The 115,343-nt window shown below is 34.6% G+C and carries 101 protein-coding genes and 1 pseudogene (1 of these 102 only partly in view); 45 read left to right on the forward strand and 57 right to left on the reverse strand.

Features of this window, described 5'->3' with window-relative positions:
• Positions 1-58 precede the first annotated feature (58 nt).
• The 4 genes from AAC084_RS01710 to AAC084_RS01725 all read right to left on the reverse strand — a co-directional run bounded on the left by AAC084_RS01710 (position 59) and on the right by AAC084_RS01725 (position 4,255).
• The gene (locus AAC084_RS01710) at positions 59-1,957 is read right to left on the reverse strand and encodes an amidophosphoribosyltransferase (RefSeq protein WP_339836055.1); all 1,899 of its coding nucleotides are present in this window, start codon (positions 1,955-1,957) and stop codon (positions 59-61) included.
• A 45-nt stretch (positions 1,958-2,002) separates the two neighbouring features.
• The gene (locus tag AAC084_RS01715; protein WP_339836058.1) at positions 2,003-2,929 is read right to left on the reverse strand and encodes a PfkB family carbohydrate kinase; all 927 of its coding nucleotides are present in this window, start codon (positions 2,927-2,929) and stop codon (positions 2,003-2,005) included.
• Between the two features lie 115 nt (positions 2,930-3,044).
• Positions 3,045-3,680 carry a ribonuclease H family protein gene (locus tag AAC084_RS01720; protein WP_339836061.1) on the reverse strand — a complete coding sequence of 212 codons (636 nt, stop codon included), beginning with the start codon at positions 3,678-3,680 and terminating at the stop codon, positions 3,045-3,047.
• Positions 3,680-4,255 carry a phosphoribosylglycinamide formyltransferase gene (locus AAC084_RS01725; RefSeq protein ID WP_339836064.1) on the reverse strand — a complete coding sequence of 192 codons (576 nt, stop codon included), beginning with the start codon at positions 4,253-4,255 and terminating at the stop codon, positions 3,680-3,682. The genes AAC084_RS01720 and AAC084_RS01725 overlap by 1 nt, the downstream gene beginning before the upstream one ends.
• A gap of 290 nt (positions 4,256-4,545) precedes the next feature.
• On the opposite strand from AAC084_RS01725, the gene AAC084_RS01730 reads away from it, so the two are divergent.
• The 5 genes from AAC084_RS01730 (at position 4,546) to pyk (ending at position 8,906) form a co-directional block, all read left to right on the forward strand.
• On the forward strand, positions 4,546-4,779 hold the full coding sequence (locus AAC084_RS01730; protein ID WP_008269813.1) for an acyl carrier protein: 234 nt from the start codon (positions 4,546-4,548) through the stop codon (positions 4,777-4,779).
• 109 nt (positions 4,780-4,888) lie between these two features.
• The gene (fabF, locus tag AAC084_RS01735; protein WP_339836067.1) at positions 4,889-6,139 is read left to right on the forward strand and encodes a beta-ketoacyl-ACP synthase II; all 1,251 of its coding nucleotides are present in this window, start codon (positions 4,889-4,891) and stop codon (positions 6,137-6,139) included.
• A 7-nt stretch (positions 6,140-6,146) separates the two neighbouring features.
• Complete coding sequence (gene rnc, locus AAC084_RS01740) at positions 6,147-6,881, forward strand: ribonuclease III (RefSeq protein ID WP_339836070.1); 735 nt, start codon at positions 6,147-6,149, stop codon at positions 6,879-6,881.
• Positions 6,882-6,996: 115 nt separating this feature from the next.
• Positions 6,997-7,461 (forward strand): IPExxxVDY family protein, encoded by a 465-nt coding sequence (locus tag AAC084_RS01745; protein ID WP_339836073.1) that lies wholly within the window; start codon positions 6,997-6,999, stop codon positions 7,459-7,461.
• Positions 7,462-7,463: 2 nt separating this feature from the next.
• The gene (pyk, locus tag AAC084_RS01750) at positions 7,464-8,906 is read left to right on the forward strand and encodes a pyruvate kinase (RefSeq protein ID WP_339836076.1); all 1,443 of its coding nucleotides are present in this window, start codon (positions 7,464-7,466) and stop codon (positions 8,904-8,906) included.
• 71 nt (positions 8,907-8,977) lie between these two features.
• On the opposite strand, the gene AAC084_RS01755 is transcribed toward pyk, so the two are convergent.
• The 6 genes from AAC084_RS01755 to dinB form a co-directional block, all read right to left on the reverse strand.
• On the reverse strand, positions 8,978-9,502 hold the full coding sequence (locus AAC084_RS01755) for a PAS domain-containing protein (protein WP_339836079.1): 525 nt from the start codon (positions 9,500-9,502) through the stop codon (positions 8,978-8,980).
• Between the two features lie 302 nt (positions 9,503-9,804).
• Complete coding sequence (locus tag AAC084_RS01760) at positions 9,805-11,256, reverse strand: TolC family protein (RefSeq protein WP_339836082.1); 1,452 nt, start codon at positions 11,254-11,256, stop codon at positions 9,805-9,807.
• Positions 11,249-14,491: an efflux RND transporter permease subunit gene (locus AAC084_RS01765; protein ID WP_339836085.1), complete on the reverse strand. Its 3,243-nt coding sequence runs from the start codon at positions 14,489-14,491 to the stop codon at positions 11,249-11,251. The genes AAC084_RS01760 and AAC084_RS01765 overlap by 8 nt, the downstream gene beginning before the upstream one ends.
• Before the next feature lie 22 nt (positions 14,492-14,513).
• On the reverse strand, positions 14,514-15,599 hold the full coding sequence (locus AAC084_RS01770) for an efflux RND transporter periplasmic adaptor subunit (RefSeq protein ID WP_339836087.1): 1,086 nt from the start codon (positions 15,597-15,599) through the stop codon (positions 14,514-14,516).
• A 135-nt stretch (positions 15,600-15,734) separates the two neighbouring features.
• On the reverse strand, positions 15,735-16,160 hold the full coding sequence (locus AAC084_RS01775; RefSeq protein ID WP_339836089.1) for a hypothetical protein: 426 nt from the start codon (positions 16,158-16,160) through the stop codon (positions 15,735-15,737).
• A gap of 109 nt (positions 16,161-16,269) precedes the next feature.
• Positions 16,270-17,373 carry a DNA polymerase IV gene (gene dinB, locus AAC084_RS01780; RefSeq protein ID WP_339836092.1) on the reverse strand — a complete coding sequence of 368 codons (1,104 nt, stop codon included), beginning with the start codon at positions 17,371-17,373 and terminating at the stop codon, positions 16,270-16,272.
• Between the two features lie 52 nt (positions 17,374-17,425).
• Between dinB and AAC084_RS01785 the strand changes: the two genes are divergently transcribed.
• Positions 17,426-17,893, forward strand: coding sequence for a CYTH domain-containing protein (locus AAC084_RS01785; RefSeq protein ID WP_339836095.1), 468 nt, complete (start codon positions 17,426-17,428; stop codon positions 17,891-17,893).
• A gap of 13 nt (positions 17,894-17,906) precedes the next feature.
• Here the strand turns inward: AAC084_RS01785 and AAC084_RS01790 are convergent, their stop codons facing one another.
• The 19 genes from AAC084_RS01790 to AAC084_RS01880 all read right to left on the reverse strand — a co-directional run bounded on the left by AAC084_RS01790 (position 17,907) and on the right by AAC084_RS01880 (position 39,543).
• On the reverse strand, positions 17,907-18,491 hold the full coding sequence (locus AAC084_RS01790; protein WP_339836098.1) for a TetR/AcrR family transcriptional regulator: 585 nt from the start codon (positions 18,489-18,491) through the stop codon (positions 17,907-17,909).
• Between the two features lie 18 nt (positions 18,492-18,509).
• Positions 18,510-19,913: a TolC family protein gene (locus AAC084_RS01795; protein WP_339836100.1), complete on the reverse strand. Its 1,404-nt coding sequence runs from the start codon at positions 19,911-19,913 to the stop codon at positions 18,510-18,512.
• Between the two features lie 7 nt (positions 19,914-19,920).
• Positions 19,921-23,067: an efflux RND transporter permease subunit gene (locus AAC084_RS01800; RefSeq protein WP_339836103.1), complete on the reverse strand. Its 3,147-nt coding sequence runs from the start codon at positions 23,065-23,067 to the stop codon at positions 19,921-19,923.
• A gap of 37 nt (positions 23,068-23,104) precedes the next feature.
• Positions 23,105-24,190 (reverse strand): efflux RND transporter periplasmic adaptor subunit, encoded by a 1,086-nt coding sequence (locus AAC084_RS01805; RefSeq protein WP_339836106.1) that lies wholly within the window; start codon positions 24,188-24,190, stop codon positions 23,105-23,107.
• A gap of 102 nt (positions 24,191-24,292) precedes the next feature.
• Complete coding sequence (locus AAC084_RS01810) at positions 24,293-24,775, reverse strand: transcriptional regulator (RefSeq protein WP_339836109.1); 483 nt, start codon at positions 24,773-24,775, stop codon at positions 24,293-24,295.
• 254 nt (positions 24,776-25,029) lie between these two features.
• The gene (locus AAC084_RS01815) at positions 25,030-25,425 is read right to left on the reverse strand and encodes a hypothetical protein (RefSeq protein WP_339836112.1); all 396 of its coding nucleotides are present in this window, start codon (positions 25,423-25,425) and stop codon (positions 25,030-25,032) included.
• Positions 25,426-25,434: 9 nt separating this feature from the next.
• Positions 25,435-26,454: a phenylalanine--tRNA ligase subunit alpha gene (gene pheS / locus AAC084_RS01820; RefSeq protein ID WP_339836115.1), complete on the reverse strand. Its 1,020-nt coding sequence runs from the start codon at positions 26,452-26,454 to the stop codon at positions 25,435-25,437.
• Positions 26,455-26,525: 71 nt separating this feature from the next.
• Positions 26,526-28,400, reverse strand: coding sequence for a SulP family inorganic anion transporter (locus AAC084_RS01825; RefSeq protein ID WP_339836118.1), 1,875 nt, complete (start codon positions 28,398-28,400; stop codon positions 26,526-26,528).
• Positions 28,401-28,454: 54 nt separating this feature from the next.
• Positions 28,455-29,081: a carbonic anhydrase gene (locus AAC084_RS01830; RefSeq protein WP_339836120.1), complete on the reverse strand. Its 627-nt coding sequence runs from the start codon at positions 29,079-29,081 to the stop codon at positions 28,455-28,457.
• A gap of 97 nt (positions 29,082-29,178) precedes the next feature.
• Positions 29,179-29,805, reverse strand: coding sequence for a carbonic anhydrase family protein (locus tag AAC084_RS01835; protein WP_339836123.1), 627 nt, complete (start codon positions 29,803-29,805; stop codon positions 29,179-29,181).
• A 305-nt stretch (positions 29,806-30,110) separates the two neighbouring features.
• A complete protein-coding gene (locus tag AAC084_RS01840) occupies positions 30,111-30,407 on the reverse strand; it encodes a hypothetical protein (RefSeq protein WP_339836126.1) in 297 nt (98 codons plus the stop codon).
• A gap of 58 nt (positions 30,408-30,465) precedes the next feature.
• The gene (locus AAC084_RS01845) at positions 30,466-31,227 is read right to left on the reverse strand and encodes a tetratricopeptide repeat protein (RefSeq protein ID WP_339836128.1); all 762 of its coding nucleotides are present in this window, start codon (positions 31,225-31,227) and stop codon (positions 30,466-30,468) included.
• 2 nt (positions 31,228-31,229) lie between these two features.
• Positions 31,230-32,954 (reverse strand): BatD family protein, encoded by a 1,725-nt coding sequence (locus AAC084_RS01850; protein WP_339836844.1) that lies wholly within the window; start codon positions 32,952-32,954, stop codon positions 31,230-31,232.
• Between the two features lie 59 nt (positions 32,955-33,013).
• Complete coding sequence (locus tag AAC084_RS01855) at positions 33,014-33,868, reverse strand: tetratricopeptide repeat protein (RefSeq protein WP_339836131.1); 855 nt, start codon at positions 33,866-33,868, stop codon at positions 33,014-33,016.
• Complete coding sequence (locus AAC084_RS01860; protein ID WP_339836134.1) at positions 33,861-34,907, reverse strand: VWA domain-containing protein; 1,047 nt, start codon at positions 34,905-34,907, stop codon at positions 33,861-33,863. The genes AAC084_RS01855 and AAC084_RS01860 overlap by 8 nt, the downstream gene beginning before the upstream one ends.
• Position 34,908: 1 nt before the next feature.
• Positions 34,909-35,907 (reverse strand): VWA domain-containing protein, encoded by a 999-nt coding sequence (locus tag AAC084_RS01865; RefSeq protein ID WP_339836137.1) that lies wholly within the window; start codon positions 35,905-35,907, stop codon positions 34,909-34,911.
• Positions 35,908-37,569: a hypothetical protein gene (locus AAC084_RS01870; RefSeq protein ID WP_339836140.1), complete on the reverse strand. Its 1,662-nt coding sequence runs from the start codon at positions 37,567-37,569 to the stop codon at positions 35,908-35,910.
• Positions 37,570-37,574: 5 nt separating this feature from the next.
• Positions 37,575-38,441 (reverse strand): DUF58 domain-containing protein, encoded by an 867-nt coding sequence (locus tag AAC084_RS01875; RefSeq protein ID WP_339836847.1) that lies wholly within the window; start codon positions 38,439-38,441, stop codon positions 37,575-37,577.
• Between the two features lie 100 nt (positions 38,442-38,541).
• Positions 38,542-39,543, reverse strand: coding sequence for a MoxR family ATPase (locus tag AAC084_RS01880; RefSeq protein WP_079511363.1), 1,002 nt, complete (start codon positions 39,541-39,543; stop codon positions 38,542-38,544).
• 159 nt (positions 39,544-39,702) lie between these two features.
• Between AAC084_RS01880 and AAC084_RS01885 the strand changes: the two genes are divergently transcribed.
• From AAC084_RS01885 to AAC084_RS01895, 3 genes are read left to right on the forward strand one after another with little or no spacing between them, the layout of a single operon-like run.
• Positions 39,703-40,578, forward strand: coding sequence for an aldo/keto reductase (locus AAC084_RS01885; RefSeq protein WP_339836143.1), 876 nt, complete (start codon positions 39,703-39,705; stop codon positions 40,576-40,578).
• A gap of 12 nt (positions 40,579-40,590) precedes the next feature.
• Positions 40,591-41,343: an SDR family NAD(P)-dependent oxidoreductase gene (locus AAC084_RS01890; protein WP_339836144.1), complete on the forward strand. Its 753-nt coding sequence runs from the start codon at positions 40,591-40,593 to the stop codon at positions 41,341-41,343.
• Positions 41,344-41,386: 43 nt separating this feature from the next.
• On the forward strand, positions 41,387-42,523 hold the full coding sequence (locus AAC084_RS01895) for an ATP-binding protein (protein ID WP_339836147.1): 1,137 nt from the start codon (positions 41,387-41,389) through the stop codon (positions 42,521-42,523).
• Here AAC084_RS01895 and AAC084_RS01900 read toward each other — a convergent pair.
• Positions 42,520-44,460 (reverse strand): alpha-amylase family protein, encoded by a 1,941-nt coding sequence (locus AAC084_RS01900; RefSeq protein WP_339836150.1) that lies wholly within the window; start codon positions 44,458-44,460, stop codon positions 42,520-42,522. The two genes, AAC084_RS01895 and AAC084_RS01900, sit on opposite strands and share 4 nt — an antisense overlap.
• Position 44,461: 1 nt before the next feature.
• Complete coding sequence (locus AAC084_RS01905) at positions 44,462-45,406, reverse strand: carbohydrate kinase (RefSeq protein ID WP_339836153.1); 945 nt, start codon at positions 45,404-45,406, stop codon at positions 44,462-44,464.
• A gap of 183 nt (positions 45,407-45,589) precedes the next feature.
• Here AAC084_RS01905 and AAC084_RS01910 point away from each other — a divergent pair, with 183 nt between their 5' ends.
• From AAC084_RS01910 to AAC084_RS01925, 4 genes are all read left to right on the forward strand, one after another.
• Complete coding sequence (locus tag AAC084_RS01910; protein WP_339836156.1) at positions 45,590-46,723, forward strand: SPFH domain-containing protein; 1,134 nt, start codon at positions 45,590-45,592, stop codon at positions 46,721-46,723.
• 51 nt (positions 46,724-46,774) lie between these two features.
• On the forward strand, positions 46,775-47,857 hold the full coding sequence (locus AAC084_RS01915; RefSeq protein WP_339836159.1) for a DNA helicase PriA: 1,083 nt from the start codon (positions 46,775-46,777) through the stop codon (positions 47,855-47,857).
• Complete coding sequence (locus AAC084_RS01920) at positions 47,854-48,588, forward strand: metallophosphoesterase family protein (RefSeq protein ID WP_339836162.1); 735 nt, start codon at positions 47,854-47,856, stop codon at positions 48,586-48,588. The genes AAC084_RS01915 and AAC084_RS01920 overlap by 4 nt, the downstream gene beginning before the upstream one ends.
• A 64-nt stretch (positions 48,589-48,652) precedes the next feature.
• On the forward strand, positions 48,653-49,651 hold the full coding sequence (locus AAC084_RS01925; protein WP_339836165.1) for an acyl-ACP desaturase: 999 nt from the start codon (positions 48,653-48,655) through the stop codon (positions 49,649-49,651).
• 54 nt (positions 49,652-49,705) lie between these two features.
• Here the strand turns inward: AAC084_RS01925 and AAC084_RS01930 are convergent, their stop codons facing one another.
• The 8 genes from AAC084_RS01930 to AAC084_RS01965 form a co-directional block, all read right to left on the reverse strand.
• Positions 49,706-50,308: a hypothetical protein gene (locus tag AAC084_RS01930; RefSeq protein ID WP_339836168.1), complete on the reverse strand. Its 603-nt coding sequence runs from the start codon at positions 50,306-50,308 to the stop codon at positions 49,706-49,708.
• A 31-nt stretch (positions 50,309-50,339) separates the two neighbouring features.
• Positions 50,340-51,245 carry an OmpA family protein gene (locus AAC084_RS01935; protein ID WP_339836171.1) on the reverse strand — a complete coding sequence of 302 codons (906 nt, stop codon included), beginning with the start codon at positions 51,243-51,245 and terminating at the stop codon, positions 50,340-50,342.
• A gap of 581 nt (positions 51,246-51,826) precedes the next feature.
• Positions 51,827-53,380, reverse strand: coding sequence for an aldehyde dehydrogenase family protein (locus tag AAC084_RS01940; RefSeq protein ID WP_339836173.1), 1,554 nt, complete (start codon positions 53,378-53,380; stop codon positions 51,827-51,829).
• Between the two features lie 84 nt (positions 53,381-53,464).
• The gene (locus tag AAC084_RS01945) at positions 53,465-53,833 is read right to left on the reverse strand and encodes a DUF1304 domain-containing protein (RefSeq protein WP_339836175.1); all 369 of its coding nucleotides are present in this window, start codon (positions 53,831-53,833) and stop codon (positions 53,465-53,467) included.
• Positions 53,830-54,372 (reverse strand): 3-hydroxyanthranilate 3,4-dioxygenase, encoded by a 543-nt coding sequence (locus AAC084_RS01950; protein WP_339836178.1) that lies wholly within the window; start codon positions 54,370-54,372, stop codon positions 53,830-53,832. The genes AAC084_RS01945 and AAC084_RS01950 overlap by 4 nt, the downstream gene beginning before the upstream one ends.
• A gap of 110 nt (positions 54,373-54,482) precedes the next feature.
• A complete protein-coding gene (locus tag AAC084_RS01955) occupies positions 54,483-54,989 on the reverse strand; it encodes a CAP domain-containing protein (RefSeq protein WP_339836180.1) in 507 nt (168 codons plus the stop codon).
• A 287-nt stretch (positions 54,990-55,276) separates the two neighbouring features.
• Positions 55,277-55,756 (reverse strand): CAP domain-containing protein, encoded by a 480-nt coding sequence (locus tag AAC084_RS01960; protein ID WP_339836183.1) that lies wholly within the window; start codon positions 55,754-55,756, stop codon positions 55,277-55,279.
• A 182-nt stretch (positions 55,757-55,938) separates the two neighbouring features.
• Entirely contained in the window at positions 55,939-56,463 is a 525-nt protein-coding gene (locus AAC084_RS01965) for a CvpA family protein (protein WP_339836186.1), read from the reverse strand.
• A gap of 82 nt (positions 56,464-56,545) precedes the next feature.
• Here AAC084_RS01965 and AAC084_RS01970 point away from each other — a divergent pair, with 82 nt between their 5' ends.
• From AAC084_RS01970 to AAC084_RS01980, 3 genes are all read left to right on the forward strand, one after another.
• Entirely contained in the window at positions 56,546-56,902 is a 357-nt protein-coding gene (locus AAC084_RS01970; protein ID WP_339836188.1) for a hypothetical protein, read from the forward strand.
• Between the two features lie 174 nt (positions 56,903-57,076).
• On the forward strand, positions 57,077-58,564 hold the full coding sequence (gene glpK / locus AAC084_RS01975; RefSeq protein ID WP_339836190.1) for a glycerol kinase GlpK: 1,488 nt from the start codon (positions 57,077-57,079) through the stop codon (positions 58,562-58,564).
• Between the two features lie 142 nt (positions 58,565-58,706).
• A complete protein-coding gene (locus tag AAC084_RS01980) occupies positions 58,707-60,374 on the forward strand; it encodes a glycerol-3-phosphate dehydrogenase/oxidase (RefSeq protein WP_339836193.1) in 1,668 nt (555 codons plus the stop codon).
• Here the strand turns inward: AAC084_RS01980 and AAC084_RS01985 are convergent.
• Positions 60,371-61,372 carry an NAD(P)H-dependent glycerol-3-phosphate dehydrogenase gene (locus AAC084_RS01985; RefSeq protein WP_339836196.1) on the reverse strand — a complete coding sequence of 334 codons (1,002 nt, stop codon included), beginning with the start codon at positions 61,370-61,372 and terminating at the stop codon, positions 60,371-60,373. The genes AAC084_RS01980 and AAC084_RS01985 overlap by 4 nt on opposite strands.
• 109 nt (positions 61,373-61,481) lie before the next feature.
• Between AAC084_RS01985 and AAC084_RS01990 the strand changes: the two genes are divergently transcribed.
• The gene (locus tag AAC084_RS01990) at positions 61,482-62,396 is read left to right on the forward strand and encodes a nicotinic acid mononucleotide adenyltransferase (protein ID WP_339836199.1); all 915 of its coding nucleotides are present in this window, start codon (positions 61,482-61,484) and stop codon (positions 62,394-62,396) included.
• Positions 62,397-62,448: 52 nt separating this feature from the next.
• Here the strand turns inward: AAC084_RS01990 and AAC084_RS01995 are convergent, their stop codons facing one another.
• Positions 62,449-62,976 carry a YetF domain-containing protein gene (locus AAC084_RS01995; RefSeq protein WP_339836202.1) on the reverse strand — a complete coding sequence of 176 codons (528 nt, stop codon included), beginning with the start codon at positions 62,974-62,976 and terminating at the stop codon, positions 62,449-62,451.
• 115 nt (positions 62,977-63,091) lie between these two features.
• Positions 63,092-63,940: an AraC family transcriptional regulator gene (locus AAC084_RS02000; RefSeq protein ID WP_339836204.1), complete on the reverse strand. Its 849-nt coding sequence runs from the start codon at positions 63,938-63,940 to the stop codon at positions 63,092-63,094.
• A gap of 147 nt (positions 63,941-64,087) precedes the next feature.
• Between AAC084_RS02000 and AAC084_RS02005 the strand changes: the two genes are divergently transcribed.
• The 4 genes from AAC084_RS02005 to AAC084_RS02020 all read left to right on the forward strand — a co-directional run bounded on the left by AAC084_RS02005 (position 64,088) and on the right by AAC084_RS02020 (position 69,267).
• Positions 64,088-65,062, forward strand: a complete 975-nt coding sequence (locus AAC084_RS02005) for a phytanoyl-CoA dioxygenase family protein (protein ID WP_339836206.1) — start codon at positions 64,088-64,090, stop codon at positions 65,060-65,062.
• An 83-nt stretch (positions 65,063-65,145) separates the two neighbouring features.
• Complete coding sequence (locus AAC084_RS02010) at positions 65,146-66,771, forward strand: SulP family inorganic anion transporter (RefSeq protein ID WP_339836208.1); 1,626 nt, start codon at positions 65,146-65,148, stop codon at positions 66,769-66,771.
• Positions 66,772-67,696: 925 nt separating this feature from the next.
• A complete protein-coding gene (locus tag AAC084_RS02015; protein ID WP_339836210.1) occupies positions 67,697-68,053 on the forward strand; it encodes a DUF2237 domain-containing protein in 357 nt (118 codons plus the stop codon).
• Between the two features lie 104 nt (positions 68,054-68,157).
• Positions 68,158-69,267, forward strand: a complete 1,110-nt coding sequence (locus AAC084_RS02020) for a lactonase family protein (RefSeq protein WP_339836212.1) — start codon at positions 68,158-68,160, stop codon at positions 69,265-69,267.
• Here AAC084_RS02020 and trxA read toward each other — a convergent pair.
• The 5 genes and pseudogenes from trxA to AAC084_RS02045 form a co-directional block, all read right to left on the reverse strand.
• A pseudogene (trxA, locus tag AAC084_RS02025) lies at positions 69,264-69,563 on the reverse strand (thioredoxin); the annotation flags it as partial. The gene AAC084_RS02020 and the pseudogene trxA overlap by 4 nt on opposite strands.
• A gap of 63 nt (positions 69,564-69,626) precedes the next feature.
• Positions 69,627-70,316 (reverse strand): DsbA family oxidoreductase, encoded by a 690-nt coding sequence (locus AAC084_RS02030; protein WP_339836214.1) that lies wholly within the window; start codon positions 70,314-70,316, stop codon positions 69,627-69,629.
• 194 nt (positions 70,317-70,510) lie between these two features.
• Positions 70,511-70,990, reverse strand: a complete 480-nt coding sequence (locus tag AAC084_RS02035) for a cytochrome c (RefSeq protein ID WP_339836216.1) — start codon at positions 70,988-70,990, stop codon at positions 70,511-70,513.
• Positions 70,991-71,158: 168 nt separating this feature from the next.
• Positions 71,159-72,067 (reverse strand): alpha/beta fold hydrolase, encoded by a 909-nt coding sequence (locus AAC084_RS02040; RefSeq protein ID WP_339836219.1) that lies wholly within the window; start codon positions 72,065-72,067, stop codon positions 71,159-71,161.
• 132 nt (positions 72,068-72,199) lie between these two features.
• Positions 72,200-73,174 (reverse strand): nitronate monooxygenase, encoded by a 975-nt coding sequence (locus AAC084_RS02045; RefSeq protein ID WP_339836221.1) that lies wholly within the window; start codon positions 73,172-73,174, stop codon positions 72,200-72,202.
• A 124-nt stretch (positions 73,175-73,298) separates the two neighbouring features.
• Between AAC084_RS02045 and AAC084_RS02050 the strand changes: the two genes are divergently transcribed.
• Both AAC084_RS02050 and AAC084_RS02055 read left to right on the forward strand, forming a co-directional pair.
• Positions 73,299-73,772 carry an acyl-CoA thioesterase gene (locus tag AAC084_RS02050; protein WP_339836224.1) on the forward strand — a complete coding sequence of 158 codons (474 nt, stop codon included), beginning with the start codon at positions 73,299-73,301 and terminating at the stop codon, positions 73,770-73,772.
• Positions 73,773-73,865: 93 nt separating this feature from the next.
• On the forward strand, positions 73,866-74,483 hold the full coding sequence (locus tag AAC084_RS02055) for an FCD domain-containing protein (protein ID WP_339836227.1): 618 nt from the start codon (positions 73,866-73,868) through the stop codon (positions 74,481-74,483).
• A gap of 29 nt (positions 74,484-74,512) precedes the next feature.
• Here the strand turns inward: AAC084_RS02055 and AAC084_RS02060 are convergent, their stop codons facing one another.
• Both AAC084_RS02060 and AAC084_RS02065 read right to left on the reverse strand, forming a co-directional pair.
• Positions 74,513-75,418 carry a DMT family transporter gene (locus AAC084_RS02060; protein WP_339836230.1) on the reverse strand — a complete coding sequence of 302 codons (906 nt, stop codon included), beginning with the start codon at positions 75,416-75,418 and terminating at the stop codon, positions 74,513-74,515.
• The gene (locus AAC084_RS02065; RefSeq protein ID WP_339836233.1) at positions 75,415-75,768 is read right to left on the reverse strand and encodes an ArsC/Spx/MgsR family protein; all 354 of its coding nucleotides are present in this window, start codon (positions 75,766-75,768) and stop codon (positions 75,415-75,417) included. The genes AAC084_RS02060 and AAC084_RS02065 overlap by 4 nt, the downstream gene beginning before the upstream one ends.
• A gap of 140 nt (positions 75,769-75,908) precedes the next feature.
• On the opposite strand from AAC084_RS02065, the gene AAC084_RS02070 reads away from it, so the two are divergent.
• Positions 75,909-76,370 carry a DinB family protein gene (locus AAC084_RS02070; protein ID WP_339836236.1) on the forward strand — a complete coding sequence of 154 codons (462 nt, stop codon included), beginning with the start codon at positions 75,909-75,911 and terminating at the stop codon, positions 76,368-76,370.
• Here AAC084_RS02070 and AAC084_RS02075 read toward each other — a convergent pair.
• Positions 76,367-77,110, reverse strand: coding sequence for a DUF4163 domain-containing protein (locus AAC084_RS02075; protein WP_339836238.1), 744 nt, complete (start codon positions 77,108-77,110; stop codon positions 76,367-76,369). The two genes, AAC084_RS02070 and AAC084_RS02075, sit on opposite strands and share 4 nt — an antisense overlap.
• Positions 77,111-77,194: 84 nt before the next feature.
• Between AAC084_RS02075 and AAC084_RS02080 the strand changes: the two genes are divergently transcribed.
• From AAC084_RS02080 to AAC084_RS02095, 4 genes are all read left to right on the forward strand, one after another.
• Complete coding sequence (locus AAC084_RS02080; protein ID WP_339836240.1) at positions 77,195-78,349, forward strand: cystathionine gamma-synthase; 1,155 nt, start codon at positions 77,195-77,197, stop codon at positions 78,347-78,349.
• A 161-nt stretch (positions 78,350-78,510) separates the two neighbouring features.
• Positions 78,511-79,854 carry an NADP-specific glutamate dehydrogenase gene (gene gdhA, locus AAC084_RS02085; protein ID WP_339836242.1) on the forward strand — a complete coding sequence of 448 codons (1,344 nt, stop codon included), beginning with the start codon at positions 78,511-78,513 and terminating at the stop codon, positions 79,852-79,854.
• A gap of 132 nt (positions 79,855-79,986) precedes the next feature.
• The gene (gene recO / locus AAC084_RS02090; RefSeq protein ID WP_339836244.1) at positions 79,987-80,715 is read left to right on the forward strand and encodes a DNA repair protein RecO; all 729 of its coding nucleotides are present in this window, start codon (positions 79,987-79,989) and stop codon (positions 80,713-80,715) included.
• Positions 80,708-83,119: a TonB-dependent receptor gene (locus tag AAC084_RS02095; protein ID WP_339836247.1), complete on the forward strand. Its 2,412-nt coding sequence runs from the start codon at positions 80,708-80,710 to the stop codon at positions 83,117-83,119. Before recO ends, AAC084_RS02095 begins: the two co-directional genes overlap by 8 nt.
• Before the next feature lie 53 nt (positions 83,120-83,172).
• On the opposite strand, the gene AAC084_RS02100 is transcribed toward AAC084_RS02095, so the two are convergent.
• The gene (locus AAC084_RS02100) at positions 83,173-83,544 is read right to left on the reverse strand and encodes a hypothetical protein (protein ID WP_339836250.1); all 372 of its coding nucleotides are present in this window, start codon (positions 83,542-83,544) and stop codon (positions 83,173-83,175) included.
• A gap of 186 nt (positions 83,545-83,730) precedes the next feature.
• Here AAC084_RS02100 and ileS point away from each other — a divergent pair, with 186 nt between their 5' ends.
• From ileS to AAC084_RS02120, 4 genes are all read left to right on the forward strand, one after another.
• A complete protein-coding gene (gene ileS, locus AAC084_RS02105; protein ID WP_339836253.1) occupies positions 83,731-87,135 on the forward strand; it encodes an isoleucine--tRNA ligase in 3,405 nt (1,134 codons plus the stop codon).
• A 3-nt stretch (positions 87,136-87,138) separates the two neighbouring features.
• On the forward strand, positions 87,139-87,522 hold the full coding sequence (locus AAC084_RS02110) for a TraR/DksA C4-type zinc finger protein (protein ID WP_339836255.1): 384 nt from the start codon (positions 87,139-87,141) through the stop codon (positions 87,520-87,522).
• Between the two features lie 101 nt (positions 87,523-87,623).
• Complete coding sequence (locus tag AAC084_RS02115; RefSeq protein WP_339836258.1) at positions 87,624-88,181, forward strand: hypothetical protein; 558 nt, start codon at positions 87,624-87,626, stop codon at positions 88,179-88,181.
• Positions 88,182-88,214: 33 nt separating this feature from the next.
• On the forward strand, positions 88,215-88,880 hold the full coding sequence (locus tag AAC084_RS02120) for a lipoprotein signal peptidase (RefSeq protein WP_339836260.1): 666 nt from the start codon (positions 88,215-88,217) through the stop codon (positions 88,878-88,880).
• Here AAC084_RS02120 and AAC084_RS02125 read toward each other — a convergent pair.
• On the reverse strand, positions 88,877-89,437 hold the full coding sequence (locus AAC084_RS02125) for a 5-formyltetrahydrofolate cyclo-ligase (protein ID WP_339836262.1): 561 nt from the start codon (positions 89,435-89,437) through the stop codon (positions 88,877-88,879). The genes AAC084_RS02120 and AAC084_RS02125 overlap by 4 nt on opposite strands.
• Positions 89,438-89,960: 523 nt before the next feature.
• Here AAC084_RS02125 and uvrC point away from each other — a divergent pair.
• The 9 genes from uvrC (at position 89,961) to AAC084_RS02170 (ending at position 103,107) form a co-directional block, all read left to right on the forward strand.
• Entirely contained in the window at positions 89,961-91,754 is a 1,794-nt protein-coding gene (gene uvrC / locus AAC084_RS02130; RefSeq protein ID WP_339836264.1) for an excinuclease ABC subunit UvrC, read from the forward strand.
• Positions 91,732-94,032: a patatin-like phospholipase family protein gene (locus AAC084_RS02135; protein ID WP_339836267.1), complete on the forward strand. Its 2,301-nt coding sequence runs from the start codon at positions 91,732-91,734 to the stop codon at positions 94,030-94,032. The genes uvrC and AAC084_RS02135 overlap by 23 nt, the downstream gene beginning before the upstream one ends.
• Before the next feature lie 353 nt (positions 94,033-94,385).
• Positions 94,386-95,165 (forward strand): DUF3108 domain-containing protein, encoded by a 780-nt coding sequence (locus AAC084_RS02140; RefSeq protein WP_339836270.1) that lies wholly within the window; start codon positions 94,386-94,388, stop codon positions 95,163-95,165.
• Positions 95,166-95,172: 7 nt separating this feature from the next.
• The gene (locus AAC084_RS02145; protein ID WP_339836273.1) at positions 95,173-96,144 is read left to right on the forward strand and encodes a tryptophan 2,3-dioxygenase family protein; all 972 of its coding nucleotides are present in this window, start codon (positions 95,173-95,175) and stop codon (positions 96,142-96,144) included.
• The gene (locus tag AAC084_RS02150) at positions 96,144-97,439 is read left to right on the forward strand and encodes a peptidoglycan DD-metalloendopeptidase family protein (RefSeq protein WP_339836275.1); all 1,296 of its coding nucleotides are present in this window, start codon (positions 96,144-96,146) and stop codon (positions 97,437-97,439) included. The genes AAC084_RS02145 and AAC084_RS02150 overlap by 1 nt, the downstream gene beginning before the upstream one ends.
• Positions 97,426-99,063 carry a glucose-6-phosphate isomerase gene (pgi, locus tag AAC084_RS02155; RefSeq protein ID WP_339836277.1) on the forward strand — a complete coding sequence of 546 codons (1,638 nt, stop codon included), beginning with the start codon at positions 97,426-97,428 and terminating at the stop codon, positions 99,061-99,063. The genes AAC084_RS02150 and pgi overlap by 14 nt, the downstream gene beginning before the upstream one ends.
• Positions 99,064-99,233: 170 nt before the next feature.
• Positions 99,234-101,942: a TonB-dependent receptor gene (locus tag AAC084_RS02160; RefSeq protein ID WP_339836280.1), complete on the forward strand. Its 2,709-nt coding sequence runs from the start codon at positions 99,234-99,236 to the stop codon at positions 101,940-101,942.
• A gap of 92 nt (positions 101,943-102,034) precedes the next feature.
• Positions 102,035-102,493 carry a hypothetical protein gene (locus tag AAC084_RS02165; protein WP_339836283.1) on the forward strand — a complete coding sequence of 153 codons (459 nt, stop codon included), beginning with the start codon at positions 102,035-102,037 and terminating at the stop codon, positions 102,491-102,493.
• A 17-nt stretch (positions 102,494-102,510) separates the two neighbouring features.
• Complete coding sequence (locus tag AAC084_RS02170) at positions 102,511-103,107, forward strand: DUF1080 domain-containing protein (RefSeq protein ID WP_339836285.1); 597 nt, start codon at positions 102,511-102,513, stop codon at positions 103,105-103,107.
• Positions 103,108-103,131: 24 nt separating this feature from the next.
• On the opposite strand, the gene AAC084_RS02175 is transcribed toward AAC084_RS02170, so the two are convergent.
• The gene (locus tag AAC084_RS02175) at positions 103,132-104,175 is read right to left on the reverse strand and encodes an endonuclease/exonuclease/phosphatase family protein (RefSeq protein ID WP_339836287.1); all 1,044 of its coding nucleotides are present in this window, start codon (positions 104,173-104,175) and stop codon (positions 103,132-103,134) included.
• A 104-nt stretch (positions 104,176-104,279) separates the two neighbouring features.
• Between AAC084_RS02175 and AAC084_RS02180 the strand changes: the two genes are divergently transcribed.
• Together AAC084_RS02180 and AAC084_RS02185 are read left to right on the forward strand one after the other, a co-directional pair.
• Complete coding sequence (locus AAC084_RS02180) at positions 104,280-107,021, forward strand: TonB-dependent receptor (RefSeq protein ID WP_339836290.1); 2,742 nt, start codon at positions 104,280-104,282, stop codon at positions 107,019-107,021.
• Between the two features lie 50 nt (positions 107,022-107,071).
• Entirely contained in the window at positions 107,072-108,394 is a 1,323-nt protein-coding gene (locus tag AAC084_RS02185) for a DUF5689 domain-containing protein (RefSeq protein ID WP_339836850.1), read from the forward strand.
• A gap of 2 nt (positions 108,395-108,396) precedes the next feature.
• Here AAC084_RS02185 and AAC084_RS02190 read toward each other — a convergent pair whose 3' ends face one another.
• The 3 genes from AAC084_RS02190 to AAC084_RS02200 form a co-directional block, all read right to left on the reverse strand.
• Complete coding sequence (locus tag AAC084_RS02190; RefSeq protein WP_339836292.1) at positions 108,397-108,804, reverse strand: response regulator; 408 nt, start codon at positions 108,802-108,804, stop codon at positions 108,397-108,399.
• Positions 108,805-109,011: 207 nt separating this feature from the next.
• Complete coding sequence (locus AAC084_RS02195; protein WP_339836294.1) at positions 109,012-109,416, reverse strand: response regulator; 405 nt, start codon at positions 109,414-109,416, stop codon at positions 109,012-109,014.
• A gap of 13 nt (positions 109,417-109,429) precedes the next feature.
• Entirely contained in the window at positions 109,430-112,387 is a 2,958-nt protein-coding gene (locus AAC084_RS02200; protein ID WP_339836297.1) for a PAS domain-containing protein, read from the reverse strand.
• A 135-nt stretch (positions 112,388-112,522) separates the two neighbouring features.
• Between AAC084_RS02200 and AAC084_RS02205 the strand changes: the two genes are divergently transcribed.
• Both AAC084_RS02205 and AAC084_RS02210 read left to right on the forward strand, forming a co-directional pair.
• Complete coding sequence (locus AAC084_RS02205; protein WP_339836300.1) at positions 112,523-112,987, forward strand: ankyrin repeat domain-containing protein; 465 nt, start codon at positions 112,523-112,525, stop codon at positions 112,985-112,987.
• 6 nt (positions 112,988-112,993) lie between these two features.
• Entirely contained in the window at positions 112,994-113,779 is a 786-nt protein-coding gene (locus AAC084_RS02210) for a nitrilase family protein (RefSeq protein WP_339836302.1), read from the forward strand.
• On the opposite strand, the gene AAC084_RS02215 is transcribed toward AAC084_RS02210, so the two are convergent.
• Positions 113,763-115,343 carry the 3' portion of an Ig-like domain-containing protein gene (locus AAC084_RS02215; protein WP_339836305.1) on the reverse strand. Its footprint extends 36 nt past the window's final position, so only the last 1,581 of its 1,617 coding nucleotides appear in the window; its start codon lies off the right edge, out of view; its stop codon occupies positions 113,763-113,765. The two genes, AAC084_RS02210 and AAC084_RS02215, sit on opposite strands and share 17 nt — an antisense overlap.

The following is a 115,343-nucleotide window of genomic DNA, read 5'->3' on the forward strand; positions in this document are numbered from 1 at the left end:
GAAATACATTTTTTGACGTTGAAATACGTAAATTGTGTGCATTTCATCGAAGATTTACCTAATAAGCTCGTTCGTTATTTCCTTCATAAAAATTAATAAAAGCTCGGTTAACAACTCTATTTCCGCCTGGCGTTGGATAATTTCCTGTAAAGTACCAATCTCCTAAATTCTTAGGGCAAGCTTCATGTAAGCTTTCTATTGTTTGATATATGATAGATACTTCTGCATTAATGCCTTCCGGACTTAATAGTTCTCCGGTTTTTTTAGAAATCTGTTTAGCAGTGAACGGTGCATAGAAATCTTTAACGTAATTAATAACATCTTTGTCCTTGGTATTAACCTGTGTCAAGCACTTTTTATAGATCTCTTCTACAATATGCATAGAATTGTTGTCTTCATGTAAAGCTAAAGCGGCTTTAAAGGCAATAAAATCTTCTAATTTAGCCATGTCTATACCATAACAATCAGGATACCTTATTTGTGGTGCAGATGAAACAACTACTATTTTCTTTGGTGACAGTCGGTCCAATATTCTTAAAATACTCTTATTAAGAGTGGTGCCTCTTACAATACTATCATCTATGATAACAAGGTTATCGCCTTTGTTTACAGAACCGTAGGAGATATCATATACGTGGGCAACTAAATCGTCTCTACTGCTGTCTTGTGTTATGAACGTTCGTAGTTTGGCATCTTTAATGGCTACTTTTTCAATACGAGGTCGTACTTCTAAAATCGCATGTAATTGTTCACCGGTAATTTTTGGACCCAATTCCAGTATTTGTTCTTCTTTTTTCTTGTTCAAATAGTTTTGCGCCTCTTTAACCATTCCGTAAAAAGAAGTTTCAGCGGTATTAGGAATATACGAGAATACTGTATTCTTGATATCTTCATCAATAGCTTCTAAAATTTGAGGGAAAACCAACTTTCCTAAAGCTTTACGCTCCTGATAAATTTCCTTATCACTACCTCTAGAGAAATAAATGCGTTCAAAAGAACATGCTTTTCGTTCTTTTGGCTCTTGTATTTGTTTAATTGAACTGGTGCCATTCTTTTTTATTATGATAGCAGCACCTGGGTCAAGTTCTTTTACCTCTTCATAAGGTACATTGAAAACAGTCTGTATCGCAGGTCTTTCAGAAGCAACCACTACCACTTCATCATCCCTATAATAATATGCAGGTCTAATTCCGCTCGGATCACGTAATACGAAGGCATCACCATGACCTAGTAAGCCAGCCATAGCATAACCGCCATCAAAGTTCTTTGCGGCTCTTCTTAATATCTTATATACTTTTAAACGTTCGGCAATGATAGGAGACGCCTGTTGTTTTGTATAACCTTCTTTTTTTATTTGCTTGTATAATTTGGCAACTGCATCATCTAAAAAATGTCCAATTTTTTCCATGACCGTAACGGTATCGGCCATTTCTTTAGGGTGTTGCCCCAACTGAATTAGATTGTCGAACAGTTCATGTACGTTGGTCATATTGAAATTACCTGCAACGATAAGGTTACGGTGCATCCAGTTATTTTGTCTTATAAAGGGGTGAACGCTTTCTATGCTGTTCTTGCCAAAAGTACCATACCGTACATGTCCTAAAAGTAATTCACCTATATAAGGTATATGCTTTTTTTGCAATGCAACATCATCTTCGTATTCAGGATGTTCTTTGAGCTCATTATTAATACGGTCATTTATTTGGGCAAAAATATCCTGTATCGGTTGCTGCTGGCAAGAACGAACACGACTCATATATCGTTCGCCTGCTTTGACATCTAGTTTAATGCTTGCAAAACCTGCACCATCTTGACCTCGATTGTGCTGTTTTTCCATCATTAAATACATTTTATTTACACCATAAAATGCTGTTCCATACTTTTCCTTGTAATACTCTAATGGCTTTAGAAGCCGTATTACAGAAATACCACATTCATGCTTAATAGCGTCACTCATTACTTATTGGTATTAAAAAAACCCCATAAATTTGGGGTTGGGGGTTTATTGTAATTCTATATCAAACTGGGTCAGTCTTTTAAACTGATGCAGTCTTTCTCTAATCTCCTTATGCTTTAAATTGAGCATTCTTTCTGCGCCGAATTTTTCGACACTAAAGGATGCTAAGTTTGAACCATGAATAATGGCTTTCTTCATATTCTCGAAAGAGGTGTCGTCACTGGCTGCCAAATATCCTGAAAATCCACCGGCAAATGTATCACCCGCACCTGTAGGGTCGAATACTTCTTCTAACGGTAAAGCCGGTGCAAAGAAAATTTGGTCTTCATTGAATAATAAAGCGCCATGTTCTCCTTTTTTAATAACCACATATTCAGGGCCCATTGTAAAGATCTTTTGGGCGGCCTTCACTAAGGAATATTCTCCAGTCAATTGTCTGGCTTCCTCATCATTAATGGTAATGACATCTATATGTTTAATAACTTCCATCAAATCATTCAAAGCATTGTCCATCCAAAAATTCATGGTGTCCAATATGATAAGTTTTGGTCGTTTTTTCATTTGATTAATTACACCCTGTTGAACAATTGGGTGAAGATTACCCAACATAACTACATCGGCATCATTATAACCTTCTGGAACAACAGGGTTAAAGTCTGCCAAAGTGTTTAATTCTGTAACTAAGGTATCTCTTGAATTTAAATCATTATGATATTTACCTTTCCAGAAGAAAGTTTTACCACCTTTAACAACTTCTAGGGCAGAAATATCAATTTTTCTGTCTGTCAATAAATCTAAATATTCTTGAGGAAAATCATCACCAACTACGGAGATAATGGCTGAATCTACATCGAATTGTGAAGCTGCTAAGCCGATATAGGTAGCGGCACCTCCCAATATTTTATCAGTTTTGCCAAATGGTGTTTCAATGGCGTCAAAAGCGACAGTACCTACTATTAAGAGTTTGCCCATAAAAATGTAAAAATTTTAAGCTACAAAGATAAGGTTTTGATAAGCCAATAAAAATGGTTTAACAAATACTCATTCGAATAGTTATTAAAAGAGTGTTTGAAAAATAAAATATGAATTATTTCCTACCAAAATCTGCAGGAATTTCTCCCCACGCTTTCGTTTCCCATTTTACAATGACTGTGTTGTATTGATTTTTTTTAAGCCAATCGACCGCTCTTCGAATGAGCTCGAACAGATTTTTGTTCTTAGCAGACTCAGCCAGTTTGGTATTACAGTTTTTTTTTCGCACCCAGCTGATCGCTGTTCTCGAATCGGTATAAATAATACGATCACTTTTTTGTTCTTTTAAAAAAGCGAGTCCGTGTACAATAGCCAAAAATTCACCAATATTGTTTGTGCCTTGCGGAAAAGGCCCTTGTCTAAATAATTTTTTACCAGATTTTGTATCTACCCCTTGGTATTCCATAATACCTGGGTTTCCACTTGAAGCGGCATCAACAGAAATAGAATGATAATTTGGGATACCAATTTTTAAAAGCTCTTCTTTTGAAAGGGAAGAAGTTGTCTTTTTCTTTCCTTTGTAATCTGCGTAATTACCATTGAATGCTTTCTTTGCGATATCAAAAGATTCAAAAGACTTGTATTCTGCACCGGCATAGCCTGCAATAGATTTTTTACATTCCTTCCAAGAATCATAAATACCTGGTTTCTTTCCTTTCCAGACTACATAGAACTTTCCTTTTTTTGCCATTACTTTTTAAATAATAAATCGTCAATAACTTTTGGAAAGTACTCGTATTCTAATTGATGCACTTTTGATGCAATGTCCTCCGCGGAATCTTTTGCGCCAATAGAAGTTTTTTCTTGTTGAATTATGGCGCCTTCGTCGTAGTGAGCATTAACATAATGAATAGTAATACCGGTTTCTGATTCGTTATGCTCCTTTACGGCATCGTGAACTTTCATTCCATACATTCCTTTACCGCCATATTTTGGTAGTAAAGCCGGATGTATATTTATTATTTTATTTGGAAAAGCAATAGTTATAGCCTCAGGTATTTTCCAGAGAAATCCTGCTAATACTATAAGGTCAGGTTTAAGAGATTGCAACATTTTTAATATAAAGTCGCTTTTTGAAAAGGCCTGTCGGTTAAAATAAAGCGCATTTATTTCAAGTCTATTACAACGTTCAATGACTTTGGCATCGCTTTTGTTAGTTAATACACAGGATATAGTAACGTCCTTTCGGAATTTAAAATAGTTAGCAATGTTTTCAACATTCGACCCAGAACCTGAGGCAAAAAGAATAATTTGTTTGGTTTTCAATAGAAATGGTCTTTATAAGAGGGCAAAACAACTAATTAAGTTCGGAGCAAAAATAGTAAACAAGAAGCTTGTCAGGATTTAGAAAAAACAACAATTATATATAGTTCTAATAACTCACCTCTTTTCAATACCCTTTTTCAACGTTACCGAAACAAAATATTAATATGGTAAAATTACTGCACTTGTGTTTAATTTTATTAAATTACAATACATTTTAACGACAATTAGTGTAATTAAACCAAAGTTTTTTATTTTTGCCTACAATTTAAATTTTTAAAACAAATATTATTATGTCAGACATTGCATCAAGAGTTAAAGCTATCATCGTTGATAAATTAGGAGTTGATGAAAACGAAGTGGTAACGGAAGCTAGCTTTACTAACGATTTAGGCGCAGATTCATTGGATACAGTAGAGTTGATAATGGAATTCGAAAAAGAATTTGATATTCAAATTCCAGACGATCAAGCCGAAAATATCGCAACTGTTGGTCAAGCCATCAGCTATATAGAAGAAGCGAAGTAAAATTATGTATTCTTAAATAGAATTCAAATTATCCATGTGGTAAATGCTCCGCATGGATAATTTTTTTTAATTTACGCTTGGTTTAGATTTAAACAAATAATTAAGTTAAATGCAGTTAAAGCGAGTTGTAGTTACAGGATTGGGGGCACTTACCCCGATAGGTAATAATATTGAGGAATATTGGGAAGCATTAATCAGCGGTAAAAGCGGTTCTGCACCCATCACCTATTACGATACAGAAAAGTTCAAAGTCAAATTTGCGTGTGAGCTAAAGAATTACAGCACCGAAGATCATTTTGAAAGAAAGGAAGGCCGCAAGCTAGATAGATTTGCACAGTATGCACTTGTATCATCTGACGAGGCTATTCTTGATTCTAAATTAGATTTAGAAAAAATCGATAAATTTCGTGTTGGAGTTATTTGGGGAGCAGGTATTGGTGGTTTGGAAACTTTTCAGAATGAAGTAATGAATTTTGCAAATGGAGATGGTACTCCAAGGTTCAATCCATTCTTTATTCCAAAGATGATTGCAGATATTGCACCAGGAAATATTTCCATTAAGCATGGTTTCATGGGGCCTAATTATACTACTGTTTCTGCTTGTGCCTCTTCGGCCAATGCAATGATAGATGCCTTAAACTATATACGTTTAGGACATTGCGATGTCATCGTAACAGGAGGTAGTGAGGCTGCGGTTACTATTGCAGGTATGGGTGGTTTTGGAGCAATGCACGCGCTATCTACTAGAAATGAAAGTCCGGAAACGGCTTCAAGACCTTTTGATGCAACCAGAGATGGTTTCGTATTAGGAGAAGGAGCAGGGGCATTGGTTCTAGAGGAGTATGAGCACGCAATTGCAAGAGGAGCAAAAATATATGCTGAAGTAGCAGGTGGCGGAATGTCTAGTGATGCTTATCATATGACGGCACCTCATCCTGATGGAATCGGAGTAGTTAGAGTAATGGAAAACTGTTTAAGAGATGCAGGTCTATCTATAGAAGATGTTGATGCCATTAATACACATGGTACTTCTACACCTTTAGGTGACGTTGCTGAACTTAAGGCAATAACCCAAGTATTTGGAGCACATGCTAAAAACATAAACATAAACTCTACAAAATCCATGACCGGGCATTTATTAGGTGCTGCAGGAGCTATTGAAGCCATTGCCTCAATTTTGGCTATGGAACATGGTATTGTACCACCTACGATAAATCATACTACGGTTGATGAGAATATTGACCCTAGTTTAAACCTTACATTGAACAAAGCACAGAAACGAGATGTGAAAGTGGCTATGAGTAATACATTTGGTTTTGGTGGCCATAATGCATGTGTGGTTTTTAAAAAATTAGATTAATTATTTTATGTCTTTTCCCACAAACTTATTTAATTCCCATCCTAAAGAGGATGGGGATTTTTTTTTGGGGGTTACCAAAATATTAGGATTCAAACCCAAAACATTATCCATTTATAAAAAGGCCTTTCTACATAGGTCGATGAATAAAAAGGATGATGAGGGGAATGCCATGAATTATGAACGATTAGAATTTTTAGGCGATTCTATGTTAGGTACCATAATTTCTAAACATCTATATAATGTAGTTCCTGAAGGTGATGAGGGTTATCTTACTAAGATGCGCTCTAAAATCGTAAGTAGAGAACACCTTAATGAATTAGGTAAAGATTTAGGATTAATCAATTTTGTAGAAAGTAGAATACCTAAATCCCATTTTGGACAAAATATTCACGGTAATGTTTTTGAAGCTTTGGTAGGTGCAATATATTTAGATAGAGGGTACAATTACTGTCTAAAATTCATTAAGAAAAGGGTAATAGAACCCTATGTAGATATTGAACAATTAGAAGGGAGGGTTATTAGCTATAAGAGTTTGGTAATCGAGTGGTGTCAAAAACAAAAGAAAGCTTTTGATTTCGATGTTTATGAGGATACAGGAAATGATCCTTTAAAGCATTTTGCCGTTAAACTTTCTATTGGAGGTCATGTGGTAGCAAAAGCACGGGCAACTTCTAAAAAGAAGGCAGAGGAAAGAGCTTCAAAAAGAGCCTTCTTTGCACTTCAAGATAAAATGGAGAATTAATCCTCAGCTTAAATATTAAAATGCTAACATTTTAATAACTTTTGAAACGTTTTTATCAATTTATGAAACTAGGCTTTAAAGCTTATTAGTTTTATATTTACCCTTTTATTGGAGTATGGCAGCTATTTATAAAATAAATGACGATTTTTATGATGAATCTTTTATAGTAATCGCTTTACACACTACATTAGCAGATTACGCTTTGGTCTATGGATTGAATCAGAGTATTAAAGCTAAATTTGTTAGAGCAAGAAAGAATTTTAATCTTGCCGAAAATAAATCATTCCCAATTTTTGAATGGGATGACGAATTTCATGATATGTATTGGGTGTTAGTTGCTAACCACAGCAGTGAACAAGAGCTTATCCCCAATAATGATTTATTCCAGAACGAAACAACATATACTAAGCCAAGGCTTATACCTGAATTTAAGGATGTTGATTATCTATTGAAAATAGAAACGGATAAGGAATTCGATACAAACTCGTTAATTAAGAAGATACTTATGTTGCCCAGAGTTATGGCGGCGTATGAAATAAGTACAGAAAAACTGAAATCAAAGAACAATTTAATATTTTAAAAATGCCAACTGTAAAAAAGACGAAAATTGTAGCCACATTAGGGCCTGCAACGAGCAAGAAAGAGGTACTCAGGAGCATGATAAATGCCGGAGTAGATGTCTTCAGAATAAATTTTTCCCATGCCGATTATGACGATGTAAGAGAGCGCGTTAAAATGATCCGTGAATTAAATGAGGAAATGGATACAAATACTTCCATTTTAGCAGATTTACAAGGTCCTAAATTACGTGTAGGTGTAATGGCGGGTGATGTAGTTGTTAGCCCTGGTGATGAAATAACATTTGTTACTGGTGAGCCATTTGAGGGTACGGCTGAAAGAGTTTACATGAACTATAAAGAATTCCCTAGAGATGTAAAGGCTGGTGAACGTATTCTTTTAGATGATGGTAAATTAATGTTTGAGGTAGTTAAAACTAATGGTATAAATGAAGTTTTAGCCAAGGTTATACAAGGCGGGCCACTGAAATCTAAGAAAGGTGTAAATCTACCTAACACAAATATCTCACTACCTGCACTGACAGAAAAGGATATTAAGGATGCCGAATTTGCAATCAGTTTAGAAGTAGATTGGATGGCACTTTCATTTGTTCGTTTCAGTCAAGATTTGATTGACCTTCAAAATATCATCAATAAGCATTCTGCCCATAAAATTCCAATTATCGCTAAAATTGAAAAGCCTGAGGCGGTAGAGAATATTGATAAAATCGTGGCATATTGCGATGGACTTATGGTTGCGCGTGGAGATTTAGGTGTAGAAGTTCCTGCACATGAAGTTCCATTAATTCAAAAACAACTAGTACTACGTGCTAAAAAAGCTAGGATTCCGGTAATCATTGCAACGCAAATGATGGAAACCATGATCACTAGTCTTACACCAACTAGAGCAGAAGTAAATGATGTGGCCAATTCGGTAATGGATGGTGCTGATGCTGTAATGTTATCTGGTGAAACTTCTGTAGGTAATTATCCTGTTGAGGTTATTCAAAAAATGGCAAGTATTTTGGAGAGTGTTGAAGGTTCAGATTTAATTCATGTTCCTCATGATCCACCACATATTCGTACGAAAAGATTTATAACAAAATCTATTTGTTATCATGCTGCTTTAATGGCAAATGAAATTAAGGCTAAGGCAATTTCGACTTTAACCAATAGTGGATATACCGCCTTTCAAATTTCGGCATGGAGACCAAGTGCACATATTCTTGTATTTACATCGAATAAAAGGATTCTTACTCAATTGAATCTTTTATGGGGAGTTAAGGCCTTTTATTATGATAAGAACGTATCTACCGATGATACGATTGAGGATGTAAATCGTATGGCATTCAAGAAAGGGTATATTGAAGTTGGCGATATGTTAGTTAGTCTTGCGGCAATGCCAATGAAAGATAAAGGTATGGTCAATACATTAAGAGTAACTGAAATAGAATCTAAAGATATTTAGTCATTCTATAGTAATAAATAAAAAAAGGGTCGCTGAAAAGCGACCCTTTTTTACTTGTATTGTTATTCGAGTTAAGCAACTTCTTTTTCAAAGGCAATAAAATTAACGACTTCCCCTTTTTCATTAAAAACTGGCTGACCTTGAATCCGACAGTTATAGGTTGACCCGTCTTTACGATAGTTTACTATGGTAACTTCAAAAGGTTTACTTGATTTAACAGCTTCAGAAACAATTTTAAGTGTAGATTTTGAAGTCTTATGTCCTTGAAACATTTTAGGTTTTTTACCTAAAATCTCCTTCGGATGATATTGGTTCATTTCCCAAATATTTTTGGTAGCAAAAACTATGTTCAAATGAATATCGGTTACAACAATAACGTTTTTCTCGACCTTTAATTTATCATCTAATACCTGAGTATTAAAATTCCAAGAGTTTGAGGAAACCAAACGCATCAAAGAAACCATATCCTCTTCAGATTTTTTAATGTTTTCAAAGTTTTGGGAATAGAAATCCCACGAGAGTATGGGGAGAATGGAAAACTTTAGACTTTTTCTAAACTTGATTACGGCATTCTCGTAATCTTTTAAATCTATCATGCAATTTAGTTTAGAGTAATAGGTAAATTTCTTTTTCACAGCAATTTGGTATAAAACTAAAAAATCATACAAAATGGCGATAGTATTTAGTAAGCATTAACATAAGTGTTTAAACAAACTTTGATTTAAGTTAGAATTATAATTAAAAAGTTGAACACAAATTCTGGAATATGCTTAAAAATAGAGAGGGAAGCCAAGTATATGACCTTGTTTATGAAGAGAATAGTGCTATAAAACAGACCCTAATGAAAAATTTCATTAGGGTCTGCGTACAAACTAATTAAACTGAAGAAGTAAAATTTTTAATTCCATCCACCACCTAACGCTTGGTAAACATTTACCCTAGCCATTAACTGGTCTTTTTTAGTTTCAACAAGCTCCATTTTTGATTCTAAAGCCTCTCGTTGGGTTAATAAAACCTCTATATATTCAATTCTTGCAGATTGAAATAAACGAGTAGATAGATCTATGGAAGCGGTCAATGCCTTCACTTGGTTTTCCTTTAAATCATAACTCTTTTTAAGGTTTTCCATTTTTGAAAGTTGATTTACAACTTCGATATAACCATTCAAAATAGCTTTTTCAAACTCATAAACTGCTTGTACTTGTTTAGCATTTGCTGTATTGTAGTTTGCTTTTATAGCGTTTCTATTGATTAAAGGTCCTACGATATCACCCATAGCACTATACATAAGCGATTCTGGAGTAGTTGTTAAATACTTCGGATTGAAAGCCTGTAATCCAATACCAGCTTTTATGCCTATGCTAGGATAAAAATTAGCTCTTGCAACTTTGATATTGAGTTTTGCTGCTTCTAATTCATATTCTGCTTGTCTAATATCGGGTCTGTTTTGCAACAACTGAGAAGGAACTCCTGAGTAAATAGTGTCCATCTGGGTTTCAATAAAACTCGCTGAATTACGTGCAATACGTTGCGGTTGACGACCTATTAAAAAATTAAGTTTGTTTTCCATTTCAACAATTTCTTGTTGTACCTCAAACTTATGACTTTGGTTTTTGAAAACCTCTGCCTCGAACCTTTTTACAGCAAGTTCAGTGGCACGGGCAGCTTCTTTTTGTAATCGAACCATCATAAGAGCATTACCTTGTAATTCAAGGTTTTGTTCTATAAAAGCCAATTGATTGTCTAGAGCTAGTAGTTCGTAATATGAATCTGCAATCTCTGCAATAATTCTAGTCACCATAAAGTTTTTACCCTCTATGCTTGAAAGGTATTCAAGAACAGCTGACTTTTTAGAATTGCGTAGTTTTTTCCAGATATCAAGTTCCCAAGAGGCAAAAATTCCAGCAGAATAATAAGTTAAAGGCTCAGGAAATTCTTCACCATCTTTAATTTCTAGATTTTTTTCTACTGCTCCGTTTCGTGTGTATTCACCAACTTTTTCAACCTCGGCTCCTGCACCATAAGTAATAAAAGGTAAGTATTCTCCTTTTCTGGCTTTGACTTCATTCTGAGCAACATCAATCTGCTTCAACATAATATTCAACTCTTGGTTGTTTACCAAGGCGGTGTCAATGAGTTTTATCAAGTTGTCGTCCTTAAAAAAATCTTTCCACTGTACGATAGCACTATTTGTAGAATCTGTCGATTGTTGTGCATACTGTGACGGTAGATTTTTATTTTCCTGCTTAAGTTCTTTTGTAGGAACACAGGAATAAAACATACCTACATTTAGTAACAACACCAAAAGCAGTTTTCCACGCTTTTTAAAGAATTTTATAGTCTTAATCATTGTTTTCTCTTTTGGTTAATTTTTTAATCATTGTCCTTAATTCTTTGATTGCTTGTTTGGTTTTGCTTTCACCTTCACTTGCTCTCATTAATTCTTCTGAAATAGGCTCAAAAGATTCATCCTTAATCAGACTTCGACCTTCGGCTAATTTCGCAAAGACGTAATATAGTCCTGGGATAATTATAACTCCGAATATGGTACCGATAAGCATTCCTCCTAATGCAGAACCACCAATGGTACGGTTTCCGATAGCACCAGCTCCAGAAGCAAATACTAATGGAATTAACCCTGCGATGAATGCAAATGAAGTCATTAAAATAGGTCTGAATCTAGCTCTTGAGCCTTCTATGGCGGCCTCAAGAACAGTTGCTCCTTGTCTTTGTTTCTGCACAGCAAATTCAACAATTAATACTGCATTCTTTCCTAGTAGACCTACGAGCATAATTACCCCTATCTGAGCATATACATCATTGGCTAAGCCAGTCATTTTTAATAATGCAAAAGACCCTAGAATCCCTACCGGTAAGGAAAGAATAACGGCAAATGGAAGAAGAAAACTTTCATATTGTGCGGCAAGAACGAAATAAACGAAAATCAAAACGATGATAAATATGTATAATGATTCGTTTCCTCTGTTTGCCTCATCGTATGATAGTCCTTCCCAAGCAATGTCATAACCTGCTGGAAGCGTTTCTTTTGAGACTTCTTTTATAGCATTAATTGCATCACCAGTTGTAAAACCAGTTGCCGGTAGTCCATTAATAGCAGCAGAATTATAAAGGTTATATCTGGTTATCTCATTGGGTCCCAATTTCTTTTCCATAGTCATAAATGCAGAGTAGGGCACCATTTCTCCCTCTTCATTTTTAACAAAAAGCTTCTCTAAATCTGAAGGGAGAGCCCTGTATTCTGGAGCAGCTTGTGTGTAAACCTTAAAGAACCTACCAAATCTAATGAAACCTTGTTCATAGGTACTACCTATTAGAATGTTTAGGTTTTCCATAGCCTTACCAATGGTAACACCCTTTTGCATCGCTATTTTATTATTAATCTTAAGCTCATACTGTGGGTAATTGGCTGAATAAAATGTAAATAGACCAGTTAGCTCTTTACGTTCACCAAGAGCGTTCATAAAGTCATTATTGATTTTTTCGAATACATGATAATCGGTATTGTCAGTCTTATCTAATAAACGAAGAGAGAAACCACCAGAAGAACCAAACCCAGGTACTGCAGGGGGTTCAAAATATTCAATTACAGCTCCCAGATCTTTCGTTTCTTCTTCCAATTCCTCCATGATTTCATGAACGGAATGTTCACGTTCAGACCATGGTTTTAGGTTAATTAAACAAGTACCAGCATTTGAACCTCTACCTTCGGTCATGATTTCATAACCTGCCAATGAGGCTACTGATTCTACACCATCCATTTCCTCACATATCTTCTGCAACTTTCTTGCTACATCATTAGTACGTTCTAAAGTTGCCCCTGGAGGTGTTTGAATAATGGCATAAATCATACCTTGGTCTTCATTAGGTATGAAACCAGCTGGAAGTGTTTCGTTGGTTATAAAAATACCTATACAGAAAGCGATTAGAATACCAAAGGTTACGACTCTTCTAGCAACAATTTTATTCAAAAGCTTTACATAGCTACCTGTCAAACGCTCAAAGCCTTTGTTGAACCAGTCAATAAATTTGTCTATTGGAGATTTCCTTTTTGCTTTACCATGGTTGTTTTTGAGCATCATGGCACAAAGAACAGGAGTAAGTGTCAAGGCCACTATGGCTGAAATTATAATTGAACCTGCCATTGTAATGGAGAACTGCCTATAGAAAACCCCAACCGGGCCAGACATAAAGGAAATAGGGATAAATACCGATACCATAACAAGGGTAATCGCTACAATAGCACCACCAATTTCACCTAAAACTTCTGACGAGGCTTTGTAAGGCGATAGGTTTTCTTCTTCCATTTTAACATGTACCGCTTCGACGACAACAATGGCGTTATCTACCACAATACCAATAGCCAGTACCAAAGCAAAAAGTGTGATTAGGTTGATTGATAACCCGAACATTTGCATTACAAAGAAAGAACCAATTAAAGATACCGGTACTGCAATTATAGGTATCAAGGTAGAACGCCAGTCTCCTAAAAAGAGGAATACTACTATAGCTACAAGAATAAATGCATCTCTAAGTGTATGCAGAACCTGTTCAATTGAGGCATCTAGAAAATTAGAGACATCATAACTTACTTGGTATTCTAAGCCAGGAGGTAAATCTACTTTTAGCTCTTCCAATTTAGCCTTTACGGCATCAATTACATCTTTACCATTACTACCAACAGTCTGTTTTAGAATCATCGAAGCTGAAGGATGACCATCTAAATTGGAGTAAATATCAAAGAATTCACTACCCAATTCAACATCAGCTACATCTTTCAATTTTAGAATTTCCCCTTCTTCATTGGCTCTTACAATTATATTTTCATATTGCTCAGGTTCATTGTAACGGCCTTCATAGGTAAGCACATATTCTAAAGATTGTGATTTCTTACCTGAACTACCACCTAATCTACCAGGCCTTGCTACAATGCTCTGGTCTTGCATGGCTTCCATAACTTCTTCTGCAGATACATTATAGGCTCTCATTCGGTCTGGCTTCAACCAAACACGCATAGCATATTTACGGCTACCCAAAATTTGGGCACTTGCAATACCATTGATACGTTGAATTTCAGGAACAATTTTAGTATAAGCGTAATTGTAGAGAAACAATTCATTGTCCTCTGTATTATTACTAAACAAGTTTACGTACATCAACATACTGGGTTGTACGGGAGTAATTACGACTCCTTCCATTTGCACTAACTCGGGTAAGTTGGGCATTACTTGATCTACCCTAGTTTTAACCCTTACTACTGCTTGGTTAGGATCTGTACCGGGTTCGAAAATGATACGTAATGTTCCTTCACCAGCACTTGTAGCATCTGAAGCAACATAGCGCATTCCTTGTACACCGTTTATAGCGGTTTCTAAAGGAATAATGGTAGAGTTAATTAGTACGTCTGCACTTGCACCTGGGTAGGCGATGAAAATATTCACCGTGGTAGGGGCTATTTCTGGAAACTGGGAAATTGGTAATTGTTTAATTGCCAATAACCCTGTAAAAACTATGATTACCGAAATAACAATAGCCAATACCGGTCTATGTATAAATCTTTTGAACATATCTTATTGTATTTGGATAGTGTTATTCTGTGTATAAATCTAAACTTGATAGCACTTTCTTAGGAGTTACAAACTCAGACTCTATCTTTTGATTTTCTTTAACCATACGTATACCATCAAGAATAATTTTATCCTTTTCGGTTAACCCTTTGGTTACAACAAATAAGTTTGGCATTTCTGCACCAATGAAAATTTCGCGTTGTTTTACGACATTGTCTTGACCAACAACAAATACAAACTTTTTATCTAAAATCTCGAAAGTTGCTTTTTGAGGAATTATTAAGGCACCTTTTAAAGGAACCGTCATAAGAATGCTGCCGGTTTCACCGTGTCTTAGTATTTTATCAGGATTTGGGAAGGTTGCTCTAAATGCAATGTTACCAGTGGCATTGTTAAATTCACCTTCTATGGTCTCAACAATACCTGTTTGGTTAAATGACTTATTATTGGCCATTAAAAGACCCACCTCTTTTTTAGAGTCTTTATCCGTGCTAATGATATAGTCTAAGTATTCCGCTTCGGGAACATTAAAATAAATCCACATTTTAGAGTTGTCAGATAAGGTGGTCAATAATTCACCTTCATCTAAAAGACTTCCTTCTCTAACATGCAAGTGATCCATAATACCATCAAATGGTGCACGAATATTTGTAAATCCTAAATGGGTCTGTGCCAAGGAAACTTCTGCATTAGCTTTATCAAAACTTGCTTTAGCCATGGCCAACTCATTTTTCGATACAACATTACCGTCTAATAATAACTGTGTGTTTTGTAATTCTATTTCTGCAACTTTTGCTTCTGCTTTTGCTTTTTGCAAATCTGCCTCGTAAATGTTGGGCATAATATTGAACATCTGCTGGCCCTTTTTAACGTATTGGCCTTCATCTACATGAATTTGTTTTAAGTAGCCCTTTTCAAGAGCCCTAACTTCAATATGCCTTATAGAATGTATTTGGCAGACGTAATCTTTGGTAATTGAAGTGTCCTTTTTTATAGGACTGGTAACTAGGAATTTGGCATGTTCTTCCTTTTTCTCTTTTTTTGATTCGCAGCTAGTATATAAAAATAATGCACATACGGTGGCGAACAGGAGAATTCTCTTGGTCATAACTTTTAAATTAAAATGATTGGTACTATGAGTTTATGGAAATGCGTAAACGCATGAAATTTTAGGGCTTTAGAATTTTATATCTAACAAGCCCAAATGAAGAAGTAGTGTGGGCAATAGAAATTGCCCAAAAAATTATAATCTAAATACTTGAAATAAAATGAAGCGCCTATTTACATAATAAAAATGGGTAAATAGCCTTTGAAATCTATTGTTATTCGTGAAGAAACTAAATAAGAATAATAGTGATAAAAGATAGAATGTTGCTGAGGAGTAGTAAAAATCTCCTCCCTTTTTTATAAAAGAATTTTCACTTTCTTCTTCCTCAATTTCAGTAGCATCTATTTCTAGAACCTTATCAACATTATCAAGGGAGCCTTTAATTGTGGCATTCTGATTTTGAACACCATTTAAAAGGTTATTATTTGTTGATGTTGTGAAATATTGGTCGTTAATATGTAATAAAGATTCTCCTATATTGATATTAGCAAATAGAGGGTTGCATACACTAGTCAGAAGTATACAAATAGAAAGAAGAAACTTTAAGAAACTCTTTTTCATTTAAGAGGTCAAAATTATTCTAGCGAATTGGGCTGCACAAGTAAATGCCGTTAATTTTTGTTAACAGGGGTAATTTTTAGATAAAAGAGGTTAATTAAGGGTTGAATATTCAGAAATCGAACTTTAGTTGTACCAATATTGATTTATCCTCATCTTTTTTAATAGCCTTACTATCAGTGTTTAGGTTAGAAAGGGAAATACCGAGCAGTCGAACTGAGTTTTGTAGCTCTTCTTGATACAACAATTCTCTAGCAGTTTCTAATATTAGCGTTTTGTCTGCAATGAAATAAGGTATTGTTTTACTTCTAGTATTTAGGGTAAAATCACTGTATTTTATTTTAAGGGTAATCGTCTTACCGGCAATTGTGGCTTTTTTAAGTCTTCGTTCAAGTTCTTGCGCAATATGCTCTAAACGTTCTAACATGAAAATTTCACTACTTAAATTTTCATTGAACGTTCTTTCTGCACCTACCGATTTAGGAATACGATGTGGTTTAACTTCACTCGTATGAATACCTCGAACTACATTGTAATAGTAACTGCCACTCTTTCCAAATTTTTTTTCTAGGAACTCAATTGGTTTTGTCTTCAAATCAATTCCGGTGAAAATGCCCAATTGATACATTTTTTCAGCAGTAACTTTACCTACGCCATAAAATTTACGAATTTCTAGGGCTTCTAAAAATGGAATTACTTCTTCTGGGTTTACTGTTTTTTGTCCGTTAGGCTTGTTGATGTCGCTTGCTACTTTGGCAATAAATTTATTAATAGATATTCCTGCGGATGCATTTAAACCTGTTTCCTCTAAAATACGTTGTCTAATTTCTGTAGCTAATAAAGTTGCCGAAGGATTTCCTTTTTTATTTATGGTAACATCAAGATAAGCTTCGTCAAGTGATAACGGCTCAACCAAATCGGTGTATTCGAAAAATATGGACCTTATTTTTTTAGAAATCTCTTTATACCGCTCAAATCGGGGTTTTACAAACGTAATATGTGGACAGTTTTTTTTGGCTAAATAACCACTCATGGCACTTCGTACTCCATATTTACGAGCTTCATAGTTGGCAGCAGAAACAACACCCCTCTTTTCGCTACCGCCAACCGCCAATGGTTTTCCTTTTAAATTAGGATTATCTAGCTCTTCTACAGATGCATAAAATGCATCCATATCGACATGGATAATTTTCCGTTGAGGTATTTCATTGGGCATAAGCAAATTTAAGACTTATCTTAGTTTAAGGATAGTAGATGTACCTAATCATATGATAGAAATTGAGCGAAAATTTTTAGTAAAATCAGATTCTTATAAATCTTTAGCAAGTTCTAAAACGCGAATAGTTCAGGGATTTTTAAATACCGATGCCAATAGAACGGTTAGAATAAGAATTAAAGGTGATTTAGGGTTTATTACTGTTAAGGGTAAATCTAACACATCGGGTACCTCTAGATTTGAATGGGAAAAAGAGATTTCTGTAGAAGAGGCCGATGCTTTATTAAAATTATGCGAAAAAGGAATTCTAGAGAAATGTAGATATGAAATTCCGGCTGAAAATCACGTATATGAAGTAGATGAATTTTATGGTGATAATGAAGGGTTAACGGTTGCTGAAATAGAATTGAATTCTGAAAACGAAGCATTTCAAAAACCTGAATGGCTGGGTAAAGAAGTAACTGGGAAGGTGAAGTATTATAATTCTCAATTAAGTAAGAAACCATTTAAAACGTGGTAAGTTTTCGAGATACTCAATTAGTTTTAAGTTTTCTAATTCCCTGTAGCGGTACTATAATTAAATGTTCTAATAATTCTTCTGTAGTATAGCTGTCAAAGAAATCACGATTTGGCAATACAATTTCGTTAATTCGAAGAAGAAATAGCTCACAAATCAATTTAATATTAATGTTGTCTTTTAGTTCACCGTTGTTCCTCGCTTCTTGAAGCAGGTCTAGAACATATGTCCAAACTATAGTCTGGGTAAAGTCATCATATAGTTTATATGCCTGTGGATAATATTTCTTTAACCCAAATAAAAAAGTAGGACTTAAGTTTCTTAACTCCTTAAGTCCCACGCTATAAATATGAATAATTTTGTTAAACGGATCTGAAGATTGTTCAGGTAGTTGAAAAAATCTACTCATGTTATCATGAGTACGTTTAAGCAGTAGAGCAACGCTTTCTTGAACTAGATTGTTCTTATTTTCAAACAACTCGTACAATGTTTTTTTAGAGATGCCAAGGGTCTCAGCGACATCATCCATTCCGACCCTTTTACATCCATAAAAAGAAAAAAGCGTTAATGCTTGCTCTAAATATTCATTCCTTTTCTGCATAGTATTATATACAATATCTTATTGCCACCCACCTCCAAGAGAACGGTACAACTCAACTGTTGCTGATAACTGAGAAAACTTATTATCGACTAAGTTTAACTCAGCATTCAGAGAGTTTTCTCTGGCGGTTAATAAGTCTAAGTAGGTTAGATATCCACTATTCAATAATTCTTCAGAATTGGTTTCTGCTCTTTTCAATGCTATAACTTGTTTAGAAACAAAAACTTCTTTTTCTACCGAGTTATTATAATCGTATAAAGCTTCGGACACCTCTTTTCCTGCAGTTAGCAGCACTTTTTTAAAGTTTAATAAAGATTGCTCTTGCTGTGCCTGTGCTACTTCATAAGCTGTTCTTATTTTTCTACCGTTGAAGATTGGCTGCGTAAGTCCGCCAACAAGATTGGCGAAAATAGAGCTCGAATCTATCCAATTATCAAGCTCTAAACTTTGTAGTCCACCTTGTGCCGATAACGTAATAGATGGGTAAAAGTTACTTCTAGCAACATTTGTCATCTCAAAACTATTTACCAAACTATATTCCGCTTGCATGATATCTGGTCTATTACGAAGTAAAAGGGCAGGAACACCGAGTTTCATTTCATTGGCTAAAGACTGCTCGTCTAAAGAACTGCGTTCATAGGACTGAGGTTGCTCTCCCAATAAAATGCTTAAAGTATTCTCTGTTTGATACAATGAATTTTTGAGATCTAATAATTGACCTTGAGCACCATAAAGTTGGGCGGCAGTTTGGTCTACACCAACTTGGTTGGCTTGTCCAGCTTCTTTAAGAGCTGTAATAGTCTCTAAACTTTTAGAACGGTTTTCTATCGTCTCTTCTGTTACCGCGATCTGTTTGTCTAATGCTAATATTTGATAATACGTAATGGCAATTTGCGCTACTAGACTTGTTTTTACAGCTTTGTGGGCTGCTACAGTCTGTAAGTAACTTGCATCACTGGCACGTTTGGTACTTCTAATTTTGCCCCAAATGTCAGCTTCCCAAGAAACAGTACCAGAAGTTTCAAACTGGTTATATGGCTGAGTGAAAAAGCTTCCAAATTGACCGTTTTCACTGGTCTTTGCCGTTCTTGTTGCGGTAGCCGTACCATTTACGGTAGGCAAATATCCAGCCTTACCCTGTTTAACATATGCCTGTGCAGCTGTTATACTTTGTAATGCGATACGAATATCCAAGTTGTTATCAAGTCCTCTTTGTATATACGTTTTTAAATGTATATCTGTAAAAAGGTCTTTATATGAGACTGATGCAAATGACACGCTATCTTGCGGCAGATTATCGGTTCTGTACAGATTATCGATTTCTACTTCTGGTCTTTCGTACGTTTTTGCCGTAAAACAAGACTGCAGCAATAGCGGAAGTACGGCTACCAGAATAAGTTTATTTGTTACTAATTTATTCATGATTTTTCTAATTCTTTGATTCTTCAATGGTTTCTTGTGGAGCTCCAGTTATGCGCTCTTGAATGGTTTGGAAAATGACATATAAGGCTGGTATAACAAACACCCCAAATATGGTACCTATTAACATACCACCAACCGCACTCATACCGATAGATCTATTACCAACCGCTCCAATACCTGTTGATAAGGCCAAAGGCATCAAACCGAAAATAAAGGCGAATGAAGTCATTAAAATTGGTCTAAGTCGCGCTTTTGCGCCATCTAAAGCCGAATCTAGTATAGACATGCCATGCTTTCTACGCTGAAGCGCAAACTCCACAATAAGAATAGCATTCTTAGAAAGTAAACCAATCAACATAATTAGTGCAATCTGAAAGTAGATGTTATTTTCAAGTCCTGCCACGTTTATAAATCCGATAGCACCTGCAATACCCACTGGTAATGAAAGTAATATGGCAAACGGCAAAATATAAGACTCGTACTGCGCACTCAATAAAAAGTATACAAAAACCAAACTCAATATAAATATGATGATCGTCTGGCTACCTGCACTATTCTCTTCTTTTGTAAGACCTGAATATTCGTACGTGTAATTGGAGGGCAATATCTGAGCAGAAACCTCTTCAATAGCTTTAATGGCATCACCTGTGGAATAACCAGGATTCATGGCGCCGTTAATTTTAACTGAGCTCAAAAGGTTAAACCTACTTACAATCTCAGGACCATAAATTTTCTTCAATGAAACGAATTGTGATACGGCAACCGACTCACCATTTCCATTAGTTACATAAATATGGTTAAGGGATTGTTCATTGGCTCTATCTTCTGGTTTCGCCTGAATCATTACACGGTATTGCTTACCAAACTTATTAAAGTCTGTAGTGTATAATCCTCCATAATATCCTTGCATGGCACTGAAAACATCTGTCACTGCTAAACCAGCGGTTTTAGTTTTTTCAACATCTACCAGTACTTCGTATTGTGGAAAATTAGGGTTGAACTGTGTAATGGCATATTTAACCTCAGGCCTAGCATTCAATGCAGCTAAGAATTCATTTGTGGTTTGCCCAACAGTCTGCCAATCATCCGCATCTTTACTCTGTAGGTTCATTTCAAAACCTGTTGAGTTACCAAAACCTTGAACACTTGGTGGTGTAAAAAAGAACGCTTTTGCATCTTTTAAACCTGCAGTTTTACCGAAAAGACTACCAACTACAGCATCAACAGATTGTGATGGCTCTGTTCTTTCGCTCCAGTTTTTAAGACGAAGTACAGAGAAGGCATAAGAACCACCATTTACTCTGTTCAATAAACTAAAACCAGTAATATTCATTCTAGCCTCTATGATATCCATTGAAGCATAAATAGAATCTAATTTCTTCACGGTTTTTTGCGTCTGCTCTAAAGTTGTTCCCGGAGGTAAACTAATATCAGCAAAAACAAGACCCCTATCCTCATTCGGTATAAATCCTGAAGGCGTTGTTTGAAACAACACAATAGTTACACCGGTAAACAATACCAATGCTAATATGGTTATCCACTTTCTTTTGGCAATGAACTTAACAGACCCAACATATTTGTTAGTAATCGCATCAAAACCAGTGTTGAAAGCACCAAAGAAACGCTTGGTTATACCTTTTTTATGTTCTTCTGATGGATTATGCGGCTTTAAGAAAAGTGCTGCAAGTGCAGGGCTTAACGTTAGCGCATTTACTGCAGAAATTAGAATAGCGATAGCCAGTGTAATACCAAATTGTTGGTAGAAAACTCCCGAAGAACCAGAAATGAACGAAACCGGAATAAATACGGCCGACATAACCAAGGTAATTGATATAATAGCCCCGGAAATCTCTGACATTGCAGATTTGGTAGCGACCTTTGCATCTTTGGCCCCTTCTTCCATCTTGGCATGAACCGCCTCTACTACCACAATGGCATCATCCACCACAATACCAATTGCAAGTATCATCGCAAAAAGCGTTAACATGTTTATGGAATACCCAAATAAAGAGAGAAAGAAGAACGTACCTACAATTGCAACTGGTACAGCAATAGCAGGTATTAAGGTAGACCTAAAATCTTGAAGAAACAGGAATACCACAATAAATACTAATATAAACGCTTCAATAAGAGTCATGACAACATGGTCTATAGATGCATCCAAGAAATCTTTAGTATTGTACGGTATTATATAATCAAGCCCTTTTGGAAAGTCTTGCTTACTTTCCTTTAAAATTGTTTGAATGGAATTAATGATATCGTTTGCATTGGAACCAGATGTTTGAAATATACCAACTGCGGTACCGGGTTTACCCATACCTTCATTTTTGGTACCATAGTTAAAGGCACCCAATTCAACTTCAGCAACATCTTTTAGGCGTAAAAACTGTCCGTTTTCCTGAGCTCTAATAATTATATCCTCATACTGGGCTTCTTCTGAAAGACGTCCTTTATATTTCAGTACATATTCATAAACACCATCAGCATTTTCACCAATTTTTCCGGTAGCTGCCTCAAGATTTTGCTCATTAAGTGCACTTTGAATATCTGATGGCATAAGGTTGTAAGCAGCCATCTTTTCTGGGTTGATCCATATTCTCATAGAATAATCCTTGGCTCCAAAAACCGTAACATTACCAACACCTTTAATACGTTGTAATTTAGGTACTAAGTTTATTCTTGCGTAGTTTTCAACAAAAGTGGCATCGTAATTATCATTATCAGAAAACAATGAAAAGAACATAAGCGCACTAGTCTGAGACTTTTGGGTGATTACACCAGTCTGTACTACAGCTTGTGGTAGAACACTATTGGCACGAGCCACCCTGTTCTGCACGTTTACCGCTGCAATGTCTGGGTCTGTACCAAGTTCAAAGAATACATTTATGGTAGCGGCACCATCGTTACTTGCGTTAGAGGTCATGTATAACATGCCTTCAACACCATTTATTTGTTCTTCCAACGGTGTAACAACACTATTAAGTACGGTCTCCGCATTAGCACCTGTATAAGTAGCCGTAACCTGTACGGTTGGCGGTGCTATTTCAGGATATTGTTCAATAGGCAAGGTCGTTAGACCCAAAACACCTAGAATGACTATAATAATCGATATAACCGTAGATAGTACGGGACGATCTATAAATTTTTGAAACATTGTTCTCTATTTATGTATTATGATGGATGGCGGATTCTTACTTGGCCGGGCTTATGACCATTCCGTCTTTTAATTTAGTTACACCTTCAAGAACAATAGTAGTTCCTTCTTCAATTCCCTTTTCAACGATAAACCCTTTTTGAGTATTCGCAACTATATCAATAGGCATAGTGGTCACGGTATTGTCATCTTTTAGTATGTAAACTAGTTTCTTACCTTGAAGGTCAATTGTAGCTACCTGAGGAATTTCATATGCATTCTTGAAAATTGTTGGAATTTTAATTTTTCCGGTACTACCACTACTTAATAAATTACTTTTATTATTAAAATCAGCCCTAGCAGTAACACTACCGGTTGTACTGTTTATGATAGTATTTATCATAGCAATCTTACCAGGCTCAGCATATTCTTCGCCATTTATCATAATTAGGGTCACACTCGGAGCCTTTTCAATATCCAAAAAGTTTTTATCATTTTTTGGCATAGACTCTTTAAGTTTTAAAAGCTCTTTCTCATTCATAGAAAAATACGCACGAACCTCACTAACATCAGAAACAGTAGTTAATGGCTTCGCCATACTAGAGCTTACCAGAGCGCCTATCTTAAAAGGAATTTCACCAATGTAACCATCAACAGGACTTGTAATACTAGAATAGCCTATGTTTGACGCCACACTTTGGTAGCTAGCCTTAGCCTGCTCAAGTTGTGCCTTAGCAGTCTCTAACTGAACAGGACTGATAATGTTTTTTTCAACTAACGGTCTTAGCTTGTCAACTTCAACTTGGGCAACATTTACGGAAGCTTTTGCAGCATTAGCATCTTGATTTAAAGTTTGGGTTTCCAATTTAAATAGAAGTTGACCTTTTTTAATTTTTTGACCCTCATCTACGTAAACTCTTTGAACAAAGCCCGCCACTTTTGGCCATATTTCTACATTTTGTTTTCCTTCAAGAGTGGTAGAAAATTCTTTAAAAACGGTAAGGTCTTGTTTTTTCAATTCACCTACTTTTAAACTTGGTGGGGGTGGAGCAACAGGTCCTTGTGCAGGTTTTTCTGATGTTCCAAAGCAGGAACTCAAAAGAAGAGTAGCACTTAAAATTGCTATAATTGATAACTTTTTCATTTTAGATGGATGTTTGTTTGTAATTAGATTATTGATATGGCCTTGTTAAGGTTTTGTTAATTCAGAATGTTCGGTAAAAAACGAACTAAATTGATAAAAAAATTATTTTTGCTGTTTTTTTAATTCTTCGATAGTTGTTTTAAGGCTCGTTGTCATGTCTGAAATACACTTGGCATATACTGTTATTTTATTTTTATTTTCTTGATGTTTCTCTGGACGGTACTGCTTATTATACGCTGTAATCTTATCGATCATTTCTCTTTCATTTTCCAGTTGATTTAATGAACGATTTAGCTTTTTGATGAAGAAAGTATTTTTTTCAGCAATCTTAAAATAACGTTTACGGTCTCCTGATTTTGTAAAATACTTTACAAAATCCATTTGCAATAAAAGGTTAAGGGATGTTGATATTGAACTTTTGCTAGCACCTCTTTTAAGAAGACAATCTTCAAAAGTAAGTCCGTCTTCTTCCGTGATAACTAAGTTTGCATATATTCTAGCAGCCAATGGTGGTAGGTCATACTCAGATTCAAAATGAACACCAAGCTCTTCTATTAACTTATTTTTTATCTCTTCTTTACTCATAATTCAAGAATTAAAGCAACAAAGGTATGATTAGTTCGGTAGCAAACAAACCAAAAGAACTTAAATTTTCTTAAAATGAGTTAAAGTTTTGTTATCGTAAGGAAAGGTGATGAGTAACTAATTGATAATTAGAGAATTAAATATTATTTTCGACTGTTTTAATAGTTAAAAGCAACTGGTTTTAGCTTAATTCTAAGCTCTAGAATCTTAAATAAGGAAGAATCGGTAGTAGCGTTGAATATTTTGAGTACTGCTTATTCCGCAAATATTCCATCCTTTTCTATAAGTAGAATGGTACTAAGATTATTTTCGTTTACGCTGTTTTTTTCAAAAATAAACCGTTTTTCATACAGTTTATTATCAGCATAGAAAGTGACAAAGAATTCATTATTTAAAACCAGTACATCTTCTTGTACCACCTCGATTTTTTTAAACGATTTGGCTTTTACAACACCGACTGCATGTCTCATAACTGAAGTTTTACGGTCACCTTCATATCCTTTTGAAACTACCATGGTCATTTCAATTGGCGCCGTACGGTTATTGATAATATATGCATTCCAATCCTTGTCTAAGAATTCCTCGTTCCATTCGCGAACAATGGCAACATGAACATCTTTGACGACAGGTATTTCAATATCCTTTTTCACAACTTTAAATTAAAGAGCACTTTTAAATTGCTCTAGAAAACGCAAATCATTTTCGCTTAACAATCGAATGTCTGAAATTTGATGAAGTAATAGTGCTATACGATCGATACCCATACCAAAAGCAAAACCAGAATATACCTCTGGATCAATATCACAGTTTTTAAGAACATTGGGGTCTACCATACCACAACCCATAATTTCTAACCAACCAGTTCCTTTAGTCATTTTATAATCAGTCTCAGTTTCTAGACCCCAATAAACATCAACTTCTGCACTTGGTTCGGTAAATGGGAAATAGGATGGTCTAAGTCTAATCTTTGATTTTCCGAAAAGTTCGGTCGTGAAATACTGCAATGTTTGTTTTAAGTCTGCAAAAGAAACATCTTTATCAATATACAATCCTTCTACTTGATGAAAGAAACAATGAGATCTCGCTGAAATAGCCTCATTTCTATAGACTCTACCAGGAGATATCGTTCGAATAGGAGGCTTATTATTTTCCATGTATCGTACTTGAACCGAAGAGGTATGGGTACGTAATAGAATGTCTGGGTCAGTTTGAACAAAGAAAGTATCCTGCATATCACGTGCTGGGTGATATTCTGGTAAATTCAATGCAGTAAAATTATGCCAATCATCTTCTATTTCAGGTCCTTCAGATACATTAAAACCTATTCTTGAAAAGATATCGATTATTTGATTCTTCACGATAGAAATAGGATGGCGTGAACCAAGCTCAATAGGATTTCCTGGTCGTGACAAATCCCCGAACATCTTTTCATCAGCATTGCTGTTCTCTAGAGTTTCTTTTAAAATCTCTACTTTTTCAGTTGCTGCCTGCTTTAGTTCGTTTATCGTTTGACCGAATTCTTTCTTCTGTTCATTTGGAACATTCTTGAACTCGGCAAAAAAGTCATTTAAAATTCCTTTCTTGCCTAAATATTTAATTCTGAACGATTCTACGTCAGCCAATTTATCAGCTGTAAAAGAGTTCACTTCAATAATCTGTTCCTTTATCTTATCAATCATAAATGTTGATTAAAGCCGCAAATTTATAACTTTTAAAACAGGTAGAATATGTTTTTATCGGTTTTGATGGTTTAGTTCGCAGGGAATTTATCTTTTACATTGGCTTTTACCCAAGTAAGACATTCATCAAAGGATGCAAAAATATGCTCTTGTGGAATTAAATCAGGAATAACACCAACGCGTTCCATCATATACCTTGGTTGTTTTAGAACTTCAACGAATAGTACATTTATACCAGATTTTCTAAGGCTAATCAAAACATCTTCCAAAGTATATAGTCCAGACTGGTCCATGTATTGCATGCGGCCCATTCTTATAATAACGGTCGATGCGGTTCGTGGTATTTGGTCTGCCATTTGTTGAAACTCACTTGTAGACCCAAAGAAAAGTGGACCTTTCAAATGCTTGATAAATACCTCTTCTTGTAAACTTTTTGGGAATGCAACCTCATCTGGCCAATTCACTTCCTTTTCTAAGGTTTTAACGTCAGAGCGTTCTGCTGTTAAATCACCCATTTTTTTCATGAACATCAATGAAGCTATCACTAAACCAACACCAACGGCATACACCAAATTCCATACAGAGGAAAGTACCAATACAACCAGCATAATAACCACCTCGGAACTGAATTTTATTGGACCTAAGCTCATATCTTTTGGTAAACTAGGTATTGCCTTTAAACCTTTATAATCCATTACCCCAATACCAACTGTTACCAAGATACCGGCTAAAACCGCAGCAGGAATTTGAGAGGCAACTGGGCCAAGTGCTAATAGTACGATTAACAACAACACACCTGCAACCATACCAGATAGTTTAGTTTTACCACCTGCATTTATATTTACTACGGTTCTTATCGTCGCACCTGCACCTGGAATTCCTCCAAATATTGCGGCAATACTATTACCAATTCCTTGCCCAACTAATTCTTTATTCGGTTTGTGCTTTGTTTTGGTCATGTTGTCTGCTACTACAGAAGTCAAGAGTGAATCAATAGCACCAAGTAGGGCCAAAGTAAGCGCGGTAAAAATATAGGGAGTTACAGAACCGAGCTCAAACTCGGTAAATATTTTAAGATTAGGAACGGGAAAACCACTAGGTATTTGTTCTATAGGTCTATAATCTAAGCCAAAAACATAGGCCACGCCCGAAACTACAACTAATGCGACCAAGGCACTGGGTATTGTAGTTGTAATTCTTTTAAATCCATAAATGATAATAATGGTGGCTAACGCAAGAATTAATTCTAACCAATTAATGTTTCTCAAAGCTCTTGGTAAAATTTTTAATGCACCTACAACTCCTGAGGCTTCTGATTTTGCCAATGTCTGTGCTTCTTTAAGCATATCTGCTTCGGTAATACCTTCTGCCCGCGAAATAGTTTCTTTAAAATCTTCTAAAACTAAGATGCCTTCCCCTGCTTCTTCTTTTAGAATATTATCCAAAATTATCTCCTCGGCCATAGGCTTATATTTATTCACAAATTCCGTATCCTCTTTAGGGTAATAGCCAATAGCAGGAAGAATTTGGGTTACTAATATTATGACACCAATAGCGGTCATAAATCCAGATACAACAGGGTAGGGTATGTATCGGATATATTTACCTATTCCTATGAGCCCTAATCCTATTTGTATTAAACCAGCTAACAAGAAGACAACCAAAATAGCAGGTAATGCTTTTTCGATACTACCATCATTTATTGCCACAATACCGGCAATAACAACCATACTAACTGCTGTCATTGGTGCAGTTGGTCCAGAAATCTGTGTATTAGTCCCACCAAAAAGTGCAGCAAAAAAGCTAATAAAAATTGCACCATACAAACCGGCACTTGGTCCCATACCAGAACTTACACCGAATGCCAATGCCAAAGGCAAAGCCACAATACCAGCGGTAATACCGCCAAATAAATCTCCCTTGAAGTTTGAGAATAGTTTTTTCATAAAATTTAAATTTGTGCTAAGCGACTAATTTGTGGTTCGTCAAAGCAATTTTAGTTAATCCAAATGATAGATTTCCATTATGTTTTTAAGATAGCCCTCGAAATCTATTTTAAGGTCTATTAATTTACCTGTATGTACGTCAAATATCCATCCATGTACTTTTAACCCATGGGCGCGATATGCTTTTTGTACTACGGCTGTTTTAATAAGGTTGACGCATTGTTCTTTTACATTTAACTCTACTAACCTATCATATTTTTTTGTTTCGTTTTCAATGGCATTTAATTCCTCTCTATGAAGACGATATACGTCACGTATATTTCGTAGCCAAGGGTTTAATACACCTAAATCCTCAGATTGCATCGCTGCTTTAACGCCGCCACATGCATAATGTCCACAAACAATAATATGTTTTACTTTTAAATAATCTACGGCATATTTTACAACAGATAATACGTTTAGGTCAATACTAATTACCATATTGGCAATATTACGATGAACAAAAACTTCGCCTGGTTTTGCACCCATTACTTCTTCTGCTGTAACTCTACTGTCTGAACAACCAATATATAAAAGCTCAGGATTTTGACCTTCAGCAAGCTCTTTGAAATAATCTGGACTTGTTTCTAATTTTTCAGCAATCCACTTTTCATTGTTTTCAAAAACAGTATCTAGGTTCATGGTTTGATTTTTTTACAAAGTAGGGCTAATTCCACATTAATATTTTAAAAAGGTCGAAACCGTTACCGACCTTTTTAAAAATAATAATATCAAACCATTAATAAAAAATTACTTCACCATTTGATATGTCATACATTGCACCAATTATTTTGATTTCTCCATTTTTTTCCATTTCTGATAGAACAGGACTATTTTTACGGACATTATCAATTGTTAGAAGTACATTTTTCTCAGAAACTTTGTCAACAAATTCTAGATTTTTTGAATTTCTTTGGCTTTCATCTGTTGGTTCTGTTACTGCATCTACTGCTGGCTCTATCTTATTGATTAAGGCTGTTAAATTGCCCAATCTAGCATGGTCGCATGCACCTTTTATAGCACCACAACTAGTGTGGCCTAAAATAACAACCAATTTGGTACCGGCTAATTTGCAGCCAAATTCCATACTGCCCAAAATATCTTCGTTAGAAAAATTCCCGGCGATACGAATGGAGAAAATATCGCCTAACCCTTGATCAAAAACTAATTCTGCAGAAACCCTAGAGTCAATACAGCTTAAAATGGTAGCGAATGGAAATTGTCCTTCGCTAGTATCATTAACTTGTTCTAAAAGGTTCCGGTTGGCTTTCAAGTTGTTTTGAAAACGTTGATTACCGTCTTTTAAAAAATTTAATGCTTTATCAGGAGTCATCGTGGCCTGAGTTTCCTTTGTATGTGCTTTCATAAGGATATATATAAAATTCTAGTGGAAATTTGTTTTGGTTAATTAAGTATAAGGGGTAAAGCCAAAGAGTGGTTTTATTATGCTTAACTCATATGATTTTACTGTCTTAAAAAGTATCATCTGTGACCCTAGATTTATATCTAAATATTTTTAGATATAAATAGTATTGTCCTATTTTTTTGGACGGGGGATTATTCGCACAATGATAAGTTCGGAGTTAGTCTCTTTAGATTTTTTAATAGTTCAATCAGCAGTTAATTTTATACTTTAGAATCGGCTAATTAAACATCAGAAAATCAAAGAAACTACAAAATATATTTTGGAGGGGGAGATAAAACTTCTAATGATAGATTAGAACAATCTATAATTTGAAAGCTACTATTAAATGAGTTTTTGTAAATGGCAATTAAAGAGAGATCAAGTGAATTCTCTTTAACAAATTTTTCTTCACCCATTGATTTTTTTCCAGACTCTTGCTGTTCCTCTTCATTAAGATTGCTCAAGACTATGGGGTTGTCAATATCGCATAGCGTAATTATGCTTGGTGCAGCAATTGCAAAAAGCCATAATAGTAATAAAGTAATGCGTGCTATGTGTTTCATACACCGAAATGGTGTGGCAAAGATAATATTCAAAAGGTTAAATACTGTTAACAAATTTCTAAAAATCCTTTAACAACTTTAATTCATTTTTTTGTATCCAACCTGTTTTACCGTCGGCTAGTTTTATCTTATGCCATTCATCTAATTGGCCTAAGACATTCACTTTGGTGCCGGCATGTATTACAAAAACCTGTTGACTCTTTTCATTTGGTTCAGATTTAATGGCGCTTTCTTCGGCGAATATTATAGCCGGTTGTAAGTGTTGAAAATCACTTCGCTGTATAAAAGCAAAAACGATTGTTATAATACAAATGAATAAGGCGACTAAGCTGCCAATGAACATCCATCTTTTTAAAGAAGATGAGCTAGAAAAGTAAAAAAGAATATATAATAGAACAAACAGTAACATTGAAGCTACGGCAAAATAGGCCCATTGATCGAAAGTTAATTTACCCGTTATATTTTTATATAATTTTGACAAACTAGTCTCGGGTAATGCGTCTATAGCATCTAAAGTCATATTTTGAGCATAGCTCAGATTGATTTTTGTTTCTTCATCATTTGGTGATAACAATAACGCTTTTTCGTAGAAATAAATACTCTCTGCAATTTCGTTTAGTTTGTAATATGAGTTGCCTAAGTTGAAATAGACAGCTGTTGAGTGCTCTCCGTTATTCAAAATATCAGTATAAAAGTCAATAGCTTTTTTGTATTCACCGTCATTATATGCATCAGTAGCCTGTTCGAACAATCTTTCGTTCTGAGCAGTGCACAATAGAACTGTAAAAAGGCTAAAAAATAGAGCTAGCTTTTTGAACATGCTTATAATTGTTTATCCATTTGTGAAATTACCTCGCTTGCCGTTTCATAATCGGCCTGCATTTGCACATCAGAAAATGGACTATATCTAGCCGCTTCACAATTTTCTAATAATGCTATAAAACCTTGTATGGTACTTGTTTCTATTTCTTTTTTATTCAGTAGTTCAGTTATTTTATCCTTACTGAATTCAGAAGTTTCAATCTTTAATTTTGCCTTTAAATAGTTATGTAAAGCCCTTTCTAAGGCAACATAAAAAGACTCTTTGTTGCCTAACTCTTTTTTAGCTGCAGAAAGATATTTTCTAGCTAATTTATTCGCTCTTCTAACTTTATTACCAATAACATCGCCAGCAATTGCCTCTCTTTTCTTTCTAAATACAATAGCCAAAGGAATTAATAAAAGAGGACATACCAACCAAAGATAGAATGATGTAGAGCCAAAAAAGTATGAAATGGATTTGCTCGATAGATTTGGGGTCAGTTTTATAAAATTAAACTGATTTTCACTGGCTATAACAGATTGCTTTGAGTTATTTGTAGAAGCTGCTGAATTACTATTTGCACTCAGTGGACCCTCTAATACGTTGATAACAATTTCATCTGATGTTAATGTTGTGTATTTTTCTGTGGACGGATTAAAATAGCTGAAACTTAAAGGAGCAATAGGGTATTTACCTCTAAATGAAGGTACAATAGTATATTGATTGCTAATCTTGCCTTGCATGCCCGCAAGTGTGGTTCTAATCCCTTCTGTAAATTCTGGTTCATAAACCTCTAAGGCACTCGGTAATTCAAGTTCAGGTAGCTTAAAGAGTTTAAGGTTTCCTTTACCATTTACTTCAATTGTTGCTTGTAAAGATTCAGTTGCATTTAAACTTTTCTTACTGGTCGTAACTACAAAATCAAAATCGCCTACAGCTCCACTAAAATTAGCGGGTTGGTTAGCCAATGGTAATGCTTTTACATTGATAGTTCTATTACCTGCGGAAACTGTTTTGTTAGTTTGGGCATATACACGACCCCCAAAAAAGTCTCGTCTTCCGGTAGGTACATCTACTGTTACTTCAAGAGATAGTGGTTCTATATTCAATTCTCCAGATTTCTGAGGATAGAGAACTACTCGTTTTAGGGTAACATAGCGATAAGGCTTGCCTTTATAAGTTCCATTTTGGGCACTTAAGGCTGATACTTTAATATCTTGACTCCAGAAATTATTATAAGTAGGGTTATCTAAAGGTTGATAATTTGATACACTAATATTCGGACTCACATATAGTTTATAGATGACTGTAATAGCCTCGTTTAAATACGGGTTAGTCTTAGAAATTTCTGCAACCAAATGTAGATTCTCATCAGCTACATCATCTGCAGTCATTTGATCACTTGGTTTGTCTACGGCTGCAGTTACCTCAACTTCGCTTGCGAGCGATTTATAGGTTTCGCCGCCAATGACTATTGTGGCTTGTTTTATTATAAATTTTCCTTTTGAAGTTGGTGAAAGTGTATAGGAGTAAGATTTAGAATAACTTCTAACACCGTTAATCCATGAAGAGCTAATCGACTGGGATGGTCCCATAATTACCTTAAAACCAGCGAAATCTGGTGGATTAAAATTATCGCCATCGCGGTTCATAACAAAGTCTACCCGTAACCGTTCATTTAGACCAAGCTTTGGTTTGCTTAGCTTCATTTCAAAAGTTACCCCATTATTATCTTGGGCCATCATCAAAAATGATGATAGAAATACCGTTAGTATTAACGATAGCTTAGTTATGGCTTTAAAATCTACCAATCCTTTTCGTTTTTAATCTTAGCACCTTTTACTTTTTTAGCATCTATCTTGTCTTGAACTTTTTTCTCTGCATTTTGCATAGCTCTTAATAGATTTTCAACTTGTTGTTTTGAAAGTTGATTGGGTCTAGGTTGCTGCTGTTCTTGTTGATTGTCACCTTGCTCAGGTTTTTTCTTTTGATCTTGTTTATTATCCCCTTCACCTTCCTTGTTCTCGTCTTTTTTCTCTTCATTCTGGTCACCTTCATCTCCCTTATCACCTTCGTCGCCTTTATCTTTTTTGTCCTCGTTCTCTCCTTCGTCCTTTTTATCTTGGTCTTTATTTTCGTCCTTGTTCTCTTTGTCCTTGTCCTTATCGTCTTGGTTTTGTTTTTTCTCTTCTTCGTCTTTTTTCAAGAGTTCTTTTGCCAAGGCAAGATTATATCTTGTTTCTTCATCAGAGGGGTCATTTCTTAAAGCCTCCTTATATGCCTCTACTGCTTTAGCGTAATCTTTACGCTTCATAAATACATTGCCCATGTTATGGTAGGCCTTATGCTTATCTTCTTTTGATATGGATGCTTCGCCGGCTTCTTTAAATCTGCCAAAAGCTTCATTGTATGTTTCATTGGCATAATATGCATTACCCAAATTGTAAGGGGCAACGCTATTATCAGAACTTTTGGCTATTGCTTTTCTGTAATCTACTTCTGCAGCAATGAAATCGTCTTCTGACAATGCCTTATTGCCATCCCAAGTTAGGTTGGTCGAAGACCTTAAAGCCTTTTCCTTTTCTTTCTCGTCATCTTCTTGTGCAAAAGAAGACAAGCAAACGAAAACTAATAAAAATGCTATGACTATTTTATTCATGTCTTTTCTCATTGAACAAATTAAGATTCTTTAACCATTTGGTCTTCCGGTCCAAGATAAAAATATCTAAAAAGAGAAGCAACAATGCTGCTCCAATAAACCATTGAAACTGGTCTTTGTACTCTGCGAATTGTTTGGCCTCAAATTCCTTTTTATCCATTTGTAACAATTCATCTTTAATAAATTCTACAGCAGTATCTGTATTTGAGCCGTCAATATACTTACCATTGCCTTCATTCGCAATATCAACAAGAACAGACTCATTTAATCTTGTAATAACCGTTTCACCTTGATTATCTTTCTTTAAGCTTTCTAAAATCCCGTTCCTTTTAATCGGTATTGGAGCACCTTTTTCTTTACCAACACCTATGGTGTATATAATGATACCTTCGTCAACGGCATCTTCAACGGCATCTAATGTCGATCCTTCAGAATGATCTTCACCATCAGAAATGATGAATAAAACACGATTGGTCTGTTCAGCATCATCATAATATGTAGTTGCAAGTTCAATTGCTTGGTCTATTGCGGTACCTTGTGAGGTAAGCATATCTGTATTCATGCTCTGCAAGAACATTTTAGCAGCACCGTAATCTGTGGTTATCGGTAATTGTGGATAAGCTTGCCCTGCATATGCGATGATACCAATTCGGTCACTCGCTAATTGATTTATAATTTCTGAAACCAATCGTTTTGCTTTTTCCAATCTATTAGGCGCAATGTCTTCTGCCAACATACTTTTAGAAACATCAACTGCAAAAACGATATCTACACCTTCTCGTTTTACTGTTTCTAATTTTGTACCTATTTTAGGGTTTACAAGACCAACAATCAATAAAGCAAAACCAAGAATTAATACAATAAGTTTTATAGTACTTTTATTAGAAGAACGATTAGGAGTTAATCTTTTTAATAGGTCAGTATTTGCAAATTTCTTTTGTGTTCTTTTTTTCCAAACCAACACCAATAGGAACAGTACCACTATCACCGGAATGATAATGAGCAAGTAGAAATATATTTTATCGTCTAACTGTACCATATTATACAAAACTTCTAAATAGCGTGTTTCTTAAAATCCATTCTAGTAATAAGAGCGCCCCGGCCAATATAACCCATGGTCTAAATTTTTCTTCGTAGCGATAATACTTGAATTCTTCAATCTCTGTCTTTTCCAACTTATTAATTTCGTCATAGATTTCCTCTAATGACTCATTATCGGTGGCTCTAAAATATCTGCCGCCCGTAGCTTGTGCAATATCCTTTAATAATTCTTCATCAATTTCAACTTGGCGCATACCATACCTGTATGAGCCATCTGCGTTATATGAAATCGGTGAAAGGGCATTTCCATTTGTTCCCAACCCAATAGTATAGGTTTTAATACCAAATTCAATGGCTAAGTCTGCAGCGGTTTGTGGTTCAATGAAACCTGAATTGTTTACACCATCGGTTAACAAGATGATGATTTTGCTTTTCGCGGTACTTTCCTTCAATCGGTTCACTGAAGTGGCTAATCCCATCCCAATAGCCGTCCCATCCTCTAGTTGTCCGTAGGTGATTTCAGCTAGGGCATTGAGAACAATAGATTTATCGGTAGTAACAGGAGTCTTCGTATACCCTTCACCGGCATATACCACTAATCCGATTCGGTCATTCGGTCTTTTTTTGATAAAATCTGCCGCTACATCTTTAAGTGCAGATAGTCTATTTGGTTTAAGGTCGCGTGCGAGCATACTTGAAGACACATCAATAGCCATAACGATATCTATACCTTTTGTTGTTTTGGTTCTGGTTGAGATATCTTCTGTTTGCGGTCTTGCCATCGCAACAATTATAGCACTAAGCGCTAATAGTCTTAATATGAAAAGTCCAGGTTTAAGTTTTGGTAAAATACTATTGTAGCTAAATCCTTTTAAACTAGAAATTCTTAACGATGCAGTTTCATCTTTTTGTTTAAAGATATACCACACGATGGCTAATGGCAGTGCTAAAAACAGCCAAAAGAAATCAGGATTTGCAAATGATATATTCTCGAACATTTATGATTCTGTTTTAACTTCTACCGATGCCAAAATTCGGTCAACTATTTCTTGGGCGTATGTGTCATCTTCTAGCCACGTAAGAATAACGTATTGTTGAAAACCTTTACCGCCAAAAAGTAAAACGGTATATTCTCCATCAATTAATTCTTTAGATTCTGGTATTAGAAACTCACCTCTTCCAAATACTTTCAATCCTTTTACTCCGCTAACCGTGTAAAATTCTTCTTGTTTTGTTATTATATTTTTTGCGCCGAGACCTTCGAAATTGGACAATATTTGATCAATTGTTTTTTCAAAATCTGGTTCAGCATCTTGTTGGTTTAGTGTAATTGAAGTAGCACCAACTGTAAAAAGTCCAATAGGGCTTGTGTATCCAAATGCCTGAATATCTGCAATAGCAGCCTTTGCTTCTGAAGGTAGCTTTACTTCTTGGCGAGCCATTACCTGAGGTGTTTCTACCTGAATAGGAGGAAAACCATATGTACTACGAACCCATTCACCTTCTAACAATTCTTTTGTTGGGTGCCCAAAAACAGAATCTTTTAGATAACCAAAACCAAGTTTAACACCTGCGATTGTGGTTCCTATTAAAATTATGGCGACCAAAGAAGCTATACCGATAACTATCTTCTTCTTTTTCTGTTTGCGTTCAAGCTCTTCTTGATATTCAACTTGTTCAATCAATTCATCTTCCGTAGGCTCAGGAAGTGCTTCATGCGTTTTTTCAACAATTTGTTCAACCAATTTTCTGTCTTGTTCAGCAACCGATGTTGAAGGTTTGTTCTTTGCAAATTTTACTAAATCTGCAGTCTGTAGAATTTGTTTAAATTGCTTTATCGTATCATCATCCAGCTTTAATTCACCAGCATCTTTCAATAATTCTAATTTTTCAATTAGCTGACCAGTTGTGCTTTCTAATGCGGTTACATGTGCATCTTCCTCTAAATAGGAACGCACGATGGAAGTAAGTTCTGAGTAATATTGTTTATACTCATCTTGTATAAGATATTTGGAATTCTCTAAACGTTTTAATTCCAGAAGAGCTCTATCATAAGGAGGTAAAAGGGCTACCTTCTCTTCTTCGGTCAATGGCTTTTTCCGTAAAACGAACCAATAAAAAAGTCCGCCAAGTATTAGAAGAATTAAAATACCTATAATTAAATATTTCCAAAATTCTACGTTACTTTTCTCGACATTAATTAGTGGCTTAATATCATACATCTTTTGATTTAAGGTGTCTACAGGAATTGTAGCTACATTAATCAACATAGAATCGGTCATGAACCCGGTTCCATTAATTTCAATTCGTTGAGATGGTAATTTATAGGCACCTGAATCGAACTGGGTAAGTGCGTATATTTTCTGTAATGTTAATCGGTCCTTTTTTCTAGTAGTATCCGTTGCGAAAGCTTCGACGGTTTCTAATGGAGAAAATGTTTGTCCTTCCGGAAAAATCACCTGAGAGGTAGAGTCAATATTGACTGTAACTGTCCACTTTACTTGTTCGCCAATTTTAATGTTGGTAGTGTCTATTTCGGTACTTATAGTTGGATTATTTTGGGCAGATATTTGAATGATAAATAGCAGAAACACGAACATAGGCATGCTTCGTTTTAGTTCCGAAATGCCTTTTTTAATTATTCTCTTGTTATTAATCATTCGTATCAACCTCTTCTTTTAAAATAACCCAATAACTTTTTCACATAACTTTCATCAACCCTACAATCTAATACTCCGCAGCCAGATTTAGTGAATGATTCTTTAAAATAGGTAACACGTTCTCTATTAAATTCAGCATAAGCGTTACGCACTTTTTTAGATTGAGTGTTTACTAATCGTAATTTACCAGTTTCAGCATCTTCTAATTGTACCATACCCAAATTAGGTATTGATTCTTCGCGTTCATCGTAAACCCGTATGCCGGTTAGGTCGTGTTTGCTGCCCGTAATTTTCAATGTTTTTTCATAACCATCATCAATGAAATCTGATAGCACAAATACAATTGCTTTCTTTTTCATTACACTGCTTAAGAATTTTAAGGCTTGAGCAATATCTGTATTATTGCTTTTTGGCTTAAATTCTAACAATTCTCTTATAATGCGTAAAGCGTGGGTTTTACCTTTTTTGGGTGGAATATAAAGTTCTATCTGATCAGAGAACAATATAAGACCTACTTTATCATTGTTTTGAAGTGCACTAAAAGCTAACGTGGCAGTTATTTCGGTAATAAAGTCATTCTTAAATTGATTCGTAGTTCCAAAAAGTTCAGAACCACTAATATCTACCATGAGCATCATTGTGAGTTCTCGTTCTTCTTCAAAAACTTTTATATAAGGTTCGTTATAGCGAGCTGTAACGTTCCAATCAATATTTCTAACATCGTCACCAAACTGATACTGTCGTACTTCACTAAACGTCATACCCCTACCCTTAAAAGTGGAGTGATATTCCCCACCAAATATATGGTCAGAAAGACGCCTCGTCTTAATTTCTATTTTTCGTACTTTTTTGAGTAGCTCTTTGGTATCCATTTTGTTTTTCAAACAGTAGTTAATTAATCAGGAATCAGCATTGAGTACTATGCCATTGGGTTTAATAAGCCAATCGCGAACTGATTACTAGAAACTAACTTTATGGTACTTCAATCTCGTTTACGATTTTATTGATAATATCTACAGATGTGATATTTTCGGCTTCAGCTTCGTAAGTAATTCCAATTCTATGTCTAAGTACATCATGTACAATGGCACGCACATCTTCTGGCACTACATATCCTCTTCTTTTAATAAAAGCATAACATTTAGCAGCAATGCCTAAGTTAATACTTCCCCTTGGCGAAGCTCCAAAACTTATAAGAGGTTTTAAGCTTTCTAGGTTATATTTTTCAGGATATCTAGTTGCAAAAACAAGATCAAGAATATACTTTTCTATTTTCTCGTCCATATATACTTCACGAACAGCCTTTTGCGCACTTAATATTTGTTCTATGGATACAACAGCATTTACCGTTTCATAGTTTCCTAATAAATTTTGACGCATAATCAATTGTTCCTCATTAATTTTCGGATAATCGATAACTGTTTTCAACATAAAACGGTCAACTTGCGCTTCAGGAAGTGGATACGTTCCTTCTTGCTCTACAGGGTTTTGTGTAGCCATTACTAAAAAGGGCTTGTCCAAAATAAAAGTTTCATCACCAATGGTTACTTGCTTTTCCTGCATAGCTTCTAAAAGAGCGGACTGCACTTTTGCGGGAGCACGGTTTATCTCATCGGCTAATACAAAATTAGCAAAAATAGGACCTTTCTTTATAGAGAAGTCGTTCAGCTTCATGTTATAAATCATTGTTCCTACAACATCGGCAGGCAAAAGATCTGGCGTGAACTGAATTCTACTAAAACTTCCTTTTACTGCTTTTGAAAGTGTATTTATCGCTAGTGTTTTTGCTAAACCAGGAACACCTTCCAACAAAATATGTCCTTGTCCTAAAAGACCTATTAATAATCTTTCGACCATATATTTCTGGCCAACGATTACTTTATTCATTTCAAGCATCAATAAATCGATAAAAGCACTTTCTTGAGCAATTTTCTCATTTACGGCACTAATGTCAATTGAGGTATTTTCTTCCATTTAAAACTATATATTATTGATTGTTAACGCTTCTAATTTTAACAGTCATGCAAATTGAAAATTTATTCAGTCAGTCGCTGTTAATGATAGGTTAAAAAATGGGAAAACCCCTTATTTTTATGAAGCTTTTAAGGATATTCTTTTTAATTTCATTAACCTATGAACAATACTTTGAAATATTCTAGAATTATTGCAGGTACTATGACTTGGGGTAAATGGGGAAAACAACTTGCTACCAATGAAATGATTAATCTTATGAATCATTGTTTGGAAAACAATATCACCACATTTGATCATGCAGATATTTATGGCGATTATACCACTGAAGAACAATTTGGAAAAGCATTTGCTAAAAGTGCTATTAAAAGAGAAAATATTCAATTAATAAGTAAATGTGGAATTCAGTTCGATGTAAAAGAAAGAGCAAATAGTGTAAAGCATTATGATTACAGTAAAGATTATATCATATGGTCTGTAGAAAGGTCTTTGAAAATGTTGCAGACTGAATATTTAGATTTGCTATTGTTACACAGACCTAGTCCATTAATGAATCCTACAGAAATAGCCGAGGCTATAAGTACATTAAAAAAGGAAGGGAAGATAAAAGATTTTGGAGTGTCCAATTTTGCACCTTCTCAGATACAGTTGTTGGAAAAGCAGATACAGGTAGATGCAAATCAAGTAGAATATTCCTTGTCATCAAATAAAGTCATGAACGATGGTACATTAGACGACTGCATCATTAATGATAGGCTAGCCATGAGTTGGAGTCCGCTAGGTAATTATTTTAGGGAAGAGTCTGAAGCAACCAAGAAAATAAAAAGTGTTTTGGTTGATTTTACTAAAAAATATAATGCGAGCGAAGACCAAATATTACTAGCTTGGATACTGAAACATCCGTCTAAGATTCATCCTGTAGTAGGTACTGCAACACCAAAAAGATTGAAAATGGCAATGGAAGCTGTTGACATTGAAATGGAATTGCAAGATTGGTTTAAACTATTAGAAGCGAACAAAGGGCATGAAGTTGCGTAATTAAAAACAAAAATGAAAAAAACAGCATTTATAACAGGAGCTACTAGCGGAATCGGTAAGGCTACAGCGATTAATTTTGCACTAAACGGTATTAATTTAGTTTTGTGTGGCAGACGGCAAGAAAGATTAGATGCTCTAAAAGAGGAGCTTGGTAAGGAAGTGAAAGTCCACACCTTAAACTTTGACATTCGAAATAAGCAATCGGTTCAAGAAGCTATTGCCTCACTACCCAAAGAATTTGCTCAAATTGATATTTTAATCAATAATGCGGGCAATGCCCATGGTTTAGATACCATTCAAGATGGTAATGTTGATGACTGGGATGCCATGTTAGATATTAATGTAAAAGGATTGCTTTACGTGTCTAAAGCTTTGATACCACAAATGGTAGAACGTAAATCGGGCCATATAATAAATATTGGATCTACCGCAGGTAAAGAGGTTTACCCAAAAGGTAATGTGTATTGTGCCAGTAAACATGCTGTAGATGCTATAAACCAAGGAATGCGGATAGATTTGAACCCTTATGGTATACGAGTTGGTGCCGTAAACCCTGGTCTTGTGGAAACCGAATTCAGTAACGTTCGTTTTAAAGGTGATGAAAGTCGTGCAGAAAATGTGTACAAGGGATTTCAACCATTGAAACCAGAAGATATTGCAGATATCATTCATTTTGTAGTCACTAGGCCCTATCATGTAAATATTGCCGATTTAGTAGTTATGCCTACCGCACAGGCTTCTTCAACAATTGTAAACAAATCCTAGGCCTTTTATATTCAGCAAACGATAATAGTCAAACATCTATAAAATGATTAATAAACGCTTATTGGTAAAAAACTTACTCGCGCATAACGACGAGAATAGTTTTTACGATAAAAAGCGCTTTATTAATATTGGTGAAAAAGAAGGAAAGGCTAAGTTTTTAAAACATGTTTGTGCACTGGCAAACAGTAATCCCACCAATAATTCATTTATTGTGGTTGGGGTTGAAGATGAGGATAACAGCATTGTCGGAGTAGATTTTTTTGATGATAGCAAAATTCAAAATTTGGTCAATGCCTATTTAAATAATCCTCCTCTTATATCTTATGAGAATATTCCGTTTCCACATTTGCCAGATGGCAAAGTTGTGGGGTTGGTAACCATAAAATCTATTGGCAAATTATGTTCGTTACGTAAGAATATTTGGAAGTACTATGGTGGCGCAGTTTTTTTTAGAGAGGGTAGTATCAGTTTGCCAAAAGCCTATGACGTAGAATTAAAAGAATTGAATGTTAAGGCGGTAGCAACTATAGAACAACATGCTAAAAACAATATTGAGCTCACTTTAGATGGTGTTATTGATTTTCTAAACTATCGCCACAAAGATTTAGAAAGTGATTATAAAGTTTTTAAAGAACAATTTGTGGTCTGTTGGGCAGGTAATAAAAAGGTAGTCAATGGTGAAACGTATTACTACAGGGTTGATATTGAATTGATTAATGAACAGGTAAAATTGTTTTATTCAAACTTAGACGAAATTAAGATTAGTATTAACGCTGATTCTTTCACTATAATAGAATTCGTACAACTAGGCTTAGGGGCTAAACAAAAGTATTATCCTTTAGAAAAAGTCGTTATCAATTTTAGTGAGAACGGCACCTATCAAATCAATAGTGATTTGCTTTTTAATCCACCAAAGCATAATAGAAAAAAACTAGAAAAAATATACGAAAACAATAATGCTTTGGTAGTAAAAGCGAGTAGCAATAAAGCTTTAATACCAGCAGAAGTTAGAAGTTTAAAATACTTGGCAGATTCTTATCTCATTTGTTACTTAAACGGATTTGAGGAAGCTAAAGAGGAAATGGATAGAGCCAGGCAAATCTTAAAAACTAAATATCCAGGTATAAATGCTTCGTTAAAAGAGTCACTTCGGGTTCTAAGGAAGGTGAAATATAGTTAATTATTCATAATCCAAAGTTGTTGGTATGGCTTTAAGGGTAGCTCATTATGTATGAGTTCAATAGATTTCCCTGTAAGTAAATCCTTCGAGTTTTTATCAGTAAAAATTCCAATAGAAAGTAACCAACCGATATCTAACGTTTCTGAAACTTCATTAAAATTAGATAAAATCCAAATGCTTTCGCTTCCATTGGTTCTTTGATAGACAAAAACATGTTGATTAGGGCATCCATGGATTTTTACATCGTTGGAATCTTTAAAAACGTCATACTCTTTTCTCAAGCGGATCATATTCTTTAATCCCTGATAAATAATCACAGACGGGCTATCATCTGTTGTCTTCAGTTCAGAAACAACATCCCAATTGTGCATTGGCCTATTCACCCATCGGTTGTCATTAATATGGTCATCGTTCTGCTCGTAGGTGTAATCGTTTAAGGTGCCAATTTCATCACCTGCATATATCATAGGTATTCCACCATACGTTAAAATGATACCATGCATCATTAGAATTTTTGAAATAGCATAATCAATAATATTCTTATTTTTTTGTTCTAAAGCAGTTTCTAATCCTAATAAAGAGGCTGCGCTCCCTGTAATTCTTCCATCACCGTTTTTAGGATTGTACATGAACATGAGGCCTTTGGCCGGTGACCATGCTAACTTACCACAGTAATAATTTAAAATAAACCTTTTGTGCGCGGTAGGGTCAAAGCCCATTGCACGTACAAAATCATCATCATAACCTAGTCCGATATCATCATGGCACCGTATATAATTGATCCATGTAGCATCACCTGGTTTATCAGGAATTTCGGTTAAACTTTTATGCATTAAAGATGCTTTTTTGGTAGCGACTGAATTCCATAACAATGCCATCAAAGAGGCATTATATGCAACTTCACATTCATTACCTTCTATCATGTCTTCCCCAAAATATTTAATAATATTTCTAGGAGCCACAATAGCTTCGGCTAATAGAATTACACCTGGTGCAATAACCTGTAAGCACATTCTAAATAGCGAAATAAGCGTATGTGCTTCAGGTAGGTTTTGTGAAAGTGTGCCTAATTTTTTCCATAAAAATGCAAGGGCGTCAAAACGAATAACATCCACCCCTAGGTTTGCCAAAGCCATTAAATTACCTAGCATTTCAATGAATACCTCAGGGTTTTTATAATTTAAATCCCATTGATAATTGTTAAAACAGGTCATTACCCATTTGTCCATTTCCTCATTATAGGTGAAATTTCCAGGAGCAGATTGCGGGAATATTTCTGGAAGGGTTTTCTCGAATTCATCTGGTATATATCGGTCGTGGAAAGTGTAATAATAATCTTGATATTTTGCGCTTCCTTTTTTAGCTTTCTGAGCCCATTCAAATTCATCGGAAGTATGGTTAACTACAAAATCTAGCATTAAGAATATTTTTTTCTCCCTAGCTGTTTTGGCTAAAGCAAGAAAGTCATCCTTAGATCCATATTTACTATCAATTTCATGGTAACTGTTTACCGCATAGCCGCCGTCATTTTCTCCAGAAGGGCGCGTGGTAATTGGCATTAGATGTAGAAAATTAATTCCAAGATTTTCAAAGTAGGGCAACTTTTCTTTTAAGCCGTTTATATTTTTATTGAAGCGGTCTACATACAATTGCATGCCCACCATTTTCTCACTTTGATACCAGTTTCCAGAATTTAAGCGTTCTATGTCTTGTTTTTTTAATTCAATAGGTCGCTCATTAAACAGATGTTCTAATTGATCTAAGAGCTCAAAAAAATAAGTATTATGTTCTGTGTTTTGGTATAATGAGAAGAATTGTGTCTTTATAAGCGATAGATTGGTAGACAGCCTTTGTTCGTATAGAGATTTTAATGGTGACCCGCCTTTTTTCTTTTGACTTTTAGAGGCCAATAAGCGATGTAATTCGGCTTGGTTCATTCTAAGAATCTAATTGTTGTAATGTGGGTAACGATTCAATGGCACCAAAATTAGTGGTGGTTATAGCACCAGCTTTATTTGCTCTAGCGACCATATTGGTGAGAATACTTTCGTCTGCTAATAATTCATCGATACTAGAATATTTAGCTATTTGTTGCAACAAACATCCAATAAAAGCATCGCCAGCACCAGTGGTATCTTTCGGCCTAACTTTTATACTAGGAATAGTTTTTTGAAAATTTTTGGTGCTAAGCCATGTTCCTTCGCTACCAAGCGTAATGACTATGATTTTTGTACCCATTTCATGAAGAACAACACAAGCTTCTTTTACATCTTCTTTACCCGAAAGAAGTTGAGCTTCTTCTAAGCTAAACTTACATAAATGTGATTTTTCAATGAAAGATTGACATTTGCGTTTAAAAATATCAACTTTATTTTTCCAAAGGTCCACCCTATAATTCGGGTCGAAACTTATCAATGCATTTTTGGTTAGACCATCGAATAAATACCTGCTGTATGTATCTTCTAAAGGACCTCCTAAAAGTGCGGTCGCGGCACCAAAATGCATAATATTATTTTCAAAATCAGACTTATGAGAAGAATCGTAAGTAAGCTCTCTATCTGCCCCGCGGCTAAAGACGAAATCACGTTCACCATCTTCGTCTAAAGAAACAAATGCCAAGGTTGTAAATGTATCAGATTTTTGAGCCAGAGAAATATCTACTTTTTCATTTTCTAGAATGCGTAATAAAAAGGTGCCAAAGGGATCTTTACCTACGCAACCAATAAAAATGCTGTCGCCGCCAAGTTTACTTATAGCACAGCAAACATTTGCAGGTGCACCACCGGCTTTTTTAGAAAACTCCTTCGCCTTCGATAAATCTTTGCCTTGGTTTTCAGCAACAAAATCGATCAACAATTCACCAATGCAAAATATCTTTTTCATGAATCTAAATGAAAATTAGAATTTCTAAGTTAATTAGAAATTGTAGCTATTTCCTAAATAATCTTAAGTAATTATTAAATTTTGATGGTAAGTAGCTTATTTTTTTCAATTAAAACACTTCTTTTTTTGGGTCTGAGAATGAATTCCATATCTTGAATTACATATTTAAAAAACATTCTAACCATGAGCATATTTGATGAAATTAAAAAGAAACTAAGTCATGAGTTTATTGATATAATCGAATGGCTCGATATTAATAATGAGACTATTGTTCATCGCTTTGAACGTTATCAAAACGAGATTAAGAATAATGCGCAACTAATTGTTCGCGAGGGGCAAACTGCAGTATTTATAAATGAAGGGCAGTTGGCAGATGTTTTTAAACCAGGAACATACACATTAAGTACAAAAAATCTTCCTATTCTAACCACGTTAAAAGGATGGAAGTATGGTTTCGATAGTCCCTTTAAAGCTGAGGTTTATTTTGTAAATACCCGCTTGTTTACTGATGAGAAATGGGGGACCAAAAACCCATTCATGTTAAGTGACGATAGGTTTGGCTTGGTTGAAATACGAGCTTTTGGAACCTATAGTTTTAGAATTAATGATCCGGGTAAATTTATTATAGACGTTGTAGGTACCGATGGTAATTTTACAAATTATGAAATTAACGAACACCTAAAAAGTTTAATTGTAACCCGCTTTACCGATACGGTGGGGGAAGCTAATTTGCCAATTGAGTTGTACGCGGCAAATACTAGTGAGCTTTCAGAAACATGCCAAGTGGTTATGCAGCCAGAGTTCAACAGGGTTGGTATCGAATTAGAGAAATTCTACATCGAAAATGTTTCAATGCCAGAAGAACTGAAAAAGGAAATTTTTGAATACAGTCGATTAGATAAATTAGATATGGCCAAGTTAGCGCAGTTTAAAGCTGCAAAAGCTATGGAATTAGCTGCTAAGAATGAAGGCGGTACAGCAGGTGCGGGCATGGGCATGGGTATGGGTTTTGTCTTGGCACAACAAATGGGTGGCATGATGGGTCAGCCTGGCACACAACCTTTTGGAGGTCAAGCAGCACAATCACAGGCACCACCACCAGTTCCTGCTCAAGTTGTTTATTTTTATGCTGTTAGCGGTCAACAATTAGGGCCAGTTTCTTTTGAGAAATTGAAAGAACTGTTTGCTAGCAGAATAATTAATAGAGATTCACTTATTTGGAAACAAGGCATGGCCAGTTGGACGGAGTTAAAAGAAATAGAAGAACTAAAGTCTTTCTTGGGAGGTAATACCCCTCCACCATTACCAACTGCATAATTTTAACTGAAAGCAGATAAACAAACCCTTTTAATTTTAGGGATACGCTCTATGGACGATATTCAAAAATCGGAGTATAAAAAAGCATGTGCCAATTGTGGCGCCGAGTTAAAGTTTAAACCAGGTTCGCATCAACTTACATGCGAATATTGTGGGTATGAAGAATTTATTGAACAATCTAAAAGTAGTTTTGAGGAACTCGAGTTAGAACATTATTTAAAGATTGTTGGCGAGAATGCCTATACAGAAACTATTGAGCTTTTACATTGCAAAAATTGTGGCGCCAACCAGCATGTAGAGGAAAATTACAAATCGCTGAATTGTGTTTATTGTAGCGAGCCATTAATTCGTGAAGACATTGAAAAAGAAGGGTGGATTATACCCGGAGCCTTAGTTCCTTTTCAACTCGATTCAAAAAAAGCCCAATCCATTTTTAAAGATTGGGTAGGTAAAATTTGGTTTGCTCCCGACAATCTAAAAAAGGCAGCCCTTGATCCAGAAGGGCTGCATGGACTTTATATGCCTTACTGGACTTTTGATGCCAATCTGAAAGCATCTTATCAGGGGCAACGAGGCGATTATTATTATGAAACCCAGACTTATAATAGTAATAAAGGTAAGCGCACAAGACAGGTGCGAAAAACAAAATGGAACTATGTTTCTGGTAATATTGATGGTTTTGTAGATGACATTCTTATAAACGCTTCTGAAAAGAAACGTAAAGAAATTCCGCCTAAAGTTGCATTTTGGAACCTTAAAGATTTAGTAGTATTTAATTCTAAATATTTATCAGGTTTTGTGACAGAAAAATATACAGTTTCATTAAAAGAAGGGCATCATAAATCTTTTCAAGAGGCCAAGAATATTGCCTATAATTGGATTCGTCGAGATATTGGCGGCGATACTCAAAGAATAGCGAATGCTGATATTAAATTATCAGATGAAAAATTTAAACACATTTTACTTCCAATTTATCTAAGTTCTTATAGGTATGATGGTAAGGAATTTAATTTTTATATCAATGGACAAACAGGTGTTTTAAGTGGCAATAGACCCTATTCATTTTGGAAAATCTTCTTTTTAGTGCTTTTTATCCTTGTGATAATAGCAGTATTTGCGACTTTTGCTAAATGAGTTTAAAAAGAACACTGGTAATAGGTGACATTCATTCAGGATTAAAAGCTTTGAAACAAGTATTTCATAAAGCGACAATTACGGAGAATGATACCCTAGTTTTTTTAGGAGATTATATTGACGGATGGAGTGAAGCTGTTGAAACTATAAATTATCTAATACAACTTAAAGAAGATTATAATTGTGTATTTCTAAGAGGTAATCATGATGAACTCTGTTATGAATGGTTAACAGGGGCAAGCGACAACCCAACTTGGTTTATGCATGGTGGTGAAGCAACCGTAAATTCTTATGCTAGCATAACGGATGAAGCTAAAAGTATGCACCTTAAATTTTATGAAGATTTAGAGAATTATTATCTCGATTCAAAAAATAGATTGTTTTTACATGCTGGTTTTACCAATTTGAAAGGAATTGAATTCGAATATTTTAAGAAAACATTTTATTGGGATCGCACCTTGTGGGAGTTGGCTCTTTCATTAAACAAGGAGTTAGATGAAGAACATATTCACTACCCAAAAAGACTTAAGAATTACTCAGAGATATATATTGGGCATACACCTGTAACACGAATTGGTAAAACAACACCCCAAAATGCAGCAAATGTTTGGAATATTGATACTGGTGCAGCATTTAAAGGTCCATTAACGATATTTGATGTAAACACTAAAAAATATTGGCAAAGCGAGCCAGTTTATACCTTTTATCCCAATGAAAATGGCAGAAACTGAGAAAACTATTAACTTTACGTAAAAAGGAGTTGTTTTATTAACGAACTTTGATAAAAACTATATTATGCCGATTAAGAATATAAGATTAGAAGTAATGCAGGCATTAGAGCCACAGGTGGAGGGTTTTATGGATTCTTTCCTAATAAAGCCTGAAGATATATGGCAGCCAACAGACTTTTTACCTAATTCTGAAAAAGACACTTTTTTGCAGGAAGTAAAAGAACTACGAGAAGAGTCTAAAGATTTAGGATATGATTTCTGGGTTACTATGGTAGCTGATACCATTACCGAGGAAGCATTGCCAACCTATGAATCTTGGCTGATGGATGTTGTAGGTATTGATCAACATGGTGACCATAAAACTAATGGATGGGCAAAATGGGTACGCGCTTGGACTGCTGAAGAGAATAGACATGGCGATGTGTTGAACAAATATCTTTATTTATCTGGAAGGGTAAATATGAGAGAAGTTGAGTTAACCACACAACATTTAATATCTGATGGGTTTGATATTGGTACTGACCGTGACCCATATAAGAACTTTGTATACACCTCTTTTCAAGAATTAGCAACCAATATTTCGCATAAACGCGTTGGTCAAATGGCTAAGAAAAAAGGAAATGTACTATTAGGTAAGATGTGTACTATAATTGCAGGTGATGAAATGAGACATCATTTGGCTTATAGAGAATTTGTAAAAACCATTTTTGGTGAAGATCCTTCGGGAATGATGATTGCTTTTGCAGAAATGATGAAGAAAAAGATTGTTATGCCTGCTCATTTTTTAAGAGAATCAGGTGGTACGATAGGTTCTGCATTTGAAAATTTCTCTAATTGTGCTCAACGTTTAGGTGTGTATACAGCACAAGATTATGTTGATATTTTGAGCAAATTGAATGTTTATTGGGAATTAGAAGGAATGCGTTCCTTGAATGAAGAAGCCGAGAAAGCACGTGATTATTTAATTAAGCTTCCTGCGAGATTAGAAAGAATTTCAGAACGAATGAAATTTCCGCAAGACCAATATCATTTCAAATGGGTTGAAGCAAACGGAACATTATAAAGTAAAAAATCCCGATCAGTTATGATCGGGATTTTTTTTGGATTGAATGCTCTACTATAATTTACCGTGTTTATGTTCTTCTTGCCACTTGGATAATTCTTCCCATTTGCCTTCATAACACATTTTCGATTGCATTGGCCAAGAAGCTGGATCGTGAATTTTATATCTTGTTCCGCCGGTATCCAATATCTTTTGACAATCGACTAGGCTAGCTTCAGAGAGTGCTTTCCAAGTTTTTATGCCATGATCTTTAAACATGCCTTCAATTTTTGGACCGATACCTTCCACTAATTTTAAATCATCTTGTTTAATATTCTTGCCAAATACTGCTTTTGCAGCAGAAGCATCGAATGCGTTAGCATTACTTGTAGCGGCACCAGCAGCGAAAGAGGCGGCAGAAGCACCAAGGTTTGTACTTGGGGCACTAGGAGCAACCGGGGCAGGTTTCACAACTTTACTAGCAGCAATAACTTTTTGGTTACAAGCATCTAAATCTGCTTTTAGTTTGCTGTTACTTGTTTTAAGGTTTAATATTTCGGTAGAATTATCTTCTACTTTCGTAGACCCTTTACCAATAAGATAGCCTAAAATACCGCAGATGATTCCAACTAAAGCCGGAATTAACCAGCACCAAATATTTATATTTTCAAAATTCATGATTTACTTATTTATAGGATTAGTGTATGTTTTAATTTAATGTGATTACGGTTCGTCTATTTTTATTTTTACCTTCTTCAGTAGTATTACTTGCGATTGGTTCTGTTTGTCCTTTTGATGTTGCAACAATCTTATCTGCTGCAATTCCATTTTTCATTAGATAGTCTTTCGCAAAGTTGGCGCGATCTTGTCCCAGTCTCATATTGGTGCTAGCTTTACCAGTACCATCGGTATGACCTACAACATTTGCTTTAGCCCCATTAACTTTATCTAAATATCTAGAAATATCAGCTACTTTTTGGCGTTGTGCTGCATCTAAACTGATAGATGCTTCTGCCGTGTTGAAATGAAGAATCAATGGGTCTGCATTAATTTTTTCATATAGAACTTTTAATTCATCATCTGCAGTTTCTGACTTTTCTTCTATTCCGAAAGAAGCTGCTCCCCAATAAGTACCATCTTTGGCGATCATCTCCTCTACAAGTTTACCGGAAGTATTAATTTGTGCGGTAGATATACCTTTTGAAGCCAAATCATTCTTTATGGTGTTCGCTCTGGCAAGTCCTAAATTCGGGAATGCGGTGTTATTGTCTTCATCACTAGTATAATAGCCAGTAATGTTAATAACATTACTTTCATTAGTTTCCAAATGACCTTGTAAACCAGAAACACCCTTCGTTAATTCTTCACTTAAAGGCATTAAAATATTATGGGAGGAAACATTGAAATTGTAATTGTCGTTAGTGTTGTACGAAAACCCATTACCGTCAATGGTAAATGGATATGCGGTAGCCGCGGGTTCTTTGATGATTACTTGCTTTGTAGTAGGCTCTGTTGTAGCTGCTGCGCCGCATTCGCTACAACAGGTTATGTAAAAATACGTACCGGCTACAATGGTAATCAACATCAATAATAAATTGGTTGTTGTTTTCGTCATTGTTAATAATGTTTAGTGTTTAATGCACAATGTATTAAAAAATTCTTAAAAATGTTAAAACATTGCTGCCTAATTAGCTAATTATCAATCATTATGTGAATTTCCAGATATACTTAATTAGCTGCCAACTATACAATCTTTGAGTTTGAAAGTGAAAAAGGTGGAGCAACGAACAACTTTTAGTTGCAATTTTGCGTAAGTATTTTAAGTGTATATCTCCCCACAAAGTTTGGGCATTGAATAGACATTTTAAAGTCTTGAGTTAGTTGGTTAAAAAATCCTGTCCACGAAATAATGGACAGGATTTTTTTATGCCTATAATTTATCAAAGAAGAAATCCGATTATACAATATTTACAGAAAACCGTACAGATTTTGAATAAGGGGGTAAGATATTTTGGTAATTTAATACAGAGGATAATACACTATACCAATGAAGAAAAAAATAAAAGGTGTAATAAATTTCCTTTGCATGTTTATCGTATTGGGCATTCAAACCCTATTACACGGCAGCTGGTCTCACGAATCATCGAATGGAAAAACAGCTTAAGGTATAAACATGCAAAGGAAATAATATTTAATTTATAGATCGAACTTTATACCCTGAGCTAATGGTAACTCTGTGGTATAGTTAATTGTATTGGTCTGTCTTCTCATGTATACTTTCCAAGCATCAGAACCGCTTTCACGACCACCACCTGTTTCTTTTTCACCACCAAAGGCTCCACCAATTTCTGCACCTGATGTACCAATATTAACATTAGCGATACCACAATCACTACCCCATGCAGAAAGAAAACGTTCCGCTTCACGAAGATTATTGGTCATTATTGCTGATGAAAGACCTTGAACAACACCATTTTGTATGGCTATTGCATTTTCAACGTCTCCAGAGTATTTTAAAAGGTATAAAACTGGTGCAAAAGTTTCATGCTGTACTATTTCAAAATCGTTCTTAGCTTCGGCTATTGCAGGTTTCACGTAACAACCACTTTCATAACCTTCGCCTTCTAACACTCCACCTTCTACAATCAGTTTACCACCTTCGGCAACCACTTTTTCTAATGCTTTCTTGTACTGGGCAACTGCATCTGTATCAATTAATGGACCTACATGATTATTTTCATCTAATGGATTTCCAATCCTTAATTGTTGATAGGCAGCAACTACGGCATCTTTAACTTTGTCGTACATTGAGTCATGAATAATCAATCTTCTGGTTGAGGTACAACGTTGACCAGCGGTACCTACGGCGCCAAATACAGCGCCAATAACCGTCATTTTTAAATCAGCATCTGGAGTTACGATAATGGCATTGTTACCACCAAGTTCTAACAATGATTTACCAAGACGCGCTGCTACAGCTTGAGCTACAATTTTACCCATACGAATAGAACCGGTAGCAGATACTAACGGAATTCTGTTGTCTTGGGTCATTAGCTCGCCAACTTTATAATCACCATTAATAAGGCAAGAAATACCTTCTTGCAAATTATTGGCTTTAAGAACTGAAGAAGCTATATTTTGACATGCGATTCCACATAAAGGTGTTTTTTCTGAGGGTTTCCAAACACAAACATCACCACAAATCCAAGCTAATGCTGTATTCCATGCCCAAACGGCCACTGGAAAATTAAATGCAGAAATTACACCTACTACACCTAAAGAATGATATTGTTCGTACATTCTATGACCAGGTCTTTCAGAATGCATTGTTAGTCCATGTAATTGACGAGAAAGACCAACTGCAAAATCACAGATATCTATCATTTCCTGAACTTCACCTAACCCTTCTTGATAACTTTTCCCCATTTCATAGGAAACTAGTTTACCTAAAGGCTCTTTAAGCTCTCTCAGTTTGTCACCAAATTGTCTTACAATTTCACCTCGTAGTGGTGCCGGTTTTGTTCTCCATTCTTTAAAAGCAACGGTAGCTGTACTCATTACTTTTTCATAATCAGCTTTAGTGGTTGTTTTCACTTTAGCGATTAACGAACCATCTACTGGGGAGTATGAAGAAATAATATCTCCTGATGCAAAATTGTTAGAACCTGTTGAGGTACCTTCATTAACATCCTTTATCCCTAATTTTTTTAGGGCATCATGAATTCCAAAATCTGCTGCTATTTTTGACATTTTATAACTTTTTATACGGTTTCTGTTAGATTTATTACAAAAATACGAAGAATATTATGCTTTAAGCGAACCTAATGCCCACAATCAAAATTTTATGATAATCCAAAGTACGATTCCCATAAATGCTGGAACACTCTGAATATAGAAAATCTTTTTAGTAACCGAAATGGCACCATATAAACCTGCTACGAAAACACAGCCCAAAAAGAAAAGGGCAACATTACCTGACCAAACTGGATCGTTAATGAATAAAGCCCAGAGTAAGCCCGCAGCTAAAAACCCGTTGTATAGCCCTTGGTTGGCGGCCATTTGTTTTGTAGGTTCAAACAAATCTTGAGGAAAATTTTTAAAGACCTTTCGACCTTTTGTAGTCCATGCAAACATTTCCATCCAAAGAATATAAATGTGCATCAATGCAACAAATGCGGTAATTATTTTGGCAGCTAACATCATTCTTCTTTGGCTATAAAGCGTTTGTCTACAGGCATTATAGTGCCGCAGTTATCGCAGGTTCTTAACTTTTTTGAACTGTAAAAGTGCTTAAAATGTTTTAGAAAATCTTTTTCAATGTCATGAAGTGTAAAATAGGCTTCATATAACTTGTGATTACAATTATCACAAAACCATAAAAGACCATCATCAACATTCATATCCGCTCTTTTGCGCTCAATGACCAAACCTATGGATCCTTCTTTGCGTTCAGGAGAATGAGGAACTTTGGCAGGATGCAGATACATGTCACCAGGCCCTAATTGCATTGTTCGTTTTTTGCTATTTTCTTGAATATGAATTTCTATATTCCCTTCTAACTGGTAAAAAAGCTCTTCTGTTTCGTTGTAATGATAATCTTTTCTAGCATTTGGCCCAGCTACTATCATTACTATATAGTCGCCCGAATCTATGTAAAGATTTTTATTACCTACAGGGGGTTTGAGAAGCGCTCTGTTATTTTCAATCCATTTGTTTAGATTGAATGGTCCTTTAATACTCATTTGATGAAATTTATCTGAAAGTTAAATAAACCGTTGCCTCTTACCTAAAACAAAAGCAAAAAAAAAGCCTTTGCAATGCAAAGGCTTTTTTGAAAGATTTAATATTATGTTCATCTATAAAATAGCTGCGTAAAGTAAAGATCTCCGTTACTGTTTGGTCTAATACTTATTGCAGAATGGGTGTAATCACCTTCAATATTAATTCTATGTCCTGGGCTGTCTAACCAAGCTTCGAAAGCTGCTTCTAAAGTATCATAGTTCCTTGCCACATTTTCCGCAACAAATACTGCACCTGTTCTTTTTGAAATATTTTCTGCGCGTTCAGAAAATTTATCGTGGCTAATATTTCCTTTATCAATCATGTAGTTGGTATGAAGACCTGTATAGTAATAAGTAGAGCTTTCAAATTCCAATTTATTTAATCCGATACTAGCTCTATAGTTATTCATCATTACGAAAAGCTCAGATTCAATAGTACTATGAGTATCAGAAGAAATCAATGTAACTTTAGATGTCAAATTATCACTACTTTTTTCGTAACCTGTAAAATTTTCGTATTTAGAACAAGATGTGATTAACAATAGGAGTAATACTAAATAAGGGGAAGCTAATTTCATGTTGGGGAACATACTTTAAGTTAATAATAATACGAAGGTATGCTCATGATTATCAATACGATGAAAAAGTTCTTTATCCTTACCGATAAAATCGTTAAGCTGCGGTATTAGAGAGGATGGGGTCTAATCGATTAAAGTAGAATCGATTTCATCGTAAAAATGTGCATTTAGTATGATGTTTGGCAGATAATCTAGAAAACAATTCACATCAACCATAAAAAGTTGATAAAAGTGTTAATTTGATATTTTTTTTAGATTGTTAGATGAGATTATAGTTTAAAATTTCTCTATTGCTTATAAAAAAGTTGAGTAAAATAGAAATTACCTTGTTCATCCTTCTTTACACTAATACCGGTATGGGTGAAATCACCTTCCATAGTTTTCTTGTGACTACTACTCGTATACCAACCTTGAAAAGCATCTATTGCCGATTGATAATCTTTGGCTACATTTTCCGCTACCATTTCAACTTCAACTTCTGAATTGATGTTCGTAGCTCTTGAGCTAAAATTATCGTGGCTAATACTCCCTTTTGCAATCATATAATCAGTATGAATGTTGGCGTATTTATAGGCTATATTACTAAACTCGAGAGCATTGGTATTTAAAGTTAACCTGTGCTCATTCACAATATCCAATAGGTCCTGCTCTATAGTTATAACATTTTCTGCTTCTAGTACAGGTGTCTCCTCTAAGGAATCACTTGTGCAAGAACCAAGAAAAAGCAATAAAAAGACAGGGACCGCGTATAGCAATCTCATTTTCATATAGTGTCTTTTTGTTATAGCCTTTCGGCTTAGCGCAGTAGGTAAGTAAGATGAGAATGTTCTAAGTTCTCTGTCGATAGGGGTATCGATACAGTAATATTATTGAAAATATAAATGCAGCAAGGAAACATAAATGCTTATTCGATAAAGTGTATGAAAAGTAAGATTAGTGTACTATTAAATCAAATAGAAATAGGGTCGTCAGAAGTCTCTTTTGGTAGAACTTCTTTCTTAATTACGTTTTCAAAAAGTAAAGCACCAACTTCTCTAATAGGTTGGTAGAGAATAGATTCCTCTTTGGTTTCATCATCTAAGAGATTAAATGTACTATCCATTCTATCAAAAAATATAAACGCAGCGCCTAAAATAATGGCAACTTTTAAAACACCAAAAATACCACCTGCAATCTTATTTAAAAGACCAAGCATAGCAAAGTTTGCTACTTTGGTTAATAATTTTCCCGCTAAGTGAACAATGATAATAATTAAAATGAAGGTAATTATAAAGGCGATAATACTCATGTTACGTTCATCCCATTCAAAATGTTCTGATAAATAATTACCAGTGATGTATGAAAAGTGTATTGCTCCAAATATACCTGCAATTAATGCGACAATAGAGGCTATTTCCATAAAAAGACCATTTTTAAGACCTTTCCATAAGCCCCAAATCAGTGGTATTCCAAGAAGTATATCTAAAAGCCCCATTCGTAAAGTGTTTTAACAAATATAGAACTTTGAGTTGTACCTTTGAAATGTCTAAACAATAGCACAGCAAGACATAAATAATATGGCGAGGGATATACAATTAAAAGAACGGTGGAATTTTTTAGTGGAAAAGCTTTCTGTAAAGTTTTCCGATGGTGATCCATTAGAATTGGATGCGATTATATATTTGGTAGGCGTTCAAGAATTAGGACAATACCATAGAAAATACAAGAAGGATGATAAATTAGATTTAATGCATATTGCTATCTGTCGACTTTTAGAACCTTACGGATTTTATGAGTTTAGTTTTTTTGATGAGGATGGATGGCCTCATTACACTATTAACGAGGAATTACCTCCTTTAAAGGCAGGTGAACAAACGGTGTTGATGAAAGAGGCTATTGTTAGTTATTTTGTAGAAAAAGAGTTTATAAAGTAAAAATTGTATCGCGAATATTTATTGATAGTTTTCTCTTCAGAAAAGTTTAGTTTACACTCTTCAATAAGATTTTGATTTCCTAAATTTTTTTGCGTCAGCCTTCATTAGTTTAATTAATTGAATTTTTGAAATAGACTCTAAATCCGCTATATTTAGAGAAATAACTACACTCAAATGGCAAGGCAATTTATAATTTCATTAGATCAAGGTACTACAAGCTCAAGAGCTTTATTGGTAGACCATGAAGGTGCTATTCAAGGAATGGTTCAAAGGGAATTCAAACAAATATTTCCAAAATCGGGGTGGGTTGAACACGATCCAAAAGAAATATTATCATCCCAAATGGAAGTTTTGCAAGAACTCCTAAAAAAGGAAAAAGTAAAACCCTCGGAAATAGTAAGTATTGGTATAACCAACCAAAGGGAAACAACAGTTGTTTGGGATAAAAATACTGGTGAGCCAATCTATAATGCTATTGTTTGGCAAGACAAACGAACTGCCGATATCTGTGAACATCTAAAAAAAATCGGACTTACTGAACATGTAAAGAAAACTACAGGTCTTGTAATTGATTCTTATTTTTCGGGTACTAAAGTAAAATGGATTTTAGATAATGTTCAAGGTGCCAAGAAAAAAGCTGAAGATGGAGATTTGTTAATGGGGACAATAGATACTTGGCTAGTTTGGAATATGACCAACGAACATAACCATTGTACTGATTATACGAATGCTTCTCGTACCATGATTTATGACATTGTAAATTTAAAATGGGACGATAAAATGCTTAAGGCTTTGGGTATACCTAAAACTATGTTGCCAGAAGTAAAACCTTCTGCGGCACATTTTGGCGATTTTGAATACGAAGGTATTAAAATTCCGATTTCAGGTATCGCGGGTGATCAACAAGCAGCACTTTTTGGTCAAGGATGTTTTAAAAAGGGTTCGGCTAAAAATACGTACGGGACAGGTTGTTTTATGTTAATGAATACAGGAGAAGAACCTCAATTTTCTAATAATGGCCTTTTGACAACTATTGCCTACGGATTGGATGGAAAAGTCAATTATGCACTAGAAGGTAGTGTTTTCATAGCAGGCGCGGCCATACAATGGCTTAGGGATGGTTTAGAATTGATTGAAGATGCAAAGGAAACTGAAGATTTGGCCAATTCAATAGAAGGTGAAAACCCTGTGTATGTCGTTCCTGCCTTTGCTGGGCTAGGAGCTCCGTATTGGGACATGTATGCAAGAGGTGCCATATTCGGACTTACAAGAGATACTGGCAAAGCTCATATTGCTAAGGCGACATTAGAGTCACTTGCCTATCAAACGAAAGATATTTTAAAAGCTATGGAAGATGACTCAGGTATTCAACTGAAAAACCTTCGTGTAGATGGTGGTGCATGCGCCAATAATCATTTAATGCAATTTCAGGCCGATATATTGGATACGGAAGTCCATAGACCAGAAATTATTGAATCCACAGCTATGGGAGCAGCCTTTTTAGCTGGTATTCAAGTTGGTTTTTGGAAGCAATCTGATATTGATGAAAACCGACCAATGAATCGTATTTTCAAACCTACTTTTGATAGGGTGAAAAGAAAACGTTTATATAAAAAGTGGCAAAAAGCAGTTGAAAGATGTAAAGGTTGGGAAGAGGAATAATTTACTGACAACCGATTTTTCAATTAAATAATTTTATCAAGCAAATTTTAGAGTACTCCTGTCCATATCTTTGATATAATAGTCGGGTTTAAAATGTATTTCGACTATTAACATCCGAAGAAAATTAAATAGACCTCAACTGATGAAAAATATAAAATTTACCAATTTAGAACGTCAAAAAACGATTGATAACATAGAGTCAGAAGAATTTGATTTAGTCGTCATCGGTGGTGGAATTACTGGTGGTGGAATTGCCTTAGACGCGGCTTCACGAGGTCTAAAAGTTGCCTTATTAGAGAAAGGTGATTTTGCTTCAGGTACTAGCAGTAAATCCACGAAATTAATACATGGTGGTCTTCGTTACCTAAAACAATTTGATTTTTGGTTGGTGAAAGAAGTTGGTTCTGAGCGCGCTATAGTTCATAAACTAGCACCTCATTTGGTGTTACCCGAAAAAATGTTATTACCATTAATAGAAAATGGTTCGTACGGCAAATGGTTAACTTCTATTGGCCTTAAGGTTTATGATATTTTGGCTCAGGTTACGGGAGATGATAAACGAAAAATGCTAGAAAAGAAAGAGGCCATGAAATTGGAGCCTCTTTTGCCAAAGAAAATTCTGAACGGCGCAGGATACTATGCAGAATATAGAACAGATGATGCCCGTTTAACCATAGAGAATATTAAAACTAGTTTACTTTTTGGAGCTCAAGCATTGAACTATGCCAAGGTTAATGAATTTGTTTATGATAATGAAAAGGTTGCAGGTGTAAAAGCTATAGATGAAACCACGGGCAAAGAATTTACCATAAAATCTAAGTTTGTGATTAGTGCCGCTGGCCCATGGGTAGATGAATTAAGAAGTTTAAATAATTCTAAAAAAGGAAAGCAATTACATCTTACTAAAGGTGTGCATTTGGTTTTTCCTTATGAAAAACTGCCGGTAAAACAATCTTGTTATTTCGATATACCAGATGGTCGAATGATGTTTGCTATTCCAAGAGGTAAGATTACGTATGTAGGTACAACAGACACTAATTATAATGATAATAAAGATAATGTTCGTACAGATTTAGCAGACGCTATTTATTTGATATCTGCCGTAAATAATATGTTTCCTGATATTAATTTAGAATTGGATGATATTGTATCGTCTTGGGCAGGTCTACGTCCTTTGATACATGAGGAAGGTAAATCTGCTTCTGAATTGTCGAGAAAGGATGAAATTTTTGTTTCTGATACTGGTTTAATTAGTATTGCTGGCGGTAAATTAACCGGCTATAGAAAAATGGCAGAGCGTGTAGTTGATCGCATTGCTAAAAAGATGGAAGAGGAATATGACATTGAGCTAAAAGAGTGTTTTACTGAGAAAATATTTCTTTGTGGAAATGATGATTTTAAAAAGTTTAAACACGTAAAAAAATACATTGCTAAAATTTTTGATAGGATTAAAGGTGATGAGTTTACCGAACATGATGCTTGGTTCTTAGTAACCAATTATGGAAAGCAGACAGAGGTGATTCTAGATAATTACGCAAAAATTGTTGAGAAAGATAAATATGTTCGCCTTGCAAAAGCAGAACTTGCTTTTGGTATCGATTATGAAATGGTTCAGAACCCTATGGATTTCTTTATAAGAAGAACGGGTAGGTTATATTTTGATATCGATAGCATTCGTACCTTGATGAAACCTATCTTAAAAGAATTTCAGAATAGATTCGGTGTTGAAGATTCAGTTGTAGAAGAGTGGAAAACCATTTTAAAAGCAGAGATTAAAGAGCATTCAAATTTCTCATTGGAGAGGCGCTAATCTAATTTGTCCGTCAAATCGAGAAACACTTTCTTAGGATTTTTGTTTTCGTAAAGTACTTGGTAAACTGCGTCAATAATTGGTGTTTTAACCTTTTTCTTAAACCCTTCTTTTATAGTATAAGCACTTTTTGCGGCATAATACCCCTCTGCAATCATACTCATTTCCATTTGAGCGCTTTTTACGGTATACCCTTTTCCAATCATATTACCGAACATTCTGTTTCTGCTAAAGATGGAATATCCGGTCACTAAAAGGTCTCCTAAATAGGCAGATTTGTTAATGTTTCGGTCAATATTATGAATACGTTTGGTATAGCGTTTCATTTCCCGAATGGCATTACTCATTAATACGCTTTGAAAATTATCGCCATAACCCAATCCGTGAGCAATACCCGCCGCTATAGCATAAATATTTTTCAACATAGCTGCGTATTCAGTACCTATAATATCTTTACTAATATTAGTTTTGATATAATTGCTCGATAGGTTTTTGGCTATGAGTTTAGCTTTGTCTTTGTCTGCACAGGCAATGGTCAAATATGAAAGCCTTTCCATAGCAACTTCTTCCGCATGGCATGGGCCGGTTATAACACCAATGTGTTCAAAGGGTATTTTATAGGTTTCATGAAAATGTTCGCCAACAATCAAACCCGATTCTGGTACAATACCCTTAATGGCAGAAAATATAATTTTATCAATTATAGGCGTATTAAGTTTTTCTAATTCACCTACCAAAAAAGCTGATGGTATGGCAAAAATTAGAATATCAGCAAATTTTACGGCTTCGTTAATATCATCTGTTAAGAATAACTGTTCAGTTTTAAACTCAACCGAAGTAAGATAATTTGGATTGTGCTTTTGAGTTTTTATATGCTCGATAGCGTCTGAATTACGCATGTACCAACCTACTATTTCTTGATTATTGGTCAACATTTTTACAATGGCAGTTGCCCAGCTACCACCACCTAATACTGCAAATTTCACATCCTTTTCCATGCTACAAATTTACCAATAATTTGTGTGCACATCATCAGCTTAACATCAGTGTTTTACAAATTTTGGCATGGTGATTGTTTCTATGTTAGTAATCATAAAATAAAATCATATGAAAACAATAAAACTACTTACAGGTTATTTTCTTTTGGCCACTTTAATGGTTTCTTGTTATGCAGATGTAATTATAGAAGATGATTTTATTGAAGAATCTACTTTTAATACAGATCAAGTTTTACAAAGTTTTGATTTATGGTATGTAGATATCAACGCCACACAAGGCAATGGTGAGGTTCCTTTTTTACAAAGAGCTTTTACCGTTTCTTTTGACCGAGGTATACTTTACGCTAATAATAATATTGTTGGTATAGGTAAAACAGGTGGCGGTTATGGTATAGATGTTGGGACATTTGGCACATTAAGGGGTATTGTAGATATAGACCACGATATTGATGGCCGTTGGGCTTTAGAAGTGTTTGCTATAAATAGAAATACAATAGAGCTATATGATGCCAGAAGTGACACCTCTTATTTCCTAAAAGGATATCAAACAAATACATTCGACTATGATATGGTTTTCTATGATAATATCAATTACTTCATTCAAGAATATGATGCATGGGAGAAAATATACACAAGTGAGACCGGAGCTTTAAATGATTTTGATGATGAAAATTATTTACAGTTTTTACCAAGCTTTTTTAGGTCGTCTTTAGATACGCCAAATACAAACGTTTCTAATTTACAATGGGATTTTGAAGGAGATTATGAAGTGTATGATATACAAGGAGACAGTTCTTTAAAAGCCTTGACCTTAGACTATGATTTCTTTAGTGACGATTATTTTGAATTATATGTAATTAACGATAGTACTATAGAATTATATCACCCAGATAGTGGAACCACCTATGAATTTAGAGGTAGGGGATATCAAGAATATTTAAAATCTGCAAAAGGTGATGATAGTAAAAAAAGAATTAAATCTTCGAACCCTACAATGAATGTGCAACGGAAGAAGTTAAAATAGTTTTTAGGTTGGTTGTCTTATAAAGGCCCTATTCCCAGTGAATAGGGTTTTTTTATGATTTTGAAGAAACATCGCCCATAATTATTGAATCAATATGCATTGAATGTTCTGAGTGTAATACAGAAATATCACCCGTTGTTTCAAAAACTACCGCTTTTACTTGTGACAATTGAAGTACGTTTGCCTCTCGTAATTTTGCCATTAAATCTGCCTGACTTAACAGTGCCTTCTTTAAATTATCCTTAAAAATAGCACCATTTTGCATAAGTAAAATAGGGGTATTCGTAAGTGTCTTTTGAGCTTTGTTTGATGATGATATGATTTTAGCAAATACAGCTTGTAAAATTGCTAAGAGAGCCAAAGACACAATTGCAGGCATTAAACTTGAAATCGGTTTGTTTACGGCGTCTGCTAAAATAGAGCCCATTGCTATAGTTACTGCAAAATCAAAACTTGACATCTTTGCAAAAGTCCGTTTGCCAGTTATTCTTGTAATAAACATGATGTATAAATAAATACAAATTGCTGCAACACCCATTTCAACAATGGTGCTTATTGATAGAGGTTCAAAAATTTCCATACTGTTTTTTTAAAGGAGTATAATTTTAAATAGAATGACTACTTAAAATTAATGTGGTTTTCCTTTAAAGGTTTACTCTTTTGCATTTAATCATGATTCATTTCATGTGAAAGCATTAATTGGTCTGCAATCTCTTTTTAAATGCGGATGGATTTTCTCCTGTAACTTTCTTAAACGTTCTATTGAAATAAGACAGACTTTCAAAACCACATTCAAAGCATGTTTCACTTACATTCTTTCCGGTAAGCAACAATCGTTTAGACTGACTAATGCGATATTGATTTAAGAATTCTATAAATGTGCTACCTGTTGCTTTTTTGAAATAACGACAAAAAGCTGGTTTCGTTAAATTACAGAATTTTGCTACTTCGTCAACTGAGATTTTACCTTGATATCGTTCATCGATTAAGGCATAAATATCACGAATTCTGCTTTGCTCTTTTTTGCTATACCTATTTTTATAAGGCTTTTTATGTAAGAGTTCAAATTCATTACTTTGCGACAATCTTTTCAGAATACTCATGATGGCCATGAAATATTCAAAAGGTTTTAGGGTGTAAAGTTCTTTTAATAATTCACCAACAACTCTTTTAGTTTCCCCATGAAATGCAAGTCCATATCTCGATAAGTCAAGTAGCCGGTTCAAGCTTTGCAATTCTGGTATGGGGTCAACAAAAGTGTTTTTAAATGAAGGTTTTATATGTAAGACTTCTTCTCTGTAAGTTGTCTTAACTCCGTAGTCAAAATTCAAATGAGGAATATTTGAACCTATAAGAACAAGGTCGGTTTCTTCATACTCAGAAATGTGATCCCCAACATGTCTTGTGCCATTTGCACCTTCAATATAAACCAACTCATATTCTGGATGAAAATGCCAATAAAATAGATGGCTCAATTTAGGGTCGTGCAAAAGCCTAAACGGACTTTTAGAGTCAGGATCAATGGTTTCTAGTTTAATCTTCATGGGTTAAATGTAACAAAATTGCGTATATATTAAGGCATACGGCTTTATTAAATCAATATAGTTCAAATTATGGTCAATATTGCGGTAGTTTGAATTTTAAATGCTATGTAGTTTTATAAAATGCTTTAAACTTAAATTTCAGACAAAATGCAACAAACAAAAAACAAAGTAGAGCAAGGAAATAAAGGCCATGAAGCAATTCCTGGTAACCCATCTACTGCAACAAGCAGTAGTCAAAAATTGAATGATCGTTCTAATGGAAAACCATTGCGTGTATTAGGTGAAGATGATTGGCGGTTCTGGATGCAAAATGGTTATATAGTAATTAAGAATGCAGTATCAAAAGAACAAGCAAAACGTACAGCCGATTTTCTTTGGGAATTTGATGAAAAGAGTCCCGTCGATTCTTCTACTTGGTATACGCCACCACGTGCTGAAATGAAAATGAAAGAATTGACAGGCACAGGAATGGTTGAGGTATATAACCATCAGCATTTATGGAATAATAGGCAAATGCAAAGAGTATATGATGCTTTTGTAGATGTGTGGGGAACAGAAGAATTGTGGGTTACCATTGATCGAGCCAATCTCAATTTTCCATTACCTTCCGGTGTAGAAAAGAAGGGGTTTATTCATTGGGATTATGATCCAGAAACCAAGCCACAAAATGTGCAAGGGGTGTTGGCACTCGCCGATCAGGACGATGAGAATATGGGCGGTTTTCAATGTATACCTTGGTTGTATCGTAATTATGAGACTTGGAAACTTACACAGCCAGAAGATAGAGACCGTTTTCAGCCAAGTTTAGATGGCCTAGAAGATAAAATCGTAAAGGTGAAAATGGAGGCAGGTGATTTGCTAATCTTCAACAGTACTGAACCACATGGTATTCGGCCGAATAAATCCAAAGATAAGGTGCGTATAGCGCAATACATTTCTATGATGCCGGCAGAACCAGAAAATAAAGCATTGAAGAATTGGAGAATTAATTCATGGAAGCATAGAATTGCTCCAGAAGGCTATGCATTTCCGGGCGATCCACGTAATTGGGAGCAGACTAAATATGAAGCTGCTAAATTATCCTCTTTAGGAGAGAAATTATTAGGATTAAAAGACTGGTAAACAGATAATTTGGTAATAATCAGCATGTTTGTGGTGAGGCCGGTAAATATTACTATTTTTGCGCCCTTTAAAAGAAAAGGTACATGGCGAAGATTTTTAATTTATTTGATTTTAAACAAAAAGTAGATTATAAGACAGAAATTCTATCTGGACTAACAGTTGCTTTGGCGCTGGTTCCTGAGGCTATTGCCTTCGCTCTAATTCCTGGTTTTTCTCCATTAACAGGATTATATGCAGCTTTTGTTTTAGCACTTATTACTTCAATCTTCGGTGGTAGGCCAGGTATGATATCTGGTGCAACCGGGGCAGTAGCGGTAATTTTTATCGGATTGATTTTAGAATTAAAAAGAAATTTTCCAGGGATAGAGCCAGAAACTATCTTAAATTATGTTTTTGCCACCGTGATAATTGCTGGTGTTCTACAAATATTGGCAGGCGTCTTACGACTAGGAAAGTTTATACGACTTGTGCCGCATCCGGTAATGTTTGGCTTTGTAAATGGTTTGGCAATAATCATATTCATGGCTCAGTTTCCAAATTTTTACCAAAAAGGAACTGACAATTTATTAACAGGTTCTAGCATGATCATAATGTTAGGTCTTACGTTACTTACCATGCTAATCATTTGGGGGTTACCAAAACTGACCAAAGCAATACCATCTTCATTAGTTGCCATCGTAGTAGTTTCTGCAGTTGTAATAGGTTTTGGTGTAGATACGTTGACTGTTGCTGATACCATGAGAGAAGGCGAATCAATAAAAGGTGGGTTTCCACCATTATCCATACCACAGATACCATTAACATTTGAAACTTTTAAAATAATATTTCCTTTTGCAGCTATTGTTGCTGGTGTAGGTTTAATTGAGAGTTTGCTGACTTTGAACATTATAGATGAGATTACCGAAACAAGAGGTAGTGGAAATAGAGAATGTGTAGCACAAGGTACTGCTAATATTCTTTCAGGATTTTTATCAGGAATGGGTGGTTGTGCAATGATTGGTCAAAGTTTAATTAATACGTCTTCTGGTGCTAGAGCTCGGTTGTCAGGTATAACTGCAGCAGTAATGCTTCTAGTGTTTATTATGTTCGGGTCTAGTGTAATTGAACGTTTACCAATGGCAGCATTGGTAGGGTTAATGTTTATGGTAGCTATTGGTACATTTGAGTGGGCCAGTTTTAAGACCTTTCGTAAAATGCCAAATTCTGATGTTGTTGTAATGATACTGGTTACGCTTATCACTGCCATTACGCACAATTTAGCGGTGGCTGTTCTTTTGGGCGTTGTTATTTCAGCATTAGCTTATTCTTGGGAAAATGCAAAAAGAATACGGGCAAGAAAGTATGTTGATGAGAATGGAGTTAAACATTACGAAATATATGGTCCTTTATTTTTTGGTTCAACAACCCTTTTCAGTGAAAAGTTTGATGTTGTAAATGACCCTAATGAAATTATTATAGACTTTCAAGAAAGTAGGGTAGCTGATATGAGTGGTATTGAAGCTTTAAATAAGATTACTGAAAGATATGCTAAGATTGGAAAAAAGGTTCATTTGCGTCATTTAAGTAAAGATTGTATTCGTTTGTTAGAGGATGCAGAAGAAATCATTGATGTTAATGTGATGGAAGACCCAACATATAAAGTAATGGTAGATAAGCCTAAAAAAGGTGAGGATAACTCAAAAAACCCTTTTAACCTTTGGGGCTTATAGGTTTAATCTATATACAATTTTAGTAGATATTTAATCTAGAAAGAATAGTTTAAAATTAATAATGATAGTAATGAGAATATTGCTGCAGGTAAAGATTTAAGTAGAGAATCTTTAATCTTGGCATTACAATCGCTCCGGTCATTAAAATAGCCATTATAAAAGTAGCTGGTAGCGATAACTCATTGATTCAGATAGAAATCATTAAACATAGGGCACTTAAGGCTTTAAGCGTTCCTATTATGTATAACATGGTTGTTAAAAATCGTAGGTAGAAAAATTCACTTTCATAGACGAGGCATCTCCACCTCTATAGTTCGGTTTTCTTATTGAATCTAAAAAACCAAACATGATGATAGCTATAAAAATAATTACCTTGAAAAAATAAGTATCTAAATCATTTTGTTCAATATAAAGCAAGTTATTATCTGATTCTCAAGAATATTTTTTGTCAACCAAGTTAATGTTGGTATTCTCGGCATTTTCATTTCTTTTTTTTGTTCTGAGCTGTTTGTTTTTGAAATTTATGGTGCTAGAGTTTAAGCGATATGGTTTTGAGAATTTTAGAACTTACTATTGTAAGATGCGATAGGTCTATTTATAGACTATTATTCTAAAAATTGGGTAATTATAGCAGGTCGTCTTTTGACTATTTCAATGGCTTTTGGTTTCATAGTCAGGTATAAAATCAAAGACACCTTTCTTCTTGCTTTCCCTTCCCTGTTTTATTGTTTTCTAAATATAATTTTATGTGTAGTATAAACTAAATCGGAAAAATAAATTGTTTGAGTAGATATTACATAGTAAGCGAAAAATAAGAAGCTTTTACTTTAGTTGAAATTTGTAGCGATTTTATCAAAAGCCGTAATTAAGTATACTAGTTATTATAAGAGCTATCATTACCTTTAATTAATAAAAAACTGACAGAATGCATACTAACGTGTTAGGTACTAAGTTAATTTCTTGTTGTTATGAACCTTTAACAGGTTTTTATCGTGACGGGTTTTGCCAAACGGGTTTTGAAGATAGCGGTACGCACACAGTATGTGCAGTTATGACGAAAGAGTTTCTAGATTATTCAAAAGAGCAAGGAAATGATTTGACTACGCCCATGCCTGAGTATAATTTTCCCGGACTTAAAGCAGGTGATAAGTGGTGTCTATGTGCATTGCGATGGAAACAAGCTGCGGATGCTGGTACAGCCCCTCCTGTGGTTTTAGAAGCGACTCATAAAAAAACACTAGATCTTATAGATTTCAGTTTACTTTTAGATGCAAAGTTTTAATATTTAATGATCTTAAGAAAATTTGAGAGATTTAAACTACCTGGCTATTTATAATTTTTAGAATCTTGTATTATAGAGAATTAAATTGTGCTTATTTTTAGAATATGAAATACAAATCATTAGTTGCTTTTTTGTTAGTTGGATTGTTATTGGGCTTGATAAATAGTTGTAAGATGGATGAGTTGAAAAAAGAGGAGGTTCTATTTGTTGGCACCTATACTAATAATGGTAGTGAGGGTATTTATCGTTATAATTTCAATCTTAAAACCGGTCAATTAGAGAATAAAAAACTGGCTGCAACTATTAAAAATCCTTCTTATTTAACGCTATCTCCCGATAGAAATACGATGTACGCAGTCAGCGAGGTCGATGATTTTAAGAAAGACGATGGCTCAATTACCACCTTTAGGGTAAAAGACACTTTACTAACAGAAGTAGGTGTTCAATCAACATATGGCGCTAACCCTTGTTATGTTGGCGTAAATAAAAGTGGAGACTTAGTTACAGTGGCTAACTATACTGGCGGAAATGTTGCATTGTATAATGCTTTAGATAATGGCGACCTAAGTAATGATACACAGATTATTGACCATAAGGTATTAGATACTGCTAAAACCGCTCATGCTCACATGGCTTCATTTATTAACGGAGAATTGTTTATTTCTGACTTAGGGTTAGATAGAATCGAAAAATATAGTAAAATAAATGGGCAGTTTTCTCCAAGCCCACAGAAGCAATTGGTTGTAGCAGAAGGTGCCGGACCTAGACATTTTGTAACTTCTAAAGATGAAAAATTTATTTATGTAATAAATGAATTGAATTCTACTATTACAGTGTTTAAATTGGACGGAGGAAAATATTTTGGTTTAAAGACTTACGAAACGGTTGCAGAAAATTTTAAAGGTGAAAGTTTTTGTGCCGATATTCATTTGTCGCCTGATGGCAAATACCTTTATGGAACCAATAGAGGGGAAAACACCATTGTCATCTTCAAAGTAGATGATACTAGTGGTACATTAGAATTAATTGGTAGAGAATCTGTAAAAGGAGATTGGCCTCGAAATTTTTCAATAGACCCTAGCGGAAAATATGTACTAGTAGCAAACCAACGTAGCAATAACATCGTTGTGTTTAAGCGAAATACTGAGCTCGGAACATTGAGTTTCGTTAGCCAAGTTGATTTGCCTAGTCCAGTTTGTTTGAAATTTTACTAAGACGTTTTAATAACCTGTAAAAGATCGTTTTTAGGCACTACACCCGATTGTCTCCAAACTTGTTTACCGTTTTTAAACAAAATCATAGTAGGAACTCCTCTTACCTGATATTGTGTGGCTAAGCTTTGATTTTTATCCACATCTATTTTAACGACTTTTATCGAATCGCCTAAATCACTTTTTACGTCTTTAAGAATTGGAGCCAGTGATTTACATGGTCCGCACCAGTCAGCGAAAAAATCGACTAGTACTGGAGTTTCTCCTTTTATTATTTCAGAAAATGATGCTTTCATAGTTCTTTGATTTTTATATGTTCAAAAAATTAATCTCTTGTAATATATGTTCTAAATGGAGTTGCATTAACAGACCCCTGTAGCTGGATCACAGCTCTCACCTTCACTAATTATATTTAACGGTGATACTTGTTGAAATGCCTCTATAAATGCAGATGGTGGTTGGGCGCCACTAATACCGAATTTGTCATTGATTATAAAAAAAGGTACGCTATTAACACCTCGCTGTTGATAATGCGCAATCTCTTGCTTAACGGCATAAGCGATGGTGTCATCATCTAAAACTTGTTTTGTTTTTTCTGCAGACCAATCGTATTCTGCCATTATTGAGCTTAACACGTCAACATTGTTCAGATGAAGGTTTTCATCAAAATATGCTTTCATAAAACGTTCTTTTAAAGCATCTTTAAATCCTTCTTCACCCGCTACATGTAAAAGTTGGTGTAAAGGTAATGTGTTAACGGCCAACCATTCTTTACCAAAATTAAAGGTAATTCCTTCTTCTCTACCGCTTTCTACTAGGCGATTAGTCATTTCTAAAGGACCTTCTAAATTGCCAAATTTATTTGTTAAATAAGTATCTCTATCCAAGCCTTCCTTTGGAATGTTAGGATCTAATTGAAATGGATGCCATTCTATTTCTATCGGAATACCATCCCACTCTTTAATAGCTTTCTCTAATCTTTTTTTACCAACATAACACCAAGGGCAAGCAACATCAGATACTATATCAATCTTTATTTTATCGTTTTGCATTTGATTTTCTTATTTCGAATTATATCTGTTTGGTCGTAGAAACATGATAAAACATACGCTTCATCAACCAAGTATTTTAATATAAAGTTAGAAGATTGATTTTAATTTTTAAAATGCATAATAGGAACATGGTTTTAAACTAAAAAACCCTTTCAAGGCATTGAAAGGGTTTTCTATAAAGCGTGTAAATTAGTTTAGAGGGTACGTAAGTATTCTGCTAAATTACGAGCATCTTCTTCACCCAAATTTTGGTTAAGCATAATAGCATTATTGTATTCTTTCAGTAATGCTTTTGCAATAGGATCTTCTTTCAACATTTTATCTGGATTGATAATCATGTTCATAACCCATTCAGGACTTCTACGTTCGTAGACACCTTTTAATGCTGGTCCTATCATACGTTGTTCTGCCATATGACAAGCGGTACATATCGCTTGAAATTTTTCTTTACCGGCGGCTGCCATTTCTTCATTAACAGTGTCTTCAAATTTAACACTGGTAATCGGACCTACACCTTTGTTGTCAAGATCTACAGGTACAGTTTCACTAGTTGATTCAGCTTTAACTTCTTTTTTGGTTCTGTTCATTTCAAAACCTTCTTTTTTCTCTTCTTTCTTCTCGCCACAGCTGATAATCATCGTGCTAAGAGCTAATAAAGTGAATAATTTACGCATACGTTTGTTATAATTTAAATGTTGTGAATCATTTGAACGACTAATATATGAATTTTTACGGGTTACAGTATGTTTTAGATAGGTACTATTAATGATTTAAGAGATAATTTTAACCCAATAACAATTCGCACTAACCTTATAATATTTTTTCAAAAACAAACAGCTGGGTTATGCTATGTTTGAAAGAAATTCTAAGGTGCGTCGTTCGGTATAAGTGAAATTGTCAGGACCATAAAAACCTACATGCCCTCCATATTGTGGAAGTTCTAGAAATAGGTTTTTATGATGTTTTGCAATAGCAATTGGGTAACAATCTTCTCCTAAGAATGAATCATTTTTTGCGTTAATAAGTAAGGTTGGTATTTTAATGGCGTTTAAAAATTGAAGACTACTGCATTGGGAATAATAATCCATAGCGTCTTTAAACCCATGTGCTCTACTGGTGTAAATATCATCAAAATCTTTCAACGTTTTTACTAGATCAATATCTAAATCAGATATCAGGTCTGGAAATGATTGTTTTTTCAACTTTAGTTTTTCAACCAGGTTACCTTTAAATCTTCTTGCATATAAAAAATTTTTAAATTGTAATAACTGATCAAGTGAATCTGCTAATTGACAGGGTACTGATATGGCTACTGCTCCTTTTATTTCATTGGGTAAGACCCGCTCTTCACCTAAATACTTCAATAAAAGATTACCGCCAAGGCTAAATCCATGTAGAAATATAGAAGTGTATTGATCTAGTTGAAGTACATACGCTATGACCGATTGCAAATCTTCTGTAGCACCAGAATGATATGAACGATATAAGTTGTTCATTGTACCACTACAACCTCTAAGGTTAATTGCACAAACATTGAATCCTGATTCACTCAATGCTTTGGCACTACCTTTAATATAGGCCCGTTTAGAACTTCCTTCAAGGCCATGTATAACGATGACTAGTTTTTTTGAAGGATTTTTTGAATAACTCCAATCTAAATCTAAGAAATCTGTATCGGGTAATGTTAGCCGTATTCGTGTCTGTTCAAGGTGCTCAACTTTACGTAATAACCCAGAATATATCGTCGACAAATGTCCGCTTCTAAAAAATAAGGGTGGATTATATGTAGAAGTAAGTAATGGCATTAAGATTGAAGAAGATGTTTTTTAAATAGCTAATATTTAGCATTAAAGTGAAGAAAACAATAAGAGATTAGATAATTTTTATTTCGGATAAATTTCGAGCACTTTTATTTGTTCTTCTATTGCTTCTTTGAATTCAGTTTTTAAATGCGATATTAATTCGGATACGGGTAAAGAATCGTTAATAAGCGCTGAACCTTGGCCAGCAGACCAAATTGTTTTCCATGCTTTTGCTTCGGTATTCAACTCTTTGCCAAAATCAACCTTTCGGTCTTTTTTAAGGTCTTCTTCGGTTATGCCTGCAGCTTTTAAACTAGCACCTAGAAAATTTGCATGAACTCCCGAAATTGAAGCGGTATATACAACATCACTAGCACCGGCATCAATTATCATTTGGCGATATTCTGGTGTCGCCTTGCTTTCATTAGTATTAATGAAACGAGTACCCATGTAAGCTAAATCTGCACCCATTTGTAATGCTGATGCAATATCTCTACCAGTACTGATACAACCAGATAGCAAAATAGTTTTATGAAAGAATTTTTTTATTTCAGCAACCAATGTCATTGGGTTAATCGTACCTGCATGACCACCGGCTCCAGCAGCTACTAGAATTAAGCCATCTACACCGGCCTCAGCAGCTTTCTCTGCGTGACGTTTTTTGATAACATCGTGAAAAACTAGTCCGCCATAACTATGAATGGCATCCACCACTTCAGATACCGCACCTAATGAAGTAATAATTAATGGAACTTTATGTTTGATACATAATTTAACATCGGCCTCTAACCTAGGGTTTGTAGGATGCACAATTAAATTAACGCCAAATGGTGCTGCTTTTTTTCCAGTCTGTTCTTCAAATTCCTTTAAGGTAGATTTTATTTCAGTTAACCATTCTTCAAAACCTTCACTCGTGCGTTGGTTTAAAGCAGGAAAAGTACCAACGATACCATTTTTACAGCATTCAATTACTAGTTGCGGTCCCGATATTAAAAACATGGGTGCGGCAACTATGGGTAATGATAATTCTTTAATGAAAGCAGGTTTATCTGACATACTGAAATAAATTTTTTTGACTCGAATTAAAAATAAGTATAAAAAACCATGTTCTTTATTCCTTAGGTTTCAAAACTATGTTATTTTTATCAGGTATTATGCACGCATAACAAAAATTATAGATATGTACATTAAGGAATTTGAGATAAGATGGAGTGATATTGATGCGAACCGTCATTTGGCGAATTCAGCATATATTAATTTTATGAGCCATACCCGTATGGCGTATTTGTTAGAACTTGGTTTCGACCATAGAACAATGGCAACCCATGAAATAGGGCCAGTGGTGTTCTATGAACATGTATACTATTTTAAGGAAGCTTTTCCTGGCAAACCGATTAAAGTTACATTGGAAATTATGGGGTTGAGTGAAGATTGTAAATTTTTTGAATTTCATCATAATTTCTATAATCATAAGGGAGAAAACATTGCCCGTTGCGAAATGATGGGTGCTTGGATGGATTTAAAAGCTCGAAAACTCACTGGTTTAACCAATGAATTATTGGCTACATTTAGTGGTGTAGAAAAAGCAGAAGGGTTTAAGGTACTTTCCAAAGAAGATTCACGCAAATTCGCTAGACTTCCTAAAAACCTATAATTGTTATAACGTAATCTACTACACTAAATGTAATCGATTGCCTTTTAGTATTTTAATTATTTTTTGATTACCCTATTTTATTATATTTACGCTATGGTCAGCATACCTGAAGAACTATTTCAAGAGACATACGGGAAAGTGAAGAAATTGATTGTTACTAAGAAATTGGCACCAGGTCAATTAATTACTCAACATAGATTAACGCATACCCTAAACATTAAAAATGATACCATACCCGTGGTACTGTTACAATTACAAGAAGAATCTTTGTTGGTAGGTACGTTACAGAATGGGCTTGAGGTTCGTGAGCTTTGTGAGCGAGAAATTTCTGAAATGTTCGAATGTAGAATAGCATTAGAAACAATGACCGTCAAATTATTTACACGTAATGCTTCGCAATCTAAAATTGACGATTTGCGTAATTTATTGGTTCCTTTCGAAAAAGGACCACAGAATGCGTATGTGTTCCATAAAATCGACAGATATTTTCATGAATTCATCGCCAAAAATTGTGGAAATAGAAAGATGTATGAATTATTTAAGACTGCAAAAATATTGCCATTTATGGATCTTGTAGGTCTCGTAAGACCGTTGAAAATAATCATGCAAGAACATTTGAATATTGTATCTGCAATGCATCATAGAGATGAAGATATGGCTGTTAAGGCAATACAGTTACATCTTGAGAATGCAAGAAAATCACATATTTAATTAAGGAATACCTAACCTTTGGGGTTATTCTATTTTGACTTTAGATAAAATCTATTTGGTTTTCTACTGGCAAGGTATACACCGGCCAATACAAAACATGCGGCAACAACTTTAACTAAGGTGAGTTTGTCTTGCCCAGTAAGAATGGCATACCCAATTCCTACCAAAGGTTGAACGTAAACAAACGCGCTCAAGGTAGAAGCTTTGAGTTGGGTCAAAGCAAAAATATTAAAAAGGTAGGTGCAAAATGTTGTTCCTAGAATTACAAATGCAATTCCCCAATAGGCTTCAAAAGGGAGAGTAGTCCATTCTATTTGTATAAATTCTTGATACCCGAATGGTAAACAGATGAGTACGCCCAAAGAGAACAACCATTTCATAAACGTAAAAGGGTGATATTTGGTAATAAGGGACTTTACAACAACCAAATAAGAGCCATAAAATATAGAATTAAGAAAAATAAGAAAATTTCCCATTGGAATATTTGGGGCATCCTGGCGTAACTCTGATCCATAAAGAATTAAGCCTAAAGCACCTAATAGGCCTATGCCGATTCCTAATATTTTTCTACTTGAAATTTTTTCCTTTAAAATTATTGCAGATAAAACAAGAACAACAATGGGTGTGGTCGTTATTAAAACGGCACTATTAATAGGTGTGGATAAGGATAATCCTTTAAAGAATACGAGCATATTTAAACCCATTCCTAGAAAGGCACAAAATATCATTCTCAAATAATCTTTGCGTTCAATCTTTTCTTTAGGACCAAAAGGAGAAATGAGCCAAAATAAAATTGCAGCACCTAACACCCTTAAAATAATAAAACCAAAAGGTTGCACATAATGTGGCATTATCCCTTTTGCAATAGTATGGTTAAGGCCGTAAATAGTGGTGGCTCCTAAAGCTGCGATGATTGCTAATAATCTTTTATTCACGAATGAATGGCCTTTTTAGCGGCCTCTACCACCTTTTTACTATTACCAATAAATATTTGGTTGTCAACAATAATAACAGGGCGTTTTAAAAAAGTATACTGTTCTAAAATTAAAGCCTTAAAATCATCTTCGGTAAGATTTTGCTCTTTTAAGTTTCGCTCACGATAAAGAATGGCTCTTTTGCTAAATAATGCCTCATAGCTATTCGACAAAGCGTGCATTTCCTCTAACTGAGACTTTGTAATAGCTTCAGACTTGATATCTTGTAGTACAAAATCATTAAGTGGTTGTAATTCCTTAATAATTCGTTGGCATGTGGAACAAGTGCTTAAGTGATATATTTTTTTCATGCTGTATTGTGTTGCTGTTATTATTGTTTTTCAAACCTGAAATTGGTTTAAATCACACATGTTTAATGAGTCTTATCGTATACAAAGAAACTTATTTCCCATTAATTGTACTATTTTTATGCTCCTTTAAATGTGAAATAATGTCTAAGAATTTATTTGAAATCACCTTACAGAACCGTAAAAATTTACACGCAATACTAACAAAAACTCCTAAAGAAAAGCTTTTAAAAATTCCAGTAGGCTTCAATAACAATATATTTTGGAATATAGCTCACACTGTGGTTACACAGCAGGTTTTGCAGTATAAATTTAGTGGACTTCAAATGCGTGTACCTGAAGAACTGGTGGCTAAGTTTATGAAAGGAACGACTCCTGATGGCACGGCGACTGATGAGGAAATAATGATGGTTGCAGATTTTTTAATCTCTACAGCTGAATGGTTGAAGGAAGATTATGATACCGAATTGTTTCAAGATTATAAAGAGTATACAACTAGTGCAAGGGTTACTCTAAAAAATATTGATGATGCCATTGCCTTTAATTTATTTCATGAAGGGTTACATATTGGGGCAATTATTCTATTACTAAGGCATGTTGGTTAAGGCTTTATAGCAAATTTTAGAAAGGTATTTGCATCGGTGTAAGGTATTGTCAATAGAATAGGGCCATCGGCAAAAGATGCGATTTCGTAGGGTTCATAAAATAATAATAATCCTTTATCTGTATAACCAATATTATCTGGCAAATAGAAACTTTCAGTTTCAAACATAAATCCTGTACTATTAATCGTTGCGTCTGCTGGCACATTCTCCTGCTTCCTAAAGATAATTTCGGTAAATGCCTTGAATTTATCTTCGTTTTTAAATAAATCTTGACGATCTAATTCAGCTCCGTTGATTATATCAAAATTTAAAAACCTATTGGTTCCATAACCATGTGCACCACCAGTGTAAATGTATGATTCTAATTTTATGGTTATTACATCCTTGTTTTCAAAAAGTATGGTGCCATAGATTTTGGCTTCCCAAGGCATCGATTCCTCAGGGAATTTGACGTTAAGTTCTTCATAATCCTTTATAAATGCTTCGGTAGCTCCTTTAATACTATTAGCATTACTTTCTTCATCAAAATTCAACAAAGCAATAATTTCTTCTCGTAAGGCGATATTTATTGTTTCACTTAATTTATTTCGACCTAATGCTTTAGGAATTTCAATTGAGACTAAAGTGCAATTTTCACAGGTGTCGTTAGAAACAGTAAGTGTTTCAAAAGTGAGTGACTCCTCATTATTGCAAGCAATAAGTGAAATAGATATAAGTAGGTAAAGAAGCTTTGATTTCATGAGAAAATTAGATTTAATGTAAAAATACACCTTCGTTGTATTCTCCAATAGATAACAATACATTTGTGTAAGAAATACTTTAAAATGGCTGCTAATAATTTTAAGTTTAATACAAAGACAATTCACGGTGGTCAACAACCAGATAAGGCATATGGGGCAGTAATGCCTCCTATTTATCAAACATCTACATATGCACAGACAACACCTGGCGGTCATAAGGGATACGCGTATTCAAGAAGTGCGAATCCTACTAGAACTGCTTTAGAAAATTCTTTGGCAAGTATCGAAGATGGTCAATTTGGCTTGGCATTTGGTAGCGGTCTTGCAGCTATTGATGCAGTTATTAAATTATTAGAACCGGGTGATGAGGTGATTTCGACAAGTGACCTTTATGGAGGTTCGTATAGGATTTTCAAAAAGATATTTGAAAAGTTTGGTATTATTTTTCATTTTGTTGGTATGCAAGATGCAGATGCCATACGCGACAGAATTAATAAGAACACCAAATTGGTTTGGGTAGAAACACCAACAAACCCTATGATGAATATCATTGATATAAAAGCAGTAGCCAGGTTAATTAAAAATAAGAATATTCTTTTGGCGGTCGATAATACTTTCGCAACTCCGTATTTACAGATGCCTTTACAATTAGGTGCAGATATCGTAATGCATTCAGCAACGAAATACCTTGGCGGACATAGTGATACGGTTGTTGGGGCTTTAGTCGTTAATGATAAGGAATTAGCAGACAGACTCTATTTCATACAAAACGCAAGTGGTGCTGTTTGTGGACCTATGGATAGTTTTTTAGTTTTAAGAGGAATAAAAACACTTCATGTACGAATGCAGCGCCATTGTGAAAATGGTAGAGCAGTAGCTGAATACCTTAAAAATAATTCTAAAGTTGAAAAAGTGTATTGGCCAGGGTTTAGTGATCACCCTAATCATAAAGTTGCGAAAGAGCAGATGAAAGATTTCGGTGGTATGATTTCATTTGTACCGAAAGGGAGCAATTATGAAGATGCTATCAAGGTTGTAGAGCGTTTACAGGTTTTTACTCTAGCTGAATCATTAGGTGGTGTTGAAAGTTTAGCTGGGCATCCCGCAAGTATGACTCATGCTAGTATACCAAAAGAAGAACGTGAAAAAAGCGGAGTAGTTGATGCATTAATACGACTTAGTGTGGGTATAGAAGATTCGGAAGATTTGATAGCTGATTTAGAGCAGGCAATAGGATAATGCGCAATTCATTAAATTTTACATATCAAGATTAGGTAGTTTGTTGCTAAAACAACAAATTTTATTGATTTTTAAAAAAATAAGCTATCAAATTACATAAATAACATAATTTTGCCGTTATATTTTGAAATCAATAATTTTAACCAAGAGTAAATAGCTTTATGGAAGATAAAATAAAAGCATTTATGGATGAGGTTACCGCTAGAAACGGTCACGAACCAGAATTCATACAAGCGGTACAAGAAGTAGCAGAAACGGTAATCCCATATATCGCAAAACAAGAGATATATAATGGTAAGAACATTCTTTTGAGAATGGTTGAGCCAGAGCGTTTGCTTTCTTTTAGAGTAGCGTGGGTAGATGATGCTGGGGAAATACATGTAAACCGTGGGTATAGAATACAAATGAACTCTGCAATTGGCCCGTATAAAGGCGGTTTGCGTTTTCACCCAACAGTAAATGCAAGTATTCTAAAATTCTTGGCTTTCGAACAAGTATTTAAAAATAGCCTTACCACGCTACCTATGGGTGGTGGTAAAGGTGGTTCTGATTTTGACCCTAAAGGTAAATCAGATGATGAGGTAATGCGTTTTTGCCATGCCTTTATGTTAGAATTAAATAGGCATATTGGTCCGAATACAGATGTACCTGCAGGAGATATTGGTGTTGGCGCTCGTGAAATAGGATTCCTTTTTGGTATGTACAAAAAGATTCGTAACGAGTTTACTGGTGTACTTACCGGAAAAGGTTTGTCTTGGGGAGGTTCTAAAATTAGACCCGAAGCAACAGGTTATGGTACAGTGTATTTCGCTGAAAGTATGCTTAAGACCAAGAATGAAACTTTTGAAGGTAAAACCGTTGTTATTTCTGGTTCAGGAAACGTTGCACAATATGCTGCTGAAAAAGCAATTTTATTAGGAGCTAAAGTGGTAACACTTTCAGATTCTAGTGGATTTATTTATGATAAAGATGGCTTGGATAATGATAAGTTGGCTTTTGTTATGAACTTAAAGAACAATAAAAGAGGACGTATTTCTGAATACGTAGATAAGTATTCATCTGCAGAGTTTCATGAAGGTAAAACTCCTTGGAATGTAAAATGTGATATCGCATTACCTTGTGCAACTCAAAATGAGTTGAATGAAGAAGATGCTAAAAAGCTTTTGAAAAATGGATGTATGTGTGTTGCAGAAGGGGCGAATATGCCTTGTAATACAGATGCTGTTCATGTATTCAACAATGCAAAAATATTATTTGCACCAGGTAAAGCTTCAAATGCAGGTGGTGTTGCAACCTCTGGTTTAGAAATGTCTCAGAATTCATTACGAATTAGCTGGACACGTGAAGAAGTTGATGAGCGACTTAAAGATATTATGGAAGATATTCATGCCTCATGTATCGAATATGGTAAAGAAGAAGATGGTTTCTGTAACTATGTAAAAGGAGCCAATATCGCTGGTTTCGTAAAAGTTGCCGATGCAATGCTTGCCCAAGGGGTTATTTAATTCTTAAATACATACCAATACATTTGGGTATTTATATTAATGCGAGGTTCTATTTTAGAGCCTCGCATTTTTTATGCATGATATCGTAGCCATTGTACAAACTATTATATTTGTTGAAATAGATGGCTCAATATGCAGGTAAAGACAAAGGCGATAGTATTTTCTGCGATAAAGTATGGCGACACAAGTCTTATTGTAAAGGCCTTTACAGCCTCTGACGGTATAAAATCTTATTTATTAAGAGGTGTGCTATCTTCTAAAAAAGGAAAATTAAAGACTGCCTATTTTCAACCCTTAACACAATTAGAGATTGTAGCTAACCATAGAAATAAAGGGACTTTAGAAACACTACGCGAAGCTAAGGTGTATTATCATTATCAAACTCTTTATGCTGATATGGCTAAAAATGCAATGACCTTGTTTTTAGCAGAGTTATTGATGAACAGCATACGTGAAGAGGAGCAAAATGCAGAATTGTTCGAATTTTTGGAAGCATCGTTGCAATGGATGGATATGCATAAAGATGTTGCTAATTTTCATCTATTTTTTATGCTATCAATCACTAAGTTTTTAGGGTTTTATCCTGATGTATATCAGATAGATAAGCCATATTTTGATTTGTTAGAAGGTGAATTTGTTTCTGTAGAATCATTGAACCCAATGCTAAGGGGTGAAAATATTTATTATTTCAAAACCTTCTTGGGCATAAATTTTGATACTATTCATTCCGTAAAGATGAAAAAAATCAACCGTCAAGAATTGTTGAAATCCCTGATACTATATTTTGAATTACACTTACAAGGTTTCAGGAAACCAAAATCACTTGCCGTGTTAAATGAAGTGTTCAATTCCTATGTATAAGTTTCTATTTGTCGTATTATTTTTGGTAACTTCTTTTAGTCAAGCTCAGGAAATAACTGTTTTAGATGCGGATAGTGGGGAAGTTATCCCGAATGTTGCCGTCTTTAATAAAGATAAGTCTAAGGTGGCATTATCTAATTTTGATGGTGTAATTGATGGTTCAATTTTCAATGACAAGGAGCGTCTTATTTTAAGACATTTAGGTTATGAGGAGTATAAGTCGAACAAATTACAAATTAGAAGACAAGGTCAAAAGGTATTTTTGATTATGAAGGCCCAGCAATTAGACGAGGTGGTCATGTCTGTTTCTAAATGGGAGCAACAAAAAAGAGATATACCCAATAAAATTATTTCTCTAGATGCTCGGTCAATTGCCTTTTCAGCGCCACAAACTTCTGCAGATTTACTTCAAAACAGTGGTAAGGTTTTTGTTCAGAAAAGCCAATTAGGAGGCGGAAGCCCAATGATTAGGGGTTTTGCAACTAATAGATTATTGCTTTCTGTTGATGGCGTGCGAATGAACAACGCAATTTTTAGAGGAGGAAATGTTCAAAATGTAATATCGATAGACCCTTTTACGATTAAGAATACAGAGATAATTTTCGGGCCTGGATCAGTTATTTATGGTAGTGATGCTATTGGTGGGGTAATGAATTTCTATACCAAGAAACCTATCTTAAGTCAGAACGATAGTATTTTAATACATGGAAATGCCAATTATAGGTTTGCCTCTGCAAATTTGGAAAACACTATTCATGCAGATATAAATATTGGTAAAAAGTATTGGTCTTCCTTAACAAGTATTAGCTATAATATTTTTCAAGATTTACGAATGGGGTCTCATGGTCCTAATTCTTATTTACGAAATACCTTTGTTCGAACAACGAATGGTGTAGATGAATTAGTGAATAACAACTCACCTGAAAAACAAATTCCTACCGGCTACGACCAAATAAACTTGATGCAAAAGTTTTTATTTAAGCCCAATTCGAAATGGGATTTAAATCTTGGTGCTTACTATTCAGAAACTTCAGATTATTCTAGATATGATAGATTGATTAGGCCCACAAGTGATGGTTTGGGGCTACGATCGGCTGAATGGTACTATGGTCCGCAGAAGTGGTTTATGGGAAATGCTCAAATTCAAAAAAAAGGAAACGGTAAGTTTTATGATGGATTAAAATTAGGACTTGCCTATCAACATTTTGAAGAAAGTAGAAATAGTCGCGATTTCCAAGATGCTATCTTAAATACAACGATGGAAAAAGTAGATGCTGTGAATATGAATGTTGATTTTGAGAATAAGAAGATGGGTGATTTTCGTTTGTATTATGGGGGCGAGTATATTTTCAATAAGGTAAGGTCCAGTGGTGGTGATTTAAATATTTCAACAGATATAAAAACTGAAGCCGCTTCTCGTTATCCAGACGGCTCTACATGGCAAAGCTTAGCAGGGTACGTAAATGGAGAATATAAGGCAAAACCTAATGTTACTATTATGTCTGGCTTACGTTACAGCCATGTTTGGGTCGATGCTGTTTTTGATGATACATTTTACAACTTCCCTTTTGAGTCAGCAGATTTAAGTACTGGAGCTTTAACGGGTAGTTTAGGCTTAAGTTGGTTTCCTAGGGCAAATCTTCAAATCACTTTGAATGGGTCAACTGGGTTTAGAGCTCCAAATATAGATGATGTAGGAAAAATTTTTGACTCTGAACCTGGGTCAGTAGTAGTTCCTAATCCAGATTTGGAACCTGAATATGCGTATAATGCTGAAATTGGTATTCAACGGAATATTAATGATAAAATTATTTTAAAAGGAGCTGCATACTACACGTATTTAGTAGATGCATTAGTTCGGCGCGATTTTAGTTATAACGGTGTTTCTGAAATTGAATATGGAGGTGAGCTTAGTAATGTTCAGGCAATACAGAACGCGGCTAAAGCTTATGTATACGGCTTTGAATTTGGTTTAGAAGCTTACCTTACAGAGCAGTGGTCTTTATCCTCTAATTTTACAATAACAGAAGGTGTGGAAGAGGAAGATGATGGTACAGAAACCCCTGCGCGACATGCGGCGCCATCTTTTGGAGATTTTCATGTTGTTTGGAAAAATCAAAGACTTCGTGCAGACTTGTTTGTGAATTATAATGGTGAAATAAAGTATGAAGATCTCGCAATGTCAGAGCAATCTAAAGAATATATATACGCAATAGATGAAAATGGTAATCCATATGCGCCTTCTTGGTATACGTTGAACTTTCGGTCACAATATGATATTACTAATCGTTTAAAAGCAACCGCTAGTTTTGAGAATATAACGGATCAACGCTATAGAACATACTCATCGGGTATAGTAGCACCGGGGCGAAATATTATTCTAGGAATAGGCTATCATTTTTAAACAAAAAAAGACCCGTATCGAACGGGTCTTTTAAAATTATAGGGTAGTTAAATTTAGTTTTTAACTGCCTTTTCTATATCGTTAGCTTTTTTTGCTGCTTTATCAGCTGCATCGTTAGCTGCTTTTTTTACGTCTTCACCTGCTTTTTTAGCAGCATCCATAGTATTTTCACCAGCTTTTTTTACTGATTCTGCAGCGTCTTCAGCAGCTTCCATTGCATCTTCGCTTGCTTCTTTAGCAGCATCCATTGCACCTTCGCCAGCTTTTTCTAAATCTTTTCCAGCTTCTTTTAAATCTTCACCAGCCTCTTCTAATGCAGCGCCAGCCTCTTCAGTTGCAGATTTAGCTTTATCAGCAGTATCTCTACAAGAAAATGACATACTTAATGCTAAAATTGTTAATGATCCTAAAATTACTTTTTTCATCGTGTTACGTTAAAATGGTTATTGTTTGGAGTTATATACGGTACAAATTGCATTTTAGACGTTAAACTTGCTATTATTTAATCTAATCAGTTAGTTAGGGATATATCAGTGTCGTCAATTCACTCAAATTAAATCTAAATTTTATAATTTTGCAGCCTTAAAAATCCAGTACCATAAGCATTTCGTATGAAGTTCGCAGAATATAAAGGTTTGAATTTACCAAAGGTCGCAGAAGAGATACTTGACTACTGGTCAACGCATGACATTTTTGAAAAAAGTATTTCTACCCGAGAGGGGAAAGATAGTTATGTATTTTATGAAGGTCCACCATCAGCAAACGGTATGCCTGGTATACACCACGTAATGGCGCGTACGATAAAGGATATATTTCCTAGGTACAAAACCATGAAAGGCTTTCAGGTTAAACGAAAAGCTGGTTGGGATACGCACGGACTACCAATTGAATTGGGAGTTGAAAAGGAGTTAGGTATTACCAAAGAGGATATAGGAGTTAAGATATCGGTAGAAGATTATAATGCTGCTTGTAAAAAAGCAGTAATGAGATATACCGATGTTTGGAATTCCATGACTGAAAAAGTGGGTTATTGGGTAGATATGGAAGATCCATATATCACTTACAAATCCAAATACATGGAAACCGTATGGTGGTTACTTAAAGAAATCTATTCGAAAGGATTAATTTATAAGGGATACACGATACAACCCTATTCGCCAAAAGCGGGTACGGGTCTTAGTTCACATGAGCTGAATCAACCAGGTACCTACCAAGATGTAACTGATACAACGGTAACGGCACAATTTAAGGCTGTTGAGAAAAGTTTACCTGAGTTTTTACAGAACGAAGGAACAATATACTTTTTAGCATGGACGACTACACCTTGGACATTGCCTTCGAACACAGCTTTGACCGTAGGGCCAAAAATAGATTATGTTTTGGTTGAGTCCTATAATCAATACACTTTTGAACCTATGAATGTTATACTTGCCAAGAGTTTGGTAGGAAAGCAATTTGCAGGAAAGTTCATAGAGGTTTCAGAGAAGTCTGAATTATTGGATTATACATCTGGAGATAAGAAAATTCCTTTTTATATAGTAAAAGAAAAAGAATTTAAAGGAAAAGACTTATTAGGTATTCGATACGAACAGCTATTAGACTATGTACTACCTTATGAAAATGCCGAGAATGCATTTAGAATAATTGCTGGAGATTTCGTTACAACCGAAGACGGAACCGGTATAGTACATACTGCACCAACTTTTGGGGCAGATGATGCTTTAGTGGCAAAACAAGCGGTCCCAGAAATACCGCCAATGTTAGTTTTGGATGACAATGGAAATTTGGTGCCACTTGTAGATTTACAAGGAAAATTTAGACCTGAGTTAAAAGAATTAGGTGGTAAGTATGTCAAAAATGAATATTACGAAGATGGTCAAGCACCAGAACGTTCGGTTGATGTTGAGATAGCGATACGCTTAAAGGAAGATAATAGAGCATTTAAGGTTGAGAAATACGTTCACAGTTATCCTAATTGCTGGCGTACCGATAAGCCGATATTGTATTACCCATTAGATTCTTGGTTTATTAAGGTGACCGATGTTAAGGATCGAATGTTTGAATTGAATCAAACGATCAATTGGAAACCTAAAGCTACCGGAGAAGGAAGATTTGGTAATTGGTTGGCAAATGCCAATGATTGGAATTTATCTCGATCAAGATATTGGGGTATTCCTTTGCCAATCTGGAGAACAGAAGACGGTAAAGAAGAGATAATAATTGGTTCAGTGGCAGAACTTAAATCAGAAATGGAAAAAGCTGTTGAAGCCGGAGTTTTAGAAAAAGACATCTATGCTGATTTTGTTGTTGACGATATGTCTGAAGAGAACTATGATAAAATAGATCTACATAAAAATATAGTTGATCAGATCACTTTGGTTTCTGAATCAGGTAAGCCAATGAAGCGCGAAAGCGATTTAATAGATGTGTGGTTCGATAGTGGATCTATGCCTTATGCACAATGGCATTATCCATTTGAAAATAAAGATTTAATAGATGAAGGAAAGACCTTTCCTGCAGATTTTATTGCTGAAGGAGTAGATCAAACACGTGGATGGTTCTATACACTGCACGCAATAGCGACTATGGTTTTTGACTCTGTTGCATACAAAAATGTAGTTTCTAACGGACTCGTTTTGGACAAGGAAGGTAAAAAGATGTCTAAGCGATTGGGCAATGCGGTTGATCCTTTCGAGACTATGGATGAACATGGTGCAGATGCTACAAGATGGTATATGATCAGTAATGCCAACCCATGGGATAATTTAAAATTCGATACAGAAGGTATAGCGGAAGTAAAGCGTAAGTTTTTCGGAACACTTTATAATACGTATTCCTTTTTTAGTCTATATGCAAACTTAGATAAGTTTACTTATTCTGAAGAAGATGTGCCAATGTCTGAACGTACTGAGATAGACCGTTGGATATTATCTGAATTGAATTCTTTGATAAAAGTTGTTGATACGGCGTACGATGAGTATGAGCCAACACGTGCAGCGAGAGCGATATCAGATTTTGTTCAAGAAAATCTAAGTAATTGGTATGTGCGTTTGTGTAGAAGACGTTTTTGGAAAGGTGAATATGCTCAAGATAAAATTGCGGCATATCAAACATTATACACTTGTTTAGATGTTGTGGCAAAATTATCTGCTCCAATAGCTCCATTTTTTATGGATCGTTTGTACCTCGATTTAAACAAAGCAACTGTAAAAGATGGGTTTGAAAGTGTGCATTTAGCAGATTTTCCGGTTGCTGATGAATCACTTATCAATAAAAGCTTGGAGGTGAAAATGCAGAAAGCACAGGTTATATCCTCTTTAGTATTATCTATCCGTCAAAAAGAAAAAATAAAAGTACGTCAGCCATTACAGAAAATTATGATTCCTGTATTGGATAATAAGGATAGGGAAGAAATTGAAGCAGTTTCAGAACTAATTAAATCTGAAGTTAATGTAAAGGAAATTCAATTGCTTGACGATGCATCGGGTATCTTGGTAAAACGTATAAAGCCGAATTTCAAGACGTTAGGCCCTAAGTTTGGTAAAGAAATGAAAGAAATTGCTCAAAAAGTGGGTGCTTTTAATCAGGATGATATCCAAAAAATTGAGCAGGATGGCGAATTAACAATCCAATTGGAGAATAAAAGCATTAATTTACAGTTACAGGATGTAGAAATCACTTCTCAAGATATTGAGGGTTGGATGGTGGCAACATCTGGTAAATTAACAGTTGCCTTAGATGTTACCATTAACAAAGATTTACGAAACGAGGGTATCGCTAGGGAATTGATTAATAGAATTCAAAATATCAGAAAAGATTCTGGTTTTGAAGTGACAGATAAGATTGCAATTAAAATATTGAAAGATGGTTTTGTTGAATTAGCTGTTAAGGATAATTTAGATTATATTAAAACAGAAACTTTAACAGCAGAATTAAGTTTTGAAGAAAAACTGAACAAAGGCATCGAAATTGCTTTTGACGAGGTGAACACTAAATTGTTTATTGAAAAACATTAAAAGATGGCAGAAGGTTTAAAAGTAAGGTATTCTGACAAAGATTTGGCAGAATTCAAAGAATTGATCGAGGTTAAAATAGAAAAGGCTAAAAGTCATTTAGAACTTTTAAAAAGCTCCTATATGAACGATGGTAATAATGGTACGGATGATACCTCACCTACCTTTAAGGCTTTCGAAGAAGGTTCTGAGACAATGAGCAAAGAAGCGAATACGCAGTTGGCTATTAGGCAAGAAAAGTTTATTCGTGACCTAAAGAATGCATTATTGCGTATCGAAAATAAGACTTTCGGTATTTGCCGTGTAACAGGTAAGCTAATCAATAAAGAGCGGTTAAAATTAGTGCCGCACGCTACGCTTAGCATAGAAGCTAAAAACATGCAATCATAATCAAAACGCCTTTAGGGGCGTTTTTTAATAGCTATTCCTTGAAGAGTTGTTTTGTTTATTGTTTACTCTTAGTGTCTTTTGGGTTAAAGGCACAAAAAAAGTTGCAAAAAACGATTTTTGCAGATAACATTAGTTTGGTTCAAGTTAATACGGCTAATTGTTTTGAAGTTGAAATTCATACAAGCCAAGGTGATGATGTTATCATTGAAGCTGAAATGGAAGGCGAGTATAGTCAAGATTTAGATTTAGAAGTAAACACCAATGGATCAACATTAATAATTGAAGCTGGTTTTACACCTAGTTTTGAAAATCCTAACGACAAATTAAGTGCTCATAAAGTAGTTTCAATTCTTTTAAAGCTAACAATTCCGTTCTATAAGAATGTTGAAATATATGGCACTAACTCTAGAGTAGTAATAGAAGGAAAATATAAAGAATTAAATATTTCCTTATCAGACGGGGCATGCGAGCTCAAAAGTATTATGGGTAATGCCAGCGTAAAAACACAAAGTGGTTTTATTAATGTATTTGCAGAGTCTGCACATATAGATGCAAAGAGCAAATATGGCAAAGTTTCGTTTAATCCGATTCCTGAAGGATTTTCTATTTACAGGTTACAAACGGTAACTGGAAATATACAACTAAGTAAAACCGAATAATATTTATATTTTTGCCCTCATTGATTTACGCCCATGAATATTAAAAAATCTGCACTATTTATTTTATTGATACTTATAATTGATCAATGGAGTAAAATTTATATAAAGACCCATTTTGTTTTGGGTGAATCTGTTGAGGTGTTTAATTGGTTTAAAATCCTGTTTATTGAGAATGAAGGCGCTGCTTGGGGAGCCAAGTTAAGCGACATTTTACCTATCTCTGATGATATAGGAAAACTGGTGCTTACCATTTTCAGATTGTTTGCAATTTTCGGAATAGGGTATTGGCTTTTCGATGTAATTAAGAAAAAAGCATCTAATACTTTAATATGGGCGGTGTCACTGATTTTTGCTGGAGCTCTAGGAAATATATTGGATTCTGTTTTTTATGGCATAAGTTTTAATGATAGTTATAACGAGGTCGCCACGCTGTTTTCAGATGAACCCTATGGCAAACTGTTTTACGGTAAGGTAGTAGATATGCTTTATTTTCCGATGGTAGATACTACATGGCCGAGTTGGATGCCAGGAGTTGGAGGTCAAAATTTTAGATTTTTCGAACCAGTTTTTAATATAGCCGATACAGCAATAAGTACTGGGGTTGGTATTCTATTGGTGTTTAATAAAAAGGCCTTTAATCAGGAAGAAGAGACGTCTGCTGAATTAAAAGAGGATACATTTCAGAATAAAGAAAATTAAAAGGTGTACGTTTTTTTTGGTGTAACACAATAATCTAACGGAATGTCGGTAGGTAAAATGTCATCGATTAAATCTTCAGCCTCAAAAAGAGATAAACCTATTTTAACTACATCAGGCTTACACTCACTTAGAAAGCGATCATAGTATCCTTTTCCATACCCTATTCTATTGCCAAGTCTATCGAAGGCCAATAGAGGTATAAACACAACATCAAGTTTATTTGCTGATATCGTAATGCCATCTACTGGTTCTGGTATGTTAAGGTTGTTTGTTTTGAATTTCGTATTGTCGGTAAGTAAGTAGTGTTCTAGTTCAGAACTAGAGATTACCTTGGGCACAATAACGTTTTTGTCGAATCCAAGAAGAATAGAAATAATACCTTCTGTATCTACTTCTAGTTTTTTTTCAATTGGAAGAAAAATATGAAAATATTGATTTTCCCAAATAGGTAGTTGCAAAACAGAATTTGCTATTACTATACTTTGCTGAGTTATAATATCGGGGGTAATCGAATTACGTAGTCTTGAATATTTCAAGCGCAAATCCTTCTTCAACATTATGAAGTAGTTTTAGCACTAATATTATTTAATTTATTCTTTACCTGCAACAGCAAAAAAGACTTTAAAAAATAACATTAATATAAGATATGTTCCTAAAGTGATTATATAGCTTTCCATTATTCTTGTATTATAATTGAACTAACTTGTGTTGTTATTGAGTTAACTTGTGTTGTTATTGAGTTAAAAATAAGTAAAATAATTAATACGATATCTATGAAAGGCACTTTTTATCGTTAAAGTGCATAAATTTTAAGAAAGATTAACATACTAGTAAATATTGAAAGGATAAAAATATAATAAAACGCTATAAATCAATTAATTATGTTTTTATCTCAAAACATAAATTATCAATTAAATAATTTGGGAGTTACTAATTTAAAGATTCACTAATATTTGATTAAAATAATATCAAGTTCATAACGTGAGAGAAAAGTGTCTTTTGAAGTATTTTCTTTCTCTATTATAGTATTAAGGTTTAATCTAAACTGATTTTTATAGACTAAATTAGTAGCGTCAAACTATGTCTGAAATCCCATTAAACATACAGTTAAGTTCGTTGCCCACAAGTCCGGGGGTTTATCAATTCTATGATAGTAATGACGGTATTTTATACGTTGGCAAGGCAAAGAATCTAAAGAAAAGGGTTTCGTCTTATTTTAATAAAAACCATGAGTATGGCAAGACACGAGTCTTGGTAAAGAAAATAAGAGCCATAAAGCATATCGTTGTTCCGACAGAGTCCGATGCACTATTGTTAGAGAATAATTTGATTAAAGAATTGAGGCCTCGATATAATGTTTTGCTTAAAGACGATAAATCTTACCCTTGGCTTTGTTTAAAGAATGAACGTTTCCCAAGATTTTTCCCAACTAGAAGAGTAATAAAGGATGGTTCAGAGTATTATGGTCCATATACTAGCATGAAAACCGTTAGAATTCTTCTGGATCTAATAAAGAGTGTTTATCCTTTAAGAACATGTAATTATGATTTATCTGCGGATAAAATTAATGCTGGTAAATATAAGGTATGTCTAGAGTATCATTTAGGTAACTGCAAGGGGCCATGTGAAGGCTATCAATCTATTGCTGAATACGATCGGCAAATTGAAGATATACGACAAATTGTAAAAGGGAATTTTAAATCTTCAATCACATATTTTAAAGGACAGATGAAGATGTTGGCTGCTGAAATGAAATTTGAAGAGGCTCAGAAAATCAAGGATAAAATTGATGTATTGGAAAACTATCAAGTTAAATCAACTATAGTCAATCCTAAAATTAGCAATGTAGACGTGTTCAGTATAATTTCAGATAATTCGTTCGCTTATGTGAACTTTCTACAGTTAGCTCATGGTTCCATAATTCGGTCTCACACCATGGAAATAAAAAAGAAGCTAGAAGAGCAAGATGAAGATTTGTTGGGACTTGCAATTGTGGAAATTAGAGAACGGTTTAATTCAGATTCTAAAGAATTATACCTGCCGTTTAAAATAGCGGTTTCTCCAGGGATAAAAATTACCGTACCAAAATTAGGAGATAAAAAGCGTATTCTAGATTTATCTGAACGTAATGCCAAATTCTTTAGACAAGAGCGATTTAATCAGATAAAGATAATTGATCCCGACCGTCACACGAACAGGGTCATGGCTCAAATGAAAAAGGATTTAAGATTGTCGGCTGAGCCTAGGCATATTGAATGTTTCGACAATAGTAATATTCAGGGTAGTAACCCGGTAGCCGCTTGTGTAGTTTTTAAAGATGGTAAACCCTCTAAGAAAGAATATAGGCACTATAACATTAAAACTGTAACGGGCCCTGATGATTTCGCCTCTATGGAAGAAGTTGTTTTTCGTAGATATAAAAGGTTACAAGAAGAAATGCAACCTCTTCCACAGCTAATAGTTATAGATGGTGGAAAAGGGCAACTTTCATCAGCGTTAAAAAGTCTAGATATTTTAGGTCTTAGAGGAAAAATCGCTATTATAGGGATTGCCAAAAGGTTGGAGGAAATCTATTTTCCGGAAGACCCTATTCCTCTTTATTTGGATAAAAAGTCTGAGAGCTTAAAGATTATTCAGTTTTTAAGGAATGAAGCGCATAGGTTTGGTATAACATTTCATAGAAATAAAAGGAGTAAAGGTGCTATTAATTCTGAGTTAGAGGGTATAGATGGTGTTGGTGAAAAAACCGCACAACAATTATTAAAAAAATTTAAATCTGTTAAACGCATTAAAGAGGCTAGTATTGATAGCCTATGCCAAGAGGTTGGAGCGTCAAAAGCCAAGAAGATATATGAGTCTTTTCGTAAAGAATAGTTTCGATTTGGGTAGAGCAATAATTTTGGCGGCAATTTTGTTGCTTAACTCTTTATGTGTGATAGCACAGACAGATTCTGATAAGAAAAAACCAAAAATTGGTTTGGTGCTAAGCGGCGGTGGAGCAAAGGGAATGGCTCATATTGGTGCTCTGAAAGTTATTGAAGAGGCAGGTGTCGAATTAGATTACATTGGGGGTTCAAGTATGGGTGCAATCGTTGGGGCATTGTATGCAGCTGGTTACACGGCTACAGAGTTAGATTCTATGTTTAATGCTACTAATTTCGGAACTCTTATTCAAGATAATCTTCCAAGAAGTGCTAAAACTTTTTATGAAAAAGACGACTCTGAACGATATTCATTAACCTTGCCTTTTAATAATTTCAAAGTATCCGTTCCGCCAGCATATTCAGGCGGGCAAAATATCTATAATGAATTAGTTAGGCTCTTATATCATGTAAAAGATATCGAAGATTTTGATAAATTGCCTACCCCTTTTGTATGTATAGCCACTGATATTGAGACCGGAAAACAAGTGATATTAGATTCTGGATATTTGCCAGAGGCAATTTTAGCCAGTGGAACATTGCCATCGCTTTTTGAGCCTTCGGTAATTAATGATAAAGTTTTAATTGATGGGGGCGTGGTCAATAATTATCCAATAGATGAGGTTTTGGCAATGGGCGCAGATATAATTATAGGTGTTGATGTTCAACATGACCTTTCTGATCGCGAAGCGCTATTATCTGCTACTGAAATTTTATTGCAGATAAATAATTATAGAACTGTGGCAGACATGAAAATAAAATCTGCAAAAACAGATATCTATATAAAGCCACAGATAGAAAAATATTCTGTAATCGAGTTCAATAAATTAAATGCTATCATTCAGACAGGTGTAGATGCGGCAAATTTAAAAATAGATGAACTTAGGGAGTTGGCAACAGAAACTAAAAAGAATAAAATTACTGTTACTGCAGTCGATTCAGATCAACAATTAACTGTGAATAGGTTACTGATTGATGGAAACACAACGCATACTAGGGGGTATGTGAAAGGGAAATTGAGATTCAATCTAGATGAGTCGATAAGCTTTAAGAAATTGCAGCAGGGTATTGGTAATTTGTCTGCTACGGGTAACTTTAGAACAATTAGATATAAATTACTGAACAATATAAATGATGGGGAGGATTTGATTTTACCCTTAGATGAAACTCCAAATACCTCTTTTTTAAGATTGGGAGCTCATTATGATGATTTGTATAAAAGCGCTGCAATAATTAACCTTACTAAGCGAAGAATATTGTCTAAAGATGATGTAGCATCTTTTGATTTGATCTTGGGAGATAATATTAGATACAATTTTGAATATTATGTGGATAAAGGTTCTTATTGGAGTTTTGGTGTTAATTCTAGATTCAATGATTTTGAACAAGAAATAGATTTTGATCTTATAGGAGATAATTTCGATGTTACGCCAAGCTCAAGAATTAATACGATTAACCTTGCTGTATCTGATTTTACAAATCAATTATATATTCAAACTGTTGTTAAAGAAGAATTTGCTTTTACGTTAGGAGCAGAGCTTAAACATTTGCGATATAGTACTAGAACATTTAGTGATGTACCAGATTCTGACCTTTCTATTAATACTACTACGGAAAATGGGCGAACATATTTTGAAAAAAGTAATTATGTAAGTGTGTTTGGGGCATTAAAGTTAGATACTTACGATGATAAGTATTTTCCATCTAGAGGATTGTACTTTAATGGAGATATGCATTATTATGTTTTGTCATCAGATTTTAATAACAACTTTAAAGATTTCTCTGTTTCTAAAGCCAAACTGGGTATGGCGTTTCCTTTAGTTAAAAATCTTTCTTTAAATCTAGAAACAGAAGGCGGGTTTAAATTGGGGACTTCTAATGTGACTACATATGATTTCGTTCTCGGGGGCTATGGTACTGACTTCATAAATAATTTCACCCAATTTGTTGGGTATGATTTTCTGAGTCTGCCAGGTAATAGTTTTGTTAAGGCGTATGCGAGATTAGATTTTGAATTTGCGAAAAAAAATCATGCTTTGTTCACCGCTAACTTTGCCAATGTAGATGACGACCTTTTTAGAACTGGAGATTGGTTTAAAGCACCAACGTATTCAGGTTATGGAATTGGGTATGGGTGGGAGTCATTTTTGGGTCCTGTTAATCTTTTATATTCTTGGTCACCTGAAATAGAACGGTCGCAATTTTATGTTAGTGTAGGGTATTGGTTCTAAATAAACATACAGGGTTAATGGTCTAAAGTCACCTCGATTTTCTTCTCAATTCTTAATACTTTCCCAAATATTTAAGTGAAGTGTGAATAATTGTTAAGGTTATCATTAAAGTAAGTTAAACCGTACGTCAGGTATGATATTGTGTCTTAAATTTACATCAGATAAGGGGTGGTTCCCTTACAACTTTAAGTAGTGGTTTTTCATAATTTAAAGTTTGGTTGGTTATTTAGGAAAAGCCCAGTTTTTAGACTGGGCTTTTTTTATGCAATACTTTGGAATAAAATTTGTTTAAGATATCGTAACGATAGTAATTAAAAAGATTCAATTACTATTTTTACTTTAAAATGAAGGCTATGCAAAAACTAGTAATACTATTCTTTCTCTTCTCATTTTCTATCTCACAAAGTCAGAATGCAACATCTGCATTTAATACTGGGGAATGGTTGAAATTTAGAATGCATTACGGTTTTTTAAATGCTAGTTATGCTACTTTGCAAGTTAATTCAGCTACTATTGATGATAAATCTGTTTATCATGTTGTCGGGCACGGCGAAACAACTGGTGTTGCTAGTTGGTTTTTTAAGGTAGATGACACTTATGAAAGCTATTTTGATAAAAACGACGGTAAGCCATATCGATTTGTTCGAAAAATAAATGAAGGTGGGTATACGAAAGATGTTGAGATAAACTTTGATTATAAGGAGTCGAAAGCTGAACTTAATGATAGAAAAAACAAGAAAAAGCTTAATTTTACACTACAGGACAATATACAGGATTTAATATCCGCCTTTTACTTCTTAAGGAATAACTATAAAACGGAAGACCTTGAGGTTGGAAAGGCAATTACCCTGAAAATGCTTTATGACGATGACGGTATTTTTAACTTTAAACTTAAGTATTTAGGCAAAGAAATTGTCAATACTAAATACGGAAAGGTAGAATGTCTAAAATTTAGACCTTTAGTTCAATCTGGTCGTGTATTTAAAGAACAAGAAAGTCTGTCGTTATGGGTTTCTAATGACGAAAATAGAATTCCGATTAGGATAAAAGCAGATTTGGCGGTAGGGGCAATAAAAGCCGATTTAGATGGGTATAACGGACTAAAGCATCAGTTTAAAATCATAATGGATTAGCCGATAAATGGAAGATAAAGAGAAGATTAAATCCCAAATATCTAAACTTGAAGAAAAATATAAGGATTCTGGGCAAGATCTTAGCTCTTATTTAGATGGCTTATTACATCAACGTTATTTAACGTATTGGGATTATGTGCACTTAGACACCTTATTAAGTTTGCAAGTACCTCGAACACATTTTCCAGATGAAGAAATCTTCATCATGTACCACCAAATTACCGAGCTCTATTTTAAATTGATTTTGCATGAGCAGAAGCAGTTAGTAGATGATAAAAGTGATAATCTTGATTTTTTCATTGAAAAATTACGAAGAATAAACAGTTATTATACAGTACTTATTTCTTCTTTTGGTGTTATGATCAAGGGAATGGAGCGAGAGCAGTTTTTGCAATATCGTATGGCCTTGCTACCTGCAAGTGGGTTTCAATCTGCACAGTTTCGAATGATAGAGATTTATTCGACGCCTCTTGAGAATTTGGTGCATGTGTCTGAAAGGGCTAATTATACATCTAATAATACGGTAGAAGAGTTATACGAGCACATATATTGGAAAAAGGGAGCTACAGACGTTAGTACAGGAGAAAAGACACTTACCTTAAAACAATTTGAATATAGGTATACGCCAAGGTTGATAAGAATAGCCAAGCAAGTAAAAGACGCAACTATTTATCATAAATATTTAAGTTTGCCTAGTGAATTGAGGCAAAATGAAGCATTGATTGAAGCATTAAAAACTTTAGACATAAATGCTAATATCAATTGGCAATTGATGCATATGGGTTCTGCCCATAGATATTTAAGAAGAGAGTCTGGTGATATAGAGGCAACCGGTGGTACAAATTGGAAGGAATATTTACCGCCTAGTTTTCAGAAAATTGTTTTTTTTCCAGAGTTGTATTCAGATAAAGAATTAAATAATTGGGGTAAGCAATGGGTTGACCATATGCTAAATCCAGATAAATCAAAAATGAAGTAATGCAGAAATATTGGGGCATAATATTGGCATTAACTGTTTTAGGGTCATGTAAAGATGATGCACAACAGAAAAATGACATTGCGCAAGAAATTAGTATACCTGAAGTTGAGGTTGTAAACAATCAATTTGGCTTTAATCTAGATGAATTTAATGTTCAATTAGATACCATTAAATATGGCGATAGTTTTGGGGAATTGATGATGCAAAATAAGGTCGACTATCCAAAGATAGCTGCCATTTCTGAAAATTATAGAGATACATTCGATGTTCGTAAGATTCGTGTGGGTAAACCATATGTTATTTTAAAATCTAAGGATACTATAGCTCAGGCTCAGATATTTATTTACGAAAACGACGCTATAAATTATACTGTAATAGACTTAAGAGATAGTGTAAAGGTTTATAAGGATAAAAGGAAAGTAAAATACGTTAGGCGAGAAGTATCCGGAATTATCGAGACCAGTTTATCAGAAGCAATTTTAGATCAGGGTATAGATTATAACGTTACTAATAATCTAGCAAATGTATATGCTTGGACAATAGATTTTTCAAGACTGCAGAAGAAAGATAAATTTAAGGTGATCTATAATGAAAAGTACATTAACGATACCATCTACGCAGGAGCAGAGCCAATAGAGGCTGCATTTTTCGAGCATAATGGCAAGCCTATTTATGCCTTTGCTTATGAAAATGATTCTTTAAGGAGTATTGTAGATTACTTTGATGAGGATGCTAATAATTTAAGGAGAACATTTTTAAGAATGCCGGTAGAATTTGGTAGGTTGTCTTCAAGGTATAATCTTAAAAGAAGGATAAAACATTACGGGTTTAAGGTAAGGCCACATAAAGGTACAGATTATGCTGCACCTATAGGGACTCCTATAATGGCAACAGCAGATGGTACTGTAGTAGAATCTACCAGAAGAGGTGGTAATGGTAAATATGTAAAAATTAGGCATAATGGAACTTATGCAACACAGTATCTACACATGAAAGCTCAAAAGGTTAAAAAAGGTCAGTTTGTTCGCCAAGGTGATGTTATCGGTTGGATTGGAATGACAGGAAGTACGGCAGGGCCTCATGTATGTTATCGTTTTTGGAAAAATGGTCATCAGGTAGATCCTTTGAGAGAAGAACTTCCACAAGCAGAACCTTTGCATGATACTTTAAAGAAAGAATATTTCGCATATATATCAGCTTTTAAAGAACAGTTAGATTGTATTATATTCCCTAAAGTTTTATTAGAAGAGGAAGAAGATTTATTAACCCTTAATCAAGAAGATGGCATTAAATAAAACTAATCCAACACAAACTGAGGTTTGGAAAAAGCTAACTACGCATTATAAGGAGACCAAAGATGCACATTTAAGAGGTCTTTTTTCTTCAGATGCCAATAGAGCAGAAAAGTTTACGTTACAATGGAACAATTTTCTTTTTGATTATTCTAAAAATAGAATATCAACAGAAACCATGCAGTTATTACTTGAATTGGCAAAAGAGGTTAATTTGAAAGATGCTATTAAAGAGTATTATGCTGGTGGAATTATTAATGAGACCGAAGGCAGGGCGGTATTGCATACGGCTTTAAGAGGTAAGAAATCTGATGAAGTATTAGTTGATGGAATCAATGTAATGCCAGAAATATATGAGGTTAAGGAACATATTAAAGAATTCACTGATTCAGTTATTAATGGTGAATTAAAAGGTTACACAGGTAAAGCATTTACCGATGTAGTAAATATAGGTATCGGTGGTTCAGACTTAGGTCCGGCTATGGTAACGGAAGCTTTAAAGTTTTATAAAAATCATCTAGCTATCCATTTTGTTAGTAATGTAGATGGTGATCATGTTTATGAAATTCTTAAAACTTTAGATCCAGAAACAACATTATTTGTTGTGGTATCGAAAACATTTACTACGCAAGAAACCTTAACTAATGCGACTACTATTAAAAAATGGTTTTTAAAGCATGCAACGCAAGAAGATATTGCAAAGCATTTTGCTGCTGTATCAACCAATAGTGAAAAAATTGCTGAATTCGGTATTGATGCGGCAAATGTATTTCCTATGTGGGACTGGGTTGGTGGAAGATTTTCATTGTGGAGTGCTGTTGGACTAACAATTGCTTTGGCAGTTGGTTATGATAATTTTGATGCTTTGTTGCAAGGTGCCAATGAAACTGATGTCCATTTTAAGGAAACTGAGTTTTCTGAGAATATTCCTGTAATTATGGCGCTGGTAAGTGTTTGGTACAATAATTTTTACGGTGCAGAGACCGAAGCGATTATACCTTACGCACAATACTTGAGTAGATTTTCTGCGTATTTACAGCAAGGCATTATGGAAAGTAATGGTAAGAGTGTTGATAGAGCAGGTAATACAGTGGGTTATGAAACGGGTACCATTATATGGGGCGAACCAGGAACAAACTCACAACATGCGTTTTTTCAATTAATACATCAAGGTACCAAGTTGATACCTACTGATTTTATTGGCTTTAAGCATTCTTTGCATGGTGATAAGGATCATCATAATAAACTAATGGCAAACTATTTTGCTCAGACAGAGGCTTTAATGAATGGTAAGACCGAAGCTGAAGTAATTGCAGAATTAGAAGCTAAAGGTTTATCAGAAAAGGAAATTGAACATCTTGCACCTTTTAAGGTTTTTACCGGTAATAAACCAACGAATACAATATTGATGGATAAATTAACACCTAAAAGTTTAGGCTCGTTAATTGCTCTTTATGAGCATAAAATATTCGTACAAGGTGTTATTTGGAATATTTTCAGCTACGATCAATGGGGGGTAGAGTTAGGAAAACAACTAGCTGGTACTATTCTTGATGATATTGAGAATTCAAAAATCTCAAAACACGATAGTTCGACATTGCGACTTCTTCAATATTTTAAGAAATAATTTAGAAAATTGACAAGTTCTTAGAAAAAGGCACAACTATTTCATTTACAGTTCTATTATATAGTTTTTTCAAGTATTTTTGCAAAGCTGATTTAACGTTATCTTAACGTTAGAGGACAAAAATTAGAAGACTTTTGCAGCAAGTTAAAAACTAACAAATACTTGAAAAAATGAAAAAAATGTACTTTGCAATTGCGGTATTTTTAATGACCGTAACTGCTTTTTCACAAGGGACTATTACCGGTACTGTGCTAGATGGTGATTCTAACTCACCTTTACCTGGTGCAACCGTAATGGTAAAAGGTACCACAAATGGTACTTCATCTGATTTTGATGGAAATTTCACAATTAATGTAAGTTCAGCAACTGGAACTTTAGTAGTGTCTTACATTGGGTTTAATTCAAAACAAATTTCTTTTACTGCTTCAGGTAATATCGGTTCAATTGTTTTAGAGCCTAATGCTGAAGAGTTAGAAGGGGTTATTGTAACTGGTGTACAAGATATTGCCAAGGATCGTAAAACTCCTGTTGCAGTTTCTACCATTAAGGCAGAAGAGATTCAATTAAAATTAGGTTCTCAAGAATTTCCAGAGTTATTAAATACAACTCCATCTATATATGCTACGAAATCAGGTGGTGGTTTTGGTGATGCACGTGTAAATATTCGTGGTTTTGATACCAATAACTCAGCGGTAATGATAAATGGTGTTCCAGTAAATGACATGGAAAACGGTCAAGTATATTGGAGTAACTGGGCGGGTCTTTCAGATGTAACATCTGCGATTCAAGTTCAAAGAGGTCTAGGGTCATCTAAATTGGCAGTATCATCTGTTGGTGGTACAATTAATGTTGTTACTAAAACATCGTTGAATGCTCAAGGTGGTGCTATAGGCGCAACGGTTGGTAACGATGGTTATGTTAAAACATTAGCTTCTTATTCTTCTGGACTTTTAGATAATGGATTTTCTGCTTCTATGTTAATTAGTAGAACAGGTGGTAGTATGTATGCTGATGGTACTGAATTTGAAGGATATAACTTCTTTATGGGATTGGGTTATACTGCTGGTGATCATAGTTTAGAGTTTATGGTTACAGGTGCTCCTCAATGGCACAACCAAAGAAGTAGAGCTACATCAATTGACACTCAAATTCTTTATGGTGATGGCGATGGTGAGCCAAATAGAAAATATAATGAAGATTGGGGTTATAGAAATGGTGAGGAATATAGCTTTCGCCGTAATTTCTACCATAAGCCGGTTATCAGTTTAAACTGGAACTGGAAGCTGAGTGAGAAAACTACTTTAGAAACTTCTACGTATGCATCTTTTGGCCGTGGTGGTGGTACTGGTGAAATTGGTGAGATAAATGGAAGCAGACAATTTGCACTTCCAAGAACTGCTGATGGTTTAATCAGGGTAGATGATATAGTAGCATATAACAGTGGCCAATTGGTATCAGATTTTAGCGCTACTCCAAGAGAGCAAATCAATGGTCAATATGTAAACAATAGTGATCAAAATGCTAATGAAAATAACACTAACGGTATTTCAAGAAGAGCTTCTGTGAATTCTCATAACTGGTATGGAATTTTGGCTAACTTCAATAACCGTATTTCTAGTGATTTAACTATAGATTTTGGTGTTGATCTTAGAAAATATAAAGGGTATCACTATAGAAGAGTGAATGATCGATTAGGTGGAGATGTTTATCAAGAAACAGATAATAGAAACAATCCAAACCAGTTATTCTCTGAAACCTATAAGGCAAACCAACCATGGTGGGTATTTGGTAACATTGATGATGAAGAAAAAATAGATTACTACAATACCGGTTTAGTTAATTGGTTAGGTCTTTTTGGTCAAGTTGAATATAACTTTACTGAAGATATAACAGGTTTCGTTCAAGGTGCGTTATCTAACCAAGGATTTGCAAGGGAAGAGTTCTTTAATGAAGTACCAGCAGCTAAAACTGATTTCGAAAATATTCTTGGCGGAAACGTTAAGGGTGGGGTAAACTGGAACGTAGACGCAAGAAATAACTTTTTTGCTAATGCAGGATATTATTCTAAACAACCTTTATTTGATGCGGTTTATATCAATTTTGGAAATAACTTGAATCCTAATTTAACTAATGAAAAAATCACTGGTTTTGAATTAGGATATGGTTACAGAAGCTCAAAGTTTAGAGCAAATGTTAACTTATATTATACAAGCTGGAAGGATAGATTTGAATCTACTGGTGCAACCTTTAATGCCGATCAACCAGATGAGATTCGTGGTACCGCTAATATTTTAGGTATTACTCAGGTTCATACAGGTATTGAGTTTGATGGTAGATTCCAAGCTAGTGATAAATTTGCTCTAACGGGTATGATGTCAATTGGTAACTGGGAATATAAAGATGATGTAACTGCTACTTATTTTGATAACGATCAAGCACCTATTGTTATAGGTGGTGTAGAGCAGGTTGAAACGTTAGCTTTAGATGGTGTTAAAGTTGGTGATGCAGCACAGTTTACTGCATTCCTAGGTGCTGATTATAATGTGGTGAATAACTTAAATGTTGATTTTGGTTATCGTTTTGCGGGTAATTTATATGCTCAATTTGATGCTACAAGTGTAGGTCCTGATGGTGCTTTGAAATTGCCTTCTTTTGGTCTTGCCGATGCAGGTGCAACATATAGCATTCCATTCGATGATAAAAAGTTAAGCTTCAGAGTAAATGTAAACAACCTGTTTGATACAACATATATCGCAGAGTCTGATACTAATATTTTTGCACAGCCTGGTGATGATACTTATGATGGTATTAACACTAGTAACCGTGTATTCTTTGGTTTCGGTACTACTTGGAACTTAAGTGCTAGATTTAACTTCTAAACTAGTTTTTTGATATTATTTAAAACCCTGCCAATTGGCGGGGTTTTTTATGCTCAAAATTCACTATTTTTAAATCTTTAATTAATGAAATTATGGAAGAAACAGGATTAGCGTATACTTGGATACAACCTTTGCACTCTTATTTAGCCTATATAGCTTTGGCAGTGTTGATTTTAGCTGTTGCTAATGCAATAACTGGTTTAGTTGGGAAAAGAATTTTTAATATGGACAAAGATTTAAGACTAAGTCTTTTTGCCTTGATTTTGTGCCATATACAATTATTGGTAGGTTTAGTACTTTATTTTGTTTCGCCAAATGGTCTAAATGCTATTCAGGAATTCGGAATGGGAGGTTTGAGCTCTGCTGTTCGTTTATTGGCTGTTGAACATCCTTTTATAAACATATTAGCCATAGCTTCCATCACTGTTGGTTGGTCTCGTCACAAGAAATTTGTTGAAGGAGACAAAAAATTCAAAAGTATCGCTATTTTCTACGGAATTGGTTTACTACTTATCTTAAGTAGAATACCGTGGGGACAATGGTTTAATTAATCAATTAATATTTATCAATGAATAAAATTACATCTACAATATTGGTGCTATTATTTAGTGCCTCATTATTCGCTCAAAAACAAGAATTGTTTGATGGTGAAAGCTTAGAAGGTTGGTCTATATATGGCACTGAAAAGTGGTATGTTGAAGATGGGCTTTTAATTTGTGAAAGTGGTCCTGACGCTGAATATGGATATTTGGGTACAGACAAGCATTATAAAAACTTCATTCTTGATTTAGATTTTAAACAAGAAGCAGACGGTAATAGCGGAGTTTTTATTAGGTCAACAGTAGATGGTACGACTGTTAGTGGTTGGCAGGTAGAGGTTGCTCCTCCTGGTGCGTTTACTGGCGGTATATATGAATCTTATGGTAGACAATGGTTGATTAAACCTACGCTAGATAAAGACAAGGCATTAAAGTTTGGTGAATGGAATCATATGAAAATTAAAGTGGACGGCAAAGTAGTAACCTCTTGGGTAAATGGTGTCGAAATGGTTTCTTTAAAGGATAGAATTATAGGTAAAGGAGAAGGAGCTATTTTATTACAAATACATTCTGGTGGTGGTATTAAAGTAAAGTGGAAAAATATCCAAATAGAAGAATTGGATTAATTTGGTTGCTGAATCTAAGGAGCCTTAGGACTTTGCTTTTTTAATCAAATGAAGATAAACGGGAAAATGGTCGCTATATCCACCAATATAGCTACCTCCCGCATAGGTGCGTAGGGGGTAACCTTTATATTTTCCTTTGGGGTCCATTAAATATCTGGGTGTAAAAATGCCTACTTTCCAATAACTATACGTTTGTTTTTCTTTATCTAATAGGCTAGAGGTCATATAGAGTTGGTCAAAAAGATTCCATTTGTCTCTATAAGCTAAAGAACCTTTTCCTTTTCTAAATAGTTTTTCCATAGGCCCATAGAGGCTTAGGGAGTCTAAGCTTTTAGAATTTTTCTCTATGTTTAGTATTTTTTTGAAACTAGGGTCTACAGGGTCATCATTAAAATCGCCCATACTTATTATTTTTGCATTAATATCTTGCCTTCTGACAGAATCTATTATTCGTTTATTGAGTTTTGCGGCTTCTAGCCTATATGGTCTGCTTCTTGCTTCGCCGCCACTTCTAGAGGGCCAGTGATTTACTATAAAATATACTTTTTCGTTGTCTAATAGTCCTTCAACAATAAGTTGATCTCTAGTGTAATTGCGTTTTCCGTCTAAATCGAAAAGCAAAAGTCGATGACTATTAAAATTGACAGGGATAAAAGCATCTTTCTTAAATAGCAATGCTACATCAATACCTCGCTCATCTGGCGAATCGAAATGAATAATACCATAATTAGTTTGTGCAATATTCTTATGTCTAATCAAATCTTGTAAAACACTTAAATTTTCAACTTCACAAACACCAACAATATCGGGAGCATTTTTATTTTCTGCGGATCCAATTTCAGAAATTACTTTTGACATTTGTGCGATTTTTTGAATGTAACGTTCTTCCGTCCAGTTATCCTTACCCGTTGGTGTTCGGTCATCGTCAAAAATTAAAGTATCATTTTTTGTATCAAAAAGATTCTCCAGATTATAAAATGCAATAGTCCTTATTTGATACGTAGTTGTCTCTTGTGAATATAATCCTACAGAAAATAAAATGAAAATATAGAATATGTATGATTTCATTGAGGGTATTACGTCTTAATTATTCGCTAGTATACGGAATTTTCACGTTAATTATTTCTTAAAATGTATCTTAATGGTTTAGTAACAATATGTTGAGTTTTTAAATGATAAAGCATTTACTGTTTTTATTATTGGTTTTTGAATTTTTCACCTTAAAATCTCAGACAACTTCTACCATTACAGGAGTAGTTGAAGAGATGTCAAAAAGGATAAAAATTACGAATGCGGAAATACTATTGGAAGGTGGTAGTTTTTCGGTTAGTACAAATGGTATGGGAGAATTTAGCATGTCCACCTCTAAAAAAGGTAAATATATTCTTCAAATTTCAGCATCTGAATTTGTAATTAAACGTATTCCAATACTACTTGATGGTAATAATTTAGAATTGGGAACTATTTTTTTAGAACGAGACATAACTTTTGAAAAAACAATTAATCTGGTCAATATCACTGATGACGAGCTGCTAGATGATGAAATTAACTCCAATGCATTGGCATTGCTTCAGTCCACTAAAGACATTTTTCTAAATAGGGCCGCATTTGATTTCGGACAAGCATTCTTTCGGGTACGGGGTTATGACTCGCAATATGGTGAAGTACTTCTGAACGAAATGCCGATGAACAAAATGTATGACGGCAGACCTCAATGGAATAATTGGGGAGGATTAAATGATGTTATTAGAAATCAACAATATACTAATGGCTTAAGTGCTTCAGATTTCACTTTTGGTGGAATTCTAGGAAATACAAATATAGATTTACGACCATCAGGTTTGCGCCCAGGTACTAGGTTGTCATCATCGGTATCGAATAGAACATATAGTGGTAGGCTAATGGCGACCTATAATTCTGGACTTAAAAAAGAAAAATACGCATATGTACTTTCGGCATCTAGAAGATGGTCTAAAGAAGGTTATATTGAAGGAACACTGTATGATTCATATTCTATATATGGCTCGTTTGAATATCTACTAAATGAAAAAAATACAATATCCACAACTGCTATTGTAGCATCTAATAGGAGGGGCCGTTCTTCTGCAATTACTGAAGAAGTTTTTCAAATTCAAGGAAATAAATACAATCCGTATTGGGGTATTCAAAACAATAAAATTCGAAATTCTAGAGAAAGAAATATAAGAGAGCCACTTTTTCTATTGAACTATAATCATGAATCTCAAGGACTAATAATTAATGGGGGATTGGCTTACCAAACAGGAATATATAAGAGAAGTAGGCTGGGTTATTTTAATGCTCCAAATCCTGACCCTACATATTACAGATATTTACCGAGTTTCTATCTGAACAGTCCCATAGGCGCTAATTTTGAAAGTGCTGTTTTGGCTGAAGAGGGTTTTACTGAAAATTCACAACTCAATTGGAATAATATTTACAAGGCAAATACCAGTTTAAGTCAAGCCGGTAAAGCCGCATATGTATTATATGATGATACTACAAAAGATAATCAGTTTACGGCTCGAATCAACTCGAACATAGATATTGATAGCCATTTAAGAATAGATTTTGGACTGACTTTTAAGAAATTATCATCTAAAAACTATGCTAAAATTGATGATTTACTAGGGGCAGAATTTCATTATGATATTGATACATTTTCTGAGACTCTTAACGATATTGGCACAGAAGTTAATAAGCAAAATGGCGACATTTTCAATTATAAATATGATTTAAAGGGAAGTACGGCAGACCTGTATACCCAAATAAATTTAGATTATAATAAGGTTGGTGCTTTTATATCTGGTAAATACAGTAATGTGCAATATCAGAGAATTGGGTTGTTTCAGAATGAACGATTTATGGATAACTCACTTGGTGAAAGTGAACGAATACGTTTTTCTAATTGGTCATTTAAATCAGGAGGCACCTATAATATAACAGGAAGACATTGGGTTACTGCCAATGCAGCTTACATTAATAGGGCTCCGGTGCTTCAAAATGTTTTTATAAATCCAAGAGAGAATAATGCGATGGTTCCAAACCTGCAAAGTGAAAAGATTACAAGTGTAGATGTAAATTATTTTTTGAGAATGCCAAAACTTACAGGAAGGTTAACAGGTTTTTATACCCGTTTTCAAGATGGCACCGATGTGAATTTCTTTTTTGTTGATTCGGGAATAGGTTCAGATTTTGTGCAAGAGGTATTAACCGATTTAGATAAATTGCATTTAGGTACTGAACTAGGTTTAGAGTATCAAATATCAAGTGCGGTAAAATTATCGTTGGTAGCATCGGTAGCGAAGTACTTATATGCAAGCGATCCTTTCGTGACAATTAACTTTGATACCGCAGGCGCAAATGAAGATTTAATCGATATTTCTGGCTCAAAGTTTTTGGGACAATCTGCTATTAAAGGATATAAATTGGCGCAAGGTCCGCAAAAGGCAATTGCTGCAGGTATTGAATACCGAGATCCAAAATATTGGTGGGTAAGTATGACCGCTAATTATTTGGCCAATAATTATGCAAACATATCTACAATAACCAGAACTAAAAGTTTTTTAATAGACCCAGAAACTGAACAAAGGTTCCCAGATGCAACGGATGAAAATGTTCAGAAATTGTTAGAACAAAGGCCTTTAGATAATTTCTATCTATTGAATCTAGTTGGCGGTAAGTCTTGGTTGAAGAAAGGAAAATATATTAGTGTCTTTGCAAGTGTCAACAATGTTTTCGATACCACTTTTAGAACTGGCGGGTATGAACAAAGTAGAAATGGCAATTATGGTCAATTAAAACAAGATAATTTTAGTGGTAACCCTTCTTTTGCTCCTAAATATTGGTACGGATTTGGTCGAACCTACTTTTTAAATATGGCATTTAGCTTTTAAATATGAGTTTTAAAAATAATTATTTATTAAAATTATTTTTCTTGAGCTTTATGCTTGTAGTTACCTCTTGTGTAAAAAATAAAGATTTTGATAAACCTGAATCAATATGCTCTGATGAGGACTTCACTTTCATAAGTATTTTAGAACTTAAAAATTTGTACGCAGGCGAAACTGTTCAAATTCAAGAAGATTGGGTTATTGAAGGTTATATAATTTCATCTGACCAGTCAGGTAATTTTTTTAATGTTCTTCATTTTCAAGATGAGTTAAGCAATCCTACAGAGGGGTTGCAAATAGAGTTGGAATTAAGAGATTCACATTTATTTTTTGATATTGGTCAACCTATTTTTATAAAACTGAAAGGGTTGTATTTAGGACAGTCTAATGGTGTGTATAAAATTGGAGGAGTATTTACTTCTTTTGGTAATCGTAGTGTGGGCAGGCTGCCTAATAGTGTAATTTTTGAACATATTTTAGTGCCATGTAATTCGGTTATAAACATTCAACCTAGATCAGTTTCTATTTCCGAATTAAATGAAACAATGATTAATACCTTAGTACGTATTGAAAATGTAGAATTTAGAGAGGAAGAATTAGGACAAACTTATGCCAAAGAAAAAGAAGAGACACAGAGGGTTTTAGTTGATTGTAATGATAATGAGGTGATATTATTAAATAGCGGCTATTCAGATTTTCAAGCAGAAATTGTTCCAGAGGATATGGGCACAGCAACTGGAGTTTTAACGATGGATAAAAATGAATTTCAATTAATCATTAGAACGGTAGATGATTTAGATTTTAATTTAGAGCGTTGCGATGAATTGATAGATGAGTTTACTTCGACATCTATTATTATATCTGAGATTGCTGATCCTAATAATAATGCTGGCTCACGGTTTTTAGAATTATACAATTCTTCTAATGACTCCTTATCATTAAAGGGTTGGAACTTGGTTCGATATACCAATGCAAGTTTTGAGGTAAGCTCGACTATCGATTTATCAGATTATAGTATTACCGCGAAAGGACTTTTAGTGATTTCCCCAAACCAAGTTGAGTTTGAAAATATATATGGATTTTTACCGGCTATTTCTGTGGGTACAAATTCTCCGGCAGATTCTAATGGTGATGACAACATTGCTTTAATTGACCCTTTTGGCGAAGTCATAGATATCTTTGGTATAATTGGGGAAGATGGGAGCAATACCAGCCATGAATTCGAAGATGGTAAAGCTGAAAGAAAAATAGAAGTGGTTTCAAGTAATTCGATTTTCACCCCAAGTGAATGGATTATTTATAATGATACCGGTAATACAGGTACAATAAATCAACCACAAAATGCCCCACTCGATTTTACACCGGGTATAAGGTAAGATTACTTTAAATCTTGAGAATCAATTATTTTTTTAACAGCACTTTCTGTTAAGGGCTTAACGATATAATCTTTAACCAATTTGTAGTTTTTAGCTTTCTCTATAAGTTCGGGGCTAATAAAAGAGCTCGTAATATAAATTTGAACATGGGCTATTTTGTCCTCAGGTAAGTCTTGAAACTCCTCTAAAAATGACCATCCATCTCTTCGAGGCATATTTAAATCAAGAAAAATTATGCTAGGTAGCGGTATGTTCTCTACAAGTAGCCCAATTAAACCATTTAGTGCTTCTTGGCCACCGGTGTAATACAAGATGTTCTCTGAAAAATCAAACTGCTTTAAAACTCTTTTACTGCTTATAGAAAAAAACTCGTCATCATCAATGATACAACAACTAGAAAATATGCTCATTTGTGATTAATTCTTAATTAAATCTTTCTTCGATTTAGGTTTGTAAATAGTCTAGAAAAAGAAAGGCAAAGATATGAAAATAGTAAGGTATGAAAGTGTTTTTAGAGTAATTTGCTACAGCAATTATTAACAGCACAAGTTTGTTAACCTAACCTTAATAAGGTGTTAACCTTACATTTAATTTAATATCACTTGTAAAACAAAAGGCTATATAGTATTATCGTTTAAAACCTTGCCAAGGTCGTCAGGTGTAATTGGCTTTAGAATGTACGTGTCAATTTGGTTATAATCTTTAACGCGTTCCAAATCTCTTGGATCTACCGATGAACTAATGATATATATAATCGTCTTTTTTGATATATTATGACGGCAATTTTTATATTCATCTAAAAACTCCCAACCGTTCATAATGGGCATATTTAAATCTAGAAATATTACTTCAGGCAGAAGTCCACCATCATTAATAATTGTTTTTAGACCGTCAACTGCTTCTTGACCATTGTTATAAACAACAATGTTTTCTGCAAAATTAACTTCTTTCATTATTCTTTTGGTGCCGTATATGAAAATAGGGTCGTCGTCTATGATACAACATAATTGTACTTTCTTCATAATGAATTTGGTGTTAGTCTTGTTTTAATTCTATGAAAATGGTAGTGCCTTGGTCAACAACACTTTCTAATTTTATGCTTCCACTCATAGCTTCTATTTGATTTTTGGTGATGAATAAACCGATTCCTTTAGCGTCTTTATGTTTATGAAATGTTTTGTACATGCCAAATATTTTGTCGCCATGTCGCTTTAAATCTATTCCTTGTCCATTATCCTTAAAGGTAATAAGAACTGTGTTATTTTTAAGTTTCGATTTTATTTCGATAACCGGACTTCGATCCGGAGAACTATATTTTAAAGCGTTGGTTAAAATATTTAAAAAAATACTTTCTAAATATGCAGGTACCGCGTTTACAAAATGTGATTTTTCAATATCTATTTTTATGATGGCATCTTGTTTCTCTAATATGCCGCCTATACTCTTTTTAATATGTTCAATAGTATTTAATACGCTAATACTTTGAAGGTTCTCTAAAGCACCTGTTTTAACCTGAACGACATCGTTTAAATGCAAAATGGTTTCAGATAAGCTTTCAGCAGCATCGGAAATCATTCGATTAATATTTTTTAGTTCTTTTTCGTCTTCTTCTTGTAATAGGAATTTGGCAAGCATTGTCATGTTAGTAGAATGAGAGCGTAGATTGTGAGAAACGATATGAGCAAAGTTCATAAGACTTTCATTTTGGCTTTTAGTAACTTCTACCAAGGTTTCAAGTTTTTTTTCAGCTTCAATTCTATCTGTAATGTCTAGAAATTGAGCTATAGCATGGCTAGGATTTCCATTTAAATCTTTAACTGGAGTTACGCCGATGATTGCATAAATAATATGGCCTTTTTTATGAAAATATCTTTTTTGTAATTGATAGGTATCTTTTGTACCCTTAAATACAGTTTTTGTGAAGGTTGTACTATTTTCTAAATCATCAGGATGCGTAATATCTATAGTCTTCATTCCTAATAACTCCTTTTCTGAATATCCTAAACTGTTTAATAGGCTTTTATTCACTTTTAACCAATAAAGCTCAGGGCTTACCAAAGCCATGCCGATTGCAGCATTGTCGAAAGTCTCTGTAAATGATTCTGTACTTCGCTCCAATTTCAGTTCTGTACTCCTAAGTGCAGTAAAATCTAAATTAGCACCAATTATTTTTACTGCCTCTCCATGTTTATTCTTTTGAGCCTCACCAGAAGCAATCATATAAATAAGTTCACCGCTCGGTTTAACTCCTCTAAACTTTATGTTAAGTGGAGTGTTATCATGAATGGTTTTTTCTAGCCCTTTTTGAACAATTTCTATGTCTTCTGGATGAATGCGTTTCATCCATTCATCTAACATATTAGATGAATTTTTTGGTATGTCATACATGGTGTACATATTAACATTACCATGCACCGTATTTTCTTTAATATTATAATTCCAAATACCTATATTAGCCACTCTCGTAGCTACATTAAGCATTTCGGTAGATTCATTAATTTTATTTTCAGCCTCTTTTTTAGAGGTTACATCAAGTATTTGATGAATCATATAAGAAGCTTTTCCATCTATATCTTTTACTACAGTGGCTGTAAGTATAACATAAACAATATGGCCATTTTTATGAAAATATCTTTTTTCCAATTGATAGCTTTCGAGTTTTTGGTCCAAAGCCTCTTGTAAGAATTGCAGATCTTCCGTAAGATCTTCAGGATGGGTAAGTTCTTGAAATGTTAATTCATTTAGCTCATTGTGTGAATAGCCTAGGCTATTGGTAAGACTTTCGTTGATTTTTATAAATGTCCCGTCAAGTCCAACCTCGGCCATACCAATAACTGAATTATCGAAGGTATTAATATATGATGCTTCGTTTCGCTCTAGTTGAAGTTTGGTGTTTCTTAGTTCGGTAATGTCCCAATTTGCACCAGTCATTTTAACTGCTGTTCCGTTTGAATTTTTAATGGTTTTCGAAAGTCCTTTAATATATTTTATGGTACCATCTTGTAACTGTATTCTAAATTCTTCGTCAAAATCTTTTACTCCATTAGCGGCATCGTTTGTGGCTTTTAAGGCTTTTTCTTTGTCATCGGGATGCAGTGTGGATTCCCATGCTTCAAAAATTCCAGAAAATTGATTTTGTTCAAAACCAAATATATTATACATTTCCTTATCCCAAACTAATTCATTCTCTTCAAGGTTATATTCCCAAATACCAATATGGGCGGTTCGTGTTGCAAGCTTTAAACGTTCAGAAATTTCCTCATGTGCTAATTCTATTTTTTTTCTTTGATCAATATCTTGAAAAGTACCGATAATTCGTATAACCTTATTGTCTAGCATTTCTACCTCACCAATTGCCCTCACCCAAAGTTCATTGCCTTTTTCTGTAATGATGATTAATTCGGTGTCCCAAGGTTTGCCTTCTTGTATCGCCATACCGACTAAACTGGTAATCTTTTCTCTATGGATCCCTTCTTTATAGAAATTGATGCCTTGCTCTAAATCTGGTTCAAAGTCTTTATCAACTTCATGTATATCTTTAGTTGTTTGAGACCAATAAATTGTATTCTTTTGAAGATCAATCTCCCAACCACCAACCCTGGCTACAGATTCTGTTTTACGATATAATTCTATTTCTTTTTTATCAGTAGTAATATCTTCTAAGAAAATCATTAATCCGTCGGAAGCATTTTCATCATTTATCAAAGGCGAAACTTTCCATTTTAACCATTGTACTTGTCCAGAAGATAATATAAACTTTTGCCCATCATTGATATCTTCTTTGCCATTTAAAGCTAATTCAACGACAGTTTTAAAAAGTTTTGGCATTTCTAAAATAACATCAAAAAGATACATTCCTTCAATATCTATTTTGTTGTCTGTAAAATCGCTTAGCCACTGGTTAGAGTGACTAATAAAGTTTAACTTAGTATCCACGATAGCGATGGCAATAGGCGTCTCTTTTAAGAGAAAGTCAACAGCTAATGTTTTCAATATGTTTGTGTTTATAATTTAAAGGTACATATTTATCGTAAAGTAGGAAAAAATAGTTGGCTAGTAAGAAAATACGTTAACTTGAATTCTCACTTGTATTTTATAGATTCATGAGGTAAATAATAAATTTCAACTATGAACGAATTCTTTTTTAAAGCAATTAGAGAGGGTAATTTAAATGAAGTTAGACCTATGGTTGATAAAAACCCTGTACTTATAAATAGTAAAGATGTACGAGGGTCTACACCATTGATTTTAGCAACGTATTACGATGAAATGGAGATAGCGATGTTACTGCTTGATAAAGGTGCTAAAATTGACGCAATAGATGCTTCAGGTAATACAGCTTTAATGGGTGTTTGTTTTAAAGGGTTTACAGATATTGCCAAACTATTAGTAGAAAAAAAGGCACAATTGAATGAGAGAAATGCTATGGGTGCAACATGCCTTATTTATGCAGCTCAATTTAATCGTTTTGAAATTGCCAAATTGTTAATAGCTAATGGTGCTGATAAAACAATTAAAGACAACAGAGGGAATACAGCCTTAGATCACGCCAAAACCCAGGGGTTAAATGCTTTTATTGATTTACTCGAATAAGACAGCATGAAAAAAGAGAAAAACAGCCTAAAACTAGCCTTGGTACAATCTGTTTTGCATTGGGAAAATCCTCTAGCCAATAGGGAGATGTTCAGTACTAAAATTGAACAAATTACAGAAGATATAGATGTTGTTGTTTTGCCTGAAATGTTTACTACGGGTTTTACTATGTCACCGGAAAACATACAAAGTGATGAAGGAGCTTTAACGTTAAGCTGGATGAAAGATATTGCCGCCAGAAAAGCTTGTGCTATAATCGGTAGCATCGTTTATAAAGAAAATGACTCGTTTTATAATCGTCTTTTTTTCGTTAAACCAAATGGCGAAACACATACTTACGATAAGAGGCATACATTTACGTTGGCAGGGGAGCATAAAAAATACCAATCTGGTTCAAATAGGTTGGTTATAGCGTATAAGGGATTTAATTTTTGCCCGCTAATATGTTATGATCTCAGATTTCCCGTATGGAGTAGAAATACCGAAAATATTGACATATTACTATATTCAGCAAATTGGCCTACTGTAAGAATAAATGCTTGGGATGCGCTTTTGAAAGCACGTGCAATTGAAAACATGGTTTTTTGTATTGGTGTAAATCGTATTGGGGAAGATAATGTAGGGCATCATTACCCAGGTCACACCAGCATGTATGATCCCCTCGGAAATGAATTGGCATTGTCTAAAGAAGAGGAAGTACTAATCGTTGAGATAACTAAAAATGAAATTAAAAAAGTACGTGATAAACTTGCTTTTTTAGAAGATCGCGACCAATTTAATCTAATAAATTAAAAGTTTCTATCTTTTCCCAATTAGCTCGTAGTTCTATTAAAGTTGGATAATAACTTATTTTTTCTGGTTGTATTTTCTTTAAAAAACTCCCTGTATCCCATTTTTGATTTCCATTTGAATCGAATATGACTCGAGCCATATACTTACCGGGATTTAAATTGTTAAATATATAAGTTTGCGGTTGAGTAGCGTAAATTTCTCTTTGTAAGTCCCCCTTATCATTGGTGAGTTGAACTATTATGGGGTATTGTATATTATTGCCATTTAGGTTCAAAGTAAGGTTGCCATAGTCTGCAAGACTTTTTGTTCTTAGATTATAAACAACGGTATCATTCGTGTTTTCAAAAAAATCGGTAACTGCCCCAGGTAAAAGTTCAATTTTATAATTTTGATTGGGTAATACCTTAAAATCTAAATTCAATTGATTTTCGAGAGTATCTAACTTTAAGCTATTTGCGACCAGTAGAGTGTCTTTATCGGTTAGTTTTATCTTAGTAGTGTCAAAACGAACCAGTGGCGTGTTAACCAAAACATTAATTGGTTTGTCAAATTCAATATTGCCTTGCTGGTTTAAAGATAATCGTAAAGAATCAAATTCAACCTTCCGGCTTTTTACTTTAAAAGTGTCAGAAATCTTTAAATTTTCATTAGAAATGGCGAAAAGAATAGAATCCATTTTATAAGGGGTAAACCAGAAATTTAAGGTGTCTTTATCCCTTTCTTTAGTAATTATAGACCTTACGGTATCGGGTAACGTTGTAATTGTTTCAATACCAATTGAGGAGCCTTCACCGTAGTAGCCAAAGCTAATTTTATTGCTTGCTTCCATACTAGGTACGGCAACCCCGTAATCAGCAACTTCTTTAAAAATATTTAATAAATAGATAGAGTCTGTGGGTAAATTTATGGTGTCTTGTACAAAGCCGATTTTGTCTGTCTTTTGGTCAAATAAGTTATTGCCAGCTATATCTTTAATGGCGAATAACGCATACTTGCCTTCTTTTAAATTCCTAAGCTTGAATATTACTGCACTATCAAGTGTATTGGTGATATAGTTTGGTGGTTTTTTATAAAGGGTAGAATCGGTGTAACTAGTATCTATTTTGTAAAGCATAACGCTTACAAACTCATCAACTTTTTTATTGAATGCATCGGTTATTACTCCTGTAAGTTCTAAAGAATCAATATAATCGCCGGTAGAAAACACGTAGGTGAAAAATGGAAGTGGATTTTCTTCATTGTTATCTACAATACCTTGGCCAAAGTTTAGCGTATAGGTGGTGTTGGGGTCTAAAGTATCTTTAATTGTAATTTCAACAAATTTATTGGCATTGCCTTGTGGTGAAAGAACAGGGGTGTATTTTAAAGGTGGAGATATAATAAGCTGTTTTTGAATATCTTTCAATTTTACCAGCTCATCAAAATAAAGCCTGATTTTTTGGTCTTTAAAATTGATTGACATATTGGGTGGTTCGGCACGTAATAACTTTGGTGGTGTAATATCTTTCGGGCCTCCAGTAGGGGTGCCTTTTTGGGCACATTGGTATGAAACCAAAACAATGAT

The organism is uncultured Maribacter sp. (assembly GCF_963977385.1).
In the GTDB taxonomy this organism is placed as follows: Bacteria; Bacteroidota; Bacteroidia; order Flavobacteriales; family Flavobacteriaceae; genus Maribacter.

Excerpts from the sequence above, each read along its gene's own strand:
- AAC084_RS01710 (WP_339836055.1), bottom strand. The coding sequence starts at position 1,957 with ATGAGTGACGCTATTAAGCATGAATGTGGTATTTCTGTAATACGGCTT.
- AAC084_RS01715 (WP_339836058.1), bottom strand. The coding sequence starts at position 2,929 with ATGGGCAAACTCTTAATAGTAGGTACTGTCGCTTTTGACGCCATTGAA.
- AAC084_RS01720 (WP_339836061.1), bottom strand. The coding sequence starts at position 3,680 with ATGGCAAAAAAAGGAAAGTTCTATGTAGTCTGGAAAGGAAAGAAACCA.
- AAC084_RS01730 (WP_008269813.1), top strand. The coding sequence starts at position 4,546 with ATGTCAGACATTGCATCAAGAGTTAAAGCTATCATCGTTGATAAATTA.
- fabF (WP_339836067.1), top strand. The coding sequence starts at position 4,889 with ATGCAGTTAAAGCGAGTTGTAGTTACAGGATTGGGGGCACTTACCCCG.
- rnc (WP_339836070.1), top strand. The coding sequence starts at position 6,147 with ATGTCTTTTCCCACAAACTTATTTAATTCCCATCCTAAAGAGGATGGG.
- AAC084_RS01745 (WP_339836073.1), top strand. The coding sequence starts at position 6,997 with ATGGCAGCTATTTATAAAATAAATGACGATTTTTATGATGAATCTTTT.
- pyk (WP_339836076.1), top strand. The coding sequence starts at position 7,464 with ATGCCAACTGTAAAAAAGACGAAAATTGTAGCCACATTAGGGCCTGCA.
- AAC084_RS01755 (WP_339836079.1), bottom strand. The coding sequence starts at position 9,502 with ATGATAGATTTAAAAGATTACGAGAATGCCGTAATCAAGTTTAGAAAA.
- AAC084_RS01760 (WP_339836082.1), bottom strand. The coding sequence starts at position 11,256 with ATGATTAAGACTATAAAATTCTTTAAAAAGCGTGGAAAACTGCTTTTG.
- AAC084_RS01765 (WP_339836085.1), bottom strand. The coding sequence starts at position 14,491 with ATGTTCAAAAGATTTATACATAGACCGGTATTGGCTATTGTTATTTCG.
- AAC084_RS01770 (WP_339836087.1), bottom strand. The coding sequence starts at position 15,599 with ATGACCAAGAGAATTCTCCTGTTCGCCACCGTATGTGCATTATTTTTA.
- AAC084_RS01775 (WP_339836089.1), bottom strand. The coding sequence starts at position 16,160 with ATGAAAAAGAGTTTCTTAAAGTTTCTTCTTTCTATTTGTATACTTCTG.
- dinB (WP_339836092.1), bottom strand. The coding sequence starts at position 17,373 with ATGCCCAATGAAATACCTCAACGGAAAATTATCCATGTCGATATGGAT.
- AAC084_RS01785 (WP_339836095.1), top strand. The coding sequence starts at position 17,426 with ATGATAGAAATTGAGCGAAAATTTTTAGTAAAATCAGATTCTTATAAA.
- AAC084_RS01790 (WP_339836098.1), bottom strand. The coding sequence starts at position 18,491 with ATGCAGAAAAGGAATGAATATTTAGAGCAAGCATTAACGCTTTTTTCT.
- AAC084_RS01795 (WP_339836100.1), bottom strand. The coding sequence starts at position 19,913 with ATGAATAAATTAGTAACAAATAAACTTATTCTGGTAGCCGTACTTCCG.
- AAC084_RS01800 (WP_339836103.1), bottom strand. The coding sequence starts at position 23,067 with ATGTTTCAAAAATTTATAGATCGTCCCGTACTATCTACGGTTATATCG.
- AAC084_RS01805 (WP_339836106.1), bottom strand. The coding sequence starts at position 24,190 with ATGAAAAAGTTATCAATTATAGCAATTTTAAGTGCTACTCTTCTTTTG.
- AAC084_RS01810 (WP_339836109.1), bottom strand. The coding sequence starts at position 24,775 with ATGAGTAAAGAAGAGATAAAAAATAAGTTAATAGAAGAGCTTGGTGTT.
- pheS (WP_339836115.1), bottom strand. The coding sequence starts at position 26,454 with ATGATTGATAAGATAAAGGAACAGATTATTGAAGTGAACTCTTTTACA.
- AAC084_RS01825 (WP_339836118.1), bottom strand. The coding sequence starts at position 28,400 with ATGAAAAAACTATTCTCAAACTTCAAGGGAGATTTATTTGGCGGTATT.
- AAC084_RS01830 (WP_339836120.1), bottom strand. The coding sequence starts at position 29,081 with ATGAACCTAGATACTGTTTTTGAAAACAATGAAAAGTGGATTGCTGAA.
- AAC084_RS01835 (WP_339836123.1), bottom strand. The coding sequence starts at position 29,805 with ATGAAAGCACATACAAAGGAAACTCAGGCCACGATGACTCCTGATAAA.
- AAC084_RS01840 (WP_339836126.1), bottom strand. The coding sequence starts at position 30,407 with ATGAAACACATAGCACGCATTACTTTATTACTATTATGGCTTTTTGCA.
- AAC084_RS01845 (WP_339836128.1), bottom strand. The coding sequence starts at position 31,227 with ATGTTCAAAAAGCTAGCTCTATTTTTTAGCCTTTTTACAGTTCTATTG.
- AAC084_RS01850 (WP_339836844.1), bottom strand. The coding sequence starts at position 32,954 with ATGATGGCCCAAGATAATAATGGGGTAACTTTTGAAATGAAGCTAAGC.
- AAC084_RS01855 (WP_339836131.1), bottom strand. The coding sequence starts at position 33,868 with ATGAATAAAATAGTCATAGCATTTTTATTAGTTTTCGTTTGCTTGTCT.
- AAC084_RS01860 (WP_339836134.1), bottom strand. The coding sequence starts at position 34,907 with ATGGTACAGTTAGACGATAAAATATATTTCTACTTGCTCATTATCATT.
- AAC084_RS01865 (WP_339836137.1), bottom strand. The coding sequence starts at position 35,907 with ATGTTCGAGAATATATCATTTGCAAATCCTGATTTCTTTTGGCTGTTT.
- AAC084_RS01870 (WP_339836140.1), bottom strand. The coding sequence starts at position 37,569 with ATGATTAATAACAAGAGAATAATTAAAAAAGGCATTTCGGAACTAAAA.
- AAC084_RS01875 (WP_339836847.1), bottom strand. The coding sequence starts at position 38,441 with ATGGATACCAAAGAGCTACTCAAAAAAGTACGAAAAATAGAAATTAAG.
- AAC084_RS01880 (WP_079511363.1), bottom strand. The coding sequence starts at position 39,543 with ATGGAAGAAAATACCTCAATTGACATTAGTGCCGTAAATGAGAAAATT.
- AAC084_RS01885 (WP_339836143.1), top strand. The coding sequence starts at position 39,703 with ATGAACAATACTTTGAAATATTCTAGAATTATTGCAGGTACTATGACT.
- AAC084_RS01890 (WP_339836144.1), top strand. The coding sequence starts at position 40,591 with ATGAAAAAAACAGCATTTATAACAGGAGCTACTAGCGGAATCGGTAAG.
- AAC084_RS01895 (WP_339836147.1), top strand. The coding sequence starts at position 41,387 with ATGATTAATAAACGCTTATTGGTAAAAAACTTACTCGCGCATAACGAC.
- AAC084_RS01900 (WP_339836150.1), bottom strand. The coding sequence starts at position 44,460 with ATGAACCAAGCCGAATTACATCGCTTATTGGCCTCTAAAAGTCAAAAG.
- AAC084_RS01905 (WP_339836153.1), bottom strand. The coding sequence starts at position 45,406 with ATGAAAAAGATATTTTGCATTGGTGAATTGTTGATCGATTTTGTTGCT.
- AAC084_RS01910 (WP_339836156.1), top strand. The coding sequence starts at position 45,590 with ATGAGCATATTTGATGAAATTAAAAAGAAACTAAGTCATGAGTTTATT.
- AAC084_RS01915 (WP_339836159.1), top strand. The coding sequence starts at position 46,775 with ATGGACGATATTCAAAAATCGGAGTATAAAAAAGCATGTGCCAATTGT.
- AAC084_RS01920 (WP_339836162.1), top strand. The coding sequence starts at position 47,854 with ATGAGTTTAAAAAGAACACTGGTAATAGGTGACATTCATTCAGGATTA.
- AAC084_RS01925 (WP_339836165.1), top strand. The coding sequence starts at position 48,653 with ATGCCGATTAAGAATATAAGATTAGAAGTAATGCAGGCATTAGAGCCA.
- AAC084_RS01930 (WP_339836168.1), bottom strand. The coding sequence starts at position 50,308 with ATGAATTTTGAAAATATAAATATTTGGTGCTGGTTAATTCCGGCTTTA.
- AAC084_RS01935 (WP_339836171.1), bottom strand. The coding sequence starts at position 51,245 with ATGACGAAAACAACAACCAATTTATTATTGATGTTGATTACCATTGTA.
- AAC084_RS01940 (WP_339836173.1), bottom strand. The coding sequence starts at position 53,380 with ATGTCAAAAATAGCAGCAGATTTTGGAATTCATGATGCCCTAAAAAAA.
- AAC084_RS01945 (WP_339836175.1), bottom strand. The coding sequence starts at position 53,833 with ATGATGTTAGCTGCCAAAATAATTACCGCATTTGTTGCATTGATGCAC.
- AAC084_RS01950 (WP_339836178.1), bottom strand. The coding sequence starts at position 54,372 with ATGAGTATTAAAGGACCATTCAATCTAAACAAATGGATTGAAAATAAC.
- AAC084_RS01955 (WP_339836180.1), bottom strand. The coding sequence starts at position 54,989 with ATGAAATTAGCTTCCCCTTATTTAGTATTACTCCTATTGTTAATCACA.
- AAC084_RS01960 (WP_339836183.1), bottom strand. The coding sequence starts at position 55,756 with ATGAAAATGAGATTGCTATACGCGGTCCCTGTCTTTTTATTGCTTTTT.
- AAC084_RS01965 (WP_339836186.1), bottom strand. The coding sequence starts at position 56,463 with ATGGGGCTTTTAGATATACTTCTTGGAATACCACTGATTTGGGGCTTA.
- AAC084_RS01970 (WP_339836188.1), top strand. The coding sequence starts at position 56,546 with ATGGCGAGGGATATACAATTAAAAGAACGGTGGAATTTTTTAGTGGAA.
- glpK (WP_339836190.1), top strand. The coding sequence starts at position 57,077 with ATGGCAAGGCAATTTATAATTTCATTAGATCAAGGTACTACAAGCTCA.
- AAC084_RS01980 (WP_339836193.1), top strand. The coding sequence starts at position 58,707 with ATGAAAAATATAAAATTTACCAATTTAGAACGTCAAAAAACGATTGAT.
- AAC084_RS01985 (WP_339836196.1), bottom strand. The coding sequence starts at position 61,372 with ATGGAAAAGGATGTGAAATTTGCAGTATTAGGTGGTGGTAGCTGGGCA.
- AAC084_RS01990 (WP_339836199.1), top strand. The coding sequence starts at position 61,482 with ATGAAAACAATAAAACTACTTACAGGTTATTTTCTTTTGGCCACTTTA.
- AAC084_RS01995 (WP_339836202.1), bottom strand. The coding sequence starts at position 62,976 with ATGGAAATTTTTGAACCTCTATCAATAAGCACCATTGTTGAAATGGGT.
- AAC084_RS02000 (WP_339836204.1), bottom strand. The coding sequence starts at position 63,940 with ATGAAGATTAAACTAGAAACCATTGATCCTGACTCTAAAAGTCCGTTT.
- AAC084_RS02005 (WP_339836206.1), top strand. The coding sequence starts at position 64,088 with ATGCAACAAACAAAAAACAAAGTAGAGCAAGGAAATAAAGGCCATGAA.
- AAC084_RS02010 (WP_339836208.1), top strand. The coding sequence starts at position 65,146 with ATGGCGAAGATTTTTAATTTATTTGATTTTAAACAAAAAGTAGATTAT.
- AAC084_RS02015 (WP_339836210.1), top strand. The coding sequence starts at position 67,697 with ATGCATACTAACGTGTTAGGTACTAAGTTAATTTCTTGTTGTTATGAA.
- AAC084_RS02020 (WP_339836212.1), top strand. The coding sequence starts at position 68,158 with ATGAAATACAAATCATTAGTTGCTTTTTTGTTAGTTGGATTGTTATTG.
- AAC084_RS02030 (WP_339836214.1), bottom strand. The coding sequence starts at position 70,316 with ATGCAAAACGATAAAATAAAGATTGATATAGTATCTGATGTTGCTTGC.
- AAC084_RS02035 (WP_339836216.1), bottom strand. The coding sequence starts at position 70,990 with ATGCGTAAATTATTCACTTTATTAGCTCTTAGCACGATGATTATCAGC.
- AAC084_RS02045 (WP_339836221.1), bottom strand. The coding sequence starts at position 73,174 with ATGTCAGATAAACCTGCTTTCATTAAAGAATTATCATTACCCATAGTT.
- AAC084_RS02050 (WP_339836224.1), top strand. The coding sequence starts at position 73,299 with ATGTACATTAAGGAATTTGAGATAAGATGGAGTGATATTGATGCGAAC.
- AAC084_RS02055 (WP_339836227.1), top strand. The coding sequence starts at position 73,866 with ATGGTCAGCATACCTGAAGAACTATTTCAAGAGACATACGGGAAAGTG.
- AAC084_RS02065 (WP_339836233.1), bottom strand. The coding sequence starts at position 75,768 with ATGAAAAAAATATATCACTTAAGCACTTGTTCCACATGCCAACGAATT.
- AAC084_RS02070 (WP_339836236.1), top strand. The coding sequence starts at position 75,909 with ATGTCTAAGAATTTATTTGAAATCACCTTACAGAACCGTAAAAATTTA.
- AAC084_RS02075 (WP_339836238.1), bottom strand. The coding sequence starts at position 77,110 with ATGAAATCAAAGCTTCTTTACCTACTTATATCTATTTCACTTATTGCT.
- AAC084_RS02080 (WP_339836240.1), top strand. The coding sequence starts at position 77,195 with ATGGCTGCTAATAATTTTAAGTTTAATACAAAGACAATTCACGGTGGT.
- gdhA (WP_339836242.1), top strand. The coding sequence starts at position 78,511 with ATGGAAGATAAAATAAAAGCATTTATGGATGAGGTTACCGCTAGAAAC.
- recO (WP_339836244.1), top strand. The coding sequence starts at position 79,987 with ATGCAGGTAAAGACAAAGGCGATAGTATTTTCTGCGATAAAGTATGGC.
- AAC084_RS02095 (WP_339836247.1), top strand. The coding sequence starts at position 80,708 with ATGTATAAGTTTCTATTTGTCGTATTATTTTTGGTAACTTCTTTTAGT.
- AAC084_RS02100 (WP_339836250.1), bottom strand. The coding sequence starts at position 83,544 with ATGAAAAAAGTAATTTTAGGATCATTAACAATTTTAGCATTAAGTATG.
- ileS (WP_339836253.1), top strand. The coding sequence starts at position 83,731 with ATGAAGTTCGCAGAATATAAAGGTTTGAATTTACCAAAGGTCGCAGAA.
- AAC084_RS02110 (WP_339836255.1), top strand. The coding sequence starts at position 87,139 with ATGGCAGAAGGTTTAAAAGTAAGGTATTCTGACAAAGATTTGGCAGAA.
- AAC084_RS02120 (WP_339836260.1), top strand. The coding sequence starts at position 88,215 with ATGAATATTAAAAAATCTGCACTATTTATTTTATTGATACTTATAATT.
- AAC084_RS02125 (WP_339836262.1), bottom strand. The coding sequence starts at position 89,437 with ATGTTGAAGAAGGATTTGCGCTTGAAATATTCAAGACTACGTAATTCG.
- uvrC (WP_339836264.1), top strand. The coding sequence starts at position 89,961 with ATGTCTGAAATCCCATTAAACATACAGTTAAGTTCGTTGCCCACAAGT.
- AAC084_RS02135 (WP_339836267.1), top strand. The coding sequence starts at position 91,732 with ATGAGTCTTTTCGTAAAGAATAGTTTCGATTTGGGTAGAGCAATAATT.
- AAC084_RS02140 (WP_339836270.1), top strand. The coding sequence starts at position 94,386 with ATGCAAAAACTAGTAATACTATTCTTTCTCTTCTCATTTTCTATCTCA.
- AAC084_RS02145 (WP_339836273.1), top strand. The coding sequence starts at position 95,173 with ATGGAAGATAAAGAGAAGATTAAATCCCAAATATCTAAACTTGAAGAA.
- AAC084_RS02150 (WP_339836275.1), top strand. The coding sequence starts at position 96,144 with ATGCAGAAATATTGGGGCATAATATTGGCATTAACTGTTTTAGGGTCA.
- pgi (WP_339836277.1), top strand. The coding sequence starts at position 97,426 with ATGGCATTAAATAAAACTAATCCAACACAAACTGAGGTTTGGAAAAAG.
- AAC084_RS02160 (WP_339836280.1), top strand. The coding sequence starts at position 99,234 with ATGAAAAAAATGTACTTTGCAATTGCGGTATTTTTAATGACCGTAACT.
- AAC084_RS02165 (WP_339836283.1), top strand. The coding sequence starts at position 102,035 with ATGGAAGAAACAGGATTAGCGTATACTTGGATACAACCTTTGCACTCT.
- AAC084_RS02170 (WP_339836285.1), top strand. The coding sequence starts at position 102,511 with ATGAATAAAATTACATCTACAATATTGGTGCTATTATTTAGTGCCTCA.
- AAC084_RS02175 (WP_339836287.1), bottom strand. The coding sequence starts at position 104,175 with ATGAAATCATACATATTCTATATTTTCATTTTATTTTCTGTAGGATTA.
- AAC084_RS02180 (WP_339836290.1), top strand. The coding sequence starts at position 104,280 with ATGATAAAGCATTTACTGTTTTTATTATTGGTTTTTGAATTTTTCACC.
- AAC084_RS02185 (WP_339836850.1), top strand. The coding sequence starts at position 107,072 with ATGCTTGTAGTTACCTCTTGTGTAAAAAATAAAGATTTTGATAAACCT.
- AAC084_RS02190 (WP_339836292.1), bottom strand. The coding sequence starts at position 108,804 with ATGAGCATATTTTCTAGTTGTTGTATCATTGATGATGACGAGTTTTTT.
- AAC084_RS02195 (WP_339836294.1), bottom strand. The coding sequence starts at position 109,416 with ATGAAGAAAGTACAATTATGTTGTATCATAGACGACGACCCTATTTTC.
- AAC084_RS02205 (WP_339836300.1), top strand. The coding sequence starts at position 112,523 with ATGAACGAATTCTTTTTTAAAGCAATTAGAGAGGGTAATTTAAATGAA.
- AAC084_RS02210 (WP_339836302.1), top strand. The coding sequence starts at position 112,994 with ATGAAAAAAGAGAAAAACAGCCTAAAACTAGCCTTGGTACAATCTGTT.